Origin of the sequence: Paenibacillus sp. FSL K6-2859 (assembly GCF_038008265.1) — a bacterium.
GTDB lineage: Bacteria > Bacillota > Bacilli > Paenibacillales > Paenibacillaceae > Paenibacillus_AQ > Paenibacillus_AQ nitricinens.
In genome coordinates this window covers 6108295-6223637 of the sequence record NZ_JBBOYU010000001.1, presented here as the reverse complement: position 1 = coordinate 6223637, position 115343 = coordinate 6108295, and the positions used below count along the sequence as shown (strand labels likewise).

Genomic DNA, 115343 nt, shown 5'->3' with positions numbered 1-115343 from the left:
GATTTACAGTTAGTCGTATTCAGGATGGTAAAGAGGTTATTGAGGATCTGTATGACCGTATCGAAGGTCGTTACTGCTTCGAGACTGTCCGTCATCCAGAAACAGGCGAAATCATTGTTCACCGCAACGATTTGATTGACTCCGATAAAGCGGAAGCAATCGTAGACGCTGGTGTAACTAAGCTACAAATCCGCTCTGTACTAAGCTGCCGTGCTCGTCATGGTGTTTGTAAGAAATGTTACGGTCGTAACTTGGCAACTGGTAAACACGTTGAGATCGGTGAAGCAGTTGGTATTATCGCTGCACAATCTATCGGTGAACCAGGAACCCAGCTTACAATGCGTACGTTCCATACCGGCGGTGTTGCCGGTGATGACATCACGCAAGGTTTGCCGCGTATTCAAGAGTTGTTTGAAGCCCGTAACCCTAAAGGTCAGGCTACAATCAGTGAGATCGATGGTGTAATCAAGGAAATCCGTGAAACTAAGGATCGTCGTGAAATCGAGGTTCAAGGTGAAGCAGAATCCAAGACTTATTCCATAACTTATGGTTCACGTCTACGTGTCAGCGAAGGCCAAGAGATTGAAGCCGGCGATGAGTTGACAGACGGTTCGATTGACCCTAAAGAAATGCTGCGAATCAAAGGGATCCGTGGGGTACAAAACTACATTCTGCAAGAAGTTCAGCGTGTATATCGTAACCAGGGCGTTGAGATCAATGATAAGCACATTGAAGTTATGATCAAACAAATGCTTCGGAAGATCCGTATCATTGATGCAGGTGACACAAGTCTGTTACCAGGTGCGTTTGCGGATATTCATGAATATGAAGCTGCTAACAAGGAAGCCATCTTGTCTGGTAAAGAGCCTGCAGTTGCTAAACCAGTCTTGCTCGGTATTACCAAGGCATCTCTTGAGACAGATTCCTTCTTATCCGCTGCATCTTTCCAAGAAACAACTCGTGTCTTAACAGATGCTGCTATCAAAGGCAAAGTAGATAAGTTGCTTGGACTCAAAGAAAATGTTATTATCGGTAAGTTGATTCCTGCAGGTACTGGTATGAATCGTTACCGTAATGTTAAGCTAAGTGATCCAAATGCAGAAAGCGCGCTTGAATCTTTAGAGCCGGTTCCTGCTGAATAAATTAGCAATCATGGTAGTGAACTCGTGTCATACCTATTCATAGGTGTGACACGATTATCTGCTGTGTATAATAATGATAAATATTATTGCTGAATTTCTTGACACCATCTATTGATAATGCTAAAATGTCTAAGGTGCGTGAGTAGCCATGTTATCCTTGTTCATTGGAGGTAATGATTATGACTGATGATAGAGGACTACAGGATGCTCAGGTCAAGATCGGTACCAAACAAACCGTCAAGGCGGTAGAGTTGGGCCAAGCCGCAGAAGTCTATGTGGCAGAGGACGGAGATCAAAGGCTTACTTCCAGGATAGTTATGCTTTGTAACAAACAAGGTGTTAAGATCACATACGTGGATACAATGCTAAATTTGGGCAAGGCCTGCGGAATAGAAGTTGGCGCTGCGATGGCAGCCGTCTTAAAACAATAGCTACGGAAATGTTTTTGTACTGGGGTGAACTCCAGCGGCAAGAACTTTTCATTTGTCTTTTTATGAACCGCCTGGGTCTGTGGGCTTAGAGTTCTTAAATCGGCTATCATTTCAGGAAGGGGGTGGCAACAACATGCCAACAATTAACCAATTGGTTCGTAAAGGCCGTCAAGCCAAAATCGAAAAATCTAAATCTCCCGCTCTTCAAAAAGGGTATAACGCCCTCAAGCGTGAGGCTACAAATTTGAGCGCTCCGCAAAAACGCGGTGTGTGCACTCGTGTTGGTACTATGACTCCACGTAAACCAAACTCAGCGCTTCGTAAATATGCCCGTGTTCGTTTGACGAACCGTCTCGAGGTAACAGCTTATATCCCGGGTATCGGACATAACTTACAAGAGCACAGTGTTGTATTACTTCGCGGAGGTAAAGTAAAGGACCTTGCAGGGGTTCGTTACCATATCGTTCGTGGTGCATTGGATACAGCAGGTGTAGCTAACCGGATGCAAGCTCGTTCTAAATACGGTGCTAAACGTCCTAAAGCTAAGAAATAAGAAAAAATTCTAGAATAATAAACATTTAAGAAAGGGGGATATCCATGCCACGCAAAGGTCCAGTTACTAAGAGAGACGTATTGCCAGATCCGTTGTATAATAGCAAGTTGGTTACTCGTTTGATTAACCGCATTATGCTGGGTGGTAAAAGAGGTGTCGCTCAAAGCATTCTGTACAATTCATTCAAATTGATTGAAGAACGTACGGGTAAAGATCCGATGGAAGTTTTCGAAGCTGCCATCAAGAACATCATGCCGGTTTTGGAAGTCAAAGCTCGTCGTGTCGGTGGTGCTAACTATCAAGTACCTATCGAGGTTAAACCAGAGAGACGTACTGCTCTGGGATTACGTTGGCTCGTAAACTACTCTCGCAACCGCGGTGAGAAGACGATGGAAGAGCGTTTGGCGGCTGAGATCATCGACGCTTCCAACAACACAGGCGCTTCTGTTAAGAAACGCGAAGATACACACAAAATGGCTGAAGCAAACAAAGCGTTCGCTCACTACCGTTGGTAGAATTAAGGTCATTCAAATAACTTATATTTTGAAGGGAGATCCATTTCATGGCTAGAGAGTTCTCCTTAAAAAATACACGTAATATCGGGATCATGGCGCATATTGATGCTGGTAAAACAACTACCACAGAGCGGATTCTTTTCTATACAGGCCGTACGCACAAAATCGGTGAAGTTCACGAGGGTGCTGCTACAATGGACTGGATGGAGCAAGAACAAGAGCGCGGAATCACGATTACGTCCGCTGCTACGACTGCTGCGTGGAAAGGTCACCGCATCAATATCATTGATACCCCAGGACACGTTGACTTCACTGTTGAAGTTGAACGTTCCCTGCGTGTATTGGATGGGGCAGTAGGTGTATTTAGTGCAAAAGAGGGCGTTGAGCCTCAGTCTGAAACCGTATGGAGACAGGCTGACCGTTATAACGTACCCCGTATTGCATATGTGAACAAAATGGACATTATCGGTGCAGACTTCCTTAACGTAATCGAAACTATGCGTGATCGCCTTCAAGCCAATGCAGTTGCTATTCAATTGCCAATTGGCGCAGAAAGTGATTTCACTGGTATTATCGACCTTGTTGAGCAAAAAGCACACATGTTCAGAGATGATCTAGGCCAAAACATCGAAGTAACGGATATTCCGGAAGAATATTTGGCCAAAGTTGAGGAGCTGCGTCTCGAGTTGATCGAGAAAGTTGCTGAACTTGATGAAGATCTGACTATGAAGTACCTGGAAGGCGAAGAAATTACAGTTCCGGAAATTAAAGCTGCACTGCGCAAAGGCGTAGTTGAAGTTAAATTGTTCCCTGTAATTGTTGGATCCTCCTACCGTAACAAAGGGATTCAGCTTATGCTGGATGCGGTTATTGATTACTTGCCATCTCCTCTTGACGTTCCAGCTATCACTGGACATCTTGATGATGGAACTGAAGCAGTTCGTCATTCTTCGGATGAAGAACCGTTTGCAGCTTTGGCATTTAAAATCATGACTGACCCTTATGTAGGTAAACTTACGTTCTTCCGTGTATACTCTGGTATTCTAGAGTCCGGATCTTACGTAGTTAATGCTACTAAGAACAAGCGTGAACGTATTGGTCGTATCCTTCAAATGCATGCTAACAGCCGTCAAGAGATTTCCATCGTGTATTCTGGTGACATCGCTGCAGCAGTTGGTTTGAAAGACACCAGTACAGGTGATACACTGTGTGATGAGAAGCATCCAGTAATTTTGGAATCAATGAACTTCCCTGATCCGGTTATCGAAATCGCTGTTGAACCAAAAACAAAAGCTGACCAAGATAAATTGGGCGTTGCTCTCGGTAAGTTGACTGAAGAGGATCCAACTCTTCGTGCTCATACTGATGAAGAAACAGGCCAAACTATCCTGGCTGGTATGGGTGAACTTCACTTGGACATCATCATCGACCGTATGCGTCGTGAGTTCAAAGTAGAAACCAATGTGGGTAAACCACAGGTTGCTTACCGCGAAACGTTCAAGGCACCTGCTCGCGTCGAAGGTAAATTTGTACGCCAATCTGGTGGTCGTGGTCAATACGGTCACGTATGGGTTGAATTTGAACCCCTCGAGCCAGGTACTGGTAGCAAATTCGAAAGTAAAGTTGTCGGTGGCTCGGTTCCTAGAGAGTACATCGCTCCTGCACTTGCGGGTATCGAAGAACAAATGAAAAACGGCGTACTTGCAGGCTTCCCGCTTGTAGACGTTAAAGCTACCATCGTTGATGGTTCTTACCATGATGTCGATTCCAACGAAATGGCATTTAAAATTGCCGGCTCGATGGCGCTTAAAGCAGCTAAAGACAAGTGTAAGCCTGTCCTGCTTGAGCCAATCATGAAAGTAGAAGTAACTGTTCCTGAGGAATATATGGGTGATGTTATGGGTATGCTGAACTCCCGCCGTGGCCGTATCGAAGGTATGGATTCCCGTGGTGGAGCGCAAATTATCCGTGCTAAGGTGCCTCTTTCCGAAATGTTCGGATACTCTACAACTCTTCGTTCTGGTACTCAAGGACGTGGCGTATTCTCAATGGAGCTTTCTCACTATGAAGAAGTTCCGAAATCCATTGCGGAAGAGATCGCTGCTAAGAACAAAGGCGGAGAATAATTACTAGTTTTAACTTGCCGTCCGAGTATAATCACTCAGTCATCTAAGATAAGCATATATACGGGCGGCTCAAATATAAGGAACCCCACATTAAGGAGGAACTGTTCAAATGGCAAAGGCAAAGTTTGAACGTAACAAACCGCACGTTAACATCGGTACTATTGGTCACGTCGACCATGGTAAAACGACTCTGACTGCTGCAATCACTACTGTATTGTCCAAAACTTACGGTGGCGCAGCTATCGCATTCGATCAAATCGACAAAGCTCCTGAAGAGCGCGAACGTGGTATCACAATCTCCACTTCCCACGTTGAATATGAAACTCCTAATCGTCACTACGCTCACGTAGACTGCCCTGGTCACGCCGACTATGTTAAAAACATGATCACAGGCGCAGCGCAAATGGACGGAGCTATCCTGGTTGTATCCGCAGCTGATGGCCCTATGCCACAAACTCGCGAGCACATCCTGTTGTCCCGTCAAGTAGGTGTTCCATACATCGTTGTTTTCTTGAACAAATGCGACATGGTTGAAGACGAAGAGTTGTTGGAATTGGTTGAAATGGAAGTTCGTGACTTGCTTAGCGAGTATGACTTCCCAGGCGACGATACTCCAATCATTCGTGGTTCTGCTCGTGAAGCTCTTCAAAACCCAGAAGGCGAATATGCTAAGAAGATTGTTGAAATGTTCGAAACAATCGACGAGTACATTCCACTTCCAGAGCGTCAAACTGACAAACCATTCTTGATGCCTGTCGAAGATGTATTCTCCATCACTGGCCGCGGTACTGTGGCAACTGGTCGCGTAGAACGCGGAACAGTTAAAGTCGGAGAAGAAATCGAAATCGTTGGTATTCACGAAGAAACTAAGAAATCCGTAGTTACGGGCGTAGAAATGTTCCGTAAATTGCTGGATTCCGCTCAAGCGGGCGACAACATCGGAGCTTTGCTTCGTGGTGTAGACCGTACTATGATCGAGCGTGGCCAAGTATTGGCTAAACCGAACTCTGTTAAACCACACACTGAGTTCACTGCTCAAATCTACGTTTTGACTAAAGAAGAAGGCGGACGTCACAAACCATTCTTCACTGGTTACCGTCCACAGTTCTACTTCCGTACAACTGACGTAACTGGCATCATCAACTTGCCAGAAGGTACTGAAATGGTTATGCCTGGTGACAACATCACTGTAACTGTTGCTTTGATCTCCCCTATCGCTATTGAAGAAGGTACTAAATTCTCCATTCGCGAAGGTGGACGTACAGTTGGAGCAGGTAGCGTAGCTTCCATCCAAAAATAAATTCGTTTCTATCTGCGGGTAGACTCTGAATCATAGTGCCCCGGATTCTTCTTGCGGAGAATCCGGGGCTTTTTGTTGTATTATTACTTAATTTCTTATTTTGTTCGATAGACTATTAATTGATTTTTCGTTTCATTTGAAGATAAATCATCTAATATTCGACAATATAAGCTAAAATAAGTATATTATTTCGAATGATTCTACAAAATTCTACAAAATTCAACGATAAATTGTTTACAATTTTAATAATCATAGAGTAAAATGAAAGGGAAATAATATTGTAAAAAAATAGTAATTAAGGGGAGAGTGATAACATGGAAAAATGTCCTTTTTCATTCATGCATGCTATAACATCACGTAATAATAATGAGGATTCTCACACCCCTAATCTAGAACATGAACACCAGACTAAGCGTACTGAAGATTTTTTTCATACTCTTGAGGGTTATGACGAACTCAATGAGCAAATGAGAATGATTGATCTAACTGAAGCAGATTTGAAATTATTACGTAGGGTAAAGCCTAGCGTTGAAAAGAATATAGACTATATCATTGATCAATTTTATAATTCGGTATTAGGAGTGGATAAACTCGAAGCCATTATATTGGAGCATAGTAGTATTGAGAGGTTGAAAACAACACTCCGCGAGCATATCATTGAAATTTTTGATGGCAATGTTGATGAAGAATACATAGCAAAGCGAATGAAGATTGCTAATATTCACAAAAGAGTAGGACTTGAGCCTAAATGGTACTTATCCGCTTTTCAAAATCTTCAGAACGTTTTTATACAAGTTATTTATAATGAGACACAGGATGACCATTCACGTCTACATGTAGTTAAGACCGTAACTAAGCTGCTTAACCTTGAACAACAACTTGTCCTAGAGGAATATGAGAAGGAAAACGTCAAAGAGAAGGAACAACAATACCTTTTGGTTAAAAATGAGTTAAAGCAGAAAATTGCTGAATTCAGCAGCGAATTAATAGATTTTAGTATCGACACAAATGCTGCTGTGAAGCAGCTAGTAGCCAGTAGCAATGAAGTGAGTAGAACATTCCAACATACAGCTACATCCGCTGTAGAGTCGCAGGGGTTGGCTACAGATGGACATGAGCATTTGGATAGCTTAACAGAACAGATTAATCTTATTTATCAAAGTACTAGTGAAATGGAACATTCAGTCCACGAATTAAGTAATTCCTCTAAACAAATTCAAAAAATCGTAAACTCAGTAAAAGATATTGCAGATCAAACTAAAATTCTTTCACTTAATGCAACGATAGAAGCGGCTAGAGCCGGAGTGCATGGTAGAGGGTTTAGTGTAGTTGCTCAAGAAGTTAGTCGATTGGCAGAGGATACGAAGAATACTGTAATTCAGATCGTAGAGCTGACGTACAAATCAGGAATTCTCACACAACAGGTCGTTGAGGAGATACGTAAGGTACAAGAGCTAACCAGAAGCGGGAAACATCAATCCGTTGAGACAAGTCTTTTATTTTCTGAAATTGTTGAGGCGATGAGAAGTAGCACACAAGAGATTGTTATAGTAGAAGAAGAAATAAGAACATTGATTCAGACTATAGAGGGAATTGGGTCAGCAACAGCACAGACTGCCGAGTCAGCTGAAGTTTTTAAGTCTGCCACTGAGAATCTTTAACCTATATAATAGTAATAAAGCAGCGCATGAAAAAAATATGCGTTGTTTTGTTATTTAAGCTTGCAATACTGCCGCCTATTATATATAATAATAAATGTTGTTCTGAGACGTTGCGATGATGTGAGAGGTTACTGACACACCCGGCCCCTTTGCCATGAGGTCGACGTCAGAAAATTTTCACGGAGTATGTCCGATAATAAATTGGGCGATAGAAGGAGGGACTAAAATGGCAAAGCAAAAAATTCGTATTCGCTTGAAAGCATACGACCACAGAATTCTTGATCAATCCGCAGAGAAAATCGTTGAAACTGCAAAACGTTCGGGTGCTGGTGTATCTGGACCGATTCCGTTGCCAACTGAGAAGCAAATCATTACTATTCTCCGTGCGGTACACAAGTACAAGGATTCCCGTGAACAGTTTGAACAACGGACTCACAAACGTTTGATCGATATTGTGAACCCAACACCACAAACTGTGGATGCCTTGATGCGCTTGGATCTACCGTCCGGTGTAGATATCGAAATCAAATTGTAATTCTTTATTAGTAACTTAGGAAAAGAAAAGAGGTGTCAACATTGAAAGGTATCTTAGGAAAAAAACTCGGTATGACTCAAGTGTTTACTCCAGAAGGTAACGTAATTCCAGTTACTGTTATCGAAGCAGGACCTTGTGTAGTACTGCAAAAGAAAGACCTGAATATCGACGGATATGAAGCAGTGCAATTGGGCTTTTCTGATAAAAAAGAAAGTCGCTCCAATAAGCCTGAACAGGGTCACGCCAAAAAGGCAAATGCAACACCTAAGCGCTACGTTCGCGAAATTCGCGGTGTTGATCTCGGGACTCTCGAGGTTGGACAAGAGCTGAAGGCTGATATCTTTGCTGAGGGCGAATTTGTTGACGTAACTGGTACATCCAAAGGTAAAGGTTTCCAAGGTAACATCAAACGTTGGGGACAAAGCCGCGGACCAATGGCACACGGATCGCGTTACCACAGAAGACCAGGTTCCATGGGTTCTATCCAAGCTAACCGTGTTCCGAAGGGCAAACGCCTTCCAGGACATATGGGTCACACGACTATCACGGTTCAAAAGCTTGAAATCATCAAGGTTGACGTTGAACGTAACGTATTGCTGGTTAAAGGCGCTATCCCAGGTCCTAAAAACAGCTTCGTGAAAGTTAAACAAACCGTTAAGAAATAATTACCTAAGAAAGGAGGAACATGAAATGCCAAAAGTAACACTTTTTAATATTAGTGGCAACGAAGTTGGTGAAGTAGAACTGAGTGATACAGTATTCGGTATTGAACCGAATGAGCACGTTCTACATGAAGCTGCGCTTATGCAAAGAGCTTCCCTTCGTCGTGGTACACACAAAGTAAAAGGACGTTCTGAAGTTCGTGGCGGTGGACGTAAGCCTTGGAAACAAAAAGGTACAGGTCGCGCTCGTCAAGGATCCATTCGTTCTCCACAATGGAAAGGCGGCGGCGTTGTCTTCGGACCAACACCACGCAGCTATTCTTGGAAATTGCCTAAGAAGGTTCGTCGTTTGGCGATCAAATCCGCTTTGTCCTCGAAAGTACTCGAGAATGACATTATCGTATTGGATAGCTTAACAATGAATGCTCCGAAGACGAAAGAATTCGCAGCAATCTTGAACAACCTGAAAGTGGAACGCAAAGCTTTGATCGTAGCTACTAGCTATGATGATAACGTAGCACTTTCCGCTCGTAACATCCCTGGGGTGAAATTCGTAGCGGCTGACGGCATTAATGTTCTTGACGTACTAACGTACGACAAACTGATCATCACTAAAGAAGCAGTTCTGAAGGTAGAGGAGGTGTTCGCGTAATGAAAGATCCTCGTGATATTATCAAACGTCCGGTGATTACGGAACGTACTTCCGACTACATGAGCGAAATGAAATACGCTTTTGAAGTGGATATCCGTGCTAACAAAACCGAAATCAAAAAAGCTGTCGAGGCTATTTTCAAAGTAAAAGTAACTAATGTGAACACAATGCGCGTACCTGGCAAACTGAAACGTTATGGTAAATATTCTGGTTACACTCCAGAGTGGAAAAAAGCCATCGTTAAGCTTAGCCCGGACAGCAAACCGCTTGAATTTTTTGAAGCGGTAGAATAATACTCTTAAAGTAAGGAGGAAACTATAGTGCCAATCAAAAAGTACAAACCGACCTCTCCGGCAAGACGCCACATGTCTGTGTCTACGTTTGAAGAAATCACAACAAACCAGCCAGAGAAATCGTTGCTTTCTCCGCTGTTCAAACATGCGGGACGCAACAACCAAGGTAAAATTACGGTTCGTCACCATGGCGGCGGACACAAACGTAAATACCGTATTATCGACTTCAAACGGACTAAAGACGGCATACCAGGTAGCGTTGCTACAATCGAGTATGACCCGAACCGTACATCTAATATTGCTTTGATCCACTATGCTGATGGAGAGAAACGTTATATCATCGCTCCTAAAGGCTTAAAAGTTGGGGATAAAGTAGAGTCTGGCCCAACAGCCGACATCAAAATTGGTAACAGTCTTGCACTGGAGAATATCCCAGTCGGTACAGTTATCCACAACATTGAGTTGAAACCAGGTAAAGGCGGACAATTGGTTCGTGCTGCTGGTACAGAAGCTCAATTGCTTGGTAAAGAAGAAAAGTACTGTTCCGTTCGTTTGTCATCCGGTGAGGTTCGTAAGATCCTTAGCGTATGCCGTGCAACTATCGGATCTGTAGGTAACGAAGATCATGAATTGATCAAAATCGGTAAAGCTGGACGTAGTCGCTGGCTTGGCCGTCGCCCTGAAGTACGCGGTGTAGTAATGAACCCGAACGATCACCCACACGGTGGTGGTGAAGGCCGCGCTCCAATCGGACGTAAATCGCCTATGTCTCCATGGGGTAAACCAACCCTTGGTTACAAAACGCGTAAGAAAAACAAGGCATCTGATAAATATATCGTTCGCCGCCGCACGAAATAAGACGCTTCAAGTTAATAAAGCGCGAAGCGTCGATTCGCGGTTTGAAGAACCGGATGAAGGGAGGATTCACACATGGGTCGCAGTTTAAAGAAGGGGCCGTTTATCGATGGCTACCTGCTTAAAAAAGTTGAGGAACTGAACGAGGCTGAAAAAAAGGTTGTAGTTAAAACTTGGTCCCGTCGCTCAACCATTTTCCCTCAGTTTATCGGACATACGTTTGGTGTATATGACGGCCGTAAACACGTGCCTGTATACGTAACAGAAGATATGGTAGGTCACAAGTTGGGCGAGTTCGCGCCAACACGTACTTACAAAGGCCACGCGGGTGACGATAAGAAAACAAGAAGATAATAATAAGGTCTCTGTTTGAAAGGAGGTTAAACAATGGAAGCAAAAGCACATGCAAGATCGGTGCGGATTTCCGCTCGTAAAGCGAAACTGGTTGTTGACTTGATTCGTGGTAAGCAAGTGGGGGAAGCAATTGCTATTCTTCGCCACACTCCGAAATCCGCTTCTCCGGTCGTTGAGAAGTTGCTTAATTCGGCAATTGCGAATGCTGAGCATAACTATTCTTTGGACGTGAACAGTTTGTTCGTTAGCGAGGTTTTCGTTAACCAAGGACCTACTATGAAACGTTTCCGTCCGCGCGCCATGGGCCGCGCAAGTCGGATCAATAAACGCACGAGCCACATTACACTGGTGGTATCTGAGAAATAAGGAGGGATAACACGTGGGTCAAAAGGTAAATCCAATCGGACTCCGGATCGGGATCATTCGCGATTGGGAATCTAAATGGTATGCAGGAAAAGATTTCGGTACTCTTCTGATGGAAGACGTCAAAATCCGGGAATACCTTAAAGGCAAATTGAAGGATTCCGCTGTTTCCCATATCGAGATCGAAAGAGCGGCTAACCGCGTGAACGTTACAATTCATACTGCTAAACCAGGTATGGTTATTGGTAAAGGCGGAGCAGAAGTAGAAGTACTTCGCAGCGCAGTTACAGCAATCGCTGGTGGCAAAAAAGTACACATCAACATCAATGAAATCAAGCACCCTGAATTGGATGCAATTCTTGTAGCTGAGAGCATTGCTCAACAATTGGAACGCCGTGTATCGTTCCGTCGTGCACTCAAACAAGCGATTCAAAGAACTATGCGTTCTGGCGCAAAAGGGATTAAAACTCAAGTAGGCGGACGTCTTGGCGGAGCTGAGATTGCTCGTTCAGAAGGTTATAGCGAAGGAACAGTTCCACTTCATACGCTTCGTGCCGATATCGATTACGGAACGGCTGAAGCACATACAACTTACGGTCTTATCGGCGTAAAAGTATGGATCTACCGTGGAGAAGTTCTTCCCCCAGCTAAGAAACAAGCTGCTCAGGAAGGAGGCAACTAATCATGTTGGTACCAAAACGCGTAAAACACCGCAAGCAACAACGCGGACACATGAAGGGTATGGCAAAAGGTGGTACTGAATTGAACTTCGGCGAATTCGGCCTGGTTGCAATGGAACCATCTTGGATCACTAACCGTCAGATCGAAGCTGCTCGTATCGCAATGACACGTTATATCAAACGTGGCGGTCAAGTTTGGATCAAGATTTTCCCAGATAAGCCTATTACTCAAAAGCCTCTCGAGGTTCGTATGGGTAGTGGTAAAGGTAACGTTGAGAAATGGGTAGCCGTAGTTAAACCGGGCAAGATTATGTTCGAACTCGGAGGCGTGTCGGAAGAAATCGCTCGTGAAGCGATGCGTCTTGCCGCTCACAAGCTGCCTGTTAAGACTAAGTTTGTGAAACGTGAAGAATTGGGTGGTGAAGCAAATGAAAGCTAATGAACTTCGCAACTTAACCACTGCTGAGATTGAACAAAAGATCGCTGGATTCAAAGAGGAACTTTTTAATCTCCGTTTCCAATTGGCAACTGGCCAACTGGACAACCCGACTCGGATTCGTGACGTGCGCAAGGAAATAGCTCGTGCTAAAACCGTAATCCATCAAAGAGTGCTTGGGATTAGTTAAGTGAGACGGATCTCAGATCCGTATTCAGGAAGGAGGCTAACTAATGAGCGAAGAACGTAATGCACGTAAAGTGCTAATCGGTAAAGTGGTCAGTGATAAAATGGATAAAACCATCGTAGTCGCTGTTGAAACCTATAAGAAACATAACTTGTACCACAAACGCATCAAGTCTACGAAGAAATTCAAAGCACATGATGAGGAAAACGTTGCGAAAATTGGCGATACCGTAAAAGTCATGGAAACTCGTCCGTTGTCCAAGGACAAACGTTGGAGACTAGTTGAAGTGGTTGAAAAAGCGGTTATCATCTAAGATAATCAAAAGAGTTTTTCCGGAAGGAGGAAATTATAATGATTCAACCATTTACACGCTTGCATGTGGCTGACAACTCTGGTGCGAAGGAACTGATGTGTATCCGCGTACTGGGTGGTACTGGACGCCGTACAGCAGCAATCGGTGATTTGATCGTTTGTTCCGTTAAACAAGCAACACCAGGCGGCGTTGTCAAAAAAGGTGATGTTGTTAGAGCGGTAGTTGTTCGTACGAAACGTTCCGTTCGTCGTAAAGATGGATCTTACATCGCATTCGACGAAAATGCAGCTGTTGTTGTTAAAGACGACAGAAGCCCTCGTGGAACACGTATCTTTGGACCAGTTGCTCGCGAACTTCGCGATAAAGACTACATGAAGATCGTTTCCTTGGCACCGGAAGTAATCTAATAAACACGAGCACCAATAAGTTGAAGGTTAGTTATAGGAGGTGTAATAAATGCCTAGAGTGAAAAAAGTTCTGGAATCCCATAACAATAAACTGCACGTGAAGAAAGATGATGTGGTGCTTGTGATTAGTGGTAAAGACAAAGGCAAAAAAGGCCGTGTCATCGCTGCTTATCCTCGTGAAAACCGCGTTCTGGTAGAAGGCGTCAATATGGTGAAAAAACACCAAAAGCCGAACCAGCTGAATCCACAGGGTGGAATTATTGAGCAGGAAGCTTCGATTCATGTGTCCAACGTAATGCACATCGATCCGAAGTCCGGCAAAGTAACACGTATCGGTTACAAAGTATTGGACAACGGTAAAAAAGTTCGGATTGCTAAAAGATCCGGAGAGATTATCGACTAATCTAGCCCTTAAGAAAGGAGGTTAAATCTTCATGGCAGCAAGAATGAAAGAACGTTATCTCAACGAAATAACACCTGCTTTGATGCAGAAGTTTAACTATACAACTGTTATGCAAGTGCCTAAGATCGAGAAGGTTGTCATCAACATGGGTGTGGGTGACGCTGTTCAAAACTCCAAAGTACTTGATGCTGCAGTTAATGACATGCAGTTGATCGCTGGTCAAAAACCAGTAATCACTAAAGCTAAAAAATCCATCGCTGGTTTTAAACTACGCGAAAATATGCCGATTGGGGTTAAAGTAACACTGCGCGGCGAGCGTATGTATTACTTCTTGGACAAATTGTTCAACGTAACGCTTCCACGCGTACGTGACTTCCGTGGTGTTTCCACTAAAGCCTTTGACGGCCGTGGTAACTACACACTTGGTCTTAAAGAACAATTGATCTTCCCCGAGATCGAATATGACAAAGTGGATAAAGTCCGCGGTATGGACATCGTTATTGTAACGACTGCTAAGACGGACGAGGAATCCCGCGAGCTGCTGGGTCAGCTGGGAATGCCTTTCGCAAAATAAAGTCGGTTAATCCATTTTCTCCGAAAATGTTTAGGAGGTGTCAGGCTAAGTGGCAAAAACTTCGATGAAAGTTAAACAACAACGTACGCCCAAGTTTAAAGTACGTGCATATACACGTTGCGAACGTTGTGGTCGTCCACATTCGGTATTGCAAAAGTTCAAAATTTGCAGAATTTGTTTCCGTGAATTAGCTTATAAAGGCCAGATCCCTGGCGTGAAAAAAGCAAGTTGGTAAGAAGTTTATAAACGGGAAGGAGGTTTACACACATGACTATGTCTGATCCTATTGCAGATATGCTTACTCGTATTCGTAACGCTAACATTGTGCGTCACGAAACGGTAGAAATGCCTGCTTCTACTATGAAGAAACAAATCGCTGACATTTTGAAGCGTGAAGGTTTCATCCGCGATGCGGAATTCGTTGAAGATAGCAAACAAGGGATTATCCGTATCTTCTTGAAATACGGCCCTAACCAAGAGCGTGTTATTTCTGGTTTGAAAAGAATCAGTAAACCAGGCCTTCGCGTATACACGAAGAGCAATGAAGTGCCTCGTGTACTTGGTGGTTTAGGAATCGCGATTATCTCCACATCTAAGGGAGTTATGACCGACAAAGAAGCTCGTCAATCAAAATCTGGCGGAGAAGTTGTCTGCTACATTTGGTAATAAACGTCACAAGATAAGGAGGTGCAACACATGTCTCGTATTGGTCGTAAACCAATCGCAGTACCTAGCGGTGTAGATGTCACTTTGGACAACGCCGTTATTACAGTAAAAGGTCCAAAAGGTTCTTTGACTCGTGAGCTTCATAAAGACATGAAGGTTACAGTTGAAAATAACGAAATTACCGTTGTTCGTCCGTCGGATAACAAATTGCATCGTTCACTTCACGGCACAACCCGCTCCGTTGTCAACAACATGGTAGCTGGTGTGACTGAAGGTTTCTCGAAATCTCTGGAGCTGGTTGGGGTCGGATATCGTGCAAGCAAATCCGGAGATAAAATCGTTCTGAACGTTGGTTATTCCCACCCGGTTGAAATTACACCGGAAGCTGGTATCGAGTTCGAAGTTCCTGCGAACACGAAGATCATCGTTAAAGGTATCGATAAAGAACGCGTTGGCGCATACGCTGCTAAAATTCGTTCCGTTCGTGAGCCAGAACCGTATAAAGGTAAAGGTATCAAATATGAAGGCGAGCGTATCATCCGCAAAGAAGGTAAAGCTGGTAAGAAGAAATAACCAGTTCGAACTTAATTGTAAGATACCCCGTGCATCTTAAAGTGAAGCTGTTTACGGCAAACTGAAGGGAGTGAAAGGGAAGTCATGATTACAAAAGAAGATAAAAACAAGGCTCGTCTCAAAAGACACCTGCGTGTTCGTAAGAAGATTCAGGGAACTACTGAGCGCCCACGTTTGAACGTGTTCCGTTCTTCGAAACACATCTACGCTCAATTGATCGATGATGTTAAAGGGGTTACTATCGTATCCGCTTCTACACTTGATAAAGATCTAGTTGCTAACATCGGTAATGGCGGTAGCGTTGAAGCTGCAGCAAAAGTTGGTCAATTGATCGCTGAGCGTGCTAAAGAAAAAGGTTATGCAGTGGTCGTATTCGACCGCGGAGGTTACTTGTACCATGGACGGATTCAAGCTTTGGCTGACGCAGCTCGTGAAGCTGGTCTTGAATTCTAGAATAATTCTTAAAAGGAGGTTAACGACTTGCGTGTAGATCCGAACAGTTTAGAACTGACAGAAAGAGTTGTACACATTAACCGTGTAGCAAAAGTTGTAAAAGGCGGACGCCGTTTCAGCTTTAGTGCACTCGTTGTTGTGGGCGATGGCAATGGCTACGTCGGTGCTGGTATCGGTAAAGCCGGCGAAGTTCCGGATGCCATCCGTAAAGGCATTGAAGACGCCAAGAAAAACCTGATTCACATTCCAATCGTAGGAACTTCGATTCCCCATCTCGTTACTGGCCACTTCGGCGCAGGACGTGTGTTGCTGAAACCAGCATCAGAGGGTACTGGCGTTATCGCTGGCGGTCCAGTTCGTGCAGTATTGGAATTGGCAGGCGTTGGCGACATTTTGACAAAATCACTGGGTTCTTCGAATTCCATGAATATGGTCAATGCAACTTTGGAGGGACTATCCCGTCTGAAACGCATTGAAGAGGTCGCGAAACTTCGCGGCAAATCTGTCGAAGAATTGCGCGGTTAAGGAGGGGAACGTCAATGGCAAAATTGCAAATTACCCTCGTACGTAGTGTAATCGGACGTCCAGAAACACAACGTGTTACTGTTAAGACGCTCGGCCTGCGTAAACTCAACACGACAGTGGTTCACAATGACAGTCCTGCAATTCGCGGAATGATCAACAAAGTGAGTCACTTGCTATCTGTAACTGAAATTGAAGGCTAATCGCCTCGCATAAATTAACAAACATAAGGAGGTGCAAACGATGAAGTTACATGAACTTGCTCCAGCTCCTGGTTCCCGAAAAGAACGCAATCGCGTTGGTCGTGGACCAAGTAGCGGAAATGGTAAAACTTCCGGTCGCGGTCACAAAGGTCAAAACTCACGTTCTGGCGGTGGTGTTCGTCCGGGCTTCGAGGGTGGACAAAATCCGCTCTATCGTCGTCTGCCTAAACGTGGTTTCGTCAATCCTACCCGTAAAGAGTATGCGATTGTGAACCTTGAAGATCTGAATAGCTTTGCAGAAGGAACAGAAGTGACTCCGCAGTTGTTGCTTGAAACTGGTGTTGTCAAGAATTCCAAAAGCGGCATTAAGATTCTCGGCAATGGTGAGTTAACCGTTAAATTGACTGTACAAGCAAATAAGTTCTCTCAATCTGCGGTAGAGAAAATCGAGGCTGCCGGCGGTAAAACCGAGGTGATCTAATGTTCAAGACGCTTAAGAATATCTGGCATGTGGAAGATTTGCGCAAAAAGATCCTGTTTACCTTGTTCATTCTGATTATCTACCGTATCGGTTCGTTTGTACCGGTTCCTGGTGTGAACAAAGATGTACTGGAAACAGCAAATCAAAGCGGTGACGCTTTGATGGGACTTTTGAACACCTTCTCGGGCGGAGCGCTCAAAAACTTCTCGATATTTGCGATCAGTATTTATCCGTACATTACAGCATCCATCATCGTGCAATTGCTGTCGATGGATGTTGTTCCTAAGTTTGCTGAATGGGCTAAACAAGGGGAGCACGGTAAAAAACAACTAGCGCAAATCACTCGTTATGGTACTGTGATTTTGGCCCTGATCCAAGGTTTTGCTACGTCGATAGGGTTTAACCGGATTTATGGAACTCAAATGATGCCGAATGCGACATTTGCTGACTACTTACTGGTTGCCATTATCTTGACGGCTGGTACTTCTTTCCTGATGTGGCTTGGTGAACAGATTACCGAAAAGGGAATCGGGAACGGGATTTCGATCCTGATTTTTGCGGGAATCGTCGCCGCTATCCCGGGATATATCACGAGTACGGCTAACTCAAGCTTTATTCAGCCGGATCAAGTGTTCCTGAATATTCTTAAAGTCGTTATTGTGCTGATTGTGATTGTAGCGATTATTACAGCAGTTATCTTCGTACAGCAAGGTATTCGGAAGATTCCTGTTCAATACGCTAAACGCGTAGTCGGCAACAAAATGTACGGTGGACAGAATACGCACATTCCGCTGAAAATTAATGCGGCAGGTGTAATTCCGGTTATCTTCGCCGTATCACTGCTTCAGTTCCCAGTTGTTCTCTCCAGTTTCTGGTCAACACATGCCTGGGCTCAATGGATTGCCAAGTACTTGGCAACTGATGCACCACTTGGTATGCTTCTGTATGTAGTGATGATCATCGGTTTCACGTTCTTCTATACGTTCGTGCAGATGAATCCTCAGCAGATGGCTGATAACATGAAGAAGAATGGTGGTTACATTCCAGGTATCCGTCCTGGTAAAGCTACTGAGAAATATTTGACTAGAGTAATGTCTCGTCTGACTATGTCTGGCGCATTGTTCCTGGCTTTGATCTCTGTATTGCCGATGTTCTTCGGTGCTTTATCCGGATTGCCTAAAGAAGTTCGAATTGGCGGTACATCACTGCTGATCGTAATCGGTGTGGCATTGGATACTATGAAGCAGATCGAGAGCCAATTGATCAAACGCCATTACAAAGGCTTCATCAATAAATAGGCGATAGGTTCCGGTGAAGCGTAAGTTTTTATTCTTCCCGGCACCTATTGTGCTGTTTCTTGCTTGGTGGCGAACTTTTGGGGGGAGAGAGAAATCGTGAACATTTTATTCATGGGCCCTCCTGGGGCAGGCAAGGGAACACAAGCGGCAGAGATCATTAAAGAATTTGGCATTCCGCATATTTCGACAGGAGATGCTTTCCGTTTGGCAATCAAACAAGAGACTCCAGTAGGATTGAAGGCTAAATCATTTATTGATCAAGGTTTGCTTGTACCAGATGATGTGACCATTGGTATAGTTGAAGAACGGCTGCAGCAGTCCGATTGCGAAAAAGGTTTTCTATTGGATGGTTTTCCAAGAACTCTTTCGCAAGCGGAAGCGCTGGATGAAATTCTAAGCCGTTTGAATACTTCTTTGGATCATGTCATCAACTTGAATGTTGACCGTGGACTGTTGATGGCGCGTCTTACTGGACGTCGTATCTGCACAGTTTGCGGAGCATCCTACCATTTAATCTTCAACCCGCCGAAGCAAGATGGCATTTGCGACATTGATGGCGGTGAATTGTATCAACGTCCGGATGACAATGAAGATAGTGTAGGCAAGCGTCTGGATGAGTATGATAATAAGACAGCGCCGCTGCTTGCGTTTTATGATAATAAAGGTCTTTTGCGTCAGGTAAATGGGGAAAACGAAATCAATGTCGTTTCTTCTGAAATCGTATCTTTATTGCGGGGTTAATGTAATGATCATTTGTAAATCCGAACAGGAACTTGCCTTTATGAGGGAAGCTGGTCGAATTGTTGCCGAGAGTCACCGTCTTATTGCTGAGGCCATTGAGCCTGGCATTACAACGGGCGATCTCGACAGAATCGCCGATCAATACATTCGCAGTCAAGGTGCTGTGCCGTCTTTCAAAGGCTACAACGGTTTTCCTGCCAGCATTTGCGCTTCAGTCAACGAACAATTAGTGCATGGATTTCCAGGTAAACGCAAACTGATCGAAGGCGATATTGTAACGCTGGATATCGGTGCAGAGTACCGCGGTTATCACGGTGATTCCGCCTGGACCTACGGTGTGGGCAGCATTTCCGAAGAGGCTCAGCGTTTGCTGGACGTTACGGAAGGCTCCTTGTACGCGGGACTGGCGTTAGTTAAGCCGGATGTGCGCTTGTTTACAATCTCCCATGCTATCCAGCAATACATCGAAGAGGCTGGTTTCTCAGTCGTACGTGAGTATGTTGGTCATGGTATTGGGGCAAAACTGCATGAAGAACCGCAAATTCCGAATTATGGCATAGCGGACCGCGGACCACGTCTGAAACCGGGTATGGTACTCGCGATTGAGCCGATGGTAAACGTAGGAAAGAGACATGTCAGAACGCTGGAAGATAACTGGACTGTCGTTACGGTGGATGGCTCACTATGTGCTCACTTTGAGCATACAGTAGCAGTTACTCCGGACGGCATGGAAATTTTCACAAAACTGAATGCGTAGGTGATCTCCACTTGAATACTGTGAGCAGCCCGCAGGTTGGTCAATTAGTGAGAATTCTCAAAGGTAAAGATGCCGGAGAGGCAGCCGTTGTTATCGCAGTTGTTGATAGCAGATTTGTATACATTGCAGATGGAGACAAACGTAAGTTTGATGGGCCAAAGAAGAAGAATATTCTTCATCTTGAGCTCATACCCTTCATCAGCAGTGAGGTTGTGAACAGTTTGGAAGAAACTGGGCGGGTAACAAACGGAAAGCTGCGTTACGCAGTCATGAAGTATGCTGGACCCACCGGAATAAGTGCTGATGAGAAAGGAGACTAACTGTGGCTAAGGAAGATGTCATTGAAGTAGAAGGTACTGTCCTTGAACCGTTGCCAAATGCAACGTTTAAGGTTGAGCTTGAGAACGGTCATCAAATACTTGCCCATGTATCCGGTAAATTGCGGATGCACTTTATCCGTATTTTGACCGGAGACAAAGTGGTCGTGCAGTTATCGCCTTATGATTTATCAAAAGGTCGTATAACTTACCGTAAATAGATGGGAACTACGAAAAAAGTTTTGCTTCGCAAAACTTTGAGGAGGTAATTAACATGAAGGTAAGACCTTCTGTAAAGCCCATTTGCGAGAAATGTAAAGTAATCCGCCGCAAAGGGACTGTTATGGTGATTTGCGAAAATCCGAAACACAAACAAAAACAAGGTTAAGAAGGGGGTGTAGCGTAAAATGGCTCGTATAGCTGGAGTGGATTTGCCACGTGACAAACGCGTTGAGATCGCCTTGACTTATATTTTCGGAATCGGTAAAACGACTTCTCAGAAAATTCTTAATGAAACAGGCATTAGCGCTAATACACGTGTCCGTGATTTGACGGAAGATGAAGTCAGCAAACTGCGTGAAACGATCGACAAAACGGTTAAGGTTGAAGGTGACCTGCGTCGTGAAATTTCCTTGAATATTAAACGTCTTACTGAGATCGGCTGTTACCGCGGTGTTCGTCACCGTCGTGGATTGCCTGTTCGCGGTCAACGTACTAAAACCAATGCCCGTACCCGGAAAGGCCCGCGTCGTACGGTAGCAAACAAGAAGAAATAATAAGGGGGGATAAGAGACAATGGCTAAACCGAAAAAAGTCGTACGTACCAAACGTCGCGACCGTAAAAATATCGAATCCGGCGTGGCACATATTCGTTCCACGTTCAATAACACCATCGTTACCATCACAGATCCTCACGGAAATGCAATTTCCTGGGCAAGCTCCGGCGGCCAAGGATTTAAAGGTTCCCGTAAGTCGACTCCATTCGCAGCGCAAATGGCAGCTGAATCAGCAGCTAAAGCAGCTATGGAGCACGGCATGAAATCGGTTGAGGTTATGGTTAAAGGACCGGGCGCGGGCCGCGAAGCAGCCATCCGTTCCCTTCAAGCTGCAGGGCTTGAAGTTAACCTTATTAAAGACGTAACTCCGGTTCCTCACAATGGATGCCGTCCGCCGAAACGTCGTCGCGTATAGTGAAATCAGTATTGTAAATGTGGTATAATTCTGACGCATCTGCTAATAATAGGTGTTTAGGCATACTACATGATGCACCTGATGGGGTGACAGTTTCATATAGGAGCGACGTTGAAGGAGGGGTAAACTCGTGATAGAAATCGAAAAGCCGAAGATTGAGACCGTAGAAGCTAATGATGAAGGTACCTATGGGAAATTCGTAGTTGAACCGTTGGAACGTGGGTATGGCACGACTCTGGGGAATTCACTTCGCCGGATATTGCTTTCTTCGCTTCCAGGAGCCGCAGTGACTTCGGTCCAAATTGACGGCGTTCTGCATGAGTTCTCGACCGTTCCAGGCGTAATGGAAGATGTGACGGAGATCATTCTTAACCTTAAAGCCTTGTCCCTGAAGATTCATTCAGACGAGGAAAAAGTGTTTGAGATTGATGCCGAAGGGGAAGGCATCGTTACCGCAGGTGATATCCGTGCGGACAGCGATGTTGAGATCCTCAACCCGGATCTTCACATTGCAACGCTGGGACCTGGTGCGAGACTTCACATGCGTATTTTTGCAGGCCGTGGTCGCGGCTACGTCCAAGCGGACCGGAACAAACGCGACGATCAGCCAATTGGCGTTATCCCGGTTGACTCCATCTACACTCCTATTTCACGCGTTAACTACGGCATAGACAATACACGTGTTGGTCAAGTGACCAACTACGACAAATTGACGCTTGAAATTTGGACAGATGGCAGTATTAGACCGGAAGAGGCTGTAAGCCTCGGAGCCAAAATTTTGAACGAGCACCTCGTACTGTTCGTAGGTCTTACGGACGAAGCGAAAGACGCCGAAATTATGGTTGAAAAAGAAGAAGACAAAAAAGAAAAAGTGCTAGAGATGACAATCGAAGAGCTTGATCTTTCTGTCCGCTCCTACAACTGCCTCAAACGTGCTGGTATTAATACCGTACAAGAGCTTACCACGAAGACTGAAGAAGATATGATGAAGGTGCGTAACCTTGGTCGTAAATCTTTGGAAGAAGTTCAGGAGAAGCTTGAGGAACTTGGTTTGGGACTCCGTACAGAAGAATAGCTACAGATTGTTACAGTAAAGGAGGGAAAACACAATGGCATACCAAAAATTGGGCCGTGATTCCAGTGCGCGTAAAGCGTTATTTCGCGACATGGTAACGGATCTGTTTTTATACGAGCGCATCCAAACAACGGAAGCTAAGGCGAAGGAAGTTCGTTCCATCGCTGAAAAGTTGATCACTAAAGCTAAAAAAGGTGATCTTCATGCTCGTCGTCAAGTAGCTGCATTTGTTCGCCGCGAGACTGTTGATGGTGAACAAGATGCAATTCAAAAATTGTTCTCTGACATCGCTCCTCGTTACACTGAGCGTCCAGGTGGATACACTCGTATCCTGAAACTCGGACCTCGCCGTGGCGACGCTGCGCCTATGGTCTATCTTGAATTGGTAGACCGCGCGTAGTATCACAAGTAATGATTTCCGATGATTCCCTTTCATCCGGCCCTCTTTGGAGTAAAGATGGGGGAAATATCAGCGTTATTGTGCTGCAGAGGCGCAAGACTCTGCTGTACCAATAACCGTGGGAATCACCTTGGTTCAATTGAAGGAGCTCCCGCAGGGGCTCTTTTTTTTGAAGTAATGGAGTGAAGTGTAATGGATGCCGTCCTTCTAGGGACGGCAAAGCCATTTCTTCCTCTTGAATAAGATCAGACAGTGCTTCGATCGACGTTTCTGCTGAACGGTTTAAAAAGGAGAACGGAATGCGTAATCTATTGATGAAGGTCAATTATGACGGAACAAATTATGATGGCTTTCAGACCCAGCCTCAGGGCAATACGATTCAAGATCGGCTGGAGCAAGCGATACTCCATCTGACAGGTGAGGAGCTAAAAATTACTGCTTCTGGCCGCACAGATGCCGGAGTACACGCCTACGGTCAGCCTTTTAACTTTACGACCTCCTCTCGAATCCCACTTGAACGTTGGTGTCTGGCGCTTAATGCCCGGCTGCCACAAGATATCGTGGTTACTGAGGCTAGGGAAGTACCGCTGTCGTTTCACTCTCGTAGAGGAGCTAAGCGTAAAACTTACCGATACACGATTAACGGCAACAGGTTTCCAGATCCGTTTCAGCGGCGCTGGCAGCTTCACCATCCGGTGAGGTTGGACATTCCTGCGATGCAGCAAGGCTTAACGCATATTGTAGGGACACATGACTTCACCTCGTTTGCTTCACGGAGGTCTACTAAAGCCTCTCATATACGAACGGTCTTTGAAGCTCATATGGAAGTAGACCGCAGTATGTGCCGACCCTCTTCATTAGATCAGGGAGTGATCCAAACTTATATAACAGGTAGTGGATTTCTTCAGCATATGGTTCGTATTATTATGGGGACTTTGATCCATGTGGGGGAAGGTAAAATAGATGCTGATCATGTTGCTGAGATATTGGCGGCATGTGATCGTTCTGCTGCTGGACCGACAGCTATGGCCAAGGGGTTGGCTTTGTGGAGTGTAGAATATGACGAGTCTGAAAGTGAATCTTTTTTTCTATAAATTTCTTCCTAAATAATAGGCTGAATGTCTAAAAATCACTTGCACTTGTTATGTTTATACTGTAATATAAAAGTTGTGTTTTCTTGATGGCTATCCCACAGCCCCGATCAAGGAAATGCCAAAAAATGCTTTGCTTAACTCACATAATTGTAATTCAATGAGAAACAAGATATACGAAACAGAAGATTTTCGTACGAGAACAAGGAGGAAACATTCATGCGTACCACCTATATGGCGAAGCCGAACGAAGTTGAACGCAATTGGCACATTATTGATGCCGAAGGCAAAACACTTGGTCGTTTGGCCAGCGAAGCCGCTGCTTTGATCCGTGGCAAACACAAACCGCAATTCACTCCACACGTTGATACAGGAGATTTCGTTATCGTAATCAACGCTGAGAAAATTCACTTGACCGGTAAGAAATTGCAAAACAAGAAATACTACCGTCACTCGATGCACCCAGGTGGCTTGAAAGTTACTAATGCTGAAACTCTGCTTAACACTAAACCAGAACGCGTAATTGAATTCGCTGTTCATGGTATGATTCCTAAGACTCGTCAAGGGGACCACATGAAGCTGAGATTGAAAGTATATGCAGGCGCCGAGCATCCACATGCAGCACAAAAACCTGAAGTTTACGAACTTCGCGGATAAGAATAGAGGAGGACAGTTTCATGGCACAAGTACAATACTATGGGACAGGTCGTCGTAAACATTCGGTAGCACGTGTTCGCCTTGTACCGGGTGAAGGACGCATTGTCATTAACAAACGTGAGATGGACGAATATTTTGGTGTGGAAACACTGAAAATGATCGTAAAACAACCTTTGAACCTGACTGAAACACTAGGCAACTACGATGTAATCGTTCTTGCACATGGTGGCGGCATTTCCGGTCAAGCTGGAGCAATTCGTCACGGTATCTCCCGTGCATTGCTTAAAGTTGACCCTGAATATCGCGGTGCACTTAAGAAAGCCGGCTTCCTAACTCGTGACCCTCGTATGAAGGAACGTAAGAAATACGGCTTGAAGGCTGCACGTCGTGCGCCTCAGTTCTCGAAACGTTAATATTTATCAAGAATTCAACCCTTGGCCTATATGGTCGAGGGTTTTATTTTCTTTCCAGCCCCTTTCAAACAAGAAATGGGCTTTTTTAGCATCTATTTACTGATTTTGAAGATTGAAATTCATTGACTTCCTCAGTAAAAGTTATATACTATTTCATATAGAAATAGTTGGTTTTATTACTTCTTTTACCTCATTTATTCATACGATTAATATTTTGGATGGAGGAATACCTTAATGAACTTGCTCGAGAAGGAAGATTTGATCAGAATAAAGGCCGAAGAATTAGAGAGTGCTTCACCCGAAGAAATTATCCGCTGGGCTGTAGAAACCTTTCCTAATATTACTTTTGCCTGCAGCTTTGGTGCCGAAGATGTAGTGCTTGTTGATATGCTTCACAAAGTTAGTCCATCTACTGATGTCTTTTATCTCGATACAGATTATCATTTTAAGGAAACCTACGAAACCAGAGATTTGATGGCAGACAAATACGGATTAGAGTTTGTACGTGTGTCTCCACAGCTCACAACGCAGGAGCAAGCACTTCAATACGGTGATGCGTTATGGACAGTTGACCCTAACCAATGTTGTGGAATTCGTAAAGTTGAACCACTGACTCGTATATTATCTCAATACGAGGCTTGGATTACTGGAATTCGCCGTGATCAAGCGCCTACCCGTGCTAATGCTAAAAAGGTCGAGTATGATTATAAATTTGGGTTAGTGAAGTTTAATCCGATTGCGGATTGGACGACAGAAGATGTATGGAACTATATTCGTGAAAATGACGTAATCTATAATCCTCTACATGACCGTAACTATCCAAGTATCGGCTGTGAGCAATGTACACGTCAGGTTATGCCAGGTGAAGATCCGCGTGCTGGACGTTGGTCTGGATCAGAGAAGACAGAGTGCGGATTGCACAAGTAAGACATATCCCTGAGGGAACATAGAAGGAGAGACTAAGATGACTTCAATACGTCCGCATGGCGGAACTTTGGTTAACCGTGTAGCAGAGGGTACTGAAAGAGAAGAATTGCTGAATCTCGCACGTGACAGCAAGGCAATTGCCTTGAATACCTGGACCTTATCTGATTTGGATCTTATAGCTGTTGGTGCATTTTCGCCCCTCACTGGCTTTTTAAATGAGCAAGACTATCATTCAGTAGTAACAAACATGCGATTAGCGGATGGCACAGTGTGGAGCATTCCAATAACACTGGCTGTAGAAGATGTTGTGGCTGCCGGTTTATCCATTGGGGATAAAGTTTCTCTAATCGGTGAGGATGATGGTGAGATTTACGGTTTATTGGATATTGAGAGTATTTATACTGTAGATCAAACGATTGAAGCACAAAATGTCTTCAAAACAACAGACCCTGAACATCCAGGTGTGAGTAAGCTGTTGGCGCGTCCTGTAACTTATGTTGGAGGACCGATTACAGTCTTGAACCGCCCACAGCCAGAGAAGTTCGGTGAATTTTATTTTGATCCTGCGGATACGCGGAAGATATTTGCTGAAAAGGGCTGGAGAACGGTTGTAGGCTTCCAAACACGTAATCCAGTCCACCGAGCTCACGAGTACATTCAAAAGTGCGCTATGGAGGTTGTAGACGCTCTATTCCTAAATCCACTTGTTGGTGAGACGAAGTCAGATGATGTACCGGCAAATGTGCGGATGAAGAGCTATCTGGCGCTTTTGGAGAACTATTATCCTGAGGATCGTACCTTCCTTGGTGTTTTTCCGGCGGCAATGCGTTATGCAGGCCCTAGAGAAGCAATTTTCCATGCCATGGTTCGCAAAAATTACGGCTGTACCCATTTCATCGTCGGTCGTGACCATGCTGGCGTAGGTGATTATTATGGCACTTATGAGGCACAGGATATTTTTTCTAATTTTAGTGCGGAAGAACTTGATATTACTCCATTATTTTTTGAACATAGCTTCTTCTGTAAAAAATGCGGGAATATGGCATCCAGTAAAACTTGCCCGCATCCTAGTGACGATCACATGACATTGTCGGGTACAAAGGTACGGGCTTTGCTCCGTGATGGCCAATGTCCTCCGCCAGAATTCACACGGCCTGAGGTTGCACAGATTCTAATTGAAGGCATGACACAAGAAGTAACCGCGTAATCCTCATTAGCTAGTACTATTTGACCTCCTTGTCCCATATAGATGAGTATTATCTATCGGGACGAGGGGGTCTTTGTTATGTCTGGCCGGAAGAACAATAAGGTCTCGGTCTGGATTTCATGGAGCAGTATCAAAAAAAGTATGCTTGGCGTGGTACTGCTAGCTATAATGATCGGAATTATAGCGTATGACATGCCTACCGCTAAAACACTAAATTATTGGAGTCTGCCCTTGTCAGGAAAAGTTATTGCTCTCGATGCGGGACATGGTGGAGCTGATGGAGGAGCGGTTAGCCGGGAAGGGCTAATTGAGAAAGATATTAATCTCGCGGTATCGCTTTATTTGCGTGATTATCTGCAGCAGGCAGGGGCTATTGTAGTAATGACTCGTGAGGGTGATTATGATTTGGCTCAAGAAGGCACTAAGGGCTATTCTAAGCGTAAGACGGAAGATCTTAAACAAAGAGTAAGAAGCATCGAAGAGAAAGGCGCAGACCTTTTTATAAGCGTTCACATGAACAGTGTCCCTTCAAATCGTTGGAGCGGTGCACAAACCTTTTACTACCCCAACCATAAGGATAATAAAGCCATTGCAGAGTTTGTGCAGAGTGAGCTGAAGACTACGCTGGAGAACACCGATCGTGTGGCTAAGACAGTGAATACTGTATATCTGCTAAAAGCATTGAAAATACCAGCAGTACTTGTAGAAGTAGGATTCTTATCACACCCACAGGAATCCGCTCTACTCGGAAATGATGTTTATCAGCGGAAGGTTGCGACTAGCATTTATCGTGGCATTCTTCGTTACGCCTCCGAATAGTCAGGACTACTCATGGGGAGACAGGTAATGCTATAATAGACAAAAACTCCGGAGAATTTCTCATCCGGAAAGGAAACAGAGGTGCTTTCCATGTTGACTAAGGAACAGATTCAGGAAATACTGCAGCCATTAACAGACTCGGAAACTGGAAAAAGCCTTGTGGAACTACAGCTGATTCGTGACATTATGATTAAAGAAGATCGTATTTCTTTATCTATCGTATGTCTGAATCCTGAAGAGCAAAGTCGCATGGATCTAGAACAACAGGTTCGTGAATTGCTTGAAGCGGGTGGGGCTTCTAATGTACATATCCGGCTTCGTGATGCAACCGATTATGAACGTGCTATACTTCGTGGTGAAAGCACTGAGGAAGTTGATGAGCCTGGGAAACTTAAGGGACATGCTGCAGGCCTTGATGGCCATGAATTAATTAGCGAGAGCTCTGGTGTGAACTTTATTGCCGTGGCCAGCGGTAAAGGTGGGGTTGGTAAATCAACTGTAACGGTGAATTTAGCCGTAGCCCTTGCGAGAAAAGGGAAAAAAGTTGGTCTTATCGATGCCGATATTTATGGTTTTAGCATTCCTGATATGATGGGTATCGAAGAGGGGCCTGTTGTTGAAGAAGGAACGATTATTCCTGTGGAACGTTTCGGAGTGAAGGTCATGTCTATGGGTTTCTTTATCCGTGAGAATAGTCCAGTAATTTGGCGGGGACCTATGCTTGGCAAAATGCTTCGCCAGTTCTTTAATGATGTCGGGTGGGGTGAACTTGATTATATGCTGCTTGATCTGCCCCCAGGTACTGGTGATGTGGCACTTGACGTGCATCAGATGCTGCCTCACAGCAAAGAGATTATAGTTACAACACCACACGCTACCGCGGCGTTTGTGGCGGCTAGAGCGGGCTCTATGGCTCTGCAGACAGATCATGAGATTATTGGAGTCATTGAGAATATGGCTTATTATGAGTGTACTGACTGTGGTAAGAAAGATTATATCTTTGGCAGAGGTGGAGGAGCGAGGCTTGCCGAGACGCTTCATACGGAGCTGCTTGCACAAGTGCCGTTAGGTGCGCCGGACAACCATATTTCGGAACCGGATTTTTCACCTTCTGTATACAAAGAAGAGACACCAACAGGCATATTATTTGCAGAAATTGCGGATAAACTTATTTCAAAATATGAGCACTAATTCTTGTACATGAAAAAGAGGCCATCCCACACGTTGTTAGTGGGATAAGGCCTCTTTTTTAAGAGCTTGAATCATCGCCGCTACCGCCGCCACCGCCGCCACTGCTGTCCTGCTTGTCGCCACCTTCGCTGCCTTTTTCTTTTTTCTCTTTTGGTTCAAGTTCTTCTTGTACGACTTTTTTAAGTAAATTTAATACCTCCATACGGAATAAAGGGGTTTGCATAGATTCCTGAATGGTTTTCATGGATTGTTTTCGGTAATCCGGTGTTTTGGTGAGATTTAGAAACATGGTCATCATTTCTGGAGATTTCATAATTTCTTCGACTGATTTCTGATAAGTTGGATCCTTTATTAGCTGCAGGTGTAGTTCCTTGCTTTGCGATTGAATGGCTTTAGCAAAGTCACCTGCGAACTTTGGATCCTTCATTATTTTCTCGATCTCCTTCTGATATTCCGGCGCAGTGAGAGTATCCTTTACAGCGGTCTTAATTTCCTCTGTTGTTTGAAGTGGCATCATCTTCATGCTCATTCCACTGGTACCGCCAGAGCTGGAGCTTGATAATGATTCCTCAACTGCTTTTTTACCCTCATCGCTTTTCAATATATCTAAAACCATGGTCTTCGTTTCTTTATAACTGCCTTGTCCGGAAGAAGAACTGCTCTGCTCACTTCCGCAAGCCGTTAAGGCCATAACAAAGCTCAATGCCAAACCCACAGATCCGATAAATCTCCATTTCATTGGCGCTGCCCTCCTTTATAGGATTCTCTTGATGTATTATGCCGCATTAGAGCACATTTATGTTGTGGGTGTAATGGCGTTTTGTCGGTATCCTTGGTAAAATAAATCTGACAAGAGGAGGTGAATTGGCTGAGTATAAAAAAATGGTTTCATTTATTTTGGACTACCCTTCTTATTGGAGCGGGTGGGGCTGTAATCGCTGGTTTGGCACTACAATTCGTAAATGGTAAGATTGATTTCAAAAGTGTCGGGGATTTCTTTTTATACCCGCTGATTCTGCTTGGCTACGGTATGCTTGTAAGCGTTTATTCGCAACTTGGTTTTTTTGCCTATTTGATTTTGAATTATATGGGCAACGGAGTTTTTCCACAAAAGGTTTGGAAATACATACAACTAGTGCTTTCTGTACTCGCATTGCTTGAACTGATTTTTTTGCGTACCGTCGTTGGCGGGGAAAGAAATGTTATGTCTGATCTAATATTAGGAATCGTTATTTTGCTAGCAGCTATTATAGTGTCTTATTTCAAAGTAAAAAGTACAAACATCTCAGCTTTGATTCCAACCCTCTTTTTTATGACAGCTATTTCAATTGTGGAAGTTATTGGCGTACTCCGTATAGGTGTTGATAGTGCAACGGTATTTATTGTTGTTCCGCTTATCGCTTGTAATGCATTCCAAATTTTGATGCTACACCGTATTCTGAAGCCGGCAGCCGGATAATGAATGGGAAAGGCACTAAACAATGAACCCCCGTGCTCTGATTTCAGAAGACGGGGTTTTTTGCTCTAACGGAAGCTTAACGATTAAAATCTGATTGTAGAGGTTAATCTTAAAGAACGATACGCTCACAAAACTAAGTAGATGCTTCCGAAGTGAGTTTTGTACGAAGTAACACAAGTGTAGTAACGCTCACAAAACTTTTAGGAGGGGAATATATGGACATCAAGCGCTATATGATAAAAGACACAAAAGAAATCCGGCTTAACAAGCTGGATCCGGATGACACAGGTGTTTTTAAATCCAAAAAAGAAGTGGAAGCTAAAACAGAAGAGCTTAAAGCACGTTTGGCAGAGCTCCAAGATATTTTGTTTGCTCAGAAAAAGCATTCGCTGCTTGTTATTCTGCAAGGAATGGACTCCAGCGGTAAGGATGGCACAGTTAAGCATATTTTTTCAGGCATTAATCCGCAAGGATTTATAGTTACCAGCTTTAAGAAACCATCTCTAGAGGAAGAGGCTCATGATTTTCTATGGAGAGTTCATCAGAAGACACCCCCTAAGGGATATATCTCTGCATTTAACCGCTCGCATTATGAAGATGTATTGGTACCGCGGGTACACGGAGGGTTAAAAAAGGATGACTTGAAGCGTCGCTTTCGTTACATACGGCAGTTCGAGGAAATGCTGGTGGAAGAGGGGACGACAATTATCAAGCTTTTTCTGCATATTTCTAAAGAGAAGCAGCTAAAGAAGATTAAAGAACGCCTTGAAGATCCCAAAAAACATTGGAAATTCGATGCAAGTGATCTCCAGGAGCGGGAGTATTGGGATGATTACCAAGAAGCATATGAAGATGTTTTCAAGGAATCTAGCATAGATAAAGCACCCTGGTACTGGATACCCGCCAATCATCAATGGTACCGCAACTATTTGACCTTATCCATCGTTGTAAAGACACTGGAGAGTCTGGATCTGAGCTATCCGAAGCTGAATACCCCCACACCAGACATATCGGAACTCATCTCTCCACGTCATTAATCCTTTGGTCAGATCAACATCCATTACGGCACCAGAGATTGAAATGTGTTTTTACAGCCCAGCTGCGTCCTCAACGGCATTACTGAGTGAAGCTGAGTCGCGAACTTCTTTACCTTCGGCGTTGCTTTGACTGATCAGCTCAGAGACGGTAACGAATTCATAACCTTGTCTGCGGAGCTCATCGATAATGAGTGGAAGTGCTTCATGTGTTTGTTTACAGGAATCACTGGCATGTAGAAGGACAATATCACCTGGATGCGCTTTTGTCGTTACACGCTTCACGATATTGTCTACGCCGATGTTCTTCCAGTCCAGGGAGTCTGTATCCCATTGAATGACCTTGTAACCGAGATCGCTGGCAACCTGAAGGACTCTTTTGTCAAAATCACCATTAGGCATACGAATCAAATTGGGTTCAGTGCCGGTTAATTCGGTAAGTACGGTGTGAGCCGTTGAGATCTGTGTACGAATTTCTTCGTTGCTTAGTGTGCTGTAATTGACGTGTTTATGACCATGACTTCCAATTTCAAAACCTGCATTTTTGATGTTAGTTACAATGTCTGGGTGAGTTTTACTCCATGGTGAAGACAGGAAGAAGGTGGCTTTGTCCACTTTCTTGTCTTCAAGTACCTTCAAAATTGGTTCGGGTCTTTTCTCCCCCCAGCTAATATCGAAGGTCAGGGCAATCAGCTTCTTCTCTGTGGGTACACTGTAGATCGCGGAAGGTCCGGATTCAGAAAAAACGGTTATGTTTCCCCTCTCGACATAGACAACTCCAGCAGCAAGAAGCACAGCGGCGAAGATATAGATGAATCGTTTAATCTTTTTGCCGCTGAATACATAAAAAGAATTCATAATGACAGCGCTCCTCTCCCATGCGAAATGCTTGTTTGTTCTAAATGTATGCTCGTACCGCAAGGTTATGACCTAAGAAACAGAGATCACTATTTCAGGAGGGTATTTATGTTGTCGTTCTTCACGTTTATTAAAGATCTAAAAACAATCCGGAAGGCTTTATTGCTATCCTGTCTGCTCTTCGCAGTAGGAGCTGTTGTAGGGTGGGTAGCTACTAGCAGTCTGGAGAAGCTATTGGTTCAGCAATTAGAGGGGCTCAGTGAAATCAGTGGCAGCCTTAGAGATTCTTCTAATCCGCAATGGAGCTTCTTTGTATTTATATTTTTGAATAACAGCATCAAGGGTGTTCTTATCATATTTTTAGGAGCGTTGTTCGGTATACTGCCAGCCATATTCTTATTTATTAACGGAGCGGTTATCGGCTATCTGATTCATTTATCAGCACTGCAAGGACAGGATTTGTTCGAACTAATAGTAAAAGGACTGCTGCCACATGGGATTATAGAGATTCCAGCGATCATTATTGCTTGTGCATTTGGACTTCAGTTCGGTGGGAAAGTACTTTCAAGTATATTTAGCTCATCCACTAAAAAAGAGAACAGAGGTGTAGACTGGACTTCATTCATGCGTCAAACACTTACAGCATCTATTTGGACAGTAATCCTGTTATTTGTAGCTGCCATCATTGAAAGTACAATTACTTTTTCGCTTTTATCATAAAACTTCCGGGAATGGAGCATACCATTAAAACCATTCATCCAAGGATTGCCTAAAGGTCAGAAGTATATAATCGTGGAGAAACCATAAAGGGAATTTTTAATAATTATGGTTATAAAAAGAGTACTCCGGTTAATCTAGTGTAGTAGGATCTTAAGGCAGCTTTCTCCATGAGATGGACTAACTAATTATGTACAAGGGGTTTTGGGTTTTAGTGAATGTGTTACTTGCAACTTCATGAAGGAGGCCAAGCATATGTTGGGAATGTTGTTCAACGAAAAAGAATGCAAGGAACTGGATTATGTTTTGCGGAAAGAACTTGATGAGATGCTGTTAGATTTGAGCGATCAGCGCTTGGACCAAAATATCAGGCATGCCATCGCCAATAGATATAAGACTGTATTTCGTATGTATGCTCGTTTTGCTCCTCAGAAAGAACTTTCCAAGTATGCGTGGGGTGGACGTTCTTCTCAGTATAAACACTAAGGATAGGCGGTAAATGCAAGAGTCTTATATGAATTTAAGATTTTTTAATAAAATAGCTTGACTAAAAAGGAGTGCTCGTGATAAATTATATCTCGCGCTCCTTTTGCTTGTGTAAAAGGGAAGCGAAAGGCAAGAAAAATTGAAAAAAACTTTTTCAAAAAAAAGACTTGCCAAACAATGAAACACTGTGATATATTATAAAGGTCGCCGCTGACAAACAACGACGACGAAATGAGAGACATTGATCTTTGAAAACTGAACAACGAGTGAGTGGGAAATCACGAAAGTGAAATCCAAAATTAGAGAATTAATTTTCTCGTCAGATGTTTCAAAATGAGCATATCGCTCTTTTCAATACTAATTGGAGAGTTTGATCCTGGCTCAGGACGAACGCTGGCGGCGTGCCTAATACATGCAAGTCGAGCGGAGTTATTTTGAAAGCTTGCTTTCAAAATAACTTAGCGGCGGACGGGTGAGTAACACGTAGGCAACCTGCCCCTTAGACTGGGATAACTACCGGAAACGGTAGCTAATACCGGATAATTTCTTTTTTCTCCTGAAGAAAGAATGAAAGACGGAGCAATCTGTCACTGAGGGATGGGCCTGCGGCGCATTAGCTAGTTGGTGGGGTAACGGCCCACCAAGGCGACGATGCGTAGCCGACCTGAGAGGGTGAACGGCCACACTGGGACTGAGACACGGCCCAGACTCCTACGGGAGGCAGCAGTAGGGAATCTTCCGCAATGGACGAAAGTCTGACGGAGCAACGCCGCGTGAGTGATGAAGGTTTTCGGATCGTAAAGCTCTGTTGCCAGGGAAGAACGTCCGGTAGAGTAACTGCTACCGGAGTGACGGTACCTGAGAAGAAAGCCCCGGCTAACTACGTGCCAGCAGCCGCGGTAATACGTAGGGGGCAAGCGTTGTCCGGAATTATTGGGCGTAAAGCGCGCGCAGGCGGTCATTTAAGTCTGGTGTTTAAACCTTGGGCTCAACCTGAGGTCGCACTGGAAACTGGGTGACTTGAGTACAGAAGAGGAAAGTGGAATTCCACGTGTAGCGGTGAAATGCGTAGATATGTGGAGGAACACCAGTGGCGAAGGCGACTTTCTGGGCTGTAACTGACGCTGAGGCGCGAAAGCGTGGGGAGCAAACAGGATTAGATACCCTGGTAGTCCACGCCGTAAACGATGAGTGCTAGGTGTTAGGGGTTTCGATACCCTTGGTGCCGAAGTTAACACAGTAAGCACTCCGCCTGGGGAGTACGGTCGCAAGACTGAAACTCAAAGGAATTGACGGGGACCCGCACAAGCAGTGGAGTATGTGGTTTAATTCGAAGCAACGCGAAGAACCTTACCAGGTCTTGACATCCCTCTGAATCCACTAGAGATAGTGGCGGCCTTCGGGACAGAGGAGACAGGTGGTGCATGGTTGTCGTCAGCTCGTGTCGTGAGATGTTGGGTTAAGTCCCGCAACGAGCGCAACCCTTAACTTTAGTTGCCAGCAAGTAAAGTTGGGCACTCTAGAGTGACTGCCGGTGACAAACCGGAGGAAGGTGGGGATGACGTCAAATCATCATGCCCCTTATGACCTGGGCTACACACGTACTACAATGGCCGGTACAACGGGAAGCGAAGCCGCGAGGTGAAGCCAATCCCATCAAAGCCGGTCTCAGTTCGGATTGCAGGCTGCAACTCGCCTGCATGAAGTCGGAATTGCTAGTAATCGCGGATCAGCATGCCGCGGTGAATACGTTCCCGGGTCTTGTACACACCGCCCGTCACACCACGAGAGTTTACAACACCCGAAGTCGGTGGGGTAACCCGCAAGGGAGCCAGCCGCCGAAGGTGGGGTAGATGATTGGGGTGAAGTCGTAACAAGGTAGCCGTATCGGAAGGTGCGGCTGGATCACCTCCTTTCTATGGAGAATCGTCTTCTGCAATGAAGACATTCAAATCGGAAGCTAAGCTTCCACAATAGAACCTTCGGGTTCGAACACTCACTCGTGTTCAGTTTTGAAAGAGTAAGTCTCTTTCATATACGTTTGGTGGCGATAGCGGAGGGGTTCCACACGTACCCATCCCGAACACGACCGTTAAGCCCTCCAGCGCCGATGGTACTTGGACCGAAGGGTCCTGGGAGAGTAGGACGCCGCCAAGCGGACAACCATTCTTTGGTTGATTCACAATGTTATATGGGCTTTTAGCTCAGTTGGTTAGAGCGCACCTCTGATAAGGGTGAGGTCGGTGGTTCGAGTCCACCAAGGCCCACCATATAACTTTATATCTTTTATGGGGCCATAGCTCAGCTGGGAGAGCGCCTGCCTTGCAAGCAGGAGGTCAGCGGTTCGATCCCGCTTGGCTCCACCATAATTTTAATTTAATACCTTCTTTAAACATTGATCCTTGAAAACTGGATACCGAAACGAATTTGCGTTTTAGAACATCTTTTAAGCTAAACTTGTGTAAACAAGTGAAGAATTAATAGTGATGCTGAGCGAAGGTTTTGGATTGTAAGCGACTTTTGGCTTTAAATAGAAATGCGAACGGATTTATTCGAGAGCGCTGTTTAAAACAAGATGAGCGAATAAGCCAATAACCAGAGCGATTGGTTAAGCTAATAAGAGCACACGGAGGATGCCTAGGCGCCAGGAGCCGACGAAGGACGTGGCGAACAACGAAACTGCCTCGGGGAGCTGTAAGCAAGCTTTGATCCGGGGGTGTCCGAATGGGGAAACCCAGCTGTGGTAATTCGCAGTTACTCATCTCTGAACACATAGGAGATGTAGAGGCAGACCAGGGGAACTGAAACATCTAAGTACCCTGAGGAAGAGAAAACAATAGTGATTCCGTCAGTAGCGGCGAGCGAACGCGGAACAGCCTAAACCTAAGAGCTTGCTCTTAGGGGTTGTGGGACGTCTCACATGGAGTTACAAAGGAATATGGTAGGCGAAGAGGTCTGGAAAGGCCCGCGATAGAGGTAAAAGCCCTGTAGCCTAAACTGTGTTCTCTCCGAGACGGATCCCGAGTAGTGCGGGGCACGTGAAACCCCGTATGAATCCAGCAGGACCATCTGCTAAGGCTAAATACTACCTGGCGACCGATAGTGAAACAGTACCGTGAGGGAAAGGTGAAAAGCACCCCGGAAGGGGAGTGAAATAGAACCTGAAACCGTGTGCTTACAAAAAGTCAGAGCCCTATTAATGGGTGATGGCGTGCCTTTTGTAGAATGAACCGGCGAGTTACGTTTAACATGCAAGGTTAAGTCGAGAAGACGGAGCCGCAGCGAAAGCGAGTCTGAATAGGGCGATTTAGTATGTGGACGTAGACCCGAAACCGTGTGATCTACCCCTGTCCAGGGTGAAGGTGCGGTAACACGCACTGGAGGCCCGAACCCACGCATGTTGAAAAATGCGGGGATGAGGTGGGGGTAGCGGAGAAATTCCAATCGAACTCGGAGATAGCTGGTTCTCCCCGAAATAGCTTTAGGGCTAGCCTCGGTATAAGAGTAGTGGAGGTAGAGCACTGATTGGGTGCGGGGTCCGCAAGGATTACCAAGCTCAGTCAAACTCCGAATGCCATATACTTATTGCCGGGAGTCAGACAGTGAGTGCTAAGATCCATTGTCAAAAGGGAAACAGCCCAGACCATCAGCTAAGGTCCCCAAGTGTGTGTTAAGTGGGAAAGGATGTGGAGTTGCACAGACAACCAGGATGTTGGCTTAGAAGCAGCCACCATTGAAAGAGTGCGTAATAGCTCACTGGTCGAGTGACTCTGCGCCGAAAATGTAACGGGGCTAAACACACCACCGAAGCTATGGCTAGATACGTATGTATCTGGGGTAGGGGAGCGTTGTATGTGGGTTGAAGGTGTACCGTAAGGAGCGCTGGACAGCATACAAGTGAGAATGCCGGTATGAGTAACGAAAAGATCAGTGAGAATCTGATCCGCCGAAAGCCCAAGGTTTCCTGAGGAAGGCTCGTCCGCTCAGGGTAAGTCGGGACCTAAGGCGAGGCCGAAAGGCGTAGTCGAAGGACAACAGTTTGAAATTACTGTACCACCGTAATCCGCTATGAGCGATGGGGTGACGCAGGAGGGTAGTGACGCGGACTGATGGATATGTCCGTCTAAGCAGTGAGGCTGATGTGTAGGCAAATCCGCACATCGTTAAGGCTGGGCTGTGATGGGGAGCGAAAATTACAGTAGCGAAGGTCATGATCTCACACTGCCAAGAAAAGCCTCTAGCCAGGAGAAGGTGCCCGTACCGCAAACCGACACAGGTAGGCGAGAAGAGAATTCTAAGGCGCGCGGAAGAACTCTCGTTAAGGAACTCGGCAAAATGACCCCGTAACTTCGGGAGAAGGGGTGCCCCGGTAGTGTGAATAGCACGAGGGGGCCGCAGTGAAAAGGCCCAAGCGACTGTTTAGCAAAAACACAGGTCTGTGCGAAGCCGCAAGGCGAAGTATACGGGCTGACGCCTGCCCGGTGCTGGAAGGTTAAGGGGAGTGGTTAGGGGTAACCCGAAGCTATGAACCGAAGCCCCAGTAAACGGCGGCCGTAACTATAACGGTCCTAAGGTAGCGAAATTCCTTGTCAGGTAAATTCTGACCCGCACGAATGGCGTAACGACTTGGGCGCTGTCTCAACGAGAGATCCGGTGAAATTTTAATACCTGTGAAGATGCAGGTTACCCGCGACAAGACGGAAAGACCCCATGGAGCTTTACTGCAGCTTGATATTGAATTTGGGTACGATCTGTACAGGATAGGTGGGAGCCGTAGAAATCGGAGCGCAAGCTTCGGTGGAGGCGCCGTTGGGATACCACCCTGATCGTATCTAGGTTCTAACCTAGTACCGTAATCCGGTACGGGGACCGTGTCAGGCGGGCAGTTTGACTGGGGCGGTCGCCTCCTAAAGAGTAACGGAGGCGTTCCAAGGTTCCCTCAGAATGGTTGGAAATCATTCGAAGAGTGCAAAGGCATAAGGGAGCTTGACTGCGAGACCTACAAGTCGAGCAGGGACGAAAGTCGGACTTAGTGATCCGGTGGTACCGCATGGAAGGGCCATCGCTCAACGGATAAAAGCTACCCTGGGGATAACAGGCTTATCTCCCCCAAGAGTCCACATCGACGGGGAGGTTTGGCACCTCGATGTCGGCTCATCGCATCCTGGGGCTGAAGTAGGTCCCAAGGGTTGGGCTGTTCGCCCATTAAAGCGGTACGCGAGCTGGGTTCAGAACGTCGTGAGACAGTTCGGTCCCTATCTGTCGTGGGCGCAGGAAATTTGAGAGGAGCTGTCCTTAGTACGAGAGGACCGGGATGGACGTACCGCTGGTGCATCAGTTGTTCCGCCAGGAGCATGGCTGAGTAGCTACGTACGGACGGGATAAGCGCTGAAAGCATCTAAGCGTGAAGCCCCCCTCAAGATGAGATTTCCCAATTAGTAAGACCCCTTGAAGACGACGAGGTAGATAGGTTGGAGGTGGAAGTGCAGTAATGCATGGAGCTGACCAATACTAATCGGTCGAGGGCTTATCCTATATTTAAGACGCAAATTCAATTCGGATTCAGTTTTCAGGCATCAAGCCTGAGCATTTACGCTGTAAATGCCCGTTTGGTGGCGATAGCGGAGGGGTTCCACGCGTACCCATCCCGAACACGACCGTTAAGCCCTCCAGCGCCGATGGTACTTGGACCGAAGGGTCCTGGGAGAGTAGGACGTTGCCAAGCGGATATTCCCTGATAGCTCAGTTGGTAGAGCACTCGACTGTTAATCGAGTTGTCACAGGTTCGAGCCCTGTTCGGGGAGCCATGCTCTCATAGCTCAGCAGGTAGAGTGCTTCCATGGTAAGGAAGAGGTCACCGGTTCGAATCCGGTTGAGAGCTCCACAGATTTGCAAGGCCCGTTGGTCAAGGGGTTAAGACACCTCCCTTTCACGGAGGTAACATGGGTTCGAATCCCATACGGGTCACCAACTTTTACTTGTACTTACCCTTAGAGGGTCCCATAGATATGGAGGCTTAGCTCAGCTGGGAGAGCATCTGCCTTACAAGCAGAGGGTCGGGGGTTCGATCCCCTCAGCCTCCACCATAATCTTCCTGAGAGATTGTGGGCAACATAGAGTTACCATCAATGGGGATTAGCCAAGTGGTAAGGCAACGGACTTTGACTCCGTCACTCATAGGTTCGAATCCTATATCCCCAGCCAAGTGCGAGCCATTAGCTCAGTTGGTAGAGCACCTGACTTTTAATCAGGGTGTCGAAGGTTCGAGTCCTTCATGGCTCACTTTTATTATTACATGCGCGTGTGGCGGAATGGCAGACGCACCAGACTTAGGATCTGGCGTTTCACGACGTGGGGGTTCAAGTCCCTTCACGCGCACCACTTATTGCGGACGTGGCTCAGCGGTAGAGCATCGCCTTGCCAAGGCGAGGGTCGCGGGTTCGATTCCCGTCGTCCGCTCCATAATTTTGCGCCCTTAGCTCAGCTGGATAGAGCGTTTGACTACGAATCAAAAGGCCGGGAGTTCGAATCTCTCAGGGCGCGCCATTTTTATTAAGCACTTATAGTATTATAACGGGATGTAGCTCAGCTTGGTAGAGCACCTGGTTTGGGACCAGGGGGTCGCATGTTCAAATCGTGTCATCCCGATTTTTCACCTTTGCGGGTGTAGTTCAATGGTAGAACTTCAGCCTTCCAAGCTGATAGCGTGGGTTCGATTCCCATCACCCGCTCCATAATTTTATAGTAACGGGATGTAGCTCAGCTTGGTAGAGCACCTGGTTTGGGACCAGGGGGTCGCATGTTCAAATCGTGTCATCCCGATACTCAGCTTAATTGCTCTTAGATAGCTCTTACTTCGGTAAGAGCTTTTTTTGTTATGTATAGAATTAAAACACGCATAAATTCATATAACATATGTTCTATCATTCTTCCAAAAGAAACTGTACTTCTGATGGAATGCCAATCCGTAGATAATAACTTTTACAGGATTCTTCTTGCTCAGGATTACTGCCTATGGATAGTAGCTTTACAGCAAAAACGTTAGCTTGACGCTCAAGCTTGCCAGGAGAGAAGTAAGAGCTTTCTTCCAGGAAAAAGCGGTTAATCCCCTTGTGAAGGCGATCATGACCTAATTCATGCGCACAAACGAAGCGCTGCCACTCAACTGGCAACTCATTATGAATGACGATAAATCTTCTTCTTAGTTTTCGGTAATATAATCCCTTTGTGCCTGTCCCAAGGTTCATGAAACGAATGTGAATACCTAGCGCTGAGGCTAGCTCGAATGGACAGTTGGTTTTATATTTTTTAATCAGATTATTAATCAGTTCATCCATATTCTTCACCTGCAGCATGTTAGTGTAGTTATTAAGTATTGTTAGATTTATTTCTCTTGTTCATCTGTTTGGCTTCCCAGAATAATCCGGTCAGTACATCTTTTATCCTCTGCTTGTCATCCTTGTCTAATGGAATTCCATCAAACATCAGCTCTCCATCATCCTCCAGCATTTTACGAAAGTCACGCTTATCCTTGCTTGTAGCCCACTCTGGGACAATCTCTTCGCTTGGAAGGGGATGTTCCTGTAAATAGCCTGCCTGATCCATTAACTCCTCGTAAGGGACGCCTGTAGCCTCAGCAATTTTGCGTAAAGTAGTTGGCTTAGGCACGCCTCTTAGACCATTTTCAATTCGTGAGATTTGTGAACCGCTAATCCCCGCTGCTGCTGCCAATTGATTAATCGTTAATCCCTTTGCTTCGCGAAGTCCCTTCATGTAATCCCCAAATTCTATTGTCATCTCAACCACTCCTTATAGAATGATGCTTATATTATTAATATAAGTCATTTTTGCCAATTGGTAAACAACAAAGCGCATGTTATTGCCAAAAGGCAAGATAATGGAGGGAAATCTATTCTATTTCGCCCAAAACAGACGAATACGGGGTTTTACGAGATTGGTAGAGAAGTGGTATATTATAGAAAAATACGAACAGAATACGAACACTAATATATTTTAGCACATTGCTTAGGAAACTTCCGCAATTTAATCTCATTCTGTCAAACCTAAAGGAGTGCATAAAATGATGAACTTATCCGCCTTACCAGAGTTGGACCGTCGCCGAACCCAGGTCGCTATAGAGAGCATGTTAGAGAAATACCGTATTTTTAAGACCGTTACATTTGAAGCTAAGGAAGCCAGTACTACTTATTCTTACACAGAAAGATTTCATGGCCCTACGAATACAGTTACTGATCAGACTGCTGCGTTAGCTTCTTATAATGTGGATGTACCGGCTGCTAGAAGAGCTTTTTGTTCAGCAATGGACTCTGTGGTAGAGAGACTCGATACGAGGGAACAGCAATTAGTAAGAGAGCGTTATATGAAAAGAGATGAAACATACGATTATACGATCTACAATCATGTGTTTGATCCACCGGTAAGTAAGGACACTTACGTGAAGATACGCACGAAGGCTTTTTACAAGATGGCTTTGGCTTTAACGGATCTCGGTCTACTGTCCCTTAGCACCTTAATAACAGCACCTAGAGTGAAAAAAGAGAAGGTTAGTATTACCTAAGAAATATAGAGGGTTACTTAAGACTGTATCGTCCGAGCGGATGATGCGGTCTTTTTTTATGGATAGAACGATTCTCCGAAAAACCGCCCTATACCATCCCAAAGTTAGCGTAAACCTCGTCGGTCTACCGTCTCTGCAAGGCAAATAGGGGTGTATATTTATAACATGGCAAATGAAGCAAAAAGAACACCGCAAGAGCATGAATGCTCTGCTAATCGTTCAGCCCTACTGGTGATGTGAACAAATCTAGCGGTGAAAGATTCTTTTGGCATGGGCCTAGTGTAGAAGGGTATTATCCAACAGCGGATAGTATCCTTTTTTGTTCTTAAATTTAGTAGAGGGGGTGTCTTCTTAATGTTAATGCGATTGAAGGTTAACACCATCAAGGATCGGCGAATCGTCGCCCTTCAGAAAGGAATGGAGTGATGTCGGTACAACAATTACGAAAACACATTACGAGTACGCTGGAACGATATTTTCCAAATGTGCCTGTGTATGTGGATGGGGAGAAACCTCAGACGGCTTATTTTTATCCCGGACTGATTTCAGCGACACTGGATCGCCAGCGAGAAGGCAGATATTTAGCGGTGTACCGTTTTGGTATCCGTTATGAGCAAGGCAGCTTGCTGGAAGCTGAGACAATGGCAGATAAGCTGAGTGAGGCAATGGCAGGGATGGAGCAGGATGGCGGAGCCTTTCGTGTAGCTAGGCAAGCTTGGGAAGCTGGAAAAGAGGGGCATGGGCCGCTTTTTACAACGGACTATATGGTGTATTTGCAAAGTGAGAAGCCTGACCCCATTAATATGGGTCAAATGATAGGAGGAGAAAGACTGAAATGAGCACAAAGATGAGTAGTGGAGATCGTTTTGGTAAAGAGCAGATTGTGAATTCATCGCTTTTTACGGCTAAGGAAAAGGATGTGCTGAACGTTATTTTGCAGAATGACAAAAGTTATACGATCGAAGAAGCGAAGCAATCTATGGGATTGTTTATTAATAAGGAGGTTTTGAACTAATGGCAGGCGGAACATGGACAACTCAAAACAAAGTGCGCCCAGGGGTGTACGTAAATGTGGCATCGAATCAAGGGACTATCGGCAAAATGGGAGAACGCGGGATTACCGCTTTGGCACTAGCCTTATCTTGGGGAGAAGCTGGAGTGATCATGAAGCTTACCCCGCAGGACGATGTGAAAAAGCTGCTAGGTGTTGATTTGGAACATCCTACACTGTTACCAGTACGTGAAGCACTGAAACGGGCAGGAACCTTGCTGCTTTATCGATTGAATGAAGGGGTTAAAGCGGCGGTAACCAATAGCGGTCTTCAGGTAACTGCTAAATACGGCGGTGTACGCGGAAACGATCTATCTGTTGTTATAGAGAAGAATATTGAGAATAATGCTCTTTTTGATGTGAAGACCTTGCTTAGTGGAACTGAACTGAATAAGCAAACGGTTGGAACGGCTGAAGAGTTGGTCGCTAACGATTATGTACAATTCCAGAAAAATGGCGCAGAAGGCTTGAAGCTAACCGCAGGGATGCCGCTTATTGGCGGGGCTAATGGTACAGTTACAAATGGTGCACATAGCGATTTCTTATCTGCTCTTGAGGTGCTTGAGTTCCAAACGGTTGGACTAGTATCGCAGGATAGTACGCTTAAGGCACTGTATAGCTCTTGGGTAAGACGACTACGGGATACGGAAGGAAAGAAAGTTCAGGCTGTATTATCGGATTATACGGCTGCGGGTCACGAAGGTGTGATTAGCGTAAAAAATGGGGTAGTACTGGGCGACGGAACTACGATTGATAACAACAATGCTGTGGCTTGGGTGGCGGGTGCTACGGCTGCTGCTGCGGTGAATCAATCGCTGACTTATCAGGGTTATGATGACTCCGTTGACGCGGATGTGCGGCTTAGCCATTCTGAAACGACAGCAGCTTTGCTGCAAGGTGAACTGCTCTTTACTTACAGTGGAGGTCGGGCCGTGGTGGAGCAGGATATTAACACGTTTACGGCATTTTCTCCGGATAAAGGCAAAGCGTTCTCTAAGAATCGTGTGCTGCGCGTGCTGGATGGGATTGCGAATGATCTAAAGCGTATTTTTGAGAACTACTACATTGGTAAGGTAGCTAATAATGAAGATGGACGGGCTCTGTTCTGGTCACAATGTGCGACTTATATGAATGATCTGCAGGATATGGGTGCGATTGAGGGCTTTAACGCGCAGACAGATGTGGTCGTTGTAGCTGGTGCGGATAGTGATAGTATCGTGCTGGATGTAGCTGTGAAACCGGTAGATTCCGTAGAAAAAGTATATATGAAAGTGAAGGTGGTTTAAGATGGCATTTTTAAAAGCTAGTGATACAATTTCCGGCCAGGAGGGCCGTGCATATGCTGTGATTGGCACGCAAACTGAAGAGATGTTCTATGTGAAGACACTTGAAGCTACGGTAGAAAAAACAAAGGCAGAAGTGAAGACACTCGGTCGACGTGGTGTTCAGCATAAAGCGACTGGATGGTCGGGCAGCGGTTCGATGACGATTTTTTATATGACTAGTCGTTTCCGCCAGATGATGCTTGATTATATGAATACAGGTGTCGACCAGTATTTCGATATTGAGGTTACGAACGAAGACCCATCGTCCAGTGTGGGAGCACAACGCATTATTTTAAAAGGTGTGAACCTTGATAGTGTGATCATGGCCTCCCTCGATACAGAGTCAGATGCGCTGGAAGAAGAAGTGAGCTTTACCTTTGAAGATGTGCAGATTGTGCAAGCTTTTGGCGCTCCGGCAGGCTCCGGAAATTAATAAAGACAACTAGATAGGAGCAAGTAAGGCCCGGGCGTGCAGTTAGCGGCGGGTCCCTTCTCTGTCTATTTTAGTAGTACTAGAAGAAACTAAATTATTTTAGGAGGAAGACAATGAGTGAATTAAGTTTGTTTTTTGCGCAAAATGTAGCATGTGACACGACAGAGGAGTTTGTGGTATCGCAGCGTTTTAAGGATAAGGAAGGGAATGCAGTAGCCTGGAAGTTACGCAGTATGAACGAGGATGAGAATCAGGAATGCCGTAAAGCGGCTACCCGTAAGGTCAAAGGGAAAAATGGAGTGTATACCTCCGAGATCGAACCGAATGATTATATGGCTAAGCTGATGACTTCAAGTGTGGTGCATCCGGATCTGAAAAATGCTGAATTGCAGCGTTCTTATGGTGTGCTTGGTGCCGAAACGCTGCTGCGTAAAATGCTGCTTCCAGGTGAATTCGCTGCGCTGGGTGAACGGGTACAGGCCTTGAATGGCTTCGGTACAGATATGAACGAGCTGGTGGATGAAGTAAAAAACTAATCAACGGGGGCGACAGTGAAGCCAACCTGGCTTACTACGCCCTCCACGAGCTGCACATTTTACCACATGAGCTGATGAAGCTGTCTACACGTGAACGCGCCGCAATTTATGCGATGATCGCTGTTCGGGTGGAGAAGGAGAAGCGGGATCAGGCGAGGAGTAAAGCAAGGAAGAGATGAGGGGGTGAATGAATGAAGATAGAAGCATCTAAAGCCGTAATGCTACCGATGAAATCCCTGGCAATCTGGAAGAGTGTCAATAAACAATGTGTTCGTCTAAACAGTAATCTGGATATCGTTAATCGTTTGGTCAAGGGAATGCAAGTGGTTATTAAGCGGTCAAATGATGAGATGAGCCGTTCTCTGAATCAAGTAAACCAGTCTTTGCAGGACATCAACGATACTCTACTTGAGGGCTTTAAACGTCTCCCTCCTAAAATTGTAGTTTCCAGGGATATAGTTATTGAGCAAAGCCAACAAGCTGGGCAATCACAACAGCTAGCTCTACGAACGCTAAGTATCTCCCCTAGTGAGCAAATGGGCAAGAAAGAAGAAGAAAAAGCGAAGAAGGTAAATTGGTGGAAGGGATTAAAAGCAAAAGAGAAAAAGAAAGAAGAGGAGAAAAAGCCCGAGACGAAGGCTGATCCAGTCCCTACTCCTAAAATTAATCTGAGAAAGGAACCGCCGACTCCACCATCTCCACCATCCCCTGACTCAAAAATCATGAAATTTCTTAAGACAGCAGATGTGGTAAAACCATTTAACGCGGTTAAGTCTTTGGGGGAGAAAGCTGTAAAAGCTGCAGCAGAACCAGAAGATATCGCCAACTGGAATAAGCTGAATGACAATACAGACGCTGCGCTTAAGAAAATCGGTGAGAAAGCAATGGGAGCCTTGAGGCCAGTGATGGATACCTTGAACGAGGCGCTGACTTCAGGTCAATTGATGCCGATTATAGATGCTATGGCTAATGGGTTTCTCTTCATAGCGAATGTGATTGGTATGGTAGTTAATGGAATATTATGGTTGGTAGGAGTGGTGCAGGAGAACTGGTCCTGGATTAAACCGTTCCTAGAAGCGATAGCATTTGTCTATCTAGCAGCTATGATTGTGCAGGTGTATTCGCTTGCAGCAGCATGGATGGTAGCCAACTGGCCTATTTTAGTGGTCATTGCTGTTATTGCAGCACTTATTTATATTTTTCAACTGTTAGGTGTTTCTGCGGGCGATGTTGTTGGAGCTATAGCGGGGGCATTTGGGTGGTTAAAGGTCTATATACAGAATGTTATTATATATTGGCAAAATATATTTATCATATTTAAGGATTTCCTTCAGAACTTGTTCATAGATCCAGTATATGCCATTGATAAACTCTTTTATGACTTGGCTGTTAACTTCTTGGATCTTATGTATCAAATGGCGGTTGGTGCTGAAAACTTTGCAGGCGGTTTTATGAAGGTAGTAGCGGATGCTATTAATAAGATGTTACCAGGTGTTAAGAAGCTACTAGATTTCTTGAGCAATATACCAGGATTTGAAGGATTAGCTAATATAAAAATAGATTATATAACTCCTGAAGTACCCCGTGTTGTGAGCGGAATGATTAAAAATATGAAGGGCCAATTGGTTGCCCCAACAAGTAATAAAGCTGTAAAAAACACTGAGAAGAAAGAATTTTTAGAATATGAGGATACCGTTAATGCTTACACCCAAAAGGGAAAGGATTTCGCTGGGAAATTTGGTGATATGGGAAGGAAAGCGAAAGAATTAATAGAAAATCCCATCGGGAAAATTAATGGATCAAAAACCTCACAATCAGGACTATTAGCTAACCAAAGCAACAATCTCAACACCGTCAACCGAGTGAAACAACTCGACTCCATCAACGACACTGTAGACATCTCCAGTGATGATCTGAAAATGCTGCGTGAGCTTGCCGAGATTCAGGCGATCCAGAATTTTGTGGAGCTTACGCCGACGGTGCAGGTGACGACCGGGAATATTAACAATGCCGGAGACATTGATTCAATTATCAACAAGATCGGGCAAAAGCTGAACGAGGAGTTTGTCTCTACAGCGCAGGGGGTGTATACGTAGCATGGAAGAGTACGGGATTTTTCTTGGTTTTAATAATCAGGCGGATGCATTCCGGCTGCCAGTCAACCCGGAGACCTTGGAGATCAAGGAGAGCGGGGATGGAAAAAGCTATACCATTATCGATTTGGGTGAGATCAATACGATTGCTTATCCGAAGCTGACGGAGATCACCATCGAAAGTATCTTTCCGGCACAAAGGTATCCGTTCGTATTGGTACAAGAGGACGGGCTGAAGAGACCCTTTGAATATGTGGAGCTTATTAAGAAGTGGATGACGAGTCGCAGACCTATTCGTTTTGTATTCTCCGGGGTGAGCTATGCGGATGACACGAAAAAAGCTGAGGGGAAGCTAAACGACGCCAAGAAATGGTTAAAGGAATCATCGACTAGTGAGGATAAATCCATAGAGATTGATTTTGGTGTGAATATGGCTATGAGTATCGAAGGCTTCACTTGGAAGCTCAGTGCAGGTACATCAGGGGATATTGAATATTCGTTATCTCTCAAAAAGTATGTATTTTATCAGGCGGTAGCTGTTAAAGTCGTCAAGGATGAAGTGAAGGTAGAACAGAAGCGGGCGAACGAAACTCCCAAACCTAAAACGTATATCATGAAATCTAAAGATAATCTATGGAAAATCGCTAAAGAAATCCTTGGAGATGGTAATAGGTGTTGGGAAATCCAGAAACTTAATGGCATTAAAGATAGTGAGCTGAGGAAGCTTCCAATCGGTAAGGTCATTAAGCTGCCGTAGGAGGATGTTATGGAACTGCTTGTGAAGAATAAGGAAGGTAATCTATGGGATATTTCTGGCATCGTCTCCGATATTTCTTGGAAAACGGCCCGCTCAGGAAAACCGGCAACGCTAGAGTTAACACTTGTGGACAGTGGAATCTATCAGCATCCTAAGTTCGGCATCAGCAACGGTGATATTATTCAGTTCAGCAAAGATCATGTGGATGTATTTTACGGGTTTGTGTTCAGCATTGATACAGGCTCGGATCAGGAGATTAAGCTGACCGCCTATGATCAGATGCGTTATTTGCTGGGCAATGGCAGTTATGTTTTGCAGGATGTTACGGCTAGTGACGTCATCGAGAAAATCACAAAGGATTACGGACTGCAGACAGGTGTACTGGAAGAGACGGAGTACCGGATTCCCTCTTTAATCGAAGATGACAAAAAGCTGCTGGACATCATTATGGGAGCGATCGGCAGTGAGCTTCAGTTTAAGGGGCGGTTGATGGCTTTTTACGATGATTTTGGCAAGCTTACACTGCGTAAACCGGAGTCTATGCTGCTTAATCTGGTGCTGGGAGCGGGGCATTATCTGTATGATTATTCGCTCAAAAAAAGTATTGATGATGATACGTACAACACGATCTTTCTTTACAAGGATAATGAGAAGACTGGTAAACGTGATTTCTTTCCGGTTAGCGATAAGGATAATGTGAAACGCTGGGGTATCCTGCACTTGTATCAGAAGGCCGATGACAAAGCGAATGCTGCACAAATTCAGGAGAAGGCAAATAATCTGCTGAAAATGCACAACCGTGAAAAGCTTAGTCTCTCCGTACAGGCGATTGGTGATATGCGCGTAAGGGCTGGTAATTTCATTTATGTCCTGCTTGATGAATTCAAGACTCAGGTGTTTCTGGTGGATCAATGCAGTCATAAGATTTCCGGTGGGGAGCATACGATGTCCCTCGATATAAAGGTGGTGTAGAAATGATGTTGGATATTATAAAAAAAGCAAGCTTAGGAGCCGTGGGAAATACAAATCCCGTGGCTTTTTCTTATGGGACGGTAACGGAGGCAGCTCCTTTGCAGATCCAGGTGGATCAACGTTTTATTTTATCGGGGAATGCGCTAGTGCTGCCTGAATCGGTAATGGAATGTAAAGTCGAGCTAGAGGGTAGAGAAGTGGTAGTACGTCGAGGACTTGCCTCTGGTGATCGGGTTCTGATGGTTCGGATGCAGGGTGGACAAAGCTATATTGTTCTAGATCGGCTGGTGAGTCCGATATGATTCCTGCGATTGGAAAATCTGGACCGATAACTGCCCTTCTTGAAGGTGAGGTCAACCTTGAGCGTGGGGAAAGCTCCAGTCTAACCTACCGAATGGATTGGGACAGAAAAAGGATCACTGGCCAAACGGATGGACTTGAGGCCGTGCAGCAGGCAGCGGCCAAAATTCTGCGAACCGATAGATTTGAACATCTGATTTACAGTTCGGATTACGGAACAGAGTGGCAGCTGGTTCTGGGTAAGGATCGGCTGTTGGTCAGAGCTGAAATCAGACGTGTCATTAGTGAGGCCTTACTTCAGGATGAACGAATCCTTAGCTTAGAAAATATTGAGGTTTCTTTTAACGGGGATGATCTAACTTTTGATTGTAAGGTGGTCACACGTTATGGGAATTTTCAGCTGAGAAAGGAGTGGAATGAGGATGTATGAGGATCAGACGTATGAGGCTCTTTTAGAGCGGATGCTGGACCGGGTTCCGTCAGGTCTGGATAAACGCGAAGGCAGCATCATTTATGATGCGCTCGCTCCGGCAGCAGCAGAGCTGGCGCAAATGTACATTGAGCTGGATGTGAATAATAATCTGTATTTTGCAGATACGGCTACCGGTGAGTACTTGGAGCGAAGTATCTCCTGGTCAGGAATTGTAAGGCGTGAAGCGAGCAAGGCGCAGCTGAAGGGGATTTTTTATAAAGCGGATGGGGGACTTCTGGATGTACCTCTCGGCAGCCGTTTTTCTCTCGATATGCTGAATTATACGGCTGTGGAAAAGTTATCTCCTGGAGTGTATCGGTTGGAGAGTGAAACCGCTGGAGAAGAAGGAAACCGATATTTTGGCTCTTTGCTTCCGGTGAATTATATTTCAGACCTTGCACGCGGAGAAATAGCTTCTCTTCTGATCCCTGGGGAGAACGCCGAAAGTGATGAATCGCTTCGCCAGCGTTATTTGGATTCAGCCAGACGCCCAGCTACTAGCGGCAATAAATATCACTACATGGAGTGGGCAATGCAGGTTGCAGGAGTAGGGGGCGCTCGTGTTTTTCCATTATGGAATGGTCCTAAGACGGTGAAGGTGATTATCGTAGATGCCGAGAAACTTCCTGCTTCTGAGCTGCTGGTTACTAAGGTTCAGCATTACATTGATCCGGTCTCTGGAGAGGGTGAGGGGCAAGCCCCTGTAGGTGCTGTTGTATCGGTGGCGTCGGCAACGGGCAAAAGCATCAGTATAAGTGCAAAAGTAACCCTTGCTTCAGGTTATGCGCTGCAAGCTGTTAATGAAGAATTCAAGGCGACTCTTGAGAGCTATCGCAAGGAGAAGGCTTTTTCAGCAACCTATATTAGTCAGTCTGTAATTGGTGCACTATTGCTAGCTACTGAGGGAGTCGCAGATTACAGTGAGCTGAAGCTGAACAGTGGAGCGGGCAACGTAATGTTGAGCGAAGAAGAAGTGCCGTTGTTCGGCAATGTTTTACTGGAGGTGTAGCATGGGTTATCCAGAGCAAATTGATATTTTTCAAGAAAAGCTTAATAAAAAAGCAAACGGTGCCAGTTATGTTATTGAAGAGAGATTATCGCTTGTAAATGGCATGTATAGTGGTGCGCTTGCGCATGACAACATCAATAATCAGAGCATCGCAGTGTACACAGGGTCACAGTATTCCGGGATCGAGCTACGTAATTTTACGGTGTCTTTTCCGGATGAAGCGCCATGGCGACGGTTGATTAAGATTTTTGCCGATGTGCCCGAGGTTTATGTGACTTACGAAACCCCCGGCGATACCGTTGAAGCAGAGGACATTAACGGTTTGCAGGGAAGTCTTACTGCTGTTCAAACTGAAATAGAACGGTATAAGAACAAGGGTCAGATTGACGGAGGATCATTCAGAAGAGAGGTGTAAAATGGCACAGATCATACAAATAAAGCGGGGAACAAAGGCTGAGCTAACGAGTTATGGCGTGTTGAAGCCGGGTGAGCTTGGTTTTTGCAATGATACTAAGGAAGTTTATATTGGTGATGGTACTTCCAATTCCATGGTCGGAAGGGCGTTGTCCGGGCCAGAAGCCTCGCGTCCGGTTGCAGGAGCCGTTGGCCGGTTATATTACGTGACTACGGGTACGAATAGCGGATATATATATTTTGATGATGGGGCAGCTTGGCGGCGGGTGAATGCGCAGAAGCTTAGCGACCTGACGGGTACAATTGACGATATCGCTGATGGAGCAACTTACGCGAAGGTGCTTAAAGCGGATATTAGTGCGGGACATATCAATAAAGTATCAGACGGCACGAATGTAAAGACTGCCGCTGAGATCAAGACTCACATTGACGATGTGACCAAGCACCGGACAATCAATGATGCCGGGACTACGATTACAGACTTGTGGTCTGCACAAAAGATTAAAAACGAAATTGAGCTGGCCAAGCATAACATCGAACCGCAAGCGTCGGTAAAAGATCAGAACCTGCTGGCTCCACCTGCCAGTCCGGTTGAGGGTGATCGATATATTATTCCAGCAGGGGCAACCGGGGCATGGGCGGGGAAAACGAATCAAATTGTTGAGTATCAATCTGCTGCTTGGGTATTTTATGTTCCTGCCGTAGGCTGGACCGCTTACGTCGATGATGAGCAGAAGATTTATAGCTGGAATGGCAGCGCATGGGTTCGTACGGGTGGTGCGTTACAGACCATTACAGCTGGAAACGGACTGATTGGTGGTGGTCAGGCCGATGCTGTGACGCTGAATATTGGTGTAGGCAATGGGATCACGGTTACTGCAGACGCGATTGCGGTTACAGCTGGAAAAGGGATCACTGTAGATGGAACCGGTGTAGCTGTAAGTGTGGATGGAAGCAGCATCATTTATGATGCTGCGAATGGCAATAAACTTACTGTAGCCAGTATTGATGGCGGAACATTCTAGGGGGCGGGACAATGGCTTTAAAGACATTGATTCAAATACGCCGCGGCTTGGAAAGTGCGATTGGCGCACTGGCTATTGGTGAACTTGGCTACTGTACTGACACTGGTAAGCTATATATCGGTTCTGCTGCTGGGAATGTCTTGCTAGTTGCGGCACAAAGTACCGGGGACATGCTGAAAAGCATTTACGATACGAATAACAATGGCAAGGTGGATTTTGCGCAACAAGCGGATAGTGTAGCTTGGGCGGGGGTAGCGGGTAAACCAGCGGTATTCCCTCCGGCGGCGCATACACATGATTATTTGCCCAAAGGGCCCCTAACCTGGAATCAACTGAAGGGGGTGTGAGGATGAGTTACGGCAGCTCTTTATTCAGCGAATTATTGTATTCCGCAGATGAAGATTCGAATCATCCGGGTGAAGTCGAGGCGCCTGATCTAATGCAGTATTTGCCGGATTATTATAAAGATGTCCGCGAAATGGAGAAGCTTCAGGAGATCATCGGGCTAGAAATTGGTGGACTGAAGGTAGGCACTATAGATGTACTGGATCAGGCGTTTGTTGAAACGGCAACGGTAAGCCTTGGACGTTGGGAAGCTGAGCTTGGACTAAATATTGATGTATCCAAGTCATATACCACACGCCGAGAGATGATTAAGGCGAAGCTGCGTGGAAACGGGACAACAACGCTGGAGATGATCCAGCGGACAGCGTCCGCTTTTTCAGGTGGAGTGGTAGAAGTGAAGGAAGTACCTGATGAGTACCGTTTTGAGATTCATTTTGTAAGTACGCTGGGCATTCCTCCCAATATGGCAGGGTTGATTCAAATCATCGAAGAGATTAAACCTGCACATTTGGCTTATGAATTTGTGTTCAGCTATACCTGGTGGGACTCCGTTAAGGTTTTGACTTGGGAGAATGCTCACAGTAAGACATGGAACGAATTACGAACTTATAGATAGGAGAGTGACACATGCAAACCACAGGAAATTTGGGCTTAAAGAAGCCAGAGGGAACAGATATCGTTGATATCGCCGATCTGAACGGAAATATGGATATCTTGGATAATGCCGTTACTAGCAAGGTCGATAAAGTTACTGGCAAACAGCTGTCTACGAACGATTACACCGCGGCTGAAAAAACAAAGCTGGCGGGGATTGCTGCGGGGGCGAATAACTATGTGCATCCTAATCACACGGGGGATGTTACTAGTACCAGTGATGGGGTTACGGCTATTGCTGCAGGAGTAATCGTAGATGCAGATGTAAATGTTTCTGCCGGGATTGCTTGGAGCAAAGTTAGCAAAACAGGTGCGTCTTTGGCCGACTTATCTACACGCTCTGCTGGTGATCTTTCCAGCGGTACCCTCCCGGTAGCGCGGCTCCCAGCAGCTACAGGTGATGTAACATCCCCGGCAGGTAGTAATGTATTTACTCTCTCTACAGGGATTCAGGGGCAAATCAATAGCAAAGCATCTTTAGCGACTACACCACAGCAGACCACAGCAGATATTACCTACTATGTCCGTACAGATGGTAATGATAATAATACAGGGTTAGCGAATACGGCGGCAGGGGCATTTAAGACGATTAACAAGGCTATTAGTATGCTTCCGCAGATCGTAAATCACGCAATCAATATCAACGTTGCAGCAGGGACATATGCCGAAGATGTTGTTATTTCAGGCTTTATTGTACAAGGCACGGGTGGGATTGTGCTGAAAGGCGCGGTCTCCGCAACCACGACACACAACATATTGAGTGCCACAATAAGAGATTCTTACGGTAGAGTTGAAATCGCCGGATTTAATGTAACATCAACAACATCATCTGCGCTTATCGCACGTTACGCATACGGATTTATTTTTACAAATATGCATGCGGTTGGTACTGGCGCACAGAATGGACTTGATGTACAAGTGGGTAATGGTCGGGTGATGAGTTCTATATTAAGTAATAGGGCTAACGTCGCTACTGTAGGTTACTATAGCCAAGTCTTTATGCAAGGCATCACAGGTACAGGTAATGCAATTGGGATGTACTCTTTTGTTGGTTCTTTAATCACCAGTTCAGATTTTGCTGCTGATGGTGGGGATGCTATTGGACAAGGAGGAATAGTTACTCGGACTGGAGTTCTTAACCCATGGGGAGATAATACAAGAGACAACCGTAGCTATATTGAAGCAGGGGCAGGATATGTACAAACCATATCGGGAAATGTGTTCACCAAGGTCGCCTTCGTAAGATCGTATGCTGATACAAAAGGTGAATACAGTGAAGCAAATGCAAGATTCACAGCAAAAGAAACTGGGACTTATCATGTATCTGCTTTGATCGGCGCTACTGGAATTACTTCCAGTGTTCGAGCTATCGTTGAGATATGGACCAATGGTGGGACTGGAAAAGTGAGACTTTATGATAATACCGTCCCATCTACTACTGATTTTTCAGCTTCAAATTCTGGATTTATTCGGCTAAGTGCAGGCGAATATATGGAAATATTTATGTTTTCATTAGTTAGTTTGACACTCGTTACCAATCCCCAATATCACACTTTGAGAATTACAAGAATAGCATAATAGGAGGAATCATTTATGAATATTGCACAAGCTATTATGTATTTATACCCAAGCGCCAATCCAATGAGTGATTTCATTGTCCAAGACAACGGAGCTGAACCTTTATTACGCGAAGGCGTAGACGGACGGACACGCTACGAGATCCGACCACTTGAAGAAGGTGAAGTCGAATATATAGAGGGCGTACATTACCGATACGGAATCGACTATAATCTATTGGTCGTGGGAGAGGATTACGACCTTGTAGAACGTGGGCCATATATCGCAGTATGGAACTTGGACGCACCACAACCAACAGAAGCCGAACTTCTAGTAGCTTGGACAGCCTATCAGGAAGCCGAAGCCAATAAGCCGCCAGAGCTGACGGAAACCGAGCAACTGCGAGTCGATAACGCAGCTTTATTACTGGAGCTTGTACAGACTCAGGCAAGGCAAGATCAAGCTGAACAAGATCAGGCAGCCTTACTTCTAAGTCTCGTGGAAGGAGGTGTACTGTAAATGAACTGGTACGCACTGGTTAAGCGATACTTTGACGCAGGATTGTATTCGGGGGAGCAGGTACAGGTTTTTGTTACCGCCAAAAAGATAACGGCTAAACAAGCTGAAGGGATTACAGATAGCGCCATATAGTAGGCGTTTTTCGTATTATGAGGTCAACCAAAAGAATCAATAGGTTGGCTTTATTGGTTGGTAGTTTAAAGATGGCTGTAGCCGGGGAGAACGGAGGCGTTTTAGGGCATAACCCGTAAAATAAACAGTCCCCCCACTACTCCCAATTACCATGTTTGAGCTGGTGGAGACATTGATCTCGTATAACAAGCGAAGTTGTGGAGTTGGAAGGTGGCGTTAATCGCTTGCTCAAATAAACTCCTTCACCATATTTATGCAATGATTATGAAAAAGGAAGCTTATAAAGCACAATAAAAAAATACCAATAAACTTCCATATTTGAGGAGGTTTATTTTGCTATGCACGTTTTTTTTTCAATGCGATATGTTGAGATACTTAATAAAAAAAGTTGATAGGCATTAGCTGTTTATTTTGCCCTCGTATCTGCTACGAGGGCTGTTTTATTTAATAGAAGGGGGCTGTTATATGACCATTGTGGGAGTGAATTCAGGAGGAGGCGATGCTGAAGCAGCGCCCATTGAGCACCGTTTAGAAGATGTTGAAAATAGACTCGTAGTCATCCAAGACGAGATCTTTAGATTTGGAACGGAAAATCTAAGTTTTAGTAATGAGCTTCTAATATTAAAAGAAAAACAATCACGCCATGAGGAAGATGTGAAACAAATTAAACAATCAACGATAGAAATGAAAATTCAATTTAACGAGATTATGAGGCGCTGGGATACTTTGGACTCACGTGTGTTCCAGCTATTGCAACAATCTCAGACGGACAGCAAGAGCGAACGAAAAGTGTTTATCGATTTACTTAAATATGTTTTGGCGGGAACTATCTTTGCTATTATTGCCTTTTTATTTAAAGGAGGGGTATAGATGCTCTCTTTGTCCCAAATTAAAGAAAAATCAAGTAAACGACTAACCAACCTAAACCCCGTAGTCCGTTCCGCTGCTACTGCTCTAATCGAACGTTGCTACAAACTCAACATCCCCATTCTCATTACACAGGGACTTCGAACAATTGCCGAGCAGGATGCTCTTTACGCACAAGGACGCACCAAACCCGGAGCGATTGTCACCAATGCGCGGGGTGGGTATAGCTATCATAATTTTGGGTTGGCCGTAGACTTTGCTCTTTTGTTACCCAGTGGATCGAGTGTGTCATGGGATATGTGCCGGGACGGCAATAACAATCAGATCGCAGATTGGCAGGAGGTTGCGAAAGAGGCGAAGGCGCTGGGCTTTGAGTGGGGTGGCGATTGGACGAGCTTTAAGGACTACCCACATTTTCAAATGACGTTTGGCTTAACGCTCACTCAGTTACGTGCAGGGGGCAAGCCCTCAATATCCGCAGTGGAGGCCGCGTACAAGATCATCAATCGGAAGGTGGAGGAAGAATTGAAGAGCGAGGTTATTGCTGTCGTAAAGGTTAACGGGGTTAAGATTGCAGATGGAGTGCTTGAAAAAGGTATAACCTACGTTCCCGTACGTGTTATTGCAGAAGCGCTAGGCGCACAGGTAGGTTATAATTCCGCCACTAGAACGGTTGAGATTACAAGTATTCACTAAGGAGGTATCTAACATGGAAACTATAGAGATTTTAGATGATGTTATGGCGTTTGCTTCTATATTAGCTGTATTCGTACTGGCTCTGGTTCAATTGGTCAAAAATAGTATCAACATCCCGCGTAATGCAGTCCCGATTATTGGACTATTAATAGGTTTGCTCATCGGAGCGGCAGCGTATCCTTTTACCGAACTGGATATCGTCCTTCGCTTTTGGGCTGGGGGGGTGGCTGGTTTATCTGCGACGGGGTTGTTTGAGCTAGCTTTTAAGGATCGTCCGGGGACGACGAAAGAATAGATGGATATTAGGTTCAAATCATAAAATAGGGCTGTTCCAAAAAGTCTGAATAGACCTAAGGAAGAGCCCCATTGTTTCCATCACAAGATTACATAGTTAAGCTTCAGAACGAAAGCGTATTACCCGGAAGTAAAGAGTACAGTCCTGCAAAACCTTCTCCTTCTAATATAGAAGTAACATGATCGATATGCGATTTGGGAGCATGAACGAGTACCGTCCGGCGGCTGGGAAGCGTTTGGAGCATGTCTCGAATGTCTGGCAAGCCTTGATGGACTTTATAGCGTATGAGTGAAACTTTACATCTCGTGTTGCTAGATTGCTCTACCCTAGATTGTTTAACGAGACGGTGTCCGAGGCTACCCGCTGCCAAATGTCCCGTAAAAATCACATGGTTGTCAGGAGAAGCAGAGAGCTGATGAAAGTACTCTTGTGCTTTTGCCGACTGCATCATCCCATCATTGGTAAATACGATTGCGCCCTTGAGATTCAATAATGCCTTTGCGCGGTCGTCTGGGTTAGATACAATACACAAGTTCTTTCTATTAAAAAGCATATCTACGCGCTGAATAGCGTCCTCTTTCAGCCATTCGGCCTTATCGCTCAAACCTCTTAACGGTGCTACGAGCTCTTCTTCGACGATCAGCTGCTCATCGGGGAAGCACTCGCTTGCCCATACGATCAATTCCTGGCTTCTGCCATGGATAGGTACCGGAAGGAGGATTGAAGCCCCTTTTTGCAGAGTGCTACAGATAGCTGACTCTAATTGCTGTAACTTTACAAGCTGCTCATCAGGATCCGCGCCGTAGGCGGCATCGATAATGGATAGATCGACGGCATCTTTAGTTCCGGCTTCCACAATCGTTGGTGAATCTGCCATGAGCAGCAGCGACTCCTTCGTATAATCCCCTGAGAAAAATACGATTGTTCCATCCCATTCGAGGATCAGCCAAACCGAACCTGCTAAATGTCCGCTTCGCCCCCATTGAACTCGAAGATTAGGTGCAACCCTCAGCCAAGTCAGAGGGGGGATATGCTCCTCCAAATACATGAACTGAATAGATTGCTTATCTATTTCTCCATAAGGTAATGATGCGGACTGAGCAGCCACATATTTATCCCAAGCTTCGAAATAATCGGGAAGCTGTTTAACGGTAGCTTTCGTTGTCCATACCTTACCTGAATATCCGTACTTATATAGTAGGGGAAGGGCTATGGAATGATCCTCATGCGCATGAGACAGAAATACGGCCTTCAAATGAGGAATGATATCTGTATCTAGCAGGGGGTATTCACCTGGGCCTTCTTTTTTGACACCACAATCGAGTAGAATCCCAGCTTTCCCACCCTTGTTCTGCAAAAGATAGGAGGAACGGCCATGCTCTCCGGCCCCTCCCCAAATCGTTAGTGTGCTCATTGTTGTCTCCGCTTTCTATCTGGGCTTAAATATTCTAAGACTAGTAGTAATATAGTGGTAACGCCTACAGAGATTACGGCCATGGCCATCCCCATCGCTACTGCACCTTGTTCAAACTGGGCAAAAATATAGGTCGCCGATGTCTGCATTGAAGGTGGAAGAATGAGTAAGGAGGCTACCAGTTCCCGATTGGAAATGGTAAAGGTCATCATCCAGCCAGCCACCATCCCCGGAAGGATGAGAGGGAGCAGGATACGGCGGAACACATAAAGCTTGCTTCCACCAAATACTTGTCCCGCTTGCATGAGGGAAGAATCGATCTGCCCGTAGCTTGCTTTTACATATTGAACGGTATAGGGGATGAACAGCACAACATAGGTTAGCACAACCATCCAGTAGGTATTATAGAGCGGGATAGGCATCCAGCGAGCATTCCAAAGCAGAATTAATCCCACTACGATTACAATTCCAGGAACAGTGTTGGGAAGCAAACTGAACAGATCTGTAATTTTCTGCTTGAATGTAGCTCCTTTTCCTACGGTTAAAGCAAACCAAGTCCCAAGAATAACCGCGATACTAGAAGCAACGATAGCTAATGTGAAGCTATTTAATAAGGCTTCAAGACCTTGAGAACCGGGTGATAGCAGCTCTGCATAATGTTTGAAGGTTAAATTGCTCCAAGATACGCCTTCTCCGCGCAGCTTCAATAATGAGGCTGTAATGATCGAGAAATAAGGAATGCCGATTGATGATAGAAGTAATAAAATAACATACCCCCAACTAAGAACCCCTACGATTCCCGTGCTCTTATAACGTTTAGTGCGCGTCCCTTTTCCTCCAATTAGGCGGTAAGAGAAACGGCTGCTAATTAGAGTCTGGATGTACCACATGACTAGACAAACTCCGAGCAACAAGGACGCTAGTGAAGTAGCTTTTCCAAAATCTATCGGCCAGCTAGAGATATACTTATGGATCTCAGAGGTCAGAACGTAAAAGCCGATCCTACGACCAAAGGTCGCAGGGGTACCAAATTCGGCAATCGTTTTGACGAAGATGAGAAGAGCTCCAAGCCCATAGCTGGATAATAGCAAGGGAATGATTACTCTTTTAAATCTGTAAAAGAACGGAGCACCATGAACAGAGGCTGCTTCCTCCAGATTGCCCCCGATCTGCAAAAGTGCATTACGCAGCAGTAAATACAGGAAGGGGAATAAATGCAGGCTCATGATCAGCACCATCCCTCCATAGCTAAAGAAGTACGGAGTCAGCACGGAGGATACAGGTAGAAATTGCTCCATATACCCACCTGTCTGCATAAACAACATCCAACCCATAGAACCAATGTATGGTGGTGTCATAAACGGGATTAACAGCACGACATCGAGCCAGTTATGATGCCCTAAGTCCGTCTTAGCCATAATCCACGCCAGAGGTAGTGCAAATAGCGTAGTTAGTAGAATGACGCTTACCCCAAGCCCGATAGAATTCAGCAGTACCTCTACCAGATCATGACTACCCATAATAGTTCGTAGTGGCGCGGCTATATCCAGCTGCTCATTCGGATAAATACTGGTCCAGAAGATGAGCAGGAGTGGCAGCAGTACAAGCACTGTCAGTATAAATAAAGCAAGTCCGCCGCTCACCCATTTAAATGAGCGCAAAGAGTTAATATTCATTACGCTTATTTAAAAATTTGTGTGAATGTTGAGGAAACTTCATCACTGTGTTCGTTCATCCATTCCCATTTCACATCAAATGTCTTAATTTCTTCGAGATTTGCACGATTCTCTGCTTTCACATCGGTTCTGCCTGGCAGCAAGTAAGCTTTGGCAACAAGCGCTTGAGCTTCATCGGATAGAAGATAGTCGATAAAAGCTTTAGCATTATCTACATTCGGGCTTGTCTTAATAATCGCAGCTGGACGAGGGCTGATTACGGTTCCTTCAGCAGGGTAGACGATATCTACAGGCTCTCCGTCAGCTTTTGCTTTATAAGCCATGTAATCTACACCTGCGGCAACGACGGATTTAGCACCGGTAATCACCGGATCAAGTGCCTCTTGATTGGCGCCCGCCATCGCTACTTCATTGCTTTTATATTGTTTAAAAAGATCCCAGCCACTGTCCCCTTTAGCACTTAAATACCCAGTCATGAAATCAAGAGCCGAGCCTGATAGCGAAGGGTCTGGAATATTAACGGTTCCTTTCCATTCCGCTTTGGTGAGGTCATCCCATGAGGTCGGTGGTGTGCTAACTTTTTTGGTATTGTAGACAATCCCTAGTGCGGATGCGCTATAGCTGAAATAATTTCCATCTGCTGTGTCTGACCAATCGCTAACGAGCTTATCTGCATTAACCGCCTCTTTATATGGAAGTAATAATCCATCTTTCTTCATCCCTTGCATGGACGGAAGGGAAGCAAGAACGACAACATCGACAACTGGGTTGGACTTCTCAGCTTCCATACGGGCTAATATTTTTCCGGTTGTGCCTTGGAACATTTCGACCTTAACACCGGTTTTGGCTTCAAAGCCTGCTTTAATTTTATTGGCTAGACCCTCAGGACCTGCACTGTAGATAACAAGATTGCCACTCAGAGATTTCTCTGTTGGTTGTGGTGCTTCAGTTTGAGCTGTAGTGTTAGCATTTGAAGTTGGGTTACTTGCGTTAGCTGCAGGCGTGTTAGAGGAGCTACAGCCAGCTAAACTCGCACCGATTATAGTTGTTAGAAGAAGTGTGCTAAGTCCTTTAGTGTTATTCATTGCTTTCAATTTGAATGCCTCCCAAATATTTTTTTGTGCATCTTGCTGCATGGAACAGCATTAAACATAGCTATTCCATGCAGTGGACGCTTAATTCAGATGATGGATCTGATGCTGAGAAGCATAGATCTGGATCGTTTCTCCAACAGGTAAACGTTGATCATGATAAGCGGTCCAAGTGATTCCATTCTCCATGTCCAGAATGACTTCATAACGGTCACCCATATAGCTCACATGTCGAATAGTCCCTGTAAAAGGTAGAGAGGAAGCATCCTCCTGAGACCAACGTAAATGTTCCGGACGAAGCATTTGCTTATCAGGAACGATCCAGTTGGATTTTCCAATAAAATGAGCTACAAAGGGATGATTTGGTTTCTGATAAATCTCCTCAGGAGAGCCTGTTTGTAAAATCGTGCCGCCCTGCATAACGACCACTTCATCTGACATAGACATCGCCTCGGTTTGATCATGGGTAACATATAAAGCGGTAATGCCCATGTTCCTCACCAAGGAGGTTAACTCCAGCCTCATTTCATCTCGCAAGACCGCATCCAGCGCACTTAAAGGCTCATCGAACAATACGAGCTGGGGTCTAGTAACTACGGCTCTGGCAAAAGCAACCCGCTGCTGTTGTCCACCGGACAGCTGATGGGGAAAGCGTAGCTCGAGTCCTTCCAGCTTTACAGAACGAAGGGCTTGCTGAACCCTAATCCGTAAATCTTTCTTCTGCTTAGAGGCTCGAAGTCCGAAGGCGACATTCTCGAAGACAGTCAGATGCGGCCAGAGTGCGAAATCTTGAAAGACCATGCCAAAGTTGCGGCTATGGATCGGGCGACTAATTCTTTTGTTGCCTGAGAAAATAAACTCCTCATCCATTAGGATTTCTCCCGCATCCGGTGTTTCTAGCCCAGCAATCAGACGGAGTAGTGTCGTCTTTCCACAACCTGAAGGACCGAGTAATGTCGTAAAGCTTCCAGCGGGAATCTTCAGATCTGCCGCCTTCAAAGCATGCACATCTCCGAATTTCTTTTCCAAACTGTGGATTGTAATTTCCTTCATCTCTATCTACCTGCCTGTTCTTAAGCTTGTTCTTAGTGTAAAGGTAAAGAATTCCCGCTATATTTGCTGAATGTAACTGTGATATTAACTTTTTTGCCGATTTATTTTAACATTCATAGAATTCTTCTATGGTACCGTTTAGGGAATAGGCGAGGGAGTGGAGAAAAATGAACCTTAATTTAATCAAGCTGGAAATCGTAGAACTGCTAAATAAACATAAGAAAATAACTACAGTAGCCGATAAACTCGGACTGAAGCAGCCCACTGTTACGTACCATTTGAAGAATTTAGAGCAGCAATTGGGGGAGAAGTTATTTGAATCCAGAATGGATAAAATGATTCTTACGGAGAGTGGAAAAGCGTTTCTTCATTATGCGACTAAAATCAATGCACTAGCTGCAGAAGCGGAGCGGGTTGTAAAAGAGTTCAGTCAGGCGGGTCGCGGAACGCTTAAGATTGGTGCGAGCTACGTTCCAGCTACTTATATTCTTCCGAAAATATTGGGGCTGTTTGGAGAACAACATCCGGGGATTACGATCTCTTTATCGGTTAAGCCTTCCCCTGTAATCAAAGAAATGCTGGCTAGCCATGAGATTGACCTTGGTATTTTGTCTACAGAATCTTTTTATCTGCCTGATTTGCATACTCAAGCCTTGTGTGAGGACGAACTCGTGCTTGTATTTGCGCCATCTCATGAATTTGCTTCGTTTTCTAATCTAAACCCGGCTATGATTGCTTCAGCGAGTTTTATATTACATGACAAGGAATCAAGTACACGCCAACTGACGGATAAATGGTTTGAGCGGGAGGGGAATGAGCCGAGGACCTATATTTTACTGGATTCACTGGAGGCCATAAAGCAATCGCTTATGAGTGGAAGGTACGTTTCGTTTATATCGCGTCTTGCTGTGGAGGATGAAGTAGCCAGAGGAAGATTGCTAATGCGCACCATTCCAGATTATAATTTTCAAAGACATATTTATTATTCGTATAACCGTGATCGTCATTATTCTCCGCTTATTGGTCTGTTCATCGATCAGATTCGAACGCTCCGTATTTAAATACACATAATGAAGGTATGCTAGAGCCATTATATATAAGAAAGAATACATAAAATATAAGGACTGTATAAATTGAGAAATTGGTGTATAATCTTAGATGCTGTGTCGCTTTACAGCGCAAAATAGTTGGAGATTTTCACGCAGTTTTATTGTATGATATGAGGAAAGCTTTAATAGGCGATTTTTAGACAGACAATAATTAACACATTGATCCGGAAGAGAATGGGGGGAGCAGCATGACCGAACTTACGACTACCGTCAGCAAAAGCAACTCTAACAATCTGCTGCGACGGGACGTACGGTTCTTGGGGAACATTTTAGGAGAGGTCTTGGTTCACCAAGGCGGTAACGAACTACTAGAGATCGTGGAGAAAATTCGCGAAACCAGTAAATCGCTGCGCTCACTATTTTTACCTGAACTGCACAGTGAATTTAAGGAGTTAATCAATTCTTTGGATCCAGAGAACCGTCATCAGGTAATAAGAGCGTTTGCTATTTATTTTCAGCTCGTGAATATTGCCGAACAGAACCATCGGATTCGCCGCAAACGTGACTATGAACGTTCAGCTGGGGAGACAGTCCAACCCGGTTCTATAGAAAGCGCGATTAAAGAGCTTCGTGAACGTGATTTCTCTCATGAGGAAGTTAACGAGATTATTGCAGGATTATCTCTGGAACTTGTAATGACGGCACATCCAACGGAAGCTATGCGCCGTGCTATTCTCGATATTCATAAGCGGATATCTGATGATGTTATGGGTCTGGATAACCCTACCTTAACCTTCCGGGAGCGTGAACAGCTCCGTGAGAAGCTATTAAATGAAGTGATTACGCTATGGCAAACGGATGAACTGCGTGACCGTAAGCCTACCGTACTAGATGAAGTACGTAATGGGATGTACTATTTCCATGAGACGATCTTCCATGTATTGCCCGATGTTTATCAGGAACTTGAACGTTGTCTCAGTAAATACTACCCAGGGCAGAATTGGCATGTACCAACCTACTTGCGTTTTGGCTCATGGATTGGTGGAGACCGTGACGGTAACCCTTCGGTAACTTCTACAGTTACTTCACAGACCTTGCGCATGCAGCGTAAGCTGGCGATTCGGGAATATCAACGGATTATGCGTGAACTCATGAAATATCTAAGTTTTAGCACAAGTATTGTTAAGGTGACGCCTGAGCTAGCCGCATCCATTGAAGCTGATCGTGAGATCATTAATCTTGGCAAGATGGAAGAATGGCGCAATGACAATGAACCTTACCGTATTAAACTTAGCTATATGATCTCCAAGACACAAAATGTTCTGGATGATGAGAAAAAAGATACTCCTGAGCGTTATTCTACACCTGAAGAGTTTATCGATGATTTGAACGTGATTGACCGCAGCTTACGGCATCACTATGCCGATTATGTGGCCGACACTTATATTAAGAAATTGATCCGCCAAGTGGAGCTGTTCGGCTTCCATACGGCGACACTTGATGTGCGTCAGCACAGTCAAGAACATGAGAATGCCATGACTGAAATTCTGGCGAAAATGAATATTACACCGGACTACTCCAAACTGTCTGAGAATGAGAAGATTGAGCTGCTGGAGAAGCTGTTGAATGATCCACGTCCAATCACTTCTTCTTATCAGACGTATAGTGAGGGAACTGAGGAATGTCTTGCTGTGTACCGGACGATCTTTGCTTCGCAAGAAGAGTACGGCAAACAGTGTATCACCAGTTACCTGATCAGTATGGCAGAAGCGGCAAGCGACATTCTGGAGGTTATGGTCTTCTCCAAAGAGGTAGGACTATTCCGCAAAGATAACGACGGTACTGTCGTATGCACGCTGCAAGCTGTGCCACTTTTTGAAACGATTGATGATTTGCATGAAGCCCCACAAATTATGAATAGACTGCTCAGCATGCCTATCTACCGTGATGCAGTAAGAGCAATGAATGATTTGCAGGAAATCATGCTTGGATATTCAGATAGTAACAAAGATGGCGGTGTGGTCACTGCGAACTGGGAACTGCGTGTTGCTCTGAAAGAGATTACAGCTACAGCCGATAAGTTCGGAATCAAGCTGAAGTTCTTCCACGGACGTGGTGGAGCGCTCGGACGTGGTGGCATGCCGCTTAACCGCAGCATTCTTGCTCAGCCAGCCTCAACGATTGGCGGCGGGATTAAGATCACAGAGCAGGGAGAAGTTATCTCCTCCCGCTATTCAATGCAAGGGATTGCTTACCGCAGTCTAGAGCAAGCGACATCTGCGCTTGTGACTGCAGCGATTAATGCAAGAATTCCGCAAGCGGATCTATATGAAGAGAAGTGGGATGAGATTGTTGCCCGTATCTCTGAAGTTTCGCTTCACAAATATCAGGATTTGATTTTCCGTGATCCGGACTTCCTGACGTACTTCAAAGAATCAACACCTCTGCCTGAGGTTGGAGAGCTTAACATTGGTTCACGTCCTTCTAAAAGGAAGAACAGTGACCGCTTTGAAGACCTGCGTGCCATTCCGTGGGTATTTGCATGGACACAAAGCCGTTATTTGCTTCCTGCATGGTATGCTGCTGGAACCGGACTGCAGAGTTTCTATGAGGGTAAGGAAGAGAATCTGAAGATTATGCAGCATATGTATGAGAACTTCTCATTCTTTACTACACTGATAGATACGCTGCAAATGGCTATCTCAAAAGCAGACTTGATCATTGCTAAGGAATACGCCAGCATGGGCAAGAACGAGGAAGCGCGTCAACGGATCTTTGGCCAGATTGAAGATGAATTCAAACTGACCTCTGAGCTGATCCTGAAGATTACTGGCCAGCAGGATATTCTGGATAACGTCCCTGTGATTCAGGAGTCGATCAGACTCCGCAATCCTTACGTTGATCCACTTAGCTACTTGCAGGTTCAGTTGCTATCTGAGCTTAGAGCGCTCCGTGAAGTCGATGGAGACGATAGCGAGTTGCTCCGCGAAGTATTGCTTACCATCAATGGCATTGCCGCTGGTCTTCGGAATACCGGCTGATATAGTCTTAACACAAAAAGTCCGCCCTTTATTAGGGCGGACTTTTTGTGCTTGTATAGGAAATTATGCAGTATCCGGCAGATTCTAAAAGATTACTTTCATGGATTCATGGAAATGCACGGTCATCATCTGACCAATATCCTTCATAAGAAGCATTATAGACCGAAATAAAGCGATGCGCTATGGCACACGCGTTATGGACTTTGCCAGGAATGTGTGCAAAGGATACACAAAAGGAGCGCCGGAGCCCGTGTTTGTTTGCTTCTTTATAGGAATTACTGTCTGCTCGCACACATTAACATTTTTAAGTTTCATATTTCTCTGCTTTTGGGTCAAAATGCTGAATTAAAGGGAATTATTACCCGTAAATCGGTATTATAAGGTCATTTCGATAAAATATAGGGAATTTTCCCCTTTATATCAGCTGAACTTGGTGTAATTAGGTAGCGTCAAGAAGTTTGTGTAAGAGAACAGAAAGTAGCTTCTCGGGTATCTGTTAGTGGGTGTGGATGTTCTTTGGGGCGGGGAAACCCGCCCCAAAGAACGAGGAAATTAGGCAGGTTCTTCCTGCCCTTCCTGCACCGGGTACCGCGCTTCAAACATGTTGTTCAGTTTCTTCTTAACCTCCAGATCACCGAAGCCGCGAATCACTCGTTCGCTAAAACGTTCATTGTAGTCCATCACGTCGAGGTAGACAATTTTCTCTGCCGCATCCATATTCGTGAGACTGTTCATCGGCTTTAGGCGCTTTCGGATTTCCTTGTTCATTCGTTCAATCGGATTGGAGGTGTAGATTGCTTCTTTCACGAGTGCCGGATACTTGTAAAACGTTAGCAAGGTAGAGAGTTGCTCCTCCCAAGACCGCATCTCTTTGGGGTACAGCTTGCCCCATTTTGCCTTTACCGTATCAAACGCAGCTAGCGCCAGATCGTGGTCCTGCGCCGTGTAGATGGTCTTTAGATCCTCAATCACTTCCGTTTTGTGCTGGATCCGGATTTTAGGGAAGGTAGAGCGAACCTTGTGGACAATACAGTGCTGCACATCGGCTTTTGGGTAGGTTTCTTTAAATGCAGCATCGAGTCCTGGTAGCCCGTCAAATATACCGAGCAGTACTTCCTGTGCGCCTCGGTTGTAGAGGTCTTTCAACACTTCACGCCAGCCGTTTGCGCTCTCTTGGCCACCTACATAGAAGCCAAGAATTTGCCGGTGCCCATCTTCGTCGATCCCCATCGCGAAATAAACGACTTCTCCCTTGACGGTCCCGCGTTTAAGCTTGACGTACAAGCCGTCCAGATAGATCACGGAATAGCGCTTGTTTAACGAACGTTTTTGCCACTGGTGGATGTCGTCAAGTACCGTAGCTGTTATATTACTGACCGTTGTGGGGGAGTAGTGGCTGCCAAACATACTTTCAATAAAACGGGCTACATCCCGGGTGCCCATGCCCGACTTATACATCTGAATTACCGCCTCTTCCAGCCAGCCGTCCCGTCTCTGGTACGGCTCAAACAACTGAGTCTGGAACAGACCTTGGCGGTCTCGGGGAACCTCTAAATCCTCCACATTGCCGTATTTCGTATGCAGGTTTCGTGTGTAATATCCGTTGCGGCTGTTGCGTGCACCTGCTTCATCGCTCGACATGAACGTTTGGATTTCTGCGCGCATAATGGATTCCATGTTATCTTTTACAAACTGAGTGACAAGATTTTCAAATAGATTATTAAGTTGGTTTTCGGGTAAAATAGTCATCGAGTAGGGTTCCTTTCTTGGTGGACTTCGCAATCCCGAGAATACCCTACTTTTTTGTTGCCTGACTAGGCTCCAAATCCTGGTACACAACTTATTTTACGCCATCTGTAATTAATTGAATTTGGCCAATATACAGGGAGAAATTCCTTATAACTTGGTCATAAAACAGCTGTGACCTAATTTATAGGGAGGTTTTCCCTATAACTCGTTCCATCAAAATGAAATCCTCAACCTACATTGGAGTCCATACACGCCAAATCACCGAAAACCCTGCGGAAAGTACAACAATGTCTGCTCCATATGCGACAAATTTAAACTAACAGAAGCCTATTCAACCGACGGGATGATTTTGTTGCCTAATACGAGTTACTTTGCTCATAAAACTAAATATTGTGCTGCGAAGTGATTCTTTTGTCCTGAAAAATATTGTGGTGCTTTGCCCAATATTGATCTTTCTTGCACCACCCATGTAACCGAGATGTAGTCCGAGGGAAATGATAAGAATAATAAATTCGGGTGAAAGAGGGCATGGAGAAGAATTTTGGAACTGTAGGAGCGAATGCGATCGCCTTTATCCTCAGATTTCGACCGCTATATGCGGTTTATAATCAGGAAATCAGAGGATAACAGCGACCGAAAGTCCAACATTCTTAGGAATGTCATTGTATTCACCCTATCTTTTATTCCTAGAAATTAACTCAGTTTACAGAGAAGGTTACAATACAATCCTTGATTTTTACACAAACTTGAATTACGATTTAATTGCTTGTACCGTGGATATTTGAAAATAAATACCAAGGGCGGCAAGTCTGGGGGAGTTAACAGGTGGAGAATTTGGAAGGCAGATTGACAAAGCTCGCCTTAAAAGGCGACCAAAGAGCATTTGCCGAGCTTGTGGAACTATATAAAGACAAAATATATCATCTGGCGTACCGGATGCTGAACAATCGCCATGAGGCGGAGGATATTGTTCAGGAGACCTTTTTGCGCGTGTATAGAAACTTGGATCGGTATGATGACAAACAGAAGTTCTCTACCTGGATTTATCGGATTGGAACGAACCTCTGTATTGATAGATTACGCAAACGGAAACCAACCTATTCGCTCGATGCAGATATGAACGATCAGGAGGGCCTTGACGGCTATTCGTTGATTCCAAGTGATAATGTAACACCTGAGACCGAATTACTGCTCTCTGAGACGCAGGGGCTAATCTATGAGGCCATTGACAGTCTGCCTGTGAAATACAGGTCTGTGATGATTCTTAGATACCTGCAGGATTTGTCGCTTCAGGAAATAAGTGATGTGCTCGACATGCCTGTAACCACGATTAAGACGCGTGTACACAGAGGTCGTGAGTTTTTACGTAAAAAATTAGGCCCTAAAATGTAAAAATAGATTTTTTTTATGAAACATCTTTGGGAGAGCGACGTATGTAAGTTAAGCAAGTCTTATGTGTCCTGACCCTTTGTCTTAGGATAATTAAATAGCACTCATGAAAGGATTGGCTCCTATGGAATGCAAACTGGCCGTCTCTATGATGCACGACTACTTGGATGACGACTTGCCCGATCAGCAGCAGAGGGAATTGAAGGAGCATCTTCTATCCTGTCCAGATTGCCGTGCAAAGTTTAAAGAATTAGAACAGACAGATATGTTGATGTTCTCCCTAATGCATCAGAATCCTGTTGCCTCAGATGATCTTGTGAGCCGGATAATGAGTTCATTACCAAAGACCAAGAAAGAAAATGCTTTTGTTACCTGGATCAAGAGACACCCTGCACTTACAGCGGCATCTCTGTTTCTAGTCGTAATGCTGATGAGCTCCGTAACCTTTTGGAGTCCAGATAGACAACTTGTAGTTAGAGGTGCAGATCTGGATCAAGTGGTCATCAAAGGGGATACTGTAATCGTACCTTCCGGCAAGATTATTACCGGTGACCTTACCATAGAGAATGGTAAAGCACAGGTATATGGGGAAGTGAACGGCAACGTAACAGTCATTGACGGTTCTCTGTATCAGGCTTCAACAGCTCATATTTCCGGGCAAGTCAAAAGCATAGACCAAGCGGTAAGTTGGCTCTGGTATAAAGTGACGAACATGTTCTCTGAAGTTGCCTACCGTTAAAGAAAGCGACAGTGGTTACCTTGAGCTGGAATATTATTTTGCGCCTCTTTTTCCGGAAAGATGGCGCTTTTTTGTTGCCTAAAATTAGAAAATTTAGAAAATGGGTGAGGGGCTAAACTTGCAACTGGAGCCCGAACGTTATAACCTAGATATTGATACAGATCTAACAGACATTTTACATAAACCCAGCTAATATGAAATGACGGGGGTTTTAGGCAATGAGTTATTTTACAGACTTAACATGGAAAGATTCCATTAAAGATATTGTTGATATACTGATCGTCAGCTACATTATTTATAAAGTGCTTAATATGGTCCGCGGAACTCGAGCGATTCAGCTGCTGAAGGGGATTCTGGTCCTGGTTTTGATTTGGGCTGTGAGTACCATCCTAGACCTCTATACGCTCAAATGGCTGATGAATCAAATGTTTACATTCGGTGTACTGGCGGTCTTTATCATCTTTCAGCCAGAACTACGAAGGGGACTGGAGCAGCTTGGACGAGGTAGGTTTTTCGGACGGGCTGGGGAAAGTGATGAAGAACTCAGTAAATTAATTGGCGAAGTGATTAAAGCCGTAAATTATTTATCACATAGAAAAATAGGGGCATTAATCGTATTCGAGCGAGAGACAGGCCTCAATGAATATACGGAGTCGGGTATCGCCATGCGTTCTCTGGTCAGCTCTGAGCTGCTGATTAACATCTTTATACCTAACACCCCTTTGCATGACGGAGCCCTTATTATGCAAGGGAACCAGATCGCCGCGGCTGCATGTTATTTACCTTTGTCTGAGAACCCCTTTATTAGTAAGGAACTGGGGACAAGGCATCGTGCAGCTATCGGGATTAGTGAGGTTGCGGACTCAGTATCTGTCATTGTCTCAGAGGAAACAGGACAGATTTCTCTGGCCATCAATGGTCAAATTGTAAGGGACATTAAGGAAGAATCAATGATTTCGAAGCTCCATCAAGAGCTGAGTGTAAGTTCATCACTGAAGGAGAAAGGTTCAACTTTCTGGAAACGGAAGGGGGACAAAAATCATGGATAAGTGGATGAACAATAACAATTTCAATAAGATTCTTGCCCTTGTGTTTGGGATTATTCTGTTTACAATGGTGCGTGTCGACACAGCACCTGTTGGACAGACCACGGTCGATACTAAGTCAAAGATTATTGAGAATGTAAAGATCGAAGAGATCGGTCTAGATAAAGATAAATATGTGCTTGAATACAAGGATGTAGATAGTGTCAGTATGGAGGTTAAGGGGAAGAACTCCGATATCTCCTTTCAGTTCTCGGACGACTATAAAGTGACCCTTGATCTAAGTAAGGTTGAGCCTGGAGATAATACGCTGCCACTCTCGTATTCATTACCTAGAGGTGTAACTCTTGTAAGAATGACTCCTAAAGAGGTTAACGTACATGTAGAGCTGCGAAATACAAAGTCTTTTCCCGTAACTTTGGTTACCAAGGGAGAACCAGCAGCGGGGTATCAATTAGGTACCCCGGTCTTGCAGCCTACGGATACTGTTGAGGTTACGTTGCCAGATAATGAGTTAAGCAAAGTGGTGAAGGTACAAGGCACTATTGAGCTAAATGGCGAGAACGAAACCTTTAAAGAGAAGAAATTGAAGCTGCATGCTTATGATAACGAAGGAAAAGAAGTGAAGGATGCCGTCATTGAGCCGGCTACCGTTTCGGTGGAATTGCCAATTACCTTGCCTTTTAAGAGCTTACCGCTGGATATCGGCTTTACCGGACAACTTCCGGGTTCTCTTGTCTTATCAAATGTGACACCTGAGCTGGAATCAGTCGTGGTATATGGTCAAGCCAATGCATTAGCTGCATTATCTACCTATGAAGCAACTGTCGATCTTAGCGCTATAGATTCTGCAGGAACGAAGCAGCTGAAGGTAGAACTGAAACCTCCGGCAGGAACTGAGAAAGTAATGCCTGAAACCGTGAGCGTTTCATTAACGATTTCAGAAATTGCTGAACGGACGGTTGAAGCGGTACCCATCAAGTTACAGGGTGTCGGTGATGAGTTAGAAGGAAGTATTGTTAATCCAACAAGCAAGGATATAGCCCTTACCTTAACAGGTGCACCTACTTTGCTAAATCAATTAAATAAAGACGATATAGGTGTTGTGGCTGATGTGACTGGCCTTACTGCCGGAACTCACGAGGTTTCTTTACGGGTATCACTGCCTAAATTCATCGCACTGGCTAATTCAAGTGTGCCGCTTACGGTAACTGTTCAGTTGCTGTCACCTGCAACGCCGGTGCCTACGCCTCATCCAGACACGGGTAGTGTACCTACTCCTGAGCCAAGCTCTGAACCTGTTATAGGCGATGAGGAGGCCACTGAGAAGCCTACCCATAGCGGAGAAGTTGGAGCTACAGCGACGCCTGTCCCCACGGATAGCAGTCCAGAGAATAATGGCACAGCTAACACAAGTACGAATTCCGAAAATCCTGTAGGTACAGGGGGCACGTAACCTTTTATTGAAATACGTCTTTTAGGATATGTCCCAAAGGTACACCAAAATAGTATTCAAATCATAGGATAGAACATTAAGCTAATGTAGCGTATTCAAAGGAGAAAAATAATGGGGAAGTATTTTGGAACTGACGGTGTGCGGGGAGTAGCAAACCGTGAATTAACTGCAGAAATGGCTTATAGCATTGGTCGCTGTGGAGGATATGTACTAGCGGGTAACGTGCATAAACCAAAGGTTGTCATTGGGATGGATACACGTATTTCCGGACCATTGCTTGAATCGGCTCTTATTGCTGGATTGCTGTCTATTGGGGCAGATGTAATCCGTATAGGTGTAGTGAGTACACCTGCTGTTGCCTATATTACGAGATTATTAAAGGCAGATGCGGGGGTCATGATTTCGGCATCACATAATCCGGTTGAGGATAATGGCATTAAGTTCTTTGGCGGAGATGGATTCAAGCTTACGGATGAAACTGAGCTGCGCATTGAAGAACTAATGGATGCTGAGGTAGATGAATTGCCTCGTCCTATCGGCTCTGGTTTAGGTATGGTTACGGTTGATAATGACGCCAAGTACCTCTATCTGGAGTATTTGAAGACAACCATTTCTCAGGATTTCAAGGGAATTAAGGTTGTACTCGACTGTGCTCACGGCGCAGCGTATGAACTTGCACCAAGATTGTTCAGAGAGCTGGGCGCTGAGGTTATTTCTATTGGTGCTGAGCCTGATGGATTGAATATTAATGCTGGATTTGGTTCGACACATCCAGAGACTTTGCGTGAGGAAGTATTACGTCATGGAGCGGATTTGGGACTTGCATTTGACGGAGATGCTGACCGATTGATTGCGATCGATAATAAAGGTGATGAAGTGGACGGAGACTTTATTCTCTGTATTTGTGGAGATGCAATGAACCGTGCTGGTAAGCTGAAAGATAGCACAATTGTATCAACGGTTATGAGTAATATCGGATTCTACAAAGCTACCGAGAAATTATCCCTGAACACTGCTAAAACAGCTGTAGGCGACCGGTATGTGATGGAAGAAATGCGCCGTGGCGGTTTTAATCTAGGTGGAGAACAATCTGGACATGTTATCTTTCTTGATTTTAATACAACAGGTGATGGTATTCTGACGGCTATCCAGCTGGTAGATACACTTAAAGCTTCCGGTAAACAGCTTAGCGAGGTTAAGGGCATGATGACGAAATACCCGCAGGTGCTGGTCAATGTTCGTGTACAAGATAAGACGAATTATCCTAACAACCAGGCTATCGAAGCAGCTATCGCTGAAGTAGAAGGCAAGCTAGGCGACAATGGTCGTGTGCTTGTACGTCCGTCCGGTACGGAGTCTCTGATTCGCGTCATGGCAGAGGGCCCTGATAAGGCAGATCTAGATCTTTATGTGAATCAAATTGTAGAAGTTGTTCAACGTGAATTGGTATAATTCATTACTATAACTTTATAGCCGGTGTGATGAACGAGATCGTATCGGGATCATTACACCGGTGTTTATTATTTCTTGAATGGATCGTCTAAACAGGGATCTGTGAAATTTAGGTTATTCAGCATTGCCAAAGTAATGCAAGGTGCATATAATAGATTAAGTGTCATTCTAGAAGGAAAGCGGGGATTGTGAGGTTTGCAATAGCAAGCGCCAGAGCTTGGTCGAGCGCGGGGGAGAAGGGAAAGCTGCTACATGGTTATGTAGACAAGGGCTTGAACGGATCACGGCAGACGTAAGCTGACGAGGTGGAGGTGTTCGAAATGTTCGGCGGGGACCTCCCGGTGATGCACCAGAGCCGTAAATGGAGACGGAAAATGGAAGGGCGACCTTTCACACAACGTTTTCATGGGTGCATAAGAAATATAAAAATTCATGTGTGCGCGCATCGTAAAGAAACACGGTAGTTTTGCCACGGCAGAGAAGAAGGCTGTGCATTTCATGAACATAAGATGTAAGTGACAGTTTATTTTGTTGATCCAAAATACAACAGAATATTTGCTTTTTCTCAAAAACATGCCGCACGGCACGTTTCTTTCCTTATGCCGCCACATTAAGATAACTCGGACGGGGGAAATTATAATGTGTGGTATTGTAGGATATATTGGTAATCAGAATTCGCAGGGGATCTTGGTTGAAGGATTGAAGAAGCTGGAGTATCGGGGATATGATTCCGCTGGTATTGCTGTATTCACCGGCGAAGGACTGCAAGTAGTGAAAGCACAAGGCCGTTTGGCGAATCTGCAGTCGAAGCTGGAAGGCAGCCCACTGGCAGGTAGCGCAGGTATCGGACACACACGCTGGGCAACTCACGGTAAACCATCCGATGAGAATTCCCATCCACATACGGATAACAGCATGAAGTTCTCGGTTGTTCACAACGGCATTGTCGAAAACTATCTGGATCTGAAGGAAGAGCTGATCGCTGGCGGATGCCACTTTGTCTCCGAAACAGATACAGAAGTTATTTCACATCTGATTGCTCGCGAATATGATGGGGATATCGTGAAAGCTGTGCAAAAAGCGATTACCTTTATGCGCGGTGCATTTGCATTAGGCGTCCTGACTGAATATGAACCAGATAAATTGGTCGCTGTGCGTCAAGCAAGCCCGCTCATCATCGGTCTTGGCGAAGGAGAAAACTTTATCGGGTCAGATATTCCTGCACTGCTTGAATATACCCGTAACGTATATATTTTGAACGACGGCGAAATGGCAGTCTTGACAAGAGATGCTGTCGAACTGATGACAATTGAAGGCAATTTTATTTCTCGGGAAATGATTACTGTCGATTGGGATGAAGTTACCGCAGAAAAAGGCGGCTACGAGCATTTCATGTTGAAAGAAATCCACGAGCAGCCTAAGGCTTATCGCGACACTATGCGGGGGCGTATTAATGCCGAAGGAAACAAGGTTGTCTTGCCTGAACTAAACATGACTGAAGAACAAATCAAGAATATTCGTAACATCCAAGTTGTTGCTTGCGGAACAGCTTACAACGCTGGCGTGGTAGGACGCTCTTTGATTGAATCTTTGGTTCGTATTCCAGTAGAGAATGATATCGCTTCGGAATATCGTTACCGTTCACCAATCGTGACGCCAGAAACTTTGGTTATCGTTGTCAGCCAATCCGGTGAGACTGCAGATACTTTGGCAGCTCTACGTGAAGCTCAAGCTAACGGTGCACATGTATTGGCGATCACTAACGTAGTGGGCAGCTCTATCGCTCGTGAAGCGAATGATGTTTTGGTGACCTTGGCAGGTCCAGAAATTGCTGTAGCGTCGACCAAAGCTTACACTTCACAATTGATTGCCTTCGGATTGTTTGCTCTATACTTGGCTGAGGTACGTGGTACACAAACTGAGGCACAAGTGGCTAAAATTCTAGCAGCTATGCAAGCTCTACCAGAGCAAGTGGAAGAGATTCTTGCTCAAAAAGAAGCGATCAAGGGTTATGCAGAACAAATTTCTGAGCACAAGAACCTGTTCTTCATCGGCCGTGGCGTAGACTACGCAGTTGCTCAAGAAGGTTCATTGAAGCTGAAAGAAATCTCTTATATTCACTCCGAAGCTTATGCTGCAGGTGAATTGAAACATGGTACGTTGGCTCTGATTGAGGAAGGCGTTCCGGTTATTGCCTTGGCAACTCAGGAAGCTGTGCTTGAGAAGACTGTCAGCAACATCAAAGAAGTGAAAGCTCGCGGCGCAGACGTGCTTGCAATCACTCACCAAGAGCATTTGACTGACCTGCTTAGATCAGTCGATCAAGTGTTTGTTATTCCTAAGACATTGCCTATGCTGACAGCAGCGTTGTCTGTAGTACCTCTGCAATTATTGTCTTATTATGCTTCTCTTGCGCTGGGTCATGACGTGGATAAACCACGTAACTTGGCGAAGAGCGTTACTGTGGAGTAGGTTATATCCTTTCCCCAAAAATCGTAACATTATAAAAAGTTGCACCCTAACACCCCGTTAGATATGATTATCTAACGGGGTGTTTTTTTGTAGCTGCGCCTGAACAAAAGGCGATTCTGAGGTTAGGAGTGATCGACATGGAGGTTTTTGCAGACTATTTAGCGCAAATTGATAACCCGCAGCATCGGGAGCGAATGGAAGAGGTGTTGGCTTGGGTAACTAAGAAATTCACAGATTTAAAACCAAAAATCGCGTGGAATCAGCCTATGTTCACCGATCACGACACCTATATTATTGGCTTTAGCGTATCCAAACAACATATGGCTGTTGCGCCTGAAATCGCAGGGATTAATCATTTCTCTGATGAAATTGTACAGGCAGGCTATGATCACACCAAGCAGTTGTTACGGATCCGGTGGGATAGCCCGGTTGATTTCTCATTACTTGAGAAAATGATCGAGTTCAACATTATGGACAAGGCAGATTGTTCAACTTTTTGGCGAAAATAAAATATAAAAAAAGTAGTTAGCCTCGATGATGAATACATCATCGGGATTTTTTTAATTAGGAGTAAGACATTCTTATATAAAGGGTTACTGGAAATGGGATTAATATGCTTGCTAGTCGTTATTGGGTGCGAAAATATCAGTTCTTTTTGTCGAATCCATAATTCTTTCTTAGCGGATCATTAGCAAACATGCTAATATAATGACTGAAAAGGTTGAAAGCCCTTACTTTTAGCGGTTAGGGGCGATCATCTCATGCTCACATGACAAAGAGGGGAAGAAATTGCATGCGGCGGATACTGTCGATGTTAAAGTTAAATACGCTGCGAAATCAAATGTTGCTCGGTTTCCTCGCCGTCATGCTCATCATTCTGACGTTCGTTGGAGGGATTACGTTCCATTCAGTCTCGACGCTACTCAAGAACAATGCGGAGAAGCATATTCAGCAGACTGCGATTCAAGCTAACGGACGTTTAGAAAGCGTTCTCGAACAGATCAATTCTTTGACGACACTGGTATCTACTAACGATTATATCCAGCAACTCCTTTTACGCGATATAGAGGGTCATCCCGCTACCTTTACGGAACGGCAAGCCCTGCCATCTATTATCAATCTGGTCCAAATCTACACGGACGGCATCAAATCTGTTGAGCTTTATAATAAAGACGGAGTGAGGCTGTATCCTCTTGACGGCAGCACCCTTAGAGATAAGGTACCCGAGGATTGGATTGAAATGGCGACGAGAAAGGATGGCAGTCTCGTTTGGTTCGGTATTGATCCGCTCGATTCTACATCGCTTGTAGCGATTCGACAGATCAGTCTTATTGATCGGCATTTCACAACTGGAGGGTATTTACTCATTCGTTCAGACCGTGACAAGTTTGCGCTTAAAGACTCCCTATCCGGGGAGGGGGACGGGGAAACGGTGTTGCTCCTCGCTCCAGATGGCCAGTTCATCACGTCCAACGATGACACGATTTCACAAAAGACAGCAGCAAAGCTGGTAGAAGAATCCGACGAACAAATTGCTTCCATCGGCAAGCAGTCCTTTATCGTTGTCAAACAGCGGTCTTCCGTGACAGGATGGACGCTGCTCATCTTAACCCCGGTTAACGTCATCACCAAGGGGATATCGGTCTTGCGGACGACCATTGTTGTATCGGCTTTGATGGGTACCTTACTGTTCACCTTGCTTTCGTTTTTCCTATCTATACTTATTACCAGACCTGTGTTCAGGTTGATCAAAGCTATGAGAAGTACCCGTCTAGGCATTCTGAAGCCTATCGAAAACGTATCGTCCACTATGGAAATTCAGGAACTAAATTATTCCTATAACAAAATGGTTGATAATATCAACGAGCTGATCCAGTTGGTTTATGAGAAGGAGTTATCCCGGAGTCATACGGAGTTGAAGGCACTTCAAGCGCAAATTAATCCGCATTTTTTGTTTAATACCCTAGATGTTCTGTACTGGTCGCTACTGGATAGGGATGAAGATCAACTGGCGGAGTATGTTGTCGCCATGTCTGATTTATTCCGCTATACGATCACCGGCTCAAGTAAAGGGGGATGGGTGAAGTTACAGGATGAGCTGGAGCATGTAAAGCGATATTTGCTTATTATGAAGATGCGATTTGAAGATCGCTTGGAGTGGGAAATTGAGGCTCCTTCTGAATTTTCGAATGTGGAGTTACCCCGACTATTGCTGCAGCCCCTTGTAGAGAATGCCGTATTGCATGGGGTCGAGAGCAAGATTGAACCGGGATGGATAAAGCTAACGGTTGCTGGAGATGAAGAATGGGTCACCATTACGGTGGAAGATGACGGGATGGGAATGGACGAGGAGATGCTGCGCTCTCTTGTGGAAGGGCTGGATAGCGGAAAGGTATCTTCTTCAAAAGATTCCGGCGTCGGAATCGCTAATGTGCATAGAAGGCTTCAACTATTTTTTTCGAGAGAGAATGAGCAGGGTGCGGCTATGACCATCGATAGTCAAAAGGGGCAAGGCACCCGTATAAACATCAAAATTCCTGTTCGAGGAGACAAAATGCCATGAGAAGCCGAACAATTCTTATTGTCGACGATGAACCGAGATCTAGAGAAGGAATGAAGAAAATACTAGAGGTGTGGGCAGCCGGTCATTATGAAATCCTTACGGCAAGCAATGGGATCTCGGCGATGGAAATTCTGGAGGAAATACCGGTCGAACTCATGATATCGGATATCCGCATGCCTGGAATCAGTGGTCTTTCTTTAGTTAGCCAAATAAGGGATAAAAAAATACAGCGTCAGCCATCTGTTATTCTCATCTCCGGTCATGCCGAGTTCGAGTATGCTCAGCAAGCGATTCAGTTGTCTGTAGTTGAATATTTACTCAAGCCAGCCAGCCGGGAAAAGCTAATCACATCTGTGGAGAATGCCCTGAAGGCAGGGGAAGAGCAGGAACATATCGGCTTCATGCGAAAGATGGCCGATCCACAATTAATGGCCATAAGAGATGAAGATGCTGCATTAAGCGATCCGGTCCGTCAGGCGATTGACTATGTGGAAATGCATATAGAAGAGGCGATCAGCCTGCAGGAAGTAGCCGGACTTGTTCATCTGAACGGGAGCTATTTTAGTTCTCTTTTCAAGGAACAATGCCAGATGAATTTCAGCGAATACGTCGCCCGCAGAAAATTGCAGAAAGCGAAGGAATTACTGCTGAAAACCAATCTGCCTATAGCGGAAATTGCCAGCCTTACAGGTTACCAGACGGTTAAATATTTCAACAAGCTGTTCAAGGAATACGAAAGAATGAGTCCAGGGCAGTATCGATCTTCCATGAGGAATGGTATAGAAGCGAATATCCAATAGCGGCTCGGCAAGGGGGGATATCTACGAAGAGGATCGGATTATCCATTACCCTTTTCTTAACATTGTTGTTGATAACAACAGGTTGCAATGGGGCTAAGGGGAATAGCAGCAAGAGCGACGGCGAGAAAATCACTTTGAAAATGATGCATCTATGGCCGGATAGCAATAACTCCGCGCAAAATAAAATGGTAAAAGAAATCATCAGAGAATTTGAAGAAGCTAATCCGAATATCACCATCAAGACGGAAGTGCTTGAAAATGAGCAGTATAAAAGCAAACTGAAGGTACTTGCCGCTTCCAACGATCTACCGGATATCGGATTCACCTGGGCAGCAGGCTTTATGGATCCTTATGTTAGGGGAGATAAGTTTGCAGCCGTGGACGATCTTTTACAGAATGAGTTGAAAGGAAAATTCGTAGCTGGTACGACGGAGGGGTACTCCTTTGATGGGAAGACGTATGCCCTTCCTGTCGAACTAAACATAGTCCCGGTCTATTATAATAAGGAAATATTTTCAGAATTCAATCTGCAGCCTCCCCAAACCTTGGATGATCTCAAAGCGATCATTCGAACACTGAATAACAATGGCATAACACCTGTTACTCTTGGCGGTAAAGACGGTTGGCCGGCTTCCTTCTGGTACATGTATCTAGCTGATCGTATTGGGGGACCTAACCTGATGGATAAAGCTGTTGCGGATCAGGACTTCACAGATCCTTCCTTGCTAGAGGCTGCAAGACAAGTGCAAGAGCTGGTAAACCTGAACACATTCATCAAAGGCTACAACGGATTATCCAATGATGAAGCCAAGGTACAGTTCATGAACGGAAAGTCAGCCATGTTCGTTACAGGGACTTGGGAGCTGCCAGATTTCACGACCACTACGAATATAGCCCAAGAATTTAAAGTCAACATCGGTTATTTCAAGTTCCCGACAGTTGAAGGCGGCAAAGGCAATGTGGATGATTGGGTCGGTGGTCCGGGCACTGGATTGTTCGTTTCCAAAAATTCGAAGCATGCTCTGGAGGCCAAAGAATTCGTGAGCTTTTTCGTTCAAAAGTGGGGAGAGCATTCTGTTGTCAATGCAGGTGTAATCCCGGCTACCAAAGTAGATACTGCAGCCATCAAGCTACCGCAAATGTTCATTGATCTATTAAACGAATTAAATAAGGCTAATAAAGTAACTCTTTATCTGGATACACAAATGAAGCCAGTCGCATCTGCTATACACATGAATCAGATTCAGGCATTGTTCGGTGAAGCCGTCACGCCAGAAGAATTTATCAAGAAACAGGATGATGCGCTAAAAGCGGATAAGTAATGTTCAGAAATATCAACAGATCATGGAGACGTCAAGGGATAGATCCTTTGATGTCTCTTTTTTTTGCGCTCTATAGAACTGAATCTAAAAATAGTGGAAGTTTTCCTAAAGAGGGTGTCCTTATGCTTAAGGATTGCAGGATCTATAATTATGTATGCGGTTACAAAGAACCGAAGTAATAATACAAAAGGGGAGGCAAAGATATGAAAAGTATGAAACGTAGTTTAGTGGGGATCTCTACATTGCTTGTGATGTCATCTGCTCTCGCAGCATGTGGTGGGAACTCAAATTCTAACTCATCTAGCCCAAGTCAAACGACTGCACCAGCAGCAAATGCTACCGAAGCTCCATCAAAAGGAACAGGTGAGAAAGTCACTATCAATCTCTGGAGCTTTACGGACGAGATTCCTAACATGACCAAGAAGTATATGGAAACCCATCCTGATGCGAATGTAGAGTTCAAAACTACAGTTATCGCTACCACTGACGGCGCTTATCAGCCTGCTCTTGATCAGGCTCTGTCAGCGGGAGGTAAAGATGCCCCTGACATTTATGCAGCAGAATCAGCATTCGTGCTTAAGTATACCCAAGGCGATGCATCCAGCTATGCAGCCAACTATTCTGATATGGGTCTTGATGACCAAATGGTTAAGGACGCTGGCATCGCGCAATACTCGGTTGATATCGGCAGTTTAGATGGAAAATTAAAAGCCCTCGGCTATCAAGCAACTGGCGGTGCCTTTATCTATCGCCGCTCTATTGCGAAGGATGTTTTTGGAACAGACGATCCAGCCACCATCAAAAATGAAATTGGACCAGGCTGGGATAAATTCTACGATGCAGCCGCGAAGCTGAAAGCTAAAGGATACGGCATCGTTTCTGGCGACGGCGATATCTGGCACCCGATCGAGAACAGTTCTGACAAGGGCTGGATTGTTGATGGCAAGCTTCATATCGATCCAAAGCGTGAAGAGTTCCTGGATCTTTCTAAAAAGCTGAAAGACAATGGTTATCACAATGATACGACAGACTGGACGGAAGCATGGTATGCGGATATGTCCGGTGCCGGCGCTCAACCGATCTTCGGATTCTTCGGTCCTGCTTGGCTCATCAACTATGTGATGAACGGTCAAGTAAAAGACACGAATGGCGACTGGGCTGTATCTGAACCAACAACAGGTTTCTTCTGGGGCGGTACTTGGCTGCTTGCCAACAAAGACGTGACCAAGGACGATGCTAAGAAACAGGCTGTTGCGGACTTTGTGAAGTGGGTTACACTCGATACCTCTGAAACGGGACTTCAATATTACTGGGCTAACGGTACTATGAAGGAAGGCGAGCAAGGAACGAAGGATAGCGTTGCATCCTCCGTTGTCATGTCCAAATCAAATGGCGAAGTTCCGCTGCTCGGCGGCCAGAACATGTTCGACGTGTTTGTACCGGCCAATGCTAACGCTTCAGGTAAGAACTTGACCCAGTACGACGAAACAATTAACAAGCTCTGGCGTGATCAAGTACGCGAATACACCGCAGGCAATAAGGACCGTGCCAAAGCGATCGAAACCTTTAAGCAACAAGTCAAAGACCAACTTGGCATTGAAAGCGAATAAGAAGGATTCGGAGGGGCGGGGGAGTAATCCCGCCCCTTCATATCAACTAAAGAGGTGAGAGCATGCGCCGCAAAAATGTGAACTATGCGAAATACGGTTATATTTTTACCTTTCCATTTGTTCTTGCATTTCTGATTTTTTCACTGTATCCCATTTTATATACCGCAGTCATTGGATTCACCGATATGAAAGGAATCATACCCAAACCGATCCATATCCTTGATAATCCTTTTCAGAACTTCAAAGATCTTCTCTTTGATAATCCCTCGTTCCGGAAGTCTTTATTCAACACCGGCTTACTCTGGATTACTAACTTCGTTCCCCAGATGCTTCTCGCGCTCTTGCTAACTGCATGGTTCACGAATAAGCGTCTAAACATAAAGGGACAAGGCTTGTTCAAGGTTCTGCTCTATATGCCTAATATCATTACTGCTAGTACGATTGCCGTGTTGTTCAGCACTTTATTCGCCTACCCGATGGGTCCTGTAAACAGTTTGTTTCAAACGTTGGGATGGACAGACGCTCCGGTGTTCTTCCTGCAGGATAAGACGACAGCACGGGGCATTGTCGCGTTCATCCAGTTTTGGATGTGGTACGGCAACACCATGATCGTCCTGATCGCTGGCGTTATGGGTATAAATCCTGCCCTCTTCGAGTCCGCAGCGATTGACGGGGCGAATGGTTTTCAAACCTTCTTCCGAATCACACTGCCGAGTCTGCGTACGATATTGCTGTTCACACTGATTACATCGATGGTGGGCGGTTTGACCATGTTCGATATTCCGCAATTATTTCTTGCAGGCGGTCCGGACGATTCTACGCTTACCACGTCTATGTTTATCTACGGGCAAGCATTCAAGGGCAGCTATATGTACAATCGTGCTGCAGCAGCGAGCATGATCATGTTCTTGATTTCAGCAATATTGGCTGGAATTCTGTTCTACGTGATGCGTGACCGCGATGCATCAAGACTTAAAAAAATACAAAAACAAAAGTACAGAAAAGCTGCTGCAGCAGCCCGTGAGGGAGGCGTAACACATGGCAAATAATCAGAAAAGCGGGACCGTTAACCGAAAGATCAACAAGACGATTATCTATGTGGTTTGCATCTCTTTGGCGGTGCTCAGTATCCTGCCGTTTTGGATCATGTTTGTAAATGCCACGCGCTCTACACCGGAAATCCAAGGCGGTCTTTCACTGCTTCCTTCGAGCCACATGATGAGCAATCTGCGAGTACTGCTCGACAAGAGCTTTGATCCGCTTCAAGGTTTCATGAATTCATTCATTATCGCCAGTTCTGCAACCCTCTGCACGGTCTATTTCTCGTCTTTGGCGGCCTATGGGCTGGTGACTTACAGCTGGAAGCTACGGGGGCCATTCTTTACCTTCATCATGTGCGTGATGATGATTCCTTCCCAGGCAAGCGCCATCGGATTCTATCAGTTCATGTATAAATTACATTGGACCAATAATTTTCTCCCGCTGATTCTACCAGCAATTGCTGCGCCGGCGGTGGTGTTCTTCATGCGCCAATACTTGCTCGCAACTCTGTCGATAGAGATCGTGGAAGCTGCGCGCGTAGATGGGTCAGGTGAATTCTTCACTTTCAACCGGATTATCTTACCGCTGATGATGCCGGCAGTTGCAACACAGGCCATTTTTGCCTTTGTGGCTAACTGGAACAACCTGTTCATGCCGCTGATATTGCTGACACAGAAGGAGAAATATACTATGCCAATCATGGTCAGCTTGCTCCGAGGTGATATCTACAAAACGGAGTTCGGCTCGATCTATATGGGTCTGGCTTTGACGGCTTTACCGCTCTTTGTGGTTTACTTCTTGTTATCCAGATATATTATCGCCGGCGTAGCGCTTGGTGGCGTCAAAGAATAACATTGGCTTCTGGCTTCAAATAAGTAATCTCAATCAGGAGGAGAGTCCTATTATGGCCACAAAAAATGAACCGTTAGTTACCCATCTCTATACAGCCGATCCCTCCGCTCATGTATTTGAGGGCAAGCTGTATATTTACCCATCCCATGATATCGACCATGATGGACCTACGAATGATAATGGTGACCAGTATGCAATGGAAGATTATCATGTGTTTTCCTTGGAAGATCCTACATCTCCCTGTGTAGATCACGGAGAGGCACTTCATCTTCGGGATGTGCTTTGGGCTTCGAAGCAAATGTGGGCGCCCGATGCCGCGTACCGGCAGGGGACGTATTATTTGTTTTTCCCGGCCCGTGACAAGGAGGGGATTTTCCGTATCGGAGTGGCTACGTCAACTTCTCCGTCTGGTCCTTTCCAGGCTCAAGAAAGCTATATCAAAGGGAGCTTCAGCATTGATCCAGCCGTATTCGTGGACGAGGACGAAAGAGCCTACATGTATTTTGGAGGCTTATGGGGCGGACAATTAGAAAAGTGGCAAGACGGTATTTTTCAACAAGATGCGGTAGAAAAGGGCCCAGAGGAACCGGCTTACGGTCCTTGGGTGGGTGAGCTGAGTGAAGACATGCTGACATTCAAATCTGATCCTCAGGAGATCACCATTATTGATGAAGAAGGGAAATTAATCCTTGCGGGTGATGAAGACAGGAGATACTTCGAGGGTCCATGGATGCACAAGTATAAAGGGAAATACTATCTCTCATACTCTACTGGCACAACCCATAAGATCGTCTATGCGGTGAGTGACAAGCCTTGCGGACCCTTTGTCTTCCAAGGAACGATCCTGAATCCAGTCATTGGCTGGACGACCCATCATTCTATTGTGGAATTTAACGAGAAATGGTATTTTTTCTATCATGACGCATCGCTGTCTGGCGGTGTGGACCATAAACGCAGTATGAAATTTACGGAGCTCCATTATGAGGAAGACGGCAGAATCCGGCCGGTAGTGCTCTAATTGAAAGTACAGCATCCCTTATTGATAGGGCTTATTATGAAATTGTACTTAAGGATGTCTTGAAGCAAATACTTCAGAGACATCCTTATTTGTCTTTTCATCTTTAAATTATAGGAAAAAAATTCTAATATTTTGATTGCTTTTTTTATAAAGGAGTTTTATTGTGAAGAGGAATGAATATTCATTCCGCAAGAAGGAGAGGTGTTCTTATTGTCTACAAACAAGGAAGAGGAAATTTATAAAGCGGCTTTAAAATTATTTGCAGAAAGAGGTTATGATGGAACGACTGTTCCAATGATTGCGGAAGCGGCAAAAGTAGGAGCGGGAACAATTTATCGATATTTTGAAAGTAAAGAGTCACTAGTTAATTCATTGTTTCAAAAAGTAGTGATGGAGTTTTCAGAGACCATTAAAACTGATTTTCCAAACTCAAATGAAATTCGTGAGCAATTTCGCCATGTGTTTTATCAAATGGTCGGATTTGCAAAAAGCAATATATACGCGCTGCTATTTATAGATTCACATGCAGAGTCATATTATTTAAATGAGAAGAGCCGGAGCGTGTTTGATGGATTTATGAATTTTTTAGTCGCAATCATAGAAAGTGGCAAAGAGAGAGAGGTGTTCAGCTCGCTTCCTTCAAATGCATTAATCTGTATTGTTTATGGCGCATTTGTTAGCTTCTTCAAAGAAATTCAACATGGAAAAATAATTGAGACACCAGAGCTTATTCAAGGAATAGAACGAAGCTGCTGGAATGCTATCAGAATCGACTGACTCTGCTGATATAAAATAATAGTGTATGGGAGGATTATTCTTTGGAAAATTACTTGTTAAATAATGGAGTTTTGTTACCGAAAGTCGGATTGGGTGTATACCAAATGAAAAATGAACACGAAGATGCAATCATTTGGGCATTGAGAAATGGATATAGGCATATTGATACCGCCGCTTTTTATCATAATGAGGAACTTGTTGCAAGTACAATTAAAAAATCAGGTGTAAATCGAAAGGATATATTTATTACAACAAAGCTGTGGAATTCAGATCATGGTAAAAGAACGAAACAGGCTTTTGAAATGAGTTTGAAAAAACTGGGGACAGATTATATAGATCTTTATTTGATCCATTGGCCATCCCCAAAATATGTTGAGAGCTGGTTGATATTAGAGGAATTGTACAAAGAGGGTAAAATTAGAGCCATTGGTGTGTCTAACTTTGAACAAATGCACCTGAGTGATGTATTGAAGCATGGCTCAATAGTCCCTGCTGTAAATCAAATTCATACGAATCCGTTTTTACAGCAGCCCGATTTGCATAATTATATGGTGAATAAGAATATCCAACATGTAGCGTGGAGTCCTTTTGGACATGGAAATAAAGATTTATTCGATAACCCTATATTAACAAGCATTGCTGAAAGACACGGTAAAACAACGGCTCAAGTTATGTTAAGGTGGAACATTGAGCGCAGTGTTGGAGTTATTCCCAAATCGGTTAATCCTGCAAGATTAAAGGCGAATCTGGAAATTTTTGATTTTAGTTTATCTGATGAGGAAATGAAACAAATATCGACATTAGATAAAAACAAAAAGGGATTTGTTAATCCTGACAACAAGCTGTTTTTATGGGCTACTACACTTTTGCGGTAATCTAGCTGGGATTCCAAGAGGGCAATGATTAAATAGAAAAATCCTTGCCTTTTAGATTTATTGAAGTTATTATAGATTCATAAAGTCTTTAATTAAAGAGTCGAGTGTAATATTCCTGATTATGGAGTGTTCTTTTTTTAAATCCATAATGGATAACATAAGTCTCTAATATCTTTAATATAAATTGAAAGCGAAAGGGAGAATTAGGATGACTCATGATTGTGTAATTATCGGTGGAGGACCGGCAGGTCTAAATGCTGCTCTGGTGCTAGGCAGGGCAAGAAAAAGTGTGGTTGTGATTGATGAAGGACGCGCACGTAATAGGGTGACTCGAGAAACGCATGGCTTTCTTACTAGAGATTCTATAAGTCCAAGCGAATTCAGGAGAATTGCGAAGGAGCAGATTAGTGCCTATCACTCCGTTACTTTTGCGGAAGATACCGCCATATCGATTACGGGAACCGATGGTGATTTTCAAATTAAGACGGTTCAGGGTCAGACCTTTCAAAGTAAAAAGGTGCTCTTCGCCATAGGGATGAAAGACCTCCCGTTGGATATTAAGGGACTCACAGACGTATATGGTAAAAGCGCCTTTATCTGCCCCTATTGTGATGGATGGGAACTAAGAGATCAGCCTCTTGTCGTAATTGTTAAGGGAGCCGATGCAACGCATATGGCCCGAGTATTATCTGGTTGGACGAAAAAGATAACCATATGTACTAATGGATCTGATGACTTGACGGATGCACAACGCGAAGAGCTAAATCAACATAACATTCCTGTCTATGACTCACCGATTCAGTCGATCGAATCTGACAATGGCATGGTGCAGCAAGTTGTGTTGAAGGATGGTATTAGCATAGTATGTACGGGGATATTTTTTAGACCGAAGCTTATGATCGGGTCGGATTTGCCACAAGCCCTTGGTTGTGAATTCACAGAAACAGGAACAGTAATCATCGATAATCTCGGTAAAACGAACGTTCCAGGCGTTTATAGTGCCGGTGATGCAACAACACATCTTCATCAAGCCATTATTGCCGCTTCTATGGGCTCCTTAGCTGGGGTCGGCATTAATAACGAACTAAATGAAGAGGCGTGGCGTAACATATGATGCTATTGTACAAAATCGTCTAATTCATTTATTCCCTTGAGCTGAATCTACATCCAGATTAATATAGAAACTAGATTTGTTCTGAGAGGGGTAGTTCAAAATAAAAATCGGATTCCTAATTATTGATATGCAAAACCTTTTCTTACACGATCATATGGAGAGATTAAATGTAAGTGAGGCTTGTGAATATATTAATCATGTGTCTGGGTTACTTCGTGCGAAGGACCAAATCGTTATCCATATACAAGACATGGAAGGGGCGAATACAGATACGGATCCAGAAGCTAGAAATAGTATACCGGAAATTACAGTTGCACCCACGGATATCCAGATGGCGAAAGAATTCTCTAATGCTTTTTGGAAAACGGATTTGGAACAACTGCTACGTGAACATGGTGTTGAATTCATCATCGTTGCGGGCTTCGCCGCAGAACATTGCGTAACCTTTACTATTAACGGTGCACAAGAAAGAGGTTTTCAAGCAGCCATTCTACAAAAGGGTGTCCTTAGCACACAGCCAGAGGCAATTACTTCGATTTACCGTGATCGGCATATGATCTCTTACCCGGTGATCGAATTTTTAATGGAGACCATTGCTTGAGATTCTACTAATAGAAGCTAATGATAATAAGTGGAGTTACGTATTAGATAACTAATATGTAACTCCATTTTTTTATAGAATCGTCCTTCACTAATTGATTCTTCTATATTCATTTGATGGATAGAACCTATGTATCAGTATGCTATGTTAATGTTATGCCAACGGGTAGGATAGTTTAATAATCGATTGGGGGAAAATAACCAAAAATAGACGGGGGTTATTTCTCATGTGGTGGAGAGGTCTAATTTTGATTTTGATAATAGGGGTCACCAACTTTACAGTAATGGATTGTGCTGAAGCTTACGATGAGGAGTCATCAACTAAATATAACGTCGACATTCAACGGGAGTGCTTGGATGAGATCCTTATTTTTGAAATTCGTCTTAAAATTATGAGCGTACTTGAAGGGGAAGTTATGACACAAGATTCTAACTCGGATATAGTTCAAATCACTTTCAAAGCTAATACAGACGGATATAAAGCGAGTGATTTCCGTGTTATCCGTAGCGAAAATAACAATCTTCCATTACGCTAACGGGACACGATAGTTCAATCGCAACAAGAAGGCAGCCGATCAGAGGATCAGCTGCCGTTTTATTGAAGTAAAAGGCAGTATAATTCAGTAATTTCGTGAATAAGACGTTATAAGAAATCGGCGGGAAACTATAAGGAGCAGATAACATGAAACAACTCGGTGATGAATCCTTTGCTGTGGATTGGAATCCTGATATACCACATGAAAAAAATCACAATCGATGTTTTGTTTTCAAATGGTAAAAAATTAACAAAGGTTATGGACTAAGCAATCAAATCAACCGTACCATGGTATAATATTCGCATACAAATAATTACATAAATTAAATCCTTATGAAAAAGGGGAATGCACTATATGGCAAATATCGAGCACTTGCAGACCGTGAATGTTCCGGCTTCAACGGTATATAAAGCACTAACCACTGCAAAAGGACTTTCAGAAATATGGACAAATGAACTAATAGTCTATGATCAGATCGGTTGTATAAACGAGTTCCGATTCGGAGGCAAAGGCTTAACAAAGATGCGAGTTGATGAGCTTGTTACCGATAAAAAGATTTTGTGGCAATGTGTTGATTCAGATCCAGAATGGATAGGTACGACAATTTCTTTTAATTTAGAGGAAAAAAACGGGAAGACTTCAATCATTTTTCGTCAGATGAATTGGGAGAATGTAACCGCATTTTATCGCCTATGTAATTATAACTGGGCTATTTTTTTGTACAGTCTTAAACAGTATTGTGAAGAAGGCGTGGGTCTTCCGTATCATAAACGGAAGTTTTAGAACCATCCCAAACACGGATGGGTGACTAAAGTACATGATCCCGAGAACTGATTTCGGAAGTACTGCGCTTTAATAATATGCTTATATCGAAGGAGGCATTGGAATGAAGCAACTTTATATAAAGCAGAAGGTATTTAGTCTAAGTGGTAAATTTACGGTAAAGAATCAGCAGGAGCAGGATGTCTATTATGTAGAGGGCAGTTTTATGCAAATACCAAAGACGTTCTCCATTATGAATACCACAAGAGATGAAGTCGGACTTATTACGAAGAAGGTATTTAGTTTTTTACCGAAGTTTTTTGTTGAGGTCAATGGTCGAGAGGTGTTAACGATTAAGAAAGAGTTTACTTTCATTAAAGCGCGCTATACGATTCATGCGGCTGACATTGAGGTACATGGTAACTGGTGGGACATGGATTTTCAGGTCTTGCAGTACGGTGTAGTCATAGGTAAAGTGAACAAGGAGTGGTTTACTTGGGGCGATAGCTACAAGGTTCAAATACTAAATGAGGAGATGGAGGCAATCATGATTGCGTTAGTTGTTGCAATTGATTGTGTAAAAGCTGACCAAGCAGCTTCTTCCTCATCAGCAACGATATAATTAGCCTAGTTCTATAAATAGCGGGAGTCTAAGATTTTGATATGTTTGAACAACTGATGAATGAAAACGATTGTATTTTTATATCTAGACTTTAAAATTTTTATGTTTTTAGCCTAAAAGATGCATTGACCTGGAAAAGGTTGGAGCCTATAATCATAAACAGGGAAAATTCATTAGATATGGAGTGATTTGGAACTTGAGGATTTCTCAAAAGGTCTAATTGTAAACGCATACAATGAAGTTTCTCCATACTTTCTTTGAAGGAGGGATTTGATAAGTTAGAAAGTCTCTTTTTTTCTTATTTTTGCAAACGTTTGCACAAGTGGTTGCACCTAAATAATGAGGAGGTTATTTACTTGGGAAGACAACAATCTAGGCGGTTTGTTTCTTGGTTGATTATTTTTTCGCTTATTTTTAGTTTATTTGGTTTATCCGGCGGGGCTTCAGCCAGCAATACTGATTATACAGTCTCCTACACGAACTCCACAGCATCTGCTGTAACACTGCATTGGACCACGAATAACTGGACGGATATTGCCGATACGGTTATGACTAAAAATGGAACCACATTTACGGCCAACCTCAATGTTCAGGAAGGCGCCACACTCATTTATTGTTATCATATTACGGCCCCGACAGATAGTTGGGATAGCAACGGAGGGAAGAACTGGACGGTTGTTGTCCCGGTTGCTGGTAAATACGAAGCTGAGAACGCAGCCTTGTCAGGTGGCGCCAAAATAAATACGAATCACACCGGATATACTGGCACCGGTTTTGTGGATGGATACACAACCATAGGAGCAACAACCACCTTTAGTGTTCAATCCTCCGCGACTGGTACCTATAATGCCACGCTCCACTACGCCAATGGGTCTGGCAGTGCTAAGATCGTTTCCATTTATGTAAATGGTGTAAAGGTAAAGCAGACCACTTTAGCGAATTTGGCAAGCTGGGATGCATGGGGTGACCAACCTGAAACGCTCTCTTTACAGGCAGGCAATAATTCAATCGCCTACAAATATGACTCGGATGATACTGGGAATATCAATATCGACTATCTAACTCTTTCAGCCACAGCAACACCAACATCTACCGCAGCACCGACATCAACGCCAACAGTGACTCCTACACCAACACCTACCGCAGCACCAACATCAACGCCAACAGTGACTCCTACACCAACACCTATCGCAACACCTACATCAACGCCAACATCAACGCCAACAGTGACTCCTACAGCAACACCTAGCGCATCTCTTACACCAACGCCAACCGTAACACCTACCGCAACACCTACACCAAAACCAACCGTAACACCTGCACCAACGCCAACTTCGGCTGGCTTAACGGTTCATTTTAAGAAACCAGCAAGCTGGAGCTCAACGATCCGAATCCATTACTGGAATCTGAGTCCGACGACGGTTCCAACAAGCGGAGCTTGGCCGGGAATTTTGATGAAATCGGATGGGAATGACTGGTACAGTTATACTATTGCCAACGCCTCTGGCACAAGCCTTATCTTTAATGATGGCAACGGCAAACAGACCGCCGACTTGTCCCGCAGTGTAAAAGAGGGCTGGTATTCCTCGGATAATGTGTGGTATGACGCAAATCCAGAAATTCCGAAGATCCCTGTGATTTCAGTCTCTCCTACGCCTAAGACATATGATTCTGCTCAAACCGTGAAGCTTTCCAGTCTCAGTAGCAGCGATAAAATCTACTATACAACAGACGGGTCGACACCTACGACATCTTCTACCTTATACACGACTCCAATCCAAGTAGTCTCTACTATGACTATCAAGGCTTTTGGTGTGAACTCCTTAGGTCAAGCAGGCAGCGTAGGCACTTTTGCTTATGTTATTGACCTAAATCTCGACCTGCAAGCGCCAACGATTACAGCGAATTTACCTGTTGGAAATTCAAGCTCTGCAGTAACCGTATCTTTTAATATAAAAGATAACAAAGCGGCAACCACCACCGCATATTACACGGATAATGGTACGGAACCAACGGCTAACTCAAAAGTCTACATCTCAGGAAATGCTTTAACGGCTCTGGCAGGACCGTCCATCCTCATTAATAAGACGACAACACTGAAATTCCTAGTCGTCGACGGTGCGGGAAATGAAACGAAACAGAGCTTCGTCTACACGATTGGAAATAAAGGCGATTTCCGCGAAGACACCATTTATTTCGTAATTACTTCACGATTCTATGATGGTGATCCGAGTAACAATGTGCATTCATGGGATGATGCTAAGGCGGGGAATCCGGATTCAGACCCAGCTTGGAGAGGGGATTTTAAGGGATTGATCCAAAAGCTCGACTACATCAAAGCGCTCGGATTCAGTGCGATTTGGATTACACCAGTGGTGCAGAATGCCAGCGGGTATGATTATCATGGCTACCATGCGATTAATTTTTCCAAAGTAGATCCAAGGTACGAATCAGCGGGAGCCTCTTATCAGGAATTAATCAATGCGGCTCATGCCAAAGGGATAAAGGTCATTCAGGATATTGTCGTGAATCATACCGGTAATTTTGGGGAAGAGAATCTGTTACCTATGTTCAAAAAAGATCCAGCCGCAGCCGACACCGTGAATAATATGATCAAAATTACGGATAAACTGCCAGCCAACTACGATACGATGACCCCTGATCAACAATATCAGGCAAGACTCGCCATCATGAAAAATGCGGACACCAACAATAACATGTACCATACCGAAAAAAGTCTTTCCTGGGAATCTTATACCGTGCAGACAGGACAGATTGCAGGAGATGCCGTAGACTTGAACACAGAAAACCCTGTAGTGAATCAGTACCTAATTGACAGCTATAATCAATATATCGACATGGGTGTTGATGCTTTCCGGGTCGATACTGTGAAGCATGTTAGCCGGTATATTTTTAACAAATACTTTGTTCCTGCTTGGAAAACAAGAGGGGGCTCCAACTTCTTTGTCTTTGGGGAAGTAGCTACTCGGTACAGAGATGTGTGGAACAGTGGAATCCCGGCAATATCGACGCCATTCTATACATGGAAAAGCTCGAAAGCCTATCCGGGTGATGGACAAAATGACTACGCTTCCAATAAGCTGTCAGTGGAACAAGAGTGGGCGGATAACTCTACTACAACAGGACAGCCAACCTCGAACAATGCATTTTTACTCGGCAATAATTATCATGCGCCTGATTATTCGATGAAATCCGGTATGGATGTCATTGATTTTCCAATGCATTGGGCGTTCAAGACAGCACAGGAAGCCTTCAGTATGAGGAGTGGGGATCAATTCTATAACGATGCGACCTGGAATGTAACTTATGTTGACTCTCATGACTATGCACCTGACCAAGCACCAGAGAATCAACGGTTTGCAGGAACACAAGATACTTGGGCTGAGAATCTCTCCCTGATGTTCACCTTCCGAGGAATCCCTGCGATCTATTATGGTTCAGAAATTGAATTTAAAAAAGGTTCAGTCATCGATGTAGGTCCAAATGCTCCGCTCAGCTCAACAGGGCGCGCTTACTTCGGAGATCATATCGAGGGTAGCGTTACGGTTCAGGACTACGGTAAATATACAAACGCAACCGGCACACTTGCCGATTCATTGAACTATCCGTTGGCCAAACATATCAGACAGCTTAATTTAATCAGAAGAGCTGTTCCAGCCTTGCAAAAAGGTCAATATTCCACAGAAAATGTATCCGGTGATTTGGCATTTAAAAGAAGATACACCGACAGCACCAGTGGTATTGATAGCTTTGCATTAGTTACGATCTCAGGAAATGCGACATTTACCGGAATTCCGAATGGAACTTACGTGGATGCGGTGACTGGCGATACCAAAACCGTAACTAACGGCACAATCACACTGGTATGCTCCGGAAAAGGAAATGCGAGAGTCTATGTATTGAACGGTAGCGGTGGAATTGGAGTAACAGGAACCTACCTGAAATAGAATAAATCTGTCTTAGTAAAAAAGAGAAGAAGCAGCCTCAGTTCGGATTTCCCACCGTTCTAAGGTTGCTTCTTCCTATAACATTAATCATTTAATCCTTTTCCATCTAGAATTTGCGGCATCCATTTTTCAACCCTAGAGACTCGAGTTTTGGACTGCTTGGGTTCAGAAAAATGATGAAGATAGGCTCTTTGTCGTCCAGGCGTCAAAGCTTCGAAAGCAGTTTTCAAGGCAGGCATTTCATCGAGTTTATTTTGAAATTCATCAGGAATGCTGAATTCCGTGTTCTTTTTAAATTCTACTTCCAAGCCAGCCTTTTCAACTTCGATGGCTTCATAGATATAGTCTTTTATGATATTTTCTTTTTCTAGGATCTCTTGAACATTGGCGAACCGAATCTGGCGTGCTGCTTGAACATTCTCCGTTTGTTGAATCAGAATCCCATGGGTATCCTTTAATAAGACACCTTTATGAAACAGCAGCGCAATATATTCTTTAAATCCATGGATTAAGACTATGTTTTTGTTCTCTAACGTATAACAAGGATGCATCCACTTAAAATCTTCGGTTAATTCACAATCAAGGACGATATTTCTCAACGTCTCGTATTCTTCCTGCCACTGTTTTACTTTCCTTAAAAATCCGTCTACCTTAGGATTCGTTTTGCTATTTGTCATTAAGGAACACCCTTCTTCCTCGTAATTATATTATGTTAAAAAACCTTTCAACTGCTTCTTTCTTAGCTTGTCCCTTTTGTGACTGATCTAAATGCAGAGATTGCAAGTAGATACTAGTAAGACTAACATAATATTAGATGTCTCTTACGAAATTGGCTAGTAAAACTTAGGATAGGGAGGGTCTTATGAATACAATTACCGTTGATTTAGTTGCGAGATTAATAAATGAACAATTTCCCGCATGGTCCAGTTTAGAGATTAGACCGGTAAAATGCAGTGGGCATGATAATCGAACGTTTCATTTAGGCGAGCATATGAGCGTGAGGTTACCCAGTGCGGCAGCTTACGCTCCACAAGTGGAGAAAGAACAACGATGGTTGCCCATTTTAGCTAAAGAACTTACACTACCGATTTCAACACCATTAGCTAAAGGGGAGCCTAGTGAAACATATCCATGGCCTTGGTCTATCAATAAGTGGGTAGAGGGTGAAACATTAACGTATCAAAATATTAATGATCTTAATCAAGTCGCTAGAGATTTAGGAGCATTTTTAATCGAATTACAATCTATTGAGGCTAGTGGAGGACCTTTAGCAGGAGCGCATAATTTCTATAGAGGTGGATCTTTAGCGGTGTATGATGAAGAGTCTAGACACGCACTGGAACAGAATAAAGATATTTTTAATGAAGGTAAGTTGAAAAAAATTTGGGAGACGGCATTAGATTCTAAGCGGAATTCGCAGCCGGTTTGGGTTCATGGTGATATTGCGCCAGCGAATATTTTGGTTGAGAATGGGAGGATTTGCGCCGTCATTGATTTTGGAATCTTGGGGGTAGGCGATCCTGCTTGTGATGCGGCAATGGCTTGGAACTTTTTTGATAAGGATAGCAGAAAGGTATTCAAGGATGTATTACAGATGGATGAAGGGACTTGGAACAGAGCAAGAGGATGGGCTTTATGGAAAGCATTAATTACATATAATGGAAATCGATCTTCTAACCAAAAGGCAGCAAAGGAATCCTTAACTATTATTAATTCTATAGCAGATGACTTTGAATTGTAGAAATTGCTCTACATAAAACGTAAAAACTAACCCATACTAGCTCGTAAGTATGATAATTTATGAACATTTAGCGACTGACAACGATTATCATATTAGAATTATTATAAATAACTTGACAGGCCTTAATTTGGTTAATTATAATAATTACAAATAGTATTCAGATATGTGATGTTTGCAGATTTGAATATTGTGCTCACAAAAAATAAAACTTAAAGGAGATTTAAATAATATGTCACTAATCGGAACAGAAGTCCTACCCTTCAAAGCAAGCGCATTTCAAGATGGGAAATTTATCGATGTATCAGAAGAAAACTTTAAAGGAAAATGGAGTGTAGTTTGCTTTTACCCAGCTGACTTTACATTCGTATGCCCAACTGAACTTGAAGATTTGCAAAACCAATATGAAACCCTGAAACAATTGGGTGTTGAAGTATATTCCGTTTCCACAGATACTCACTTTACACATAAAGCATGGCATGAAAGCTCCGCAGCTATTGGCAAGGTAAAATACATCATGATCGGCGATCCTTCTCATGTGATTTCCCGCAACTTTGATGTATTGATCGAAGCTGACGGTCTTGCTGATCGTGGTACATTCATCATTGATCCAGACGGTATTATCCAAACCGTTGAGATTAATGCTGGTGGTATTGGTCGCGATGCTAGTGCACTTGTTAACAAAATCAAAGCAGCACAATATGTACGCAATCATCCAGGTGAAGTATGCCCAGCGAAATGGTCTGAAGGTGCAGAAACTCTTAAACCAAGTCTGGATCTTGTAGGTAAGATTTAAGGAGCGAAAGCTAATGAAATTAGATCAAGAAATAAAAGCTCAACTTGCGCAATACCTAGAACTCTTGGAAGGCGACGTAGTACTGAAAATCAGTGCAGGCACTGACGAAGCTTCGGAAGAGATGGAAGCGCTGGTTGATGAGATTGCCAAAATGTCAGCTAGGATTACGGTTGAAAAAACCGAACTCCCTAGAACCCCAAGCTTTAGCGTAAATCGTGTAGGTGAAGATACGGGCGTAACCTTTGCTGGAACTCCGCTTGGACATGAGTTTACTTCATTAGTATTGGCTCTATTGCAGGTTAGCGGAAGAGCGCCTAAGGTTGAGCAAAGTGTTATTGATCAGATCAAAGGCATTAGTGGCGAATATAAGTTTGAAACTTATGTCAGCCTAAGCTGTCATAATTGCCCTGATGTTGTACAAGCACTGAACCTAATGAGTATCTTTAATCCCGGCATTACCCATACGATGATTGACGGCGGAGTGTTCAAAGAAGAGGTAGAGCGCAAAGAAATTATGTCTGTTCCAAGCGTTTACCTTAACGGTGAATTTTTCGAAAGTGGTCGTATGACGGTTGAAGAAATTCTAGCTAAAATGGGTAGTACTGTGGATGCATCAGAGTTTGACAACAAAGCACCGTACGACGTGCTTGTTGTTGGTGGTGGTCCAGCAGGCGCAAGTGCAGCAATATATGCGGCACGTAAAGGGATTCGCACAGGTATTGTTGCTGAACGTTTAGGCGGACAGGTTAACGACACACTTGGTATTGAGAACTTTATCAGTGTGAATTACATTGAAGGTCCTCAGCTAGTGGCTAAACTCGAAGAGCAAGTGAAAGAGTACGGCATTGATGTGATGAAATTACAACGTGCTACACGTTTAGATAAGAATGATTTAATTGAAGTTGAACTCGAGAATGGTGCTGTTCTAAAGAGTAAGACGGTCATTCTATCGACAGGTGCTCGTTGGCGCAATATGGGTGTGCCTGGTGAAGCTGAATTCAAGAATAAAGGTGTAGCCTACTGCCCACACTGTGATGGTCCTTTATTCGCAGGCAAAGATGTTGCCGTTGTCGGCGGCGGTAATTCAGGAATTGAGGCAGCTATTGACCTTGCGGGTATAGTGAAGCATGTCACGGTTCTGGAATTTGCTCCAGAGCTCAAAGCAGATGCTGTACTGCAAGACCGTCTCTACAGCCTTCCTAATGTTACTGTACTTAAGAACGTGCAAACGAAAGAAATTACCGGAACTGATAAGGTAAATGGTATTTCTTATATCGATCGCGCAACAGAAGAAACTCACCATATCGAATTGCAAGGTGTATTTGTACAGATCGGTCTGGTTCCGAATACAGATTGGTTAGGTGACATGGTTGAACGTACTCGCGTTGGCGAAATCGTTGTAGATAGCCATGGTGCCACAAACGTACCAGGAGTATTTGCTGCTGGCGATTGCACTAATAGTGCTTATAAACAAATCATCATTTCGATGGGATCTGGTGCAACTGCAGCTTTAGGTGCATTTGATTATCTGATCCGTAACTAATCGATACGGTTAATAAAAGCAAAGATCCAAAGCCCTCACTTTTCACAAAGTGGGGGCTTTTTTATGCGCCAATGAGCAAATAAAATCAAGGGGATTACGAACCAAATGATAATTCGATAGAGAAGATGGAGGAAATCAAAATAATGTTCCAGAAACTAAATGAATTGCGAATAAATTATAACAAAAGAATATTTTAAACGTATATTTAAATTCATGGATGGTATAGTAAGATAGTAGTTGAGTAACAAACTTAGGAGGAATAAATTATGTCGACACCGCACAATGCAGCACAAAATGGTGAAATCGCCAAAACAGTATTAATGCCAGGAGATCCGTTAAGAGCGAAGTATATCGCAGAAACCTATTTGGAAAATCCAACCCAATTTAATACGGTACGGAATATGTTTGGATATACAGGCACTTACAAAGGTAAAGAAGTGTCAGTAATGGGTTCGGGAATGGGAATGCCAAGTATCGGTATTTATTCTTATGAACTATACAAAAATTATGGTGTGGAAAACATCATTCGTATCGGTAGTGCAGGTGCCTACACAGATAAATTGAATTTATTTGATGTGGTACTGGCAGATAGTGCCTGGAGTGAATCTACATACGCCTATGTGCAAAGTGGTGTAGAAGGAGACGTGCAGCTGCCAAGTAAAGAATTGAACGAAGTCATTGAAGAAGCAGCTAAACGTATTAACAAGCCAATTTTAACGGCGAGAATTCATTCAAGCGATGTATTCTACCATGAAGACAACGTGCCCGGCCACAATGAATTTTACAATGAACATGGCTGTGTATGTGTAGAAATGGAGAGCTATGCATTGTTCCATAATGCGAAAGTATTAGGTAAACAAGCGGCATGTATTCTTACTATTTCAGATTCATTAGTTACTCATGCGGTAACCACGGCTGAAGAAAGACAAAATTCTTTCAACAGCATGATGGAAGTTGCATTAGAAGCAGCGATTTCTCTTTAACAATAAAATATAAGAAGCTATGTGCATTCTCATAAAAAACCTATTGAATACAGGATGAAGACCTGATATTTAATAGGTTTTTTTCTCATTTGTAAAGTCATGGAAACCACATGTGCGCGATAAAAAGATTCTTCATTTTTAATCAAAATTTAATGTTAAATTCATAATAATTCTCTCGGATTATACCGATATAAAAAACAAACCAAATGGCTAAAAAGCTTAGAAAAGACATTCAATTTCCATATGGTGGAACTGTTGATTTATATTATGGTGTAATGCCAAAGGGGGAAACTTGTGTTTAAGCGGAGTGGCAATCTTTTATTAGCAATAAGTTTAGTATTTTCTATCGTAAGTTCTCTATTTATGCCTGGAGTAACGGATGCAGCACCCAGCAATAGCAATATCATTGATCAAAGTTCCACATCAGCTGGAGATTTGAACAGTGTTGCATTTGGCAATGGTATTTTTGTTGCGGTGGGCCAAGGAGGAATATCTACTTCAACGAATGGTGTGGATTGGTCTATCTCTAAAAAGGTGGGAAGTCCCAAGCTTAACTCAATCGTGTTCGCTAATGGGCTGTTCTTAGCTATCGATGGCAGTGAAAAGGCAGTATATAAGTCAGCCGATGGTGAAAGCTGGACCAAAACTACGTTATCGATCACTCCGGAAAGACTGAAAGCGGTTAATGGAAAATTCTTTGTATGGCAGTCAGTATATAAAAATGGTACCAATCCACCTTCTTATGATGTAACTCTTCTGCAATCCTCGGATGGCGTTGTCTGGACAGATACAAGAATTACTTCTACCAATACAATATTCGGTATGCAAATGTTAACGGATATTGCTTACGGACAGAACAAATACGTAGTCTCTGCTAACAATGCAGTCTATTACACCTCAACAGATCTGATCAACTGGACAACGGTTACCTTAACCAATCTAGTGATCGACTACTATAATTCGAATTGGCCTTTTGTTACGAATGTAATGTATTTAAAGGATCGTTTTTTTAGTTATATCGTGACTCCTTTTGCTAAAAAAGTATTTACCTCTACAGACGGCGCTAACTGGACCGTTGATGCTTCATGGGATAATAAGCAATTTTATGGGGGGGCTTCTTTAAATGGGAGCTATTTGTTATATGGACAAGGGGTAATTTATAAATCTGCTGCGGCTCCGTTGGACAGCACCCAGTGGACATCTTCGGATACCCATACAACAATGATGGTGAACAATATGGTTTACGGAAATGGCAAATATGTTGCCTCAGGGGGCAGCGGATTGCTGGTTTCTTCTGACCTATCGGCGTGGAGTAATGTCAGCGGCAATCTGAAAAGTATTGCTAAGGATGGTGATGGTAATTATATTGCCGTCTCATCCGGGGAATATGGTTCTATCTACAAATCTAATAGCTCCGCAGTATGGAATGATGTCACTTCCTCAAAGCTGCCGGGAATGAATGCGGTCACGTATGGAGCAGGGAAGTTTATTGCGGTTACAAATAAAGAAAACTACAATCTTAATGCCAAAGTGGTTACCTCGACTAACGGTGACACTTGGACGGTGACAGATAGCGGTGTGCAGGACAATTTAAGCGGCGTCGCTTTTGGCGCAAATCAATACGTTGCTGTTTCTGATTATGGTGGAATTTACTCTTCAGTAAATGGAAACGCATGGACAGAGCGATTTAAGAACGGGGATTATGCGTTTAATACAGTAACCTACTTGAATAATCAATTTGTAGCTCTCGGGATGAATTACAATCCTAGTACCTATGAGCCCGATAATGTTGTTATAGCAAAATCATCAGATGGTGTACAGTGGGGTACGCCCTTAGAGATTGGTTTTCCAAATACCTCTTTAAAGGGAATTGCCTATGATGGTAGAGCTTATATTCTGGTTGGAGAAGATACACTTAGTCAGCAGGCGGTAATTCTAACCACAGAAGATTTGGTAACTTTTACGAAGGTTACAATATCAGCTGATGCATTAAATAATATCAGCTTTGGTAATGGGAGTTTTCTGGCTGTTGGATTAAAAGGTGAGTTATTCACTTCGGCAGATGGATCCACGTGGACTCAGGAAACATCAGATCTTACCTCTAATCTTAATGGCATCATTTATGATGGTAATAATTTTAAGGTCGTGGGAGATCATTTTACCAAAATGACCTTAAACCTAGGACCTACTCTAGCATACAGCCTCACCGCAACAGCGGCGACTTTAACCCCTGTTGTAGGTGTGGATAATGCGATCACTTTGACAGTGAAGAATTCGCTGGGCGATACAGATACAACGTTCACCGGAACCAAAGAAGTGACGGTAGCGGGTTATGGTGCTGCACCAGACGGAACGTACGGAAGTTTTTGGGGGACCGCTTTGACGGCATCACCGAGCAAAATCAACGTAAGTTTCGTTGAAGGTGTAGCTCAGGTGAACCTGAAGCTGAACAAAGCCGGAGCGCAAGCTGTGGTGTTCAGCCAAGCAGGCGTAGCATCGCCAGCGGCAACAGCGCTGAACATAATTTCAGTTGCAGGCAGCACAGCGACGATGAAGCTGACCACAGGGGTAAGTGCGCCGCAGACGAATGGCGGCAGCTTCGCTAAGCAGCCAGTCATTACGCTGCTGGATCAGTTCGGTAACGTGAATACGAGCGATAACAGTACAGTTGTTAGTGTTTCGAAGAAGGATGCAGGAAGCTGGACGCTGACGGGGAATATGACGCAGACCGCAGTAGCGGGTATCGTCACGTTTACCGATCTGGGAGCTACGAATGCAGCAGGAATTACCGGAGCACAGCTGGCGTTTGATGCGACAGGTCATGCAGAGATTACTAGTGCAGTTATTGACCTTACCTGGCCTGAACTTGCTGCGCCAAGTATTGAGACTGTGACGGCAGGGAACGGACATATTCGTATTACTTGGAGTCCCGTATATGGTACCGATAGTTACGCTGTATATCAGTCTACAGCTTCAGGTGTTTATGGAGCTGAGGTAGCTACTATAAGTGGCTCTGAGAACAGTTATGATGCTGTCGGGTTAATTAATGGAACTGCTTATTATTTTATTGTTAAGGCTGTTAATCCTGACGGTATCAGTCCAGCTTCCAATGAAGTAACTAGAACGCCTCAGGTTCCAGCACCAGGTGCGCCAATCCTTCATTCACCTGTGGCAAGTAATGGCCTCATCGGCTTAACATGGGATCCGGTGAAGGGTGCAATAGGATACACTATCTACCAGGGGATTTCTTCTGGAATCTACGAGACGAAAGTAGCTACGGTGAGCGAATCGGTATATAACTATGATGTGACAGGGCTAATCAATGGCGAATCCTATTATTTCGTAGTTAAGGCATCCAATCCGGGAGGGGAGAGTGCAGCTTCTAACGAAGTTAGCACGAAACCAAGAGCATCACCATCTGCACCTACGGACTTAATAGCAGTAGCCGGAGATGGCGAGGCAACTGTAACATTTGCAGTTCCTGATTCGAACGGGGGAACCCCAATTACGAATTATGAGGTTACTGCTTCTCCGGGTAATATCGTAACGGTTGGGGCAACAAGTCCAATAACGGTAACAGGTCTAGCGAATGGAACAACTTATTCGTTTTCAGTTAAAGCGATTAATAGCGCTGGTAGTAGTGTAGCCTCTGAAGTTTCGAACTCCGTGACACCGAAGTCATCAACGGAGGTTGAGATTACACCTACACCTACACCACAAACACCAACATCAACAACGGCTCCAACTGTAACTGCAACACCAACACCATCAAGTAATATCGTTGAGGTATTGGTGAACGGTAAGGTTGAAAATGCCGGAACAGCAACGGTGTCTGAGCAAAATGGACAGACGATTACAACGATTGTTGTGGATCAGGCGAAAATAGAGCAACGTATCGACAAGGAAGGTCAGAATGCAATTATAACTATTCCTGTAACTGCTACCTCAGATGTGATCATTGGAGAGCTAAATGGTCAAATTATCAAGAATATGGAGCAAAAACAGGCACAGTTAATCATTCGTACTCCAAAAGGAACTTATACGTTGTCAGCAGCACAGATTGATATCAGTGCTATTTCAGAACAGTTTGGCACAGGCATTGCTCTAAAAGATATGAAAGTGCAAATTTCAATTTCTGTTCCTACTGCGGATGTACTGAAAAGGATAGAAATGTTGTCAGGAAAGGAAGGGCTAACGCTGGTAGCTCAGCCATTAGATTTCACAGTGAAGGTTACTTACGCTGGGAAAACTATTGAAGTCACTCAGTTTAATACTTATGTAGAAAGAACGATTCCTCTTGCGGATGGCGTAGACCTGAAGAAGATCACAACTGGACTAGTATTTGAAGCGGGAGGCACGTTCCGTCATGTACCGACGCAGATCGTTGTTATTGATGGTAAAGGTTATGCGAGAATACACAGTTTAACGAACAGTACGTATTTCATAGTTCAAGATCCGCAGAGCTTCAATGATGTCACCACCCACTGGGCTAAGGATATTGTTAATGAAATGGCATCACGTAAGGTTATTAATGGTATCGGCAACGAGTTGTTCAACCCTAGTCAGGAAATTACACGTGCAGAATTTGCAGCTATTATCGTTCGTGGATTGGGATTGAAGTTAGAGAGCGGCACTACAACCTTTAAAGATGTAAAGATCTCAGATTGGTATAATGATGCGGTACAGACAGCTTACTCCTATAAACTAATCAATGGTTTTGAAGATGGAGCTTTCCGTCCAATAGACAAAATTACTCGCGAACAGGCGATGAGTATGATTGCTAAAGCTATGATTATTACCGAATTGAAAGCTAAGCTTCCTTCCATAGAAGCGAGTGAGCTGCTGCACTCTTACACGGATGCGATTGAAGCATCGGGATGGGCTAAGAGTGGCATTGCAGATACTCTGCAAGCAGGAATTATCACAGGTAGAAGCGGAAATGTACTCGCGCCAAAAGCCTTTATTACGAGAGCGGAAGTTGCGGCTATCATTCAAAGATTACTACAACAATCAGATTTGATTTAATTCACGGTTATGGTTTCAGAGGATCCTCCATGCAGGTAGAACTGCGGAGGATCCTCTTTGTATTATTAGCTTAGACAGAGACTTCTGGCTGAGGATGTCCTTCTTCTGCTTTGTTATTGACAAGAAGAAAAATCCAGATCATAATAACATATGAGCACTTGTTCATATGTTATTATAATCTGGATTTTTTGAATACCGCTGTGCGCGCATACAAATACTATCTTGCTGAAGGTAAATAGGAGGTAAATCATGAATAAGAACAAGAATAATCACAACCCTAAGATTGAACATGTAGACGTGCAACACTCCGATCACGATCACAGCGATCACAATCATTCCCATGCAGGACACGATCATTCCCACGGACCTCACGGTCATCATCATTTTGATCCTAGCGGAAACAAAAAAGGACTAATGATTGCATTAATAATTACGGTAGGAATTATGTTTTTGGAGTTTTTTGGCGGACTGGTCACTAACAGCTTAGCGCTGCTATCGGACAGTGGGCATATGCTAAACGATGCAAGCTCTTTAGCATTAAGCCTAGTGGCGGTCTGGTTTGCAACTAAACCTGCATCTCCCAATAAAACGTATGGATTCCATCGGTTTGAAATTCTAGCGGCACTATTGAACGGGGTGACCTTATTTGTAGTTGCTGGTTTTATCATCGTGGAAGCTTATGGTCGATTCTTTGAGCCGCCTACGGTTGCAAGTGGTTCTATGATGCTGATCGCGAGTATAGGTCTACTAGCCAATGTTGCTAGTGCTTGGTCTCTTATGAGAAAAGGGGATGTAAAGAATAACATTAACCTTCGCAGCGCTTATCTACATGTGCTTGGCGATGCTTTGGGCTCGGTAGGGGCTATTGTTGCGGGTTTAGTTATGATGATTTTTGGCTGGTATATTGCCGACCCAATTATAAGCGTACTAGTTGCTCTATTAATTCTTAGAGGCGCTTGGGGAATCATCAAACATACCGTTCATGTTCTTATGGAAGGTACACCGATTACAGTCAATCCAGCTGAGGTGAAGGCAGTTCTAGAAAATATCGAGGGCGTTATAAATGTTCACGATCTTCATATTTGGACAATTACCTCAGGCCTTGATTCACTAAGCTGTCATCTCTTAATCAAAGATCAGGAAGATGATCAACGTATTTTGCAGCAAGCCATTCAGTTAATAGCGGAAAGCTTCAAAATCCAGCATACTACTATTCAAATTGAGACATCGGTGATATCCCATGAAATGATGAAAGTCTAATTATATTTTATATTTTGAATAGATTAGGGAGGGTATAGTATAATAAAACTATATGGAAAGGAGTGATTGGTGCATGGAAGATCATACGCACGAGCACGAATCATGTAGCACGGGTGAACGGAAAAGTCATCACTCTGAGAAGACTAAAAAGAACCTGGTTAGCCGACTCAATAGAATTGAAGGACAAGTGAGAGGGCTAAAGGGATTAATTGAGAAGGACACCTATTGTGATGATGTGCTGCATCAAATCTCTTCAGTCCAATCTGCTTTGAACGGCGTAGGGAAACTTTTGTTAGAACATCATATGAAGAGCTGTGTCGTGGAACGAATTCAAGATGGTGAAAATGAAGTGTTAGATGAGTTATTAATTACTATCAATAAATTAATTAAATAAATTGATAATAGAAAGGATTCGTTGGAATCCTTTTTTTATTTAGATTCATATATAGTGTAGGGGGGTATACTAGTGTTGTTGGGAAATATACTGAAGGAGGACGACCCATATGAACGTAGAGGTATTTACAACACCGACTTGTGAGGATTGCAGAAATTTTAAAAAGTTCTTAAGTGAGCATCATATTCCATTTTCTGAATTTAATATTGCAGATCATCCTGACCATGCAGATACGTTATTTAATCGAACTGGAAAAAGGCTGGTTCCTACCATTTTCATTAACAATCAGGTATTTTTCGGATTTGTGTTCAATCGTCAAGAAATTGAGAAACAGTTACTTGTCTAGTGTTTAGTTCCGGATAATTTCTTTGAGCATGATAAGTTAGCTCACGATTGGGTATATATAGAGTAGGGGACTATACTAAATTACATCCTGAGAGGAGCTTTTATGATGTCACATCAAAACTATAAAGCGTGTATTGAAGAGTGTTTAAAATGTATGGTAGCTTGTAATCACTGTTACTCATCTTGCCTGGAGGAAGATCATGTAGCAATGATGAAGGAGTGCATTCGCCTGGATCGTGAATGTGCAGATATATGCGGATTCACTGCGCATGCCCTTTCAATGAATAGTAAATATGCCAAGGCCTTATGTTTAGCTTGTGCTGAGGCTTGTGAAGCTTGTGGCAACGAATGCCAAAAACATGACCATGATCATTGCCAGCAATGTGCAGAAGCATGTTTTGCCTGTGCGAAAATTTGCCGTGAAATGGCCGCTTAACTCAGTAGGACTCTCTTCAGAGAGGATTCATGAAGGAGTTTTCTCAGAAACAGGATTCTGTTACTGAGAGGACTCCTTTTTAAGTGTTTGGTGTATAGCTTGTCGCTTGACATAATATAGGGTAGGGGGGTATACTAATGTCAAGAAGAGGAAGATACAAACAATAGAAATCATCACAAAAGTGGAAGAGGTGTTTATATAATGACTACTGCGGCGGCGGGACAATCACAAACTTCATTACAAATCACAGGGATGACTTGTGCTGCTTGTGCAAACCGCATAGAAAAAGGCTTGAACAAGTTAGAAGGTGTAACAGAAGCCAACGTAAACTTTGCAATGGAAAGGGCTACAGTGACTTATGATCCGAGTATAGTGGACGTAAGTAAAATGGAAGCAAGTATTCAGAAGCTCGGGTATAGCACGGCTAAAGAAGCTGTAGATTTACAGCTTGTAGGTATGACATGCGCTGCTTGTGCATTGAAAATTGAAAAGACTCTGAATAAGCTACCAGGTGTAAGCATAGCCAACGTGAACTTTGCGATGGAAACAGCACATGTCGAATATAATCCCGTTGAAGTTTCTGTATCTGATATGCAGAAGCGGGTGGATAAGCTTGGCTACAAGGCTGTTCCCAAACAAGAGCAATGTGATCCAGCCAAACAGCGACAACAAGATTTAACCAAGCAAAAACGCAAGCTTCTAATCTCCGCGATTCTATCCTTTCCATTACTGTGGGCTATGGTGAGCCACTTTTCGTTTACTTCGTGGATTTGGCTGCCTGACCTTTTTATGAATCCATGGTTCCAATTGATTTTGGCAACACCAGTTCAATTTTATATTGGTAAACAATTTTACATCGGTGCTTATAAAGCAATACGTAACGGCAGTGCGAACATGGACGTTCTAGTTTCCCTTGGGACCTCGGCGGCGTTTTTTTACAGCTTGTACCTAACCATAGTTTGGGCTGCAAATGGTGGGAGCGCGCATCATGGACCAGAAATGTATTATGAGACGAGTGCAGTATTGATTACCCTGGTTCTAATGGGAAAATTGTTCGAATCCTTGGCAAAAGGACGGACATCTGAAGCTATTAAATCCTTGATGGGACTGCAAGCCAAGACAGCTTTAGTTGTCCGTGACGGTGAAGAATTAAGCATCCCTGTAGAGGAAGTTATTACTGGTGATATAGTACTTGTTCGTCCAGGGAATAAAGTACCTGTAGATGGTGAAGTGCTGGAAGGGATCTCGTCGGTAGATGAATCCATGCTGACAGGGGAAAGCCTTCCTGTGGAAAAGAAAGCCGGAGATTCCGTCATTGGAGCGACGATTAATAAAAACGGTATGCTTCGAATTAAGGCCACAAAAGTAGGGAAAGAAACCGCTCTTGCGCAGATTATTAAAGTAGTAGAAGAAGCGCAAGGTTCGAAAGCTCCTATTCAACGGGTCGCAGATGTTATCTCCGGTATTTTTGTTCCTATTGTTGTTGGGATTGCCGTTATTGCATTCTTGGTGTGGTACTTCATCGTAACACCGGGTGATTTTGCAGGAGCTCTGGAAAAAGCAATCGCCATTCTAGTTATCGCTTGCCCTTGTGCCTTGGGTCTGGCTACACCAACCTCCATTATGGCTGGTTCCGGACGTGCAGCTGAACTGGGAATCCTGTTCAAAGGCGGAGAGCATTTAGAGCAAACACATAAAATTGACACGATCATCTTAGATAAAACAGGTACAGTAACAAAGGGGAAACCCGAGCTTACCGATATTTTGGTCGAAGGTAATGAGACAGAATTTCTTAGACTGGTGGGTGCAGCTGAGAAGAATTCAGAACATCCACTGGCAGAAGCTATTGTCGCAGGCATCTTGGAAAGAAATATTGAAATGCCAGCGACAGACTCTTTTGAAGCGATACCGGGGTATGGGATTAAGGCTGTCGTGGAAGGCAAGGAGCTGTTAATTGGTACTCGGCGTCTCATGGACAAATACGGCGTAGAGGCAAGTCATGCTTATAAGATCATGTCTACTTTAGAAGAATCCGGTAAAACAGCAATGCTTGTGGCTATAAATAAAGGGTACGTGGGTATGGTAGCTGTTGCGGACACCATCAAAGAAACCTCTCAGGCTGCTGTCAGTCGCTTGAAAGGAATGGGCATCCAGGTCATCATGATTACCGGAGATAATGAACGTACGGCAAAGGCCATCGCAGCTCAAGTTGGCATTGATCATGTACGCGCTGAGGTGCTTCCAGAAGGAAAAGCGGAGGAAGTGAAAAAATTACAAGCGCAAGGAAAGATAGTAGCTATGGTTGGCGATGGCATTAATGATGCTCCAGCCCTTGCAACTGCAGATATTGGGATGGCTATCGGTACCGGTACGGATGTGGCTATGGAAGCAGCGGATGTTACTTTAATGCGAGGCGATCTATCCAGTATTCCTGATGCCATCTACATGAGCCGTAAAACGATGACTAATATTAAACAAAATCTATTCTGGGCACTTGGCTACAACTCACTTGGCATCCCAATTGCAGCACTTGGTTTCTTGGCTCCATGGGTAGCGGGTGCGGCAATGGCTCTCAGTTCGGTTTCCGTTGTTCTTAATGCACTACGTCTGCAACGTGTGAAGATCCGTAACTAAATGGTTAGAGGAATGGAGACGGAGATCATGGGTGAGGTCACGAAAATTGCAATTGCGCCTCCAATTCAAGTGGGGGGAAGCCTGTTTACGCCAGAGCAGCTTGCTACAATAGGAGTTATTCTAGGGACGAATGCAAAAATTGAAATGACATCTTTTAAACAGCTTTATTTGGAGGTTCCTCTGGAACAGCGTAAAGAGATCGTAGAACAACTTGAGCTTCTAGGCTTGGAAGTATATTCAGCTGGTTTTGTCACGAAAAGCCTGATTGCCTGTAATTTCTGCAGAGGGGCTGAGGAAGCAGGTCTGGCAGTTGCACAGAAATTTAATCAGTCCATAGCAGGGATTGAAACACCTATGCCACTGAAGATTGGTTATGCGGGCTGTGCACTCGGTACTAGTGAGCCTTTGCTGAAAGACATTAGCGTTGTCAAAATGCGTAATACCTATGAGATTTTTGTTGGAGGAGAACCGAAAGGGCTTAAAACTTCGATTGCACAATCCCTTAGGTCAGGGCTAAGTGAAGATCAAATCATTCCAGTAATTTTATCATTGATTAACTACTATAAGGCCAACGCTAAAGGCAAAGAGAAATTCAGGAAATTCATTGACCGGATGACGATAGAATTACTGCAACAAGTTGTTGCTGTGGGGTAAGGTTATAATGTTAAGAGGGGCTTCCTTTACAGGAGCTCCTCTTTTTTGTGTGATCTAAGAATAATGCTACGAAATGCAAAGTTTGTAAAATTAATAAACTATTTAAGTAAATAAAGTGTTAAAATTTATAAAAATAATACCTTTATTATCAAGATAAATAGATGCCATAGGGGATGGCATGGAAGATGCGATGATCATTATATAAACAAAATGAGAGGGAAGTTGACCAAACTATGATCAATCTTAGTTTAGAGCGACAACAGCAAATTAGCTATATTGGGATTACTGAGGCTGATTTAAATGTATTGAAAGGGAAGGAAAAAGAATTCAAGCAAATCGTAAGCTCCCTTGTAGATGAATTGTATAAGCAGATGATAGAGGAGCCTGAGCTACTCCATATCATTGAACAGCACAGTACACTTGATCGATTGAAGGAAACACAGCAGTGGTATTTTTTATCCATGGCCTCGGGTGTGATTGATGAAGCCTTTATTGAAAGACGCCTGCTTATAGGTAAAATTCACTCGCGTATTGGTCTGACAACGAATTGGTATTTGGGTACTTACATATTATATTTAGATCTCGCTACAGCTTATTTTGAACGGATATTACCGACTGATTGGAAACCCGTCATACATGCATTAACCAAGATGTTTAATCTGGATTCACAGTTGGTTCTTGAAGCCTACGAAGTCGATGAAAAAGCAAAAATAGAAAATTTATTGGAAAAGCAAAACCACTTGCTTACAGGTGTTAGTTCTGCGGTTCAAGAATTAGTATCCTTAATGGTTCAACTGAAAGATAGCAGTGAATCCATCGAGGAATTAGCTAGTAAGAATGCTGATTATCAAGAGAAAACACATCAAACTGTGTTATATCTCGACAAAGAGGTAGAGTCTATTCATCAAGTGGGTACAATGATTAGGGAAGTGGCTGATCATACGAATCTTTTGGGCTTAAACGCAGCCATTGAAGCAGCAAGAGCAGGGGAGTACGGAAGAGGTTTCGAAGTCGTCGCGAATGAAGTACGCAAGTTAGCTCGCCGCTCTAAAGATTCAATAGGAACGATTGATGAGAAGCTGAATAATATCAACTCCACACTGTCCAAGGTGAAAAAAGAATCAGAACACAATTCCATGTATTCCAGAGATCAGGTGAAGGGCTCTCAAGAACTGGCTTCCTTCGTGAATCTGATTGAAAAAGTGACCGTCGAGTTAGAAAACTTGAAATAATCAAGAATGTCTTATATTGCGGATCGAGTGTTAAGTACTCATTTCTGGTACAAGGAGTGATGAGTGTGCCTGTAGATCATCATGAACAAGATGCAGAAAATTCATCTAGAAAGATTCTAGCAGGATTAGGGTGACGATTTACCCATGGCAAGATTCCTGAATATTCCTGAACCATTCTGACAAATATCTGGTCTCCAGTACGATTACGGAGGACATGCTCGAATGGCAACCTGCAAGCCTGATCAAGGGCAATCTCTTCGAGGAGATAATGAAGCTAAAGCAAACAGCCTGAAAAGAACATTCAGGTCCCTGGTAGTCCGAAATTAGTCAGATCCCTATTGCAAAATGGATTGTTAAATGAGCTTAGGCTTAATATCTGTCCCGTAGTCGTTGGCTCTAGAATGCGTCTTTTTGACGAGATCACGAATCAAGTCCCACTTCATCTTGTGGACTCAAAAGCTTACAGTAACGGTGTAGTAGGCTTAACGTATCGCATATAATCTTTGAAATGAAACACTCCTTCAGAATATTCTGAGGAGTGTTTTTTTGTTTAACAGTGCGGTTTAGACGTCGGTTTTGGAAACACCGTTTAAGCTGGGAACATAATCGGCAGCTTTATCGATGTTAACCATCTGAGCCGCTTCATTAAAATTATTGTTATTCTGTGCATTGTTTTTCTTACTTGGTTGATGTTTGCCTGGTTCACCTTTGGGACTGGCGTTATTTTTTGGCATGACATTCACCTCCATATTCTCCCCATAGTATGAGAAGGTAGTTTGAGTTTTATGCCAGATGAGGAGGTGTTGAGGTGCACCACCGCAAAAGACTTGCGGGTTTAACGGCAGTTATTTTCGGTGAAATGACCTGGCTTCTATTGTAGAATTGGATTATATAGGAAAAACAGGCGTTTAATTATAAAAAGGTAGGTGAGAATATTGCTCTCTGACAAGAAACAATCTCTTCTATTTATTATTATGGTGTGGGCAATGGCACTTGGGATGCTGCTACTCCCAGAATCAGCACAAGGTCTGTACGGTTTTACCCCGTTGCTCACAGTATTTCTCATGATGTTCTTGATTGTACGCGATGGTTATCGTGCTGAGGGCTGGAGAAGGTTAGGTTTCAGATTTAGAGGTGGAAAAGAATACATATTGGCTTTGGTTATTCCCTTAATTTCACTGGGAGCGGGTTATGCTGTCTATTGGACAGGATGGGCATCAAGCTTGAATCCTCCAGATTCATGGATCAAGACGGCTATATATTTGGTCGTTTATATTGTTCTGGGTTCGCTATCTGCATTGGGGGAAGAAATAGGATGGAGGGGCTGGCTGCTTCCGCGCTTTCAATGGATGGGAAGAGTTAGTTCCAGTATCACAATGGGTTTTATCTGGGCAATATGGCATTATCCCGCGATTCTTGGCCCACGTGCCTATCATTCTTCAGGGAACCGCTGGCTTGTGTTGACCCTGTTCACTTTATCCGTTGTATTTGCGGGAATTATTATTAATGAACTGCGTCTGACCTCTGGCAGTATATGGCCGGCAGTGCTTTTACATGGAACTAATAATGCTCTAGATAGTGTGTTGCGCAATATTACTTCGAGTTCATCACCGATGCTAGAGTATGTAGCTGGAGAGAGTGGTTGGGTCCCGGTAATTTTATATGGTGCTGTAGCAGTTTGGATTCTGAATCGAAACCTCAGGATTAAACGGCAGCCGATCAGTTTAGCGCAATAACTCTTGCGTTCGTTTATAAATGAAGGAATATCATGCATAAAAGTATATTATTCCCTATTGAATTCATTTAAGATAGTAGAGGATACATGATCTGAATTACAAATATGTATAATTTTGTTCTTCCGGGGGATTCAAATGAGAATGAAACTCCGTTATTTTTTCATATCAGGGTTACTATGCGTTTTTGCCTTTCTTATCATTCATTTTGTGGGAATCATTCACTCCAATATCTTACTTGAAGTTGGCCTGGAGCAGAATGAACAAGGACAATATTATACCGCAGAGGTCGACGTTTCCAGTGAGGGCTATAAGCAGAATTTACGGGAAGGGGATATTTTAGTAGCGGTTAATGGAACACCGATTGAAAAAGTGGATGGACCGGTGAGATACGGAAATCTCACGCAAGTTCAATCCATTGATCTCCTCCGTATTTCTAAAGAGGGTATCCTGATCGCAGAACATTATGATATCAAGA

At 44.1% G+C, this 115343-nt stretch carries 121 protein-coding genes, 14 tRNA genes, 4 rRNA genes and 1 pseudogene (2 of these 140 only partly in view); 129 read left to right on the top strand and 11 right to left on the bottom strand.

Annotated elements, in window-relative coordinates:
- From rpoC to MHB64_RS27660, 45 genes are all read left to right on the top strand, one after another.
- Positions 1-1142 carry the 3' portion of a DNA-directed RNA polymerase subunit beta' gene (rpoC, locus tag MHB64_RS27880; protein ID WP_094877202.1) on the top strand. Its footprint begins 2470 nt before the window's first position, so 1142 of the gene's 3612 nt are visible here — the last part of the coding sequence; its start codon lies off the left edge, out of view; it ends in the stop codon at positions 1140-1142.
- A gap of 179 nt (positions 1143-1321) precedes the next feature.
- A complete protein-coding gene (locus tag MHB64_RS27875; RefSeq protein WP_042131229.1) occupies positions 1322-1573 on the top strand; it encodes a ribosomal L7Ae/L30e/S12e/Gadd45 family protein in 252 nt (83 codons plus the stop codon).
- 133 nt (positions 1574-1706) lie between these two features.
- Complete coding sequence (rpsL, locus tag MHB64_RS27870; RefSeq protein ID WP_036680518.1) at positions 1707-2126, top strand: 30S ribosomal protein S12; 420 nt, start codon at positions 1707-1709, stop codon at positions 2124-2126.
- A gap of 44 nt (positions 2127-2170) precedes the next feature.
- Positions 2171-2641 (top strand): 30S ribosomal protein S7, encoded by a 471-nt coding sequence (rpsG, locus tag MHB64_RS27865; protein ID WP_036680520.1) that lies wholly within the window; start codon positions 2171-2173, stop codon positions 2639-2641.
- 47 nt (positions 2642-2688) lie between these two features.
- Positions 2689-4767, top strand: coding sequence for an elongation factor G (gene fusA, locus MHB64_RS27860; protein ID WP_094871870.1), 2079 nt, complete (start codon positions 2689-2691; stop codon positions 4765-4767).
- A gap of 109 nt (positions 4768-4876) precedes the next feature.
- Entirely contained in the window at positions 4877-6067 is a 1191-nt protein-coding gene (gene tuf, locus MHB64_RS27855) for an elongation factor Tu (protein ID WP_042192178.1), read from the top strand.
- Between the two features lie 338 nt (positions 6068-6405).
- The gene (locus MHB64_RS27850) at positions 6406-7728 is read left to right on the top strand and encodes a globin-coupled sensor protein (RefSeq protein ID WP_341135814.1); all 1323 of its coding nucleotides are present in this window, start codon (positions 6406-6408) and stop codon (positions 7726-7728) included.
- Between the two features lie 226 nt (positions 7729-7954).
- A complete protein-coding gene (gene rpsJ, locus MHB64_RS27845) occupies positions 7955-8263 on the top strand; it encodes a 30S ribosomal protein S10 (protein WP_017692074.1) in 309 nt (102 codons plus the stop codon).
- 41 nt (positions 8264-8304) lie between these two features.
- Complete coding sequence (rplC, locus tag MHB64_RS27840; RefSeq protein WP_094871872.1) at positions 8305-8928, top strand: 50S ribosomal protein L3; 624 nt, start codon at positions 8305-8307, stop codon at positions 8926-8928.
- Positions 8929-8953: 25 nt separating this feature from the next.
- Entirely contained in the window at positions 8954-9577 is a 624-nt protein-coding gene (gene rplD / locus MHB64_RS27835) for a 50S ribosomal protein L4 (protein ID WP_042192174.1), read from the top strand.
- Entirely contained in the window at positions 9577-9870 is a 294-nt protein-coding gene (gene rplW, locus MHB64_RS27830) for a 50S ribosomal protein L23 (protein ID WP_036680537.1), read from the top strand. The genes rplD and rplW overlap by 1 nt, the downstream gene beginning before the upstream one ends.
- A gap of 27 nt (positions 9871-9897) precedes the next feature.
- Positions 9898-10728, top strand: a complete 831-nt coding sequence (gene rplB, locus MHB64_RS27825; RefSeq protein WP_042192171.1) for a 50S ribosomal protein L2 — start codon at positions 9898-9900, stop codon at positions 10726-10728.
- A gap of 72 nt (positions 10729-10800) precedes the next feature.
- On the top strand, positions 10801-11079 hold the full coding sequence (gene rpsS / locus MHB64_RS27820; protein WP_036652940.1) for a 30S ribosomal protein S19: 279 nt from the start codon (positions 10801-10803) through the stop codon (positions 11077-11079).
- Between the two features lie 33 nt (positions 11080-11112).
- Positions 11113-11445 (top strand): 50S ribosomal protein L22, encoded by a 333-nt coding sequence (gene rplV, locus MHB64_RS27815; RefSeq protein ID WP_036680546.1) that lies wholly within the window; start codon positions 11113-11115, stop codon positions 11443-11445.
- 13 nt (positions 11446-11458) lie between these two features.
- On the top strand, positions 11459-12124 hold the full coding sequence (gene rpsC / locus MHB64_RS27810; RefSeq protein ID WP_042192169.1) for a 30S ribosomal protein S3: 666 nt from the start codon (positions 11459-11461) through the stop codon (positions 12122-12124).
- A gap of 2 nt (positions 12125-12126) precedes the next feature.
- Positions 12127-12561 carry a 50S ribosomal protein L16 gene (rplP, locus tag MHB64_RS27805; protein WP_042131224.1) on the top strand — a complete coding sequence of 145 codons (435 nt, stop codon included), beginning with the start codon at positions 12127-12129 and terminating at the stop codon, positions 12559-12561.
- Positions 12551-12748: a 50S ribosomal protein L29 gene (gene rpmC / locus MHB64_RS27800; protein WP_019908232.1), complete on the top strand. Its 198-nt coding sequence runs from the start codon at positions 12551-12553 to the stop codon at positions 12746-12748. The genes rplP and rpmC overlap by 11 nt, the downstream gene beginning before the upstream one ends.
- Before the next feature lie 43 nt (positions 12749-12791).
- On the top strand, positions 12792-13058 hold the full coding sequence (gene rpsQ, locus MHB64_RS27795) for a 30S ribosomal protein S17 (RefSeq protein WP_042131223.1): 267 nt from the start codon (positions 12792-12794) through the stop codon (positions 13056-13058).
- A gap of 38 nt (positions 13059-13096) precedes the next feature.
- Positions 13097-13465, top strand: a complete 369-nt coding sequence (gene rplN / locus MHB64_RS27790) for a 50S ribosomal protein L14 (RefSeq protein ID WP_036680556.1) — start codon at positions 13097-13099, stop codon at positions 13463-13465.
- Positions 13466-13514: 49 nt separating this feature from the next.
- Entirely contained in the window at positions 13515-13868 is a 354-nt protein-coding gene (gene rplX / locus MHB64_RS27785; RefSeq protein ID WP_076286851.1) for a 50S ribosomal protein L24, read from the top strand.
- Positions 13869-13899: 31 nt separating this feature from the next.
- Entirely contained in the window at positions 13900-14442 is a 543-nt protein-coding gene (gene rplE / locus MHB64_RS27780) for a 50S ribosomal protein L5 (protein WP_042131222.1), read from the top strand.
- Positions 14443-14491: 49 nt separating this feature from the next.
- Complete coding sequence (locus tag MHB64_RS27775) at positions 14492-14677, top strand: type Z 30S ribosomal protein S14 (protein ID WP_013312154.1); 186 nt, start codon at positions 14492-14494, stop codon at positions 14675-14677.
- A 32-nt stretch (positions 14678-14709) separates the two neighbouring features.
- Complete coding sequence (gene rpsH, locus MHB64_RS27770) at positions 14710-15108, top strand: 30S ribosomal protein S8 (protein ID WP_036680560.1); 399 nt, start codon at positions 14710-14712, stop codon at positions 15106-15108.
- Between the two features lie 30 nt (positions 15109-15138).
- A complete protein-coding gene (gene rplF, locus MHB64_RS27765; protein WP_036680562.1) occupies positions 15139-15681 on the top strand; it encodes a 50S ribosomal protein L6 in 543 nt (180 codons plus the stop codon).
- 84 nt (positions 15682-15765) lie between these two features.
- Positions 15766-16134 carry a 50S ribosomal protein L18 gene (gene rplR, locus MHB64_RS27760; RefSeq protein ID WP_094871873.1) on the top strand — a complete coding sequence of 123 codons (369 nt, stop codon included), beginning with the start codon at positions 15766-15768 and terminating at the stop codon, positions 16132-16134.
- Between the two features lie 27 nt (positions 16135-16161).
- Positions 16162-16659 carry a 30S ribosomal protein S5 gene (gene rpsE / locus MHB64_RS27755; RefSeq protein ID WP_036652980.1) on the top strand — a complete coding sequence of 166 codons (498 nt, stop codon included), beginning with the start codon at positions 16162-16164 and terminating at the stop codon, positions 16657-16659.
- Positions 16660-16673: 14 nt separating this feature from the next.
- The gene (gene rpmD / locus MHB64_RS27750) at positions 16674-16859 is read left to right on the top strand and encodes a 50S ribosomal protein L30 (protein WP_036680567.1); all 186 of its coding nucleotides are present in this window, start codon (positions 16674-16676) and stop codon (positions 16857-16859) included.
- A gap of 40 nt (positions 16860-16899) precedes the next feature.
- On the top strand, positions 16900-17340 hold the full coding sequence (rplO, locus tag MHB64_RS27745) for a 50S ribosomal protein L15 (protein WP_036680569.1): 441 nt from the start codon (positions 16900-16902) through the stop codon (positions 17338-17340).
- A complete protein-coding gene (gene secY / locus MHB64_RS27740) occupies positions 17340-18638 on the top strand; it encodes a preprotein translocase subunit SecY (protein WP_042131218.1) in 1299 nt (432 codons plus the stop codon). The genes rplO and secY overlap by 1 nt, the downstream gene beginning before the upstream one ends.
- A 96-nt stretch (positions 18639-18734) precedes the next feature.
- Entirely contained in the window at positions 18735-19379 is a 645-nt protein-coding gene (locus tag MHB64_RS27735) for an adenylate kinase (RefSeq protein ID WP_094871874.1), read from the top strand.
- 4 nt (positions 19380-19383) lie between these two features.
- On the top strand, positions 19384-20136 hold the full coding sequence (gene map / locus MHB64_RS27730) for a type I methionyl aminopeptidase (RefSeq protein WP_042192159.1): 753 nt from the start codon (positions 19384-19386) through the stop codon (positions 20134-20136).
- An 11-nt stretch (positions 20137-20147) separates the two neighbouring features.
- Complete coding sequence (locus tag MHB64_RS27725; RefSeq protein WP_042131215.1) at positions 20148-20456, top strand: KOW domain-containing RNA-binding protein; 309 nt, start codon at positions 20148-20150, stop codon at positions 20454-20456.
- 2 nt (positions 20457-20458) lie between these two features.
- Positions 20459-20674, top strand: a complete 216-nt coding sequence (gene infA / locus MHB64_RS27720; protein ID WP_036652996.1) for a translation initiation factor IF-1 — start codon at positions 20459-20461, stop codon at positions 20672-20674.
- Between the two features lie 53 nt (positions 20675-20727).
- A complete protein-coding gene (gene rpmJ / locus MHB64_RS27715) occupies positions 20728-20841 on the top strand; it encodes a 50S ribosomal protein L36 (RefSeq protein WP_003322638.1) in 114 nt (37 codons plus the stop codon).
- A 19-nt stretch (positions 20842-20860) separates the two neighbouring features.
- On the top strand, positions 20861-21229 hold the full coding sequence (rpsM, locus tag MHB64_RS27710; protein ID WP_036680583.1) for a 30S ribosomal protein S13: 369 nt from the start codon (positions 20861-20863) through the stop codon (positions 21227-21229).
- Positions 21230-21248: 19 nt separating this feature from the next.
- A complete protein-coding gene (gene rpsK / locus MHB64_RS27705) occupies positions 21249-21644 on the top strand; it encodes a 30S ribosomal protein S11 (protein ID WP_019908251.1) in 396 nt (131 codons plus the stop codon).
- A gap of 130 nt (positions 21645-21774) precedes the next feature.
- Positions 21775-22719, top strand: coding sequence for a DNA-directed RNA polymerase subunit alpha (locus MHB64_RS27700; protein ID WP_036680585.1), 945 nt, complete (start codon positions 21775-21777; stop codon positions 22717-22719).
- A 34-nt stretch (positions 22720-22753) separates the two neighbouring features.
- A complete protein-coding gene (gene rplQ / locus MHB64_RS27695; protein ID WP_019908254.1) occupies positions 22754-23119 on the top strand; it encodes a 50S ribosomal protein L17 in 366 nt (121 codons plus the stop codon).
- Positions 23120-23418: 299 nt separating this feature from the next.
- Positions 23419-24213 carry a tRNA pseudouridine(38-40) synthase TruA gene (gene truA / locus MHB64_RS27690; protein ID WP_341135813.1) on the top strand — a complete coding sequence of 265 codons (795 nt, stop codon included), beginning with the start codon at positions 23419-23421 and terminating at the stop codon, positions 24211-24213.
- A gap of 216 nt (positions 24214-24429) precedes the next feature.
- Positions 24430-24867, top strand: coding sequence for a 50S ribosomal protein L13 (gene rplM, locus MHB64_RS27685; RefSeq protein WP_036680589.1), 438 nt, complete (start codon positions 24430-24432; stop codon positions 24865-24867).
- 20 nt (positions 24868-24887) lie between these two features.
- A complete protein-coding gene (gene rpsI, locus MHB64_RS27680; protein ID WP_025706574.1) occupies positions 24888-25280 on the top strand; it encodes a 30S ribosomal protein S9 in 393 nt (130 codons plus the stop codon).
- A gap of 234 nt (positions 25281-25514) precedes the next feature.
- Positions 25515-26207, top strand: coding sequence for a phosphoadenylyl-sulfate reductase (locus tag MHB64_RS27675; protein WP_094871877.1), 693 nt, complete (start codon positions 25515-25517; stop codon positions 26205-26207).
- Between the two features lie 37 nt (positions 26208-26244).
- Complete coding sequence (gene sat / locus MHB64_RS27670) at positions 26245-27414, top strand: sulfate adenylyltransferase (protein WP_341135812.1); 1170 nt, start codon at positions 26245-26247, stop codon at positions 27412-27414.
- A gap of 78 nt (positions 27415-27492) precedes the next feature.
- Positions 27493-28233 carry an N-acetylmuramoyl-L-alanine amidase CwlD gene (cwlD, locus tag MHB64_RS27665; RefSeq protein WP_094871880.1) on the top strand — a complete coding sequence of 247 codons (741 nt, stop codon included), beginning with the start codon at positions 27493-27495 and terminating at the stop codon, positions 28231-28233.
- A gap of 90 nt (positions 28234-28323) precedes the next feature.
- Positions 28324-29424, top strand: coding sequence for an Mrp/NBP35 family ATP-binding protein (locus MHB64_RS27660; RefSeq protein WP_094877198.1), 1101 nt, complete (start codon positions 28324-28326; stop codon positions 29422-29424).
- A 58-nt stretch (positions 29425-29482) separates the two neighbouring features.
- On the opposite strand, the gene gerD is transcribed toward MHB64_RS27660, so the two are convergent.
- Positions 29483-30163, bottom strand: coding sequence for a spore germination lipoprotein GerD (gerD, locus tag MHB64_RS27655; protein WP_280788969.1), 681 nt, complete (start codon positions 30161-30163; stop codon positions 29483-29485).
- Between the two features lie 129 nt (positions 30164-30292).
- On the opposite strand from gerD, the gene MHB64_RS27650 reads away from it, so the two are divergent.
- Together MHB64_RS27650 and MHB64_RS27645 are read left to right on the top strand one after the other, a co-directional pair.
- Complete coding sequence (locus MHB64_RS27650) at positions 30293-30883, top strand: KinB-signaling pathway activation protein (RefSeq protein ID WP_042132517.1); 591 nt, start codon at positions 30293-30295, stop codon at positions 30881-30883.
- A gap of 215 nt (positions 30884-31098) precedes the next feature.
- The gene (locus tag MHB64_RS27645) at positions 31099-31920 is read left to right on the top strand and encodes a PPK2 family polyphosphate kinase (protein WP_042192144.1); all 822 of its coding nucleotides are present in this window, start codon (positions 31099-31101) and stop codon (positions 31918-31920) included.
- A gap of 51 nt (positions 31921-31971) precedes the next feature.
- Here the strand turns inward: MHB64_RS27645 and pdaB are convergent, their stop codons facing one another.
- The gene (pdaB, locus tag MHB64_RS27640; RefSeq protein ID WP_094871885.1) at positions 31972-32775 is read right to left on the bottom strand and encodes a polysaccharide deacetylase family sporulation protein PdaB; all 804 of its coding nucleotides are present in this window, start codon (positions 32773-32775) and stop codon (positions 31972-31974) included.
- Positions 32776-32886: 111 nt separating this feature from the next.
- On the opposite strand from pdaB, the gene MHB64_RS27635 reads away from it, so the two are divergent.
- The 20 genes from MHB64_RS27635 (at position 32887) to MHB64_RS27540 (ending at position 40800) form a co-directional block, all read left to right on the top strand.
- Positions 32887-33495 (top strand): stage II sporulation protein M, encoded by a 609-nt coding sequence (locus tag MHB64_RS27635; protein WP_373455862.1) that lies wholly within the window; start codon positions 32887-32889, stop codon positions 33493-33495.
- Positions 33496-33747: 252 nt separating this feature from the next.
- Positions 33748-33978, top strand: a complete 231-nt coding sequence (locus MHB64_RS27630; protein ID WP_036680631.1) for a hypothetical protein — start codon at positions 33748-33750, stop codon at positions 33976-33978.
- A gap of 358 nt (positions 33979-34336) precedes the next feature.
- Positions 34337-35894, top strand: a 16S ribosomal RNA gene (locus tag MHB64_RS27625).
- A 124-nt stretch (positions 35895-36018) separates the two neighbouring features.
- Positions 36019-36135, top strand: a 5S ribosomal RNA gene (gene rrf / locus MHB64_RS27620).
- Positions 36136-36171: 36 nt separating this feature from the next.
- Positions 36172-36248 (top strand) — tRNA-Ile (locus MHB64_RS27615).
- A gap of 20 nt (positions 36249-36268) precedes the next feature.
- Positions 36269-36344: transfer RNA gene (locus MHB64_RS27610), tRNA-Ala, on the top strand.
- A gap of 240 nt (positions 36345-36584) precedes the next feature.
- Positions 36585-39513: ribosomal RNA gene (locus MHB64_RS27605) — 23S ribosomal RNA — on the top strand.
- Between the two features lie 73 nt (positions 39514-39586).
- Positions 39587-39703 (top strand): 5S ribosomal RNA (gene rrf, locus MHB64_RS27600).
- The 16S, 23S and 5S rRNA genes sit together here with 14 tRNA genes alongside, the layout of an rRNA operon.
- Positions 39704-39709: 6 nt before the next feature.
- A tRNA-Asn gene (locus tag MHB64_RS27595) sits at positions 39710-39785 on the top strand.
- A 1-nt stretch (position 39786) separates the two neighbouring features.
- A tRNA-Thr gene (locus tag MHB64_RS27590) sits at positions 39787-39862 on the top strand.
- 11 nt (positions 39863-39873) lie between these two features.
- Positions 39874-39948 (top strand) — tRNA-Glu (locus MHB64_RS27585).
- A gap of 40 nt (positions 39949-39988) precedes the next feature.
- A tRNA-Val gene (locus MHB64_RS27580) sits at positions 39989-40064 on the top strand.
- A 43-nt stretch (positions 40065-40107) separates the two neighbouring features.
- Positions 40108-40182: transfer RNA gene (locus MHB64_RS27575), tRNA-Gln, on the top strand.
- Positions 40183-40187: 5 nt separating this feature from the next.
- Positions 40188-40260: transfer RNA gene (locus MHB64_RS27570), tRNA-Lys, on the top strand.
- Positions 40261-40275: 15 nt separating this feature from the next.
- Positions 40276-40359: transfer RNA gene (locus MHB64_RS27565), tRNA-Leu, on the top strand.
- Between the two features lie 6 nt (positions 40360-40365).
- Positions 40366-40440, top strand: a tRNA-Gly gene (locus tag MHB64_RS27560).
- A gap of 7 nt (positions 40441-40447) precedes the next feature.
- A tRNA-Arg gene (locus tag MHB64_RS27555) sits at positions 40448-40524 on the top strand.
- 28 nt (positions 40525-40552) lie between these two features.
- A tRNA-Pro gene (locus MHB64_RS27550) sits at positions 40553-40626 on the top strand.
- 12 nt (positions 40627-40638) lie between these two features.
- Positions 40639-40712, top strand: a tRNA-Gly gene (locus MHB64_RS27545).
- 14 nt (positions 40713-40726) lie between these two features.
- Positions 40727-40800 (top strand) — tRNA-Pro (locus MHB64_RS27540).
- A gap of 101 nt (positions 40801-40901) precedes the next feature.
- On the opposite strand, the gene MHB64_RS27535 is transcribed toward MHB64_RS27540, so the two are convergent.
- Entirely contained in the window at positions 40902-41315 is a 414-nt protein-coding gene (locus tag MHB64_RS27535; RefSeq protein WP_094871793.1) for an ImmA/IrrE family metallo-endopeptidase, read from the bottom strand.
- 31 nt (positions 41316-41346) lie between these two features.
- A complete protein-coding gene (locus tag MHB64_RS27530) occupies positions 41347-41775 on the bottom strand; it encodes a helix-turn-helix domain-containing protein (RefSeq protein ID WP_094876700.1) in 429 nt (142 codons plus the stop codon).
- Between the two features lie 286 nt (positions 41776-42061).
- Here MHB64_RS27530 and MHB64_RS27525 point away from each other — a divergent pair, with 286 nt between their 5' ends.
- The 22 genes from MHB64_RS27525 (at position 42062) to MHB64_RS27420 (ending at position 58008) form a co-directional block, all read left to right on the top strand.
- Complete coding sequence (locus MHB64_RS27525) at positions 42062-42556, top strand: ArpU family phage packaging/lysis transcriptional regulator (protein WP_440962452.1); 495 nt, start codon at positions 42062-42064, stop codon at positions 42554-42556.
- 425 nt (positions 42557-42981) lie between these two features.
- Entirely contained in the window at positions 42982-43395 is a 414-nt protein-coding gene (locus MHB64_RS27520; protein ID WP_094876698.1) for a phage tail terminator family protein, read from the top strand.
- Complete coding sequence (locus MHB64_RS27515; protein WP_341135810.1) at positions 43392-43571, top strand: hypothetical protein; 180 nt, start codon at positions 43392-43394, stop codon at positions 43569-43571. The genes MHB64_RS27520 and MHB64_RS27515 overlap by 4 nt, the downstream gene beginning before the upstream one ends.
- Positions 43571-44893: a phage tail sheath family protein gene (locus tag MHB64_RS27510; RefSeq protein WP_341135809.1), complete on the top strand. Its 1323-nt coding sequence runs from the start codon at positions 43571-43573 to the stop codon at positions 44891-44893. Before MHB64_RS27515 ends, MHB64_RS27510 begins: the two co-directional genes overlap by 1 nt.
- Position 44894: 1 nt before the next feature.
- Complete coding sequence (locus MHB64_RS27505) at positions 44895-45365, top strand: phage tail tube protein (RefSeq protein WP_283909203.1); 471 nt, start codon at positions 44895-44897, stop codon at positions 45363-45365.
- A gap of 113 nt (positions 45366-45478) precedes the next feature.
- The gene (locus MHB64_RS27500) at positions 45479-45901 is read left to right on the top strand and encodes a phage tail assembly chaperone (protein ID WP_042131197.1); all 423 of its coding nucleotides are present in this window, start codon (positions 45479-45481) and stop codon (positions 45899-45901) included.
- A gap of 191 nt (positions 45902-46092) precedes the next feature.
- Positions 46093-47997: a hypothetical protein gene (locus tag MHB64_RS27495; protein WP_094871775.1), complete on the top strand. Its 1905-nt coding sequence runs from the start codon at positions 46093-46095 to the stop codon at positions 47995-47997.
- Between the two features lies 1 nt (position 47998).
- Positions 47999-48751 (top strand): LysM peptidoglycan-binding domain-containing protein, encoded by a 753-nt coding sequence (locus MHB64_RS27490; RefSeq protein WP_341135808.1) that lies wholly within the window; start codon positions 47999-48001, stop codon positions 48749-48751.
- A 9-nt stretch (positions 48752-48760) separates the two neighbouring features.
- Complete coding sequence (locus MHB64_RS27485; RefSeq protein ID WP_341135807.1) at positions 48761-49723, top strand: XkdQ/YqbQ family protein; 963 nt, start codon at positions 48761-48763, stop codon at positions 49721-49723.
- Between the two features lie 5 nt (positions 49724-49728).
- Entirely contained in the window at positions 49729-50025 is a 297-nt protein-coding gene (locus MHB64_RS27480; protein ID WP_076301021.1) for a DUF2577 domain-containing protein, read from the top strand.
- Positions 50022-50453 (top strand): DUF2634 domain-containing protein, encoded by a 432-nt coding sequence (locus MHB64_RS27475; RefSeq protein ID WP_341135806.1) that lies wholly within the window; start codon positions 50022-50024, stop codon positions 50451-50453. The genes MHB64_RS27480 and MHB64_RS27475 overlap by 4 nt, the downstream gene beginning before the upstream one ends.
- Positions 50446-51504: a baseplate J/gp47 family protein gene (locus tag MHB64_RS27470; RefSeq protein ID WP_339288274.1), complete on the top strand. Its 1059-nt coding sequence runs from the start codon at positions 50446-50448 to the stop codon at positions 51502-51504. The genes MHB64_RS27475 and MHB64_RS27470 overlap by 8 nt, the downstream gene beginning before the upstream one ends.
- A 1-nt stretch (position 51505) precedes the next feature.
- Complete coding sequence (locus MHB64_RS27465) at positions 51506-51919, top strand: phosphoglucomutase (protein ID WP_341135805.1); 414 nt, start codon at positions 51506-51508, stop codon at positions 51917-51919.
- A gap of 1 nt (position 51920) precedes the next feature.
- The gene (locus MHB64_RS27460) at positions 51921-52943 is read left to right on the top strand and encodes a DUF2793 domain-containing protein (protein ID WP_341135804.1); all 1023 of its coding nucleotides are present in this window, start codon (positions 51921-51923) and stop codon (positions 52941-52943) included.
- Positions 52944-52954: 11 nt separating this feature from the next.
- Positions 52955-53290 carry a hyaluronate lyase N-terminal domain-containing protein gene (locus MHB64_RS27455; protein WP_082651214.1) on the top strand — a complete coding sequence of 112 codons (336 nt, stop codon included), beginning with the start codon at positions 52955-52957 and terminating at the stop codon, positions 53288-53290.
- A gap of 2 nt (positions 53291-53292) precedes the next feature.
- Entirely contained in the window at positions 53293-53904 is a 612-nt protein-coding gene (locus tag MHB64_RS27450) for a putative phage tail protein (protein ID WP_341135803.1), read from the top strand.
- Between the two features lie 11 nt (positions 53905-53915).
- Positions 53916-55520: a hypothetical protein gene (locus tag MHB64_RS27445; RefSeq protein WP_341135802.1), complete on the top strand. Its 1605-nt coding sequence runs from the start codon at positions 53916-53918 to the stop codon at positions 55518-55520.
- 15 nt (positions 55521-55535) lie between these two features.
- On the top strand, positions 55536-56018 hold the full coding sequence (locus tag MHB64_RS27440; RefSeq protein ID WP_341135801.1) for an XkdW family protein: 483 nt from the start codon (positions 55536-55538) through the stop codon (positions 56016-56018).
- Entirely contained in the window at positions 56019-56150 is a 132-nt protein-coding gene (locus MHB64_RS27435; RefSeq protein ID WP_341135800.1) for an XkdX family protein, read from the top strand.
- 465 nt (positions 56151-56615) lie between these two features.
- Positions 56616-57020, top strand: a complete 405-nt coding sequence (locus tag MHB64_RS27430; RefSeq protein ID WP_341135799.1) for a hypothetical protein — start codon at positions 56616-56618, stop codon at positions 57018-57020.
- A complete protein-coding gene (locus MHB64_RS27425) occupies positions 57021-57713 on the top strand; it encodes a M15 family metallopeptidase (protein ID WP_341135798.1) in 693 nt (230 codons plus the stop codon).
- Positions 57714-57726: 13 nt separating this feature from the next.
- Positions 57727-58008: a holin gene (locus tag MHB64_RS27420; protein ID WP_341135797.1), complete on the top strand. Its 282-nt coding sequence runs from the start codon at positions 57727-57729 to the stop codon at positions 58006-58008.
- A gap of 103 nt (positions 58009-58111) precedes the next feature.
- Here MHB64_RS27420 and MHB64_RS27415 read toward each other — a convergent pair whose 3' ends face one another.
- From MHB64_RS27415 to MHB64_RS27400, 4 genes are all read right to left on the bottom strand, one after another.
- Positions 58112-59422, bottom strand: coding sequence for an MBL fold metallo-hydrolase (locus MHB64_RS27415; protein ID WP_341135796.1), 1311 nt, complete (start codon positions 59420-59422; stop codon positions 58112-58114).
- Complete coding sequence (locus MHB64_RS27410) at positions 59419-61098, bottom strand: ABC transporter permease (RefSeq protein ID WP_094871754.1); 1680 nt, start codon at positions 61096-61098, stop codon at positions 59419-59421. Before MHB64_RS27410 ends, MHB64_RS27415 begins: the two co-directional genes overlap by 4 nt.
- Before the next feature lie 5 nt (positions 61099-61103).
- Positions 61104-62183, bottom strand: coding sequence for an ABC transporter substrate-binding protein (locus tag MHB64_RS27405; protein ID WP_341136128.1), 1080 nt, complete (start codon positions 62181-62183; stop codon positions 61104-61106).
- 90 nt (positions 62184-62273) lie between these two features.
- On the bottom strand, positions 62274-63242 hold the full coding sequence (locus tag MHB64_RS27400) for an ABC transporter ATP-binding protein (protein WP_094871751.1): 969 nt from the start codon (positions 63240-63242) through the stop codon (positions 62274-62276).
- A 167-nt stretch (positions 63243-63409) separates the two neighbouring features.
- Here MHB64_RS27400 and MHB64_RS27395 point away from each other — a divergent pair, with 167 nt between their 5' ends.
- Positions 63410-64303, top strand: a complete 894-nt coding sequence (locus MHB64_RS27395; RefSeq protein ID WP_094871749.1) for a LysR family transcriptional regulator — start codon at positions 63410-63412, stop codon at positions 64301-64303.
- Positions 64304-64539: 236 nt separating this feature from the next.
- Positions 64540-67332, top strand: a complete 2793-nt coding sequence (gene ppc / locus MHB64_RS27390) for a phosphoenolpyruvate carboxylase (protein ID WP_094871748.1) — start codon at positions 64540-64542, stop codon at positions 67330-67332.
- A 552-nt stretch (positions 67333-67884) separates the two neighbouring features.
- Here ppc and MHB64_RS27385 read toward each other — a convergent pair.
- Entirely contained in the window at positions 67885-69081 is a 1197-nt protein-coding gene (locus tag MHB64_RS27385; RefSeq protein WP_341135795.1) for an IS256 family transposase, read from the bottom strand.
- A gap of 825 nt (positions 69082-69906) precedes the next feature.
- Between MHB64_RS27385 and sigW the strand changes: the two genes are divergently transcribed.
- The 22 genes from sigW (at position 69907) to MHB64_RS27275 (ending at position 96092) form a co-directional block, all read left to right on the top strand.
- Positions 69907-70473, top strand: a complete 567-nt coding sequence (gene sigW, locus MHB64_RS27380) for an RNA polymerase sigma factor SigW (RefSeq protein WP_042192081.1) — start codon at positions 69907-69909, stop codon at positions 70471-70473.
- 121 nt (positions 70474-70594) lie between these two features.
- Entirely contained in the window at positions 70595-71209 is a 615-nt protein-coding gene (locus MHB64_RS27375; RefSeq protein ID WP_042192079.1) for a zf-HC2 domain-containing protein, read from the top strand.
- 218 nt (positions 71210-71427) lie between these two features.
- Entirely contained in the window at positions 71428-72258 is an 831-nt protein-coding gene (gene cdaA / locus MHB64_RS27370; protein WP_060625814.1) for a diadenylate cyclase CdaA, read from the top strand.
- On the top strand, positions 72251-73708 hold the full coding sequence (locus MHB64_RS27365) for a CdaR family protein (RefSeq protein WP_094871746.1): 1458 nt from the start codon (positions 72251-72253) through the stop codon (positions 73706-73708). The genes cdaA and MHB64_RS27365 overlap by 8 nt, the downstream gene beginning before the upstream one ends.
- Before the next feature lie 111 nt (positions 73709-73819).
- Positions 73820-75160 carry a phosphoglucosamine mutase gene (gene glmM / locus MHB64_RS27360; RefSeq protein ID WP_094871744.1) on the top strand — a complete coding sequence of 447 codons (1341 nt, stop codon included), beginning with the start codon at positions 73820-73822 and terminating at the stop codon, positions 75158-75160.
- Positions 75161-75799: 639 nt separating this feature from the next.
- The gene (glmS, locus tag MHB64_RS27355) at positions 75800-77632 is read left to right on the top strand and encodes a glutamine--fructose-6-phosphate transaminase (isomerizing) (RefSeq protein ID WP_094871743.1); all 1833 of its coding nucleotides are present in this window, start codon (positions 75800-75802) and stop codon (positions 77630-77632) included.
- 137 nt (positions 77633-77769) lie between these two features.
- Positions 77770-78141 (top strand): iron chaperone, encoded by a 372-nt coding sequence (locus MHB64_RS27350; protein ID WP_094871735.1) that lies wholly within the window; start codon positions 77770-77772, stop codon positions 78139-78141.
- A 302-nt stretch (positions 78142-78443) separates the two neighbouring features.
- Positions 78444-80195: a histidine kinase gene (locus MHB64_RS27345; RefSeq protein WP_094871790.1), complete on the top strand. Its 1752-nt coding sequence runs from the start codon at positions 78444-78446 to the stop codon at positions 80193-80195.
- Positions 80192-80995, top strand: a complete 804-nt coding sequence (locus MHB64_RS27340; RefSeq protein ID WP_094871734.1) for a response regulator transcription factor — start codon at positions 80192-80194, stop codon at positions 80993-80995. Before MHB64_RS27345 ends, MHB64_RS27340 begins: the two co-directional genes overlap by 4 nt.
- Positions 80996-81057: 62 nt before the next feature.
- Positions 81058-82317 carry an extracellular solute-binding protein gene (locus MHB64_RS27335; RefSeq protein ID WP_341135794.1) on the top strand — a complete coding sequence of 420 codons (1260 nt, stop codon included), beginning with the start codon at positions 81058-81060 and terminating at the stop codon, positions 82315-82317.
- 203 nt (positions 82318-82520) lie between these two features.
- Positions 82521-83927 carry an ABC transporter substrate-binding protein gene (locus MHB64_RS27330; protein WP_094871732.1) on the top strand — a complete coding sequence of 469 codons (1407 nt, stop codon included), beginning with the start codon at positions 82521-82523 and terminating at the stop codon, positions 83925-83927.
- 62 nt (positions 83928-83989) lie between these two features.
- The gene (locus tag MHB64_RS27325) at positions 83990-84976 is read left to right on the top strand and encodes a carbohydrate ABC transporter permease (RefSeq protein ID WP_094871731.1); all 987 of its coding nucleotides are present in this window, start codon (positions 83990-83992) and stop codon (positions 84974-84976) included.
- On the top strand, positions 84966-85820 hold the full coding sequence (locus MHB64_RS27320) for a carbohydrate ABC transporter permease (protein ID WP_094871729.1): 855 nt from the start codon (positions 84966-84968) through the stop codon (positions 85818-85820). The genes MHB64_RS27325 and MHB64_RS27320 overlap by 11 nt, the downstream gene beginning before the upstream one ends.
- Before the next feature lie 52 nt (positions 85821-85872).
- Positions 85873-86838 carry a glycoside hydrolase family 43 protein gene (locus tag MHB64_RS27315; protein WP_341135793.1) on the top strand — a complete coding sequence of 322 codons (966 nt, stop codon included), beginning with the start codon at positions 85873-85875 and terminating at the stop codon, positions 86836-86838.
- Positions 86839-87048: 210 nt separating this feature from the next.
- Positions 87049-87615 (top strand): TetR/AcrR family transcriptional regulator, encoded by a 567-nt coding sequence (locus MHB64_RS27310; RefSeq protein ID WP_094871726.1) that lies wholly within the window; start codon positions 87049-87051, stop codon positions 87613-87615.
- Between the two features lie 41 nt (positions 87616-87656).
- A complete protein-coding gene (locus tag MHB64_RS27305) occupies positions 87657-88490 on the top strand; it encodes an aldo/keto reductase (RefSeq protein ID WP_341135792.1) in 834 nt (277 codons plus the stop codon).
- Between the two features lie 208 nt (positions 88491-88698).
- Entirely contained in the window at positions 88699-89604 is a 906-nt protein-coding gene (locus tag MHB64_RS27300; RefSeq protein ID WP_094876666.1) for an NAD(P)/FAD-dependent oxidoreductase, read from the top strand.
- Between the two features lie 100 nt (positions 89605-89704).
- Complete coding sequence (locus MHB64_RS27295) at positions 89705-90205, top strand: cysteine hydrolase family protein (RefSeq protein WP_094871721.1); 501 nt, start codon at positions 89705-89707, stop codon at positions 90203-90205.
- A 247-nt stretch (positions 90206-90452) separates the two neighbouring features.
- Positions 90453-90740 (top strand): hypothetical protein, encoded by a 288-nt coding sequence (locus MHB64_RS27290; RefSeq protein WP_341135791.1) that lies wholly within the window; start codon positions 90453-90455, stop codon positions 90738-90740.
- Between the two features lie 354 nt (positions 90741-91094).
- Positions 91095-91523 carry an SRPBCC family protein gene (locus tag MHB64_RS27285; RefSeq protein WP_094871718.1) on the top strand — a complete coding sequence of 143 codons (429 nt, stop codon included), beginning with the start codon at positions 91095-91097 and terminating at the stop codon, positions 91521-91523.
- Positions 91524-91626: 103 nt separating this feature from the next.
- Positions 91627-92124 (top strand): LURP-one-related/scramblase family protein, encoded by a 498-nt coding sequence (locus MHB64_RS27280; protein ID WP_341135790.1) that lies wholly within the window; start codon positions 91627-91629, stop codon positions 92122-92124.
- 356 nt (positions 92125-92480) lie between these two features.
- On the top strand, positions 92481-96092 hold the full coding sequence (locus MHB64_RS27275; protein WP_280787958.1) for an alpha-amylase family glycosyl hydrolase: 3612 nt from the start codon (positions 92481-92483) through the stop codon (positions 96090-96092).
- An 83-nt stretch (positions 96093-96175) separates the two neighbouring features.
- On the opposite strand, the gene MHB64_RS27270 is transcribed toward MHB64_RS27275, so the two are convergent.
- Entirely contained in the window at positions 96176-96769 is a 594-nt protein-coding gene (locus tag MHB64_RS27270) for a YdeI/OmpD-associated family protein (RefSeq protein WP_094874692.1), read from the bottom strand.
- Positions 96770-96954: 185 nt separating this feature from the next.
- Between MHB64_RS27270 and MHB64_RS27265 the strand changes: the two genes are divergently transcribed.
- From MHB64_RS27265 to MHB64_RS33945, 14 genes and pseudogenes are all read left to right on the top strand, one after another.
- Positions 96955-97833 carry an aminoglycoside phosphotransferase family protein gene (locus MHB64_RS27265; RefSeq protein ID WP_341135789.1) on the top strand — a complete coding sequence of 293 codons (879 nt, stop codon included), beginning with the start codon at positions 96955-96957 and terminating at the stop codon, positions 97831-97833.
- 229 nt (positions 97834-98062) lie between these two features.
- Positions 98063-98626 carry an alkyl hydroperoxide reductase subunit C gene (ahpC, locus tag MHB64_RS27260; protein WP_042192019.1) on the top strand — a complete coding sequence of 188 codons (564 nt, stop codon included), beginning with the start codon at positions 98063-98065 and terminating at the stop codon, positions 98624-98626.
- Positions 98627-98639: 13 nt separating this feature from the next.
- The gene (gene ahpF, locus MHB64_RS27255; protein ID WP_341135788.1) at positions 98640-100169 is read left to right on the top strand and encodes an alkyl hydroperoxide reductase subunit F; all 1530 of its coding nucleotides are present in this window, start codon (positions 98640-98642) and stop codon (positions 100167-100169) included.
- Between the two features lie 266 nt (positions 100170-100435).
- Positions 100436-101152, top strand: coding sequence for a purine-nucleoside phosphorylase (deoD, locus tag MHB64_RS27250; protein ID WP_094874689.1), 717 nt, complete (start codon positions 100436-100438; stop codon positions 101150-101152).
- Between the two features lie 294 nt (positions 101153-101446).
- Positions 101447-106177 (top strand): S-layer homology domain-containing protein, encoded by a 4731-nt coding sequence (locus MHB64_RS27245; RefSeq protein WP_341135787.1) that lies wholly within the window; start codon positions 101447-101449, stop codon positions 106175-106177.
- Positions 106178-106426: 249 nt separating this feature from the next.
- Positions 106427-107437, top strand: coding sequence for a cation diffusion facilitator family transporter (locus MHB64_RS27240; RefSeq protein ID WP_341135786.1), 1011 nt, complete (start codon positions 106427-106429; stop codon positions 107435-107437).
- 73 nt (positions 107438-107510) lie between these two features.
- Positions 107511-107831, top strand: a complete 321-nt coding sequence (locus MHB64_RS27235) for a metal-sensitive transcriptional regulator (RefSeq protein WP_042131123.1) — start codon at positions 107511-107513, stop codon at positions 107829-107831.
- A 109-nt stretch (positions 107832-107940) separates the two neighbouring features.
- Positions 107941-108177: a glutaredoxin family protein gene (locus MHB64_RS27230; protein ID WP_094871082.1), complete on the top strand. Its 237-nt coding sequence runs from the start codon at positions 107941-107943 to the stop codon at positions 108175-108177.
- A 105-nt stretch (positions 108178-108282) separates the two neighbouring features.
- Complete coding sequence (locus MHB64_RS27225; RefSeq protein WP_094871080.1) at positions 108283-108612, top strand: four-helix bundle copper-binding protein; 330 nt, start codon at positions 108283-108285, stop codon at positions 108610-108612.
- Between the two features lie 201 nt (positions 108613-108813).
- Positions 108814-111246, top strand: a complete 2433-nt coding sequence (locus MHB64_RS27220; RefSeq protein ID WP_341135785.1) for a heavy metal translocating P-type ATPase — start codon at positions 108814-108816, stop codon at positions 111244-111246.
- The gene (locus MHB64_RS27215) at positions 111247-111900 is read left to right on the top strand and encodes a nitrite reductase (protein ID WP_341135784.1); all 654 of its coding nucleotides are present in this window, start codon (positions 111247-111249) and stop codon (positions 111898-111900) included. It begins immediately after the preceding gene.
- A 233-nt stretch (positions 111901-112133) separates the two neighbouring features.
- Positions 112134-112589, top strand: a pseudogene (locus tag MHB64_RS33955) (protoglobin domain-containing protein); the annotation flags it as partial.
- A gap of 96 nt (positions 112590-112685) precedes the next feature.
- Positions 112686-113132 carry a methyl-accepting chemotaxis protein gene (locus tag MHB64_RS33950; protein WP_445671647.1) on the top strand — a complete coding sequence of 149 codons (447 nt, stop codon included), beginning with the start codon at positions 112686-112688 and terminating at the stop codon, positions 113130-113132.
- Between the two features lie 299 nt (positions 113133-113431).
- A complete protein-coding gene (locus MHB64_RS33945) occupies positions 113432-113632 on the top strand; it encodes a dihydrofolate reductase family protein (protein WP_094876920.1) in 201 nt (66 codons plus the stop codon).
- Between the two features lie 63 nt (positions 113633-113695).
- On the opposite strand, the gene MHB64_RS27205 is transcribed toward MHB64_RS33945, so the two are convergent.
- A complete protein-coding gene (locus MHB64_RS27205; protein WP_156113190.1) occupies positions 113696-113866 on the bottom strand; it encodes a hypothetical protein in 171 nt (56 codons plus the stop codon).
- 192 nt (positions 113867-114058) lie between these two features.
- On the opposite strand from MHB64_RS27205, the gene MHB64_RS27200 reads away from it, so the two are divergent.
- Together MHB64_RS27200 and MHB64_RS27195 are read left to right on the top strand one after the other, a co-directional pair.
- Positions 114059-114868 (top strand): CPBP family intramembrane glutamic endopeptidase, encoded by an 810-nt coding sequence (locus MHB64_RS27200; RefSeq protein ID WP_143812152.1) that lies wholly within the window; start codon positions 114059-114061, stop codon positions 114866-114868.
- 135 nt (positions 114869-115003) lie between these two features.
- Positions 115004-115343, top strand: partial view of an ATP-binding protein gene (locus tag MHB64_RS27195; protein ID WP_341135782.1) — the 5' end (the start) only. The gene runs 2048 nt beyond the window's last position; the window shows 340 of its 2388 coding nt (coding positions 1-340); the start codon lies at positions 115004-115006; its stop codon lies beyond the right edge, outside the window.

Coding starts and splice junctions, on each gene's coding strand:
- cdaA (WP_060625814.1), top strand. CDS start 71,428: ATGAGTTATTTTACAGACTTAACATGGAAAGATTCCATTAAAGATATT.
- truA (WP_341135813.1), top strand. CDS start 23,419: ATGCGTAATCTATTGATGAAGGTCAATTATGACGGAACAAATTATGAT.
- MHB64_RS27320 (WP_094871729.1), top strand. CDS start 84,966: ATGGCAAATAATCAGAAAAGCGGGACCGTTAACCGAAAGATCAACAAG.
- MHB64_RS27270 (WP_094874692.1), bottom strand. CDS start 96,769: ATGACAAATAGCAAAACGAATCCTAAGGTAGACGGATTTTTAAGGAAA.
- MHB64_RS27340 (WP_094871734.1), top strand. CDS start 80,192: ATGAGAAGCCGAACAATTCTTATTGTCGACGATGAACCGAGATCTAGA.
- MHB64_RS27240 (WP_341135786.1), top strand. CDS start 106,427: ATGAATAAGAACAAGAATAATCACAACCCTAAGATTGAACATGTAGAC.
- MHB64_RS27530 (WP_094876700.1), bottom strand. CDS start 41,775: ATGACAATAGAATTTGGGGATTACATGAAGGGACTTCGCGAAGCAAAG.
- MHB64_RS27535 (WP_094871793.1), bottom strand. CDS start 41,315: ATGGATGAACTGATTAATAATCTGATTAAAAAATATAAAACCAACTGT.
- rpsQ (WP_042131223.1), top strand. CDS start 12,792: ATGAGCGAAGAACGTAATGCACGTAAAGTGCTAATCGGTAAAGTGGTC.
- ppc (WP_094871748.1), top strand. CDS start 64,540: ATGACCGAACTTACGACTACCGTCAGCAAAAGCAACTCTAACAATCTG.
- MHB64_RS27230 (WP_094871082.1), top strand. CDS start 107,941: ATGAACGTAGAGGTATTTACAACACCGACTTGTGAGGATTGCAGAAAT.
- rplO (WP_036680569.1), top strand. CDS start 16,900: ATGAAGTTACATGAACTTGCTCCAGCTCCTGGTTCCCGAAAAGAACGC.
- rpmD (WP_036680567.1), top strand. CDS start 16,674: ATGGCAAAATTGCAAATTACCCTCGTACGTAGTGTAATCGGACGTCCA.
- MHB64_RS27445 (WP_341135802.1), top strand. CDS start 53,916: ATGCAAACCACAGGAAATTTGGGCTTAAAGAAGCCAGAGGGAACAGAT.
- cwlD (WP_094871880.1), top strand. CDS start 27,493: ATGTCTGGCCGGAAGAACAATAAGGTCTCGGTCTGGATTTCATGGAGC.
- fusA (WP_094871870.1), top strand. CDS start 2,689: ATGGCTAGAGAGTTCTCCTTAAAAAATACACGTAATATCGGGATCATG.
- MHB64_RS27300 (WP_094876666.1), top strand. CDS start 88,699: ATGACTCATGATTGTGTAATTATCGGTGGAGGACCGGCAGGTCTAAAT.
- glmM (WP_094871744.1), top strand. CDS start 73,820: ATGGGGAAGTATTTTGGAACTGACGGTGTGCGGGGAGTAGCAAACCGT.
- MHB64_RS27365 (WP_094871746.1), top strand. CDS start 72,251: ATGGATAAGTGGATGAACAATAACAATTTCAATAAGATTCTTGCCCTT.
- MHB64_RS27480 (WP_076301021.1), top strand. CDS start 49,729: ATGTTGGATATTATAAAAAAAGCAAGCTTAGGAGCCGTGGGAAATACA.
- MHB64_RS27475 (WP_341135806.1), top strand. CDS start 50,022: ATGATTCCTGCGATTGGAAAATCTGGACCGATAACTGCCCTTCTTGAA.
- MHB64_RS27385 (WP_341135795.1), bottom strand. CDS start 69,081: ATGACTATTTTACCCGAAAACCAACTTAATAATCTATTTGAAAATCTT.
- rpsH (WP_036680560.1), top strand. CDS start 14,710: ATGACTATGTCTGATCCTATTGCAGATATGCTTACTCGTATTCGTAAC.
- sat (WP_341135812.1), top strand. CDS start 26,245: ATGACTTCAATACGTCCGCATGGCGGAACTTTGGTTAACCGTGTAGCA.
- MHB64_RS27375 (WP_042192079.1), top strand. CDS start 70,595: ATGGAATGCAAACTGGCCGTCTCTATGATGCACGACTACTTGGATGAC.
- rplQ (WP_019908254.1), top strand. CDS start 22,754: ATGGCATACCAAAAATTGGGCCGTGATTCCAGTGCGCGTAAAGCGTTA.
- MHB64_RS27495 (WP_094871775.1), top strand. CDS start 46,093: ATGAAGATAGAAGCATCTAAAGCCGTAATGCTACCGATGAAATCCCTG.
- MHB64_RS27465 (WP_341135805.1), top strand. CDS start 51,506: ATGGGTTATCCAGAGCAAATTGATATTTTTCAAGAAAAGCTTAATAAA.
- MHB64_RS27430 (WP_341135799.1), top strand. CDS start 56,616: ATGACCATTGTGGGAGTGAATTCAGGAGGAGGCGATGCTGAAGCAGCG.
- MHB64_RS27315 (WP_341135793.1), top strand. CDS start 85,873: ATGGCCACAAAAAATGAACCGTTAGTTACCCATCTCTATACAGCCGAT.
- map (WP_042192159.1), top strand. CDS start 19,384: ATGATCATTTGTAAATCCGAACAGGAACTTGCCTTTATGAGGGAAGCT.
- MHB64_RS27325 (WP_094871731.1), top strand. CDS start 83,990: ATGCGCCGCAAAAATGTGAACTATGCGAAATACGGTTATATTTTTACC.
- rplP (WP_042131224.1), top strand. CDS start 12,127: ATGTTGGTACCAAAACGCGTAAAACACCGCAAGCAACAACGCGGACAC.
- MHB64_RS27460 (WP_341135804.1), top strand. CDS start 51,921: ATGGCACAGATCATACAAATAAAGCGGGGAACAAAGGCTGAGCTAACG.
- MHB64_RS27330 (WP_094871732.1), top strand. CDS start 82,521: ATGAAAAGTATGAAACGTAGTTTAGTGGGGATCTCTACATTGCTTGTG.
- rpsS (WP_036652940.1), top strand. CDS start 10,801: ATGGGTCGCAGTTTAAAGAAGGGGCCGTTTATCGATGGCTACCTGCTT.
- rplE (WP_042131222.1), top strand. CDS start 13,900: ATGGCAGCAAGAATGAAAGAACGTTATCTCAACGAAATAACACCTGCT.
- MHB64_RS27395 (WP_094871749.1), top strand. CDS start 63,410: ATGAACCTTAATTTAATCAAGCTGGAAATCGTAGAACTGCTAAATAAA.
- MHB64_RS27450 (WP_341135803.1), top strand. CDS start 53,293: ATGAGTTACGGCAGCTCTTTATTCAGCGAATTATTGTATTCCGCAGAT.
- rpmJ (WP_003322638.1), top strand. CDS start 20,728: ATGAAGGTAAGACCTTCTGTAAAGCCCATTTGCGAGAAATGTAAAGTA.
- pdaB (WP_094871885.1), bottom strand. CDS start 32,775: ATGAATTCTTTTTATGTATTCAGCGGCAAAAAGATTAAACGATTCATC.
- ahpF (WP_341135788.1), top strand. CDS start 98,640: ATGAAATTAGATCAAGAAATAAAAGCTCAACTTGCGCAATACCTAGAA.
- rplD (WP_042192174.1), top strand. CDS start 8,954: ATGCCAAAAGTAACACTTTTTAATATTAGTGGCAACGAAGTTGGTGAA.
- MHB64_RS27435 (WP_341135800.1), top strand. CDS start 56,019: ATGAACTGGTACGCACTGGTTAAGCGATACTTTGACGCAGGATTGTAT.
- MHB64_RS27215 (WP_341135784.1), top strand. CDS start 111,247: ATGGTTAGAGGAATGGAGACGGAGATCATGGGTGAGGTCACGAAAATT.
- MHB64_RS27500 (WP_042131197.1), top strand. CDS start 45,479: ATGAGTGAATTAAGTTTGTTTTTTGCGCAAAATGTAGCATGTGACACG.
- MHB64_RS27410 (WP_094871754.1), bottom strand. CDS start 61,098: ATGAATATTAACTCTTTGCGCTCATTTAAATGGGTGAGCGGCGGACTT.
- MHB64_RS27675 (WP_094871877.1), top strand. CDS start 25,515: ATGAACTTGCTCGAGAAGGAAGATTTGATCAGAATAAAGGCCGAAGAA.
- MHB64_RS27440 (WP_341135801.1), top strand. CDS start 55,536: ATGAATATTGCACAAGCTATTATGTATTTATACCCAAGCGCCAATCCA.
- MHB64_RS27420 (WP_341135797.1), top strand. CDS start 57,727: ATGGAAACTATAGAGATTTTAGATGATGTTATGGCGTTTGCTTCTATA.
- rpsI (WP_025706574.1), top strand. CDS start 24,888: ATGGCACAAGTACAATACTATGGGACAGGTCGTCGTAAACATTCGGTA.
- MHB64_RS27515 (WP_341135810.1), top strand. CDS start 43,392: ATGAGCACAAAGATGAGTAGTGGAGATCGTTTTGGTAAAGAGCAGATT.
- MHB64_RS27235 (WP_042131123.1), top strand. CDS start 107,511: ATGGAAGATCATACGCACGAGCACGAATCATGTAGCACGGGTGAACGG.
- MHB64_RS27345 (WP_094871790.1), top strand. CDS start 78,444: ATGTTAAAGTTAAATACGCTGCGAAATCAAATGTTGCTCGGTTTCCTC.
- rplM (WP_036680589.1), top strand. CDS start 24,430: ATGCGTACCACCTATATGGCGAAGCCGAACGAAGTTGAACGCAATTGG.
- MHB64_RS27850 (WP_341135814.1), top strand. CDS start 6,406: ATGCATGCTATAACATCACGTAATAATAATGAGGATTCTCACACCCCT.
- MHB64_RS27405 (WP_341136128.1), bottom strand. CDS start 62,183: ATGAATAACACTAAAGGACTTAGCACACTTCTTCTAACAACTATAATC.
- MHB64_RS27520 (WP_094876698.1), top strand. CDS start 42,982: ATGTCGGTACAACAATTACGAAAACACATTACGAGTACGCTGGAACGA.
- MHB64_RS27525 (WP_440962452.1), top strand. CDS start 42,062: ATGAACTTATCCGCCTTACCAGAGTTGGACCGTCGCCGAACCCAGGTC.
- rplF (WP_036680562.1), top strand. CDS start 15,139: ATGTCTCGTATTGGTCGTAAACCAATCGCAGTACCTAGCGGTGTAGAT.
- MHB64_RS27350 (WP_094871735.1), top strand. CDS start 77,770: ATGGAGGTTTTTGCAGACTATTTAGCGCAAATTGATAACCCGCAGCAT.
- tuf (WP_042192178.1), top strand. CDS start 4,877: ATGGCAAAGGCAAAGTTTGAACGTAACAAACCGCACGTTAACATCGGT.
- MHB64_RS27280 (WP_341135790.1), top strand. CDS start 91,627: ATGAAGCAACTTTATATAAAGCAGAAGGTATTTAGTCTAAGTGGTAAA.
- rpmC (WP_019908232.1), top strand. CDS start 12,551: ATGAAAGCTAATGAACTTCGCAACTTAACCACTGCTGAGATTGAACAA.
- MHB64_RS27485 (WP_341135807.1), top strand. CDS start 48,761: ATGGAACTGCTTGTGAAGAATAAGGAAGGTAATCTATGGGATATTTCT.
- glmS (WP_094871743.1), top strand. CDS start 75,800: ATGTGTGGTATTGTAGGATATATTGGTAATCAGAATTCGCAGGGGATC.
- gerD (WP_280788969.1), bottom strand. CDS start 30,163: ATGAAATGGAGATTTATCGGATCTGTGGGTTTGGCATTGAGCTTTGTT.
- deoD (WP_094874689.1), top strand. CDS start 100,436: ATGTCGACACCGCACAATGCAGCACAAAATGGTGAAATCGCCAAAACA.
- MHB64_RS27660 (WP_094877198.1), top strand. CDS start 28,324: ATGTTGACTAAGGAACAGATTCAGGAAATACTGCAGCCATTAACAGAC.
- MHB64_RS27490 (WP_341135808.1), top strand. CDS start 47,999: ATGGAAGAGTACGGGATTTTTCTTGGTTTTAATAATCAGGCGGATGCA.
- MHB64_RS27645 (WP_042192144.1), top strand. CDS start 31,099: ATGGACATCAAGCGCTATATGATAAAAGACACAAAAGAAATCCGGCTT.
- MHB64_RS27285 (WP_094871718.1), top strand. CDS start 91,095: ATGGCAAATATCGAGCACTTGCAGACCGTGAATGTTCCGGCTTCAACG.
- ahpC (WP_042192019.1), top strand. CDS start 98,063: ATGTCACTAATCGGAACAGAAGTCCTACCCTTCAAAGCAAGCGCATTT.
- rpsJ (WP_017692074.1), top strand. CDS start 7,955: ATGGCAAAGCAAAAAATTCGTATTCGCTTGAAAGCATACGACCACAGA.
- MHB64_RS33950 (WP_445671647.1), top strand. CDS start 112,686: ATGGTTCAACTGAAAGATAGCAGTGAATCCATCGAGGAATTAGCTAGT.
- MHB64_RS27400 (WP_094871751.1), bottom strand. CDS start 63,242: ATGAAGGAAATTACAATCCACAGTTTGGAAAAGAAATTCGGAGATGTG.
- MHB64_RS27425 (WP_341135798.1), top strand. CDS start 57,021: ATGCTCTCTTTGTCCCAAATTAAAGAAAAATCAAGTAAACGACTAACC.
- MHB64_RS27470 (WP_339288274.1), top strand. CDS start 50,446: ATGTATGAGGATCAGACGTATGAGGCTCTTTTAGAGCGGATGCTGGAC.
- MHB64_RS27455 (WP_082651214.1), top strand. CDS start 52,955: ATGGCTTTAAAGACATTGATTCAAATACGCCGCGGCTTGGAAAGTGCG.
- rpsK (WP_019908251.1), top strand. CDS start 21,249: ATGGCTAAACCGAAAAAAGTCGTACGTACCAAACGTCGCGACCGTAAA.
- rplX (WP_076286851.1), top strand. CDS start 13,515: ATGCCTAGAGTGAAAAAAGTTCTGGAATCCCATAACAATAAACTGCAC.
- MHB64_RS27225 (WP_094871080.1), top strand. CDS start 108,283: ATGTCACATCAAAACTATAAAGCGTGTATTGAAGAGTGTTTAAAATGT.
- MHB64_RS27220 (WP_341135785.1), top strand. CDS start 108,814: ATGACTACTGCGGCGGCGGGACAATCACAAACTTCATTACAAATCACA.
- MHB64_RS27415 (WP_341135796.1), bottom strand. CDS start 59,422: ATGAGCACACTAACGATTTGGGGAGGGGCCGGAGAGCATGGCCGTTCC.
- rpsM (WP_036680583.1), top strand. CDS start 20,861: ATGGCTCGTATAGCTGGAGTGGATTTGCCACGTGACAAACGCGTTGAG.
- rplR (WP_094871873.1), top strand. CDS start 15,766: ATGATTACAAAAGAAGATAAAAACAAGGCTCGTCTCAAAAGACACCTG.
- MHB64_RS27875 (WP_042131229.1), top strand. CDS start 1,322: ATGACTGATGATAGAGGACTACAGGATGCTCAGGTCAAGATCGGTACC.
- rplN (WP_036680556.1), top strand. CDS start 13,097: ATGATTCAACCATTTACACGCTTGCATGTGGCTGACAACTCTGGTGCG.
- rplW (WP_036680537.1), top strand. CDS start 9,577: ATGAAAGATCCTCGTGATATTATCAAACGTCCGGTGATTACGGAACGT.
- MHB64_RS27265 (WP_341135789.1), top strand. CDS start 96,955: ATGAATACAATTACCGTTGATTTAGTTGCGAGATTAATAAATGAACAA.
- MHB64_RS27205 (WP_156113190.1), bottom strand. CDS start 113,866: ATGCCAAAAAATAACGCCAGTCCCAAAGGTGAACCAGGCAAACATCAA.
- MHB64_RS27510 (WP_341135809.1), top strand. CDS start 43,571: ATGGCAGGCGGAACATGGACAACTCAAAACAAAGTGCGCCCAGGGGTG.
- secY (WP_042131218.1), top strand. CDS start 17,340: ATGTTCAAGACGCTTAAGAATATCTGGCATGTGGAAGATTTGCGCAAA.
- rpsG (WP_036680520.1), top strand. CDS start 2,171: ATGCCACGCAAAGGTCCAGTTACTAAGAGAGACGTATTGCCAGATCCG.
- rpsL (WP_036680518.1), top strand. CDS start 1,707: ATGCCAACAATTAACCAATTGGTTCGTAAAGGCCGTCAAGCCAAAATC.
- rplV (WP_036680546.1), top strand. CDS start 11,113: ATGGAAGCAAAAGCACATGCAAGATCGGTGCGGATTTCCGCTCGTAAA.
- MHB64_RS27630 (WP_036680631.1), top strand. CDS start 33,748: ATGTTGGGAATGTTGTTCAACGAAAAAGAATGCAAGGAACTGGATTAT.
- MHB64_RS27505 (WP_283909203.1), top strand. CDS start 44,895: ATGGCATTTTTAAAAGCTAGTGATACAATTTCCGGCCAGGAGGGCCGT.